75 protein-coding genes (1 of these 75 cut by a window edge) are annotated in these 95,248 nt (G+C 45.7%); 38 read left to right on the forward strand and 37 right to left on the reverse strand.

Annotated elements, in window-relative coordinates; genetic code table 11:
* The 6 genes from Q1A08_RS18345 to Q1A08_RS18370 form a co-directional block, all read right to left on the reverse strand.
* Nucleotides 1-120, reverse strand: partial view of an acyl-CoA synthetase gene (locus tag Q1A08_RS18345; RefSeq protein WP_299775615.1) — the start only. Its footprint begins 1,776 nt before the window's first position; the window shows 120 of its 1,896 coding nt (coding positions 1-120); the start codon lies at nt 118-120; the stop codon falls past the left edge of the window.
* 109 nt (nt 121-229) lie between these two features.
* Complete coding sequence (locus tag Q1A08_RS18350; protein ID WP_299775617.1) at nt 230-1,000, reverse strand: glucose 1-dehydrogenase; 771 nt, start codon at nt 998-1,000, stop codon at nt 230-232.
* Nucleotides 1,001-1,191: 191 nt separating this feature from the next.
* On the reverse strand, nt 1,192-2,379 hold the full coding sequence (locus tag Q1A08_RS18355; protein WP_299775619.1) for an acetyl-CoA C-acyltransferase: 1,188 nt from the start codon (nt 2,377-2,379) through the stop codon (nt 1,192-1,194).
* Between the two features lie 99 nt (nt 2,380-2,478).
* Nucleotides 2,479-4,605 carry a 3-hydroxyacyl-CoA dehydrogenase NAD-binding domain-containing protein gene (locus Q1A08_RS18360; protein ID WP_299775621.1) on the reverse strand — a complete coding sequence of 709 codons (2,127 nt, stop codon included), beginning with the start codon at nt 4,603-4,605 and terminating at the stop codon, nt 2,479-2,481.
* Between the two features lie 86 nt (nt 4,606-4,691).
* On the reverse strand, nt 4,692-6,500 hold the full coding sequence (locus tag Q1A08_RS18365) for an acyl-CoA dehydrogenase (protein ID WP_299775623.1): 1,809 nt from the start codon (nt 6,498-6,500) through the stop codon (nt 4,692-4,694).
* Between the two features lie 369 nt (nt 6,501-6,869).
* Nucleotides 6,870-7,652 (reverse strand): SDR family oxidoreductase, encoded by a 783-nt coding sequence (locus Q1A08_RS18370; protein WP_299775625.1) that lies wholly within the window; start codon nt 7,650-7,652, stop codon nt 6,870-6,872.
* A gap of 211 nt (nt 7,653-7,863) precedes the next feature.
* Between Q1A08_RS18370 and Q1A08_RS18375 the strand changes: the two genes are divergently transcribed.
* The 5 genes from Q1A08_RS18375 to Q1A08_RS18395 all read left to right on the forward strand — a co-directional run bounded on the left by Q1A08_RS18375 (nt 7,864) and on the right by Q1A08_RS18395 (nt 12,957).
* Nucleotides 7,864-9,408: a PAS domain S-box protein gene (locus tag Q1A08_RS18375; protein WP_299775627.1), complete on the forward strand. Its 1,545-nt coding sequence runs from the start codon at nt 7,864-7,866 to the stop codon at nt 9,406-9,408.
* Complete coding sequence (locus Q1A08_RS18380; protein ID WP_299775629.1) at nt 9,408-9,998, forward strand: response regulator; 591 nt, start codon at nt 9,408-9,410, stop codon at nt 9,996-9,998. The genes Q1A08_RS18375 and Q1A08_RS18380 overlap by 1 nt, the downstream gene beginning before the upstream one ends.
* Nucleotides 9,999-10,160: 162 nt before the next feature.
* A complete protein-coding gene (locus Q1A08_RS18385; RefSeq protein ID WP_299775630.1) occupies nt 10,161-10,691 on the forward strand; it encodes an EF-hand domain-containing protein in 531 nt (176 codons plus the stop codon).
* A gap of 76 nt (nt 10,692-10,767) precedes the next feature.
* Nucleotides 10,768-12,225 (forward strand): ATP-binding protein, encoded by a 1,458-nt coding sequence (locus Q1A08_RS18390; protein WP_299775632.1) that lies wholly within the window; start codon nt 10,768-10,770, stop codon nt 12,223-12,225.
* Between the two features lie 60 nt (nt 12,226-12,285).
* Complete coding sequence (locus tag Q1A08_RS18395) at nt 12,286-12,957, forward strand: response regulator (protein WP_299775634.1); 672 nt, start codon at nt 12,286-12,288, stop codon at nt 12,955-12,957.
* Nucleotides 12,958-13,050: 93 nt separating this feature from the next.
* Here the strand turns inward: Q1A08_RS18395 and Q1A08_RS18400 are convergent, their stop codons facing one another.
* Nucleotides 13,051-15,555 carry a zinc-dependent metalloprotease gene (locus tag Q1A08_RS18400; RefSeq protein ID WP_299775636.1) on the reverse strand — a complete coding sequence of 835 codons (2,505 nt, stop codon included), beginning with the start codon at nt 15,553-15,555 and terminating at the stop codon, nt 13,051-13,053.
* A 288-nt stretch (nt 15,556-15,843) separates the two neighbouring features.
* Here Q1A08_RS18400 and Q1A08_RS18405 point away from each other — a divergent pair, with 288 nt between their 5' ends.
* On the forward strand, nt 15,844-17,136 hold the full coding sequence (locus Q1A08_RS18405; RefSeq protein WP_299775638.1) for a valine--pyruvate transaminase: 1,293 nt from the start codon (nt 15,844-15,846) through the stop codon (nt 17,134-17,136).
* Between the two features lie 217 nt (nt 17,137-17,353).
* Nucleotides 17,354-18,283: an exopolyphosphatase gene (locus Q1A08_RS18410; protein ID WP_299775640.1), complete on the forward strand. Its 930-nt coding sequence runs from the start codon at nt 17,354-17,356 to the stop codon at nt 18,281-18,283.
* Nucleotides 18,284-18,343: 60 nt separating this feature from the next.
* On the opposite strand, the gene Q1A08_RS18415 is transcribed toward Q1A08_RS18410, so the two are convergent.
* Together Q1A08_RS18415 and Q1A08_RS18420 are read right to left on the reverse strand one after the other, a co-directional pair.
* Nucleotides 18,344-18,955 (reverse strand): lytic transglycosylase domain-containing protein, encoded by a 612-nt coding sequence (locus tag Q1A08_RS18415; RefSeq protein ID WP_299775642.1) that lies wholly within the window; start codon nt 18,953-18,955, stop codon nt 18,344-18,346.
* 24 nt (nt 18,956-18,979) lie between these two features.
* Nucleotides 18,980-20,725, reverse strand: coding sequence for a proline--tRNA ligase (locus Q1A08_RS18420; RefSeq protein WP_299775643.1), 1,746 nt, complete (start codon nt 20,723-20,725; stop codon nt 18,980-18,982).
* 249 nt (nt 20,726-20,974) lie between these two features.
* Between Q1A08_RS18420 and Q1A08_RS18425 the strand changes: the two genes are divergently transcribed.
* The gene (locus Q1A08_RS18425) at nt 20,975-21,424 is read left to right on the forward strand and encodes an HIT domain-containing protein (RefSeq protein ID WP_299775645.1); all 450 of its coding nucleotides are present in this window, start codon (nt 20,975-20,977) and stop codon (nt 21,422-21,424) included.
* Nucleotides 21,425-21,663: 239 nt separating this feature from the next.
* Here the strand turns inward: Q1A08_RS18425 and Q1A08_RS18430 are convergent, their stop codons facing one another.
* Nucleotides 21,664-24,273 (reverse strand): TonB-dependent receptor, encoded by a 2,610-nt coding sequence (locus tag Q1A08_RS18430; protein WP_299775647.1) that lies wholly within the window; start codon nt 24,271-24,273, stop codon nt 21,664-21,666.
* A 742-nt stretch (nt 24,274-25,015) separates the two neighbouring features.
* Between Q1A08_RS18430 and Q1A08_RS18435 the strand changes: the two genes are divergently transcribed.
* Nucleotides 25,016-26,029, forward strand: a complete 1,014-nt coding sequence (locus Q1A08_RS18435; protein WP_299775649.1) for an AraC family transcriptional regulator — start codon at nt 25,016-25,018, stop codon at nt 26,027-26,029.
* 17 nt (nt 26,030-26,046) lie between these two features.
* Here the strand turns inward: Q1A08_RS18435 and Q1A08_RS18440 are convergent, their stop codons facing one another.
* From Q1A08_RS18440 to Q1A08_RS18455, 4 genes are all read right to left on the reverse strand, one after another.
* A complete protein-coding gene (locus Q1A08_RS18440) occupies nt 26,047-26,502 on the reverse strand; it encodes a TerB family tellurite resistance protein (RefSeq protein WP_299775651.1) in 456 nt (151 codons plus the stop codon).
* A 19-nt stretch (nt 26,503-26,521) separates the two neighbouring features.
* Nucleotides 26,522-27,451: a transaldolase gene (gene tal / locus Q1A08_RS18445; protein ID WP_299775653.1), complete on the reverse strand. Its 930-nt coding sequence runs from the start codon at nt 27,449-27,451 to the stop codon at nt 26,522-26,524.
* Between the two features lie 414 nt (nt 27,452-27,865).
* Nucleotides 27,866-29,773, reverse strand: coding sequence for a DUF3604 domain-containing protein (locus tag Q1A08_RS18450; protein WP_299775655.1), 1,908 nt, complete (start codon nt 29,771-29,773; stop codon nt 27,866-27,868).
* Nucleotides 29,774-29,916: 143 nt separating this feature from the next.
* Nucleotides 29,917-30,750 carry a metal-dependent hydrolase gene (locus Q1A08_RS18455; RefSeq protein WP_299775657.1) on the reverse strand — a complete coding sequence of 278 codons (834 nt, stop codon included), beginning with the start codon at nt 30,748-30,750 and terminating at the stop codon, nt 29,917-29,919.
* Nucleotides 30,751-30,888: 138 nt separating this feature from the next.
* On the opposite strand from Q1A08_RS18455, the gene Q1A08_RS18460 reads away from it, so the two are divergent.
* Nucleotides 30,889-31,860: an AraC family transcriptional regulator gene (locus tag Q1A08_RS18460; RefSeq protein ID WP_299775659.1), complete on the forward strand. Its 972-nt coding sequence runs from the start codon at nt 30,889-30,891 to the stop codon at nt 31,858-31,860.
* Here Q1A08_RS18460 and Q1A08_RS18465 read toward each other — a convergent pair.
* Both Q1A08_RS18465 and Q1A08_RS18470 read right to left on the reverse strand, forming a co-directional pair.
* On the reverse strand, nt 31,857-32,954 hold the full coding sequence (locus tag Q1A08_RS18465) for a DUF2817 domain-containing protein (protein WP_299775661.1): 1,098 nt from the start codon (nt 32,952-32,954) through the stop codon (nt 31,857-31,859). The genes Q1A08_RS18460 and Q1A08_RS18465 overlap by 4 nt on opposite strands.
* 47 nt (nt 32,955-33,001) lie before the next feature.
* Entirely contained in the window at nt 33,002-33,469 is a 468-nt protein-coding gene (locus Q1A08_RS18470) for a MarR family transcriptional regulator (RefSeq protein WP_299775663.1), read from the reverse strand.
* A gap of 176 nt (nt 33,470-33,645) precedes the next feature.
* On the opposite strand from Q1A08_RS18470, the gene Q1A08_RS18475 reads away from it, so the two are divergent.
* The gene (locus Q1A08_RS18475) at nt 33,646-35,859 is read left to right on the forward strand and encodes a TonB-dependent receptor (RefSeq protein ID WP_299775665.1); all 2,214 of its coding nucleotides are present in this window, start codon (nt 33,646-33,648) and stop codon (nt 35,857-35,859) included.
* 129 nt (nt 35,860-35,988) lie between these two features.
* Nucleotides 35,989-36,816, forward strand: coding sequence for an alpha/beta hydrolase (locus Q1A08_RS18480; protein WP_299775667.1), 828 nt, complete (start codon nt 35,989-35,991; stop codon nt 36,814-36,816).
* A 42-nt stretch (nt 36,817-36,858) separates the two neighbouring features.
* On the opposite strand, the gene dusA is transcribed toward Q1A08_RS18480, so the two are convergent.
* Entirely contained in the window at nt 36,859-37,842 is a 984-nt protein-coding gene (gene dusA / locus Q1A08_RS18485) for a tRNA dihydrouridine(20/20a) synthase DusA (protein ID WP_299775770.1), read from the reverse strand.
* 131 nt (nt 37,843-37,973) lie between these two features.
* On the opposite strand from dusA, the gene Q1A08_RS18490 reads away from it, so the two are divergent.
* On the forward strand, nt 37,974-39,044 hold the full coding sequence (locus Q1A08_RS18490) for a site-specific integrase (protein ID WP_299775669.1): 1,071 nt from the start codon (nt 37,974-37,976) through the stop codon (nt 39,042-39,044).
* Here the strand turns inward: Q1A08_RS18490 and Q1A08_RS18495 are convergent.
* Together Q1A08_RS18495 and Q1A08_RS18500 are read right to left on the reverse strand one after the other, a co-directional pair.
* The gene (locus Q1A08_RS18495; protein ID WP_299775671.1) at nt 39,041-39,301 is read right to left on the reverse strand and encodes a pyocin activator PrtN family protein; all 261 of its coding nucleotides are present in this window, start codon (nt 39,299-39,301) and stop codon (nt 39,041-39,043) included. The two genes, Q1A08_RS18490 and Q1A08_RS18495, sit on opposite strands and share 4 nt — an antisense overlap.
* Before the next feature lie 599 nt (nt 39,302-39,900).
* Entirely contained in the window at nt 39,901-40,359 is a 459-nt protein-coding gene (locus tag Q1A08_RS18500; RefSeq protein ID WP_299775672.1) for a hypothetical protein, read from the reverse strand.
* Between the two features lie 167 nt (nt 40,360-40,526).
* Here Q1A08_RS18500 and Q1A08_RS18505 point away from each other — a divergent pair, with 167 nt between their 5' ends.
* Both Q1A08_RS18505 and Q1A08_RS18510 read left to right on the forward strand, forming a co-directional pair.
* Nucleotides 40,527-40,769, forward strand: coding sequence for a helix-turn-helix transcriptional regulator (locus Q1A08_RS18505; RefSeq protein WP_299775675.1), 243 nt, complete (start codon nt 40,527-40,529; stop codon nt 40,767-40,769).
* 671 nt (nt 40,770-41,440) lie between these two features.
* Nucleotides 41,441-42,307 carry a phage integrase N-terminal domain-containing protein gene (locus Q1A08_RS18510; protein WP_299775677.1) on the forward strand — a complete coding sequence of 289 codons (867 nt, stop codon included), beginning with the start codon at nt 41,441-41,443 and terminating at the stop codon, nt 42,305-42,307.
* A gap of 488 nt (nt 42,308-42,795) precedes the next feature.
* Here Q1A08_RS18510 and Q1A08_RS18515 read toward each other — a convergent pair whose 3' ends face one another.
* Nucleotides 42,796-43,599, reverse strand: coding sequence for a hypothetical protein (locus Q1A08_RS18515; RefSeq protein ID WP_299775679.1), 804 nt, complete (start codon nt 43,597-43,599; stop codon nt 42,796-42,798).
* A gap of 541 nt (nt 43,600-44,140) precedes the next feature.
* Here Q1A08_RS18515 and Q1A08_RS18520 point away from each other — a divergent pair.
* Nucleotides 44,141-45,202 (forward strand): AraC family transcriptional regulator, encoded by a 1,062-nt coding sequence (locus tag Q1A08_RS18520; protein WP_299775681.1) that lies wholly within the window; start codon nt 44,141-44,143, stop codon nt 45,200-45,202.
* Nucleotides 45,203-45,441: 239 nt separating this feature from the next.
* Here Q1A08_RS18520 and Q1A08_RS18525 read toward each other — a convergent pair whose 3' ends face one another.
* Together Q1A08_RS18525 and Q1A08_RS18530 are read right to left on the reverse strand one after the other, a co-directional pair.
* The gene (locus tag Q1A08_RS18525) at nt 45,442-46,236 is read right to left on the reverse strand and encodes a helix-turn-helix transcriptional regulator (RefSeq protein ID WP_299775683.1); all 795 of its coding nucleotides are present in this window, start codon (nt 46,234-46,236) and stop codon (nt 45,442-45,444) included.
* A gap of 1 nt (nt 46,237) precedes the next feature.
* Nucleotides 46,238-47,209 carry a helix-turn-helix transcriptional regulator gene (locus tag Q1A08_RS18530; protein ID WP_299775685.1) on the reverse strand — a complete coding sequence of 324 codons (972 nt, stop codon included), beginning with the start codon at nt 47,207-47,209 and terminating at the stop codon, nt 46,238-46,240.
* Between the two features lie 289 nt (nt 47,210-47,498).
* On the opposite strand from Q1A08_RS18530, the gene Q1A08_RS18535 reads away from it, so the two are divergent.
* Nucleotides 47,499-48,803 (forward strand): hypothetical protein, encoded by a 1,305-nt coding sequence (locus Q1A08_RS18535; protein ID WP_299775687.1) that lies wholly within the window; start codon nt 47,499-47,501, stop codon nt 48,801-48,803.
* A 25-nt stretch (nt 48,804-48,828) separates the two neighbouring features.
* Nucleotides 48,829-49,515 (forward strand): hypothetical protein, encoded by a 687-nt coding sequence (locus Q1A08_RS18540; RefSeq protein WP_299775688.1) that lies wholly within the window; start codon nt 48,829-48,831, stop codon nt 49,513-49,515.
* A gap of 620 nt (nt 49,516-50,135) precedes the next feature.
* Here the strand turns inward: Q1A08_RS18540 and Q1A08_RS18545 are convergent.
* The gene (locus tag Q1A08_RS18545) at nt 50,136-51,005 is read right to left on the reverse strand and encodes a LysR family transcriptional regulator (RefSeq protein WP_299775690.1); all 870 of its coding nucleotides are present in this window, start codon (nt 51,003-51,005) and stop codon (nt 50,136-50,138) included.
* A 122-nt stretch (nt 51,006-51,127) separates the two neighbouring features.
* On the opposite strand from Q1A08_RS18545, the gene maoP reads away from it, so the two are divergent.
* The 4 genes from maoP to Q1A08_RS18565 all read left to right on the forward strand — a co-directional run bounded on the left by maoP (nt 51,128) and on the right by Q1A08_RS18565 (nt 55,499).
* Complete coding sequence (gene maoP, locus Q1A08_RS18550; RefSeq protein WP_299775693.1) at nt 51,128-51,478, forward strand: DUF413 domain-containing protein; 351 nt, start codon at nt 51,128-51,130, stop codon at nt 51,476-51,478.
* A 21-nt stretch (nt 51,479-51,499) separates the two neighbouring features.
* Nucleotides 51,500-52,534, forward strand: a complete 1,035-nt coding sequence (gshB, locus tag Q1A08_RS18555; protein ID WP_299775695.1) for a glutathione synthase — start codon at nt 51,500-51,502, stop codon at nt 52,532-52,534.
* Nucleotides 52,518-54,560 (forward strand): flavohemoglobin expression-modulating QEGLA motif protein, encoded by a 2,043-nt coding sequence (locus Q1A08_RS18560; protein ID WP_299775697.1) that lies wholly within the window; start codon nt 52,518-52,520, stop codon nt 54,558-54,560. Before gshB ends, Q1A08_RS18560 begins: the two co-directional genes overlap by 17 nt.
* 63 nt (nt 54,561-54,623) lie before the next feature.
* Nucleotides 54,624-55,499, forward strand: a complete 876-nt coding sequence (locus tag Q1A08_RS18565) for a mechanosensitive ion channel domain-containing protein (RefSeq protein WP_299775699.1) — start codon at nt 54,624-54,626, stop codon at nt 55,497-55,499.
* Nucleotides 55,500-55,541: 42 nt separating this feature from the next.
* On the opposite strand, the gene Q1A08_RS18570 is transcribed toward Q1A08_RS18565, so the two are convergent.
* The 5 genes from Q1A08_RS18570 to Q1A08_RS18590 all read right to left on the reverse strand — a co-directional run bounded on the left by Q1A08_RS18570 (nt 55,542) and on the right by Q1A08_RS18590 (nt 59,824).
* Nucleotides 55,542-56,024 carry a mechanosensitive ion channel domain-containing protein gene (locus Q1A08_RS18570; RefSeq protein ID WP_299775702.1) on the reverse strand — a complete coding sequence of 161 codons (483 nt, stop codon included), beginning with the start codon at nt 56,022-56,024 and terminating at the stop codon, nt 55,542-55,544.
* A complete protein-coding gene (locus Q1A08_RS18575) occupies nt 56,012-56,509 on the reverse strand; it encodes a DUF1003 domain-containing protein (protein WP_299775704.1) in 498 nt (165 codons plus the stop codon). Before Q1A08_RS18575 ends, Q1A08_RS18570 begins: the two co-directional genes overlap by 13 nt.
* A 2-nt stretch (nt 56,510-56,511) precedes the next feature.
* Entirely contained in the window at nt 56,512-56,913 is a 402-nt protein-coding gene (locus Q1A08_RS18580) for a DUF2391 family protein (RefSeq protein ID WP_299775706.1), read from the reverse strand.
* A 1,185-nt stretch (nt 56,914-58,098) separates the two neighbouring features.
* Nucleotides 58,099-58,938, reverse strand: coding sequence for a methylated-DNA--[protein]-cysteine S-methyltransferase (locus Q1A08_RS18585; RefSeq protein WP_299775708.1), 840 nt, complete (start codon nt 58,936-58,938; stop codon nt 58,099-58,101).
* Complete coding sequence (locus tag Q1A08_RS18590) at nt 58,925-59,824, reverse strand: DMT family transporter (RefSeq protein ID WP_299775710.1); 900 nt, start codon at nt 59,822-59,824, stop codon at nt 58,925-58,927. Before Q1A08_RS18590 ends, Q1A08_RS18585 begins: the two co-directional genes overlap by 14 nt.
* A gap of 573 nt (nt 59,825-60,397) precedes the next feature.
* On the opposite strand from Q1A08_RS18590, the gene Q1A08_RS18595 reads away from it, so the two are divergent.
* Nucleotides 60,398-61,501: a GGDEF domain-containing protein gene (locus Q1A08_RS18595; RefSeq protein ID WP_299775712.1), complete on the forward strand. Its 1,104-nt coding sequence runs from the start codon at nt 60,398-60,400 to the stop codon at nt 61,499-61,501.
* Between the two features lie 334 nt (nt 61,502-61,835).
* Nucleotides 61,836-63,851 (forward strand): methyl-accepting chemotaxis protein, encoded by a 2,016-nt coding sequence (locus tag Q1A08_RS18600; protein ID WP_299775714.1) that lies wholly within the window; start codon nt 61,836-61,838, stop codon nt 63,849-63,851.
* Nucleotides 63,852-64,306: 455 nt separating this feature from the next.
* Here Q1A08_RS18600 and Q1A08_RS18605 read toward each other — a convergent pair whose 3' ends face one another.
* Both Q1A08_RS18605 and Q1A08_RS18610 read right to left on the reverse strand, forming a co-directional pair.
* On the reverse strand, nt 64,307-65,764 hold the full coding sequence (locus Q1A08_RS18605) for a hypothetical protein (protein WP_299775716.1): 1,458 nt from the start codon (nt 65,762-65,764) through the stop codon (nt 64,307-64,309).
* A 47-nt stretch (nt 65,765-65,811) separates the two neighbouring features.
* Nucleotides 65,812-67,245: a hypothetical protein gene (locus tag Q1A08_RS18610; RefSeq protein ID WP_299775718.1), complete on the reverse strand. Its 1,434-nt coding sequence runs from the start codon at nt 67,243-67,245 to the stop codon at nt 65,812-65,814.
* A 350-nt stretch (nt 67,246-67,595) separates the two neighbouring features.
* On the opposite strand from Q1A08_RS18610, the gene Q1A08_RS18615 reads away from it, so the two are divergent.
* From Q1A08_RS18615 to Q1A08_RS18625, 3 genes are all read left to right on the forward strand, one after another.
* Nucleotides 67,596-68,891, forward strand: a complete 1,296-nt coding sequence (locus Q1A08_RS18615) for a M20/M25/M40 family metallo-hydrolase (RefSeq protein WP_299775720.1) — start codon at nt 67,596-67,598, stop codon at nt 68,889-68,891.
* A gap of 59 nt (nt 68,892-68,950) precedes the next feature.
* A complete protein-coding gene (locus Q1A08_RS18620; RefSeq protein WP_299775722.1) occupies nt 68,951-70,003 on the forward strand; it encodes an AraC family transcriptional regulator in 1,053 nt (350 codons plus the stop codon).
* Between the two features lie 81 nt (nt 70,004-70,084).
* On the forward strand, nt 70,085-70,939 hold the full coding sequence (locus tag Q1A08_RS18625; RefSeq protein WP_299775724.1) for a phytanoyl-CoA dioxygenase family protein: 855 nt from the start codon (nt 70,085-70,087) through the stop codon (nt 70,937-70,939).
* Between the two features lie 69 nt (nt 70,940-71,008).
* Here Q1A08_RS18625 and Q1A08_RS18630 read toward each other — a convergent pair whose 3' ends face one another.
* On the reverse strand, nt 71,009-73,576 hold the full coding sequence (locus tag Q1A08_RS18630) for a penicillin acylase family protein (RefSeq protein ID WP_299775726.1): 2,568 nt from the start codon (nt 73,574-73,576) through the stop codon (nt 71,009-71,011).
* A 252-nt stretch (nt 73,577-73,828) separates the two neighbouring features.
* On the opposite strand from Q1A08_RS18630, the gene Q1A08_RS18635 reads away from it, so the two are divergent.
* Together Q1A08_RS18635 and Q1A08_RS18640 are read left to right on the forward strand one after the other, a co-directional pair.
* Nucleotides 73,829-75,001, forward strand: a complete 1,173-nt coding sequence (locus Q1A08_RS18635; protein WP_299775728.1) for an HD-GYP domain-containing protein — start codon at nt 73,829-73,831, stop codon at nt 74,999-75,001.
* Nucleotides 74,998-76,182, forward strand: a complete 1,185-nt coding sequence (locus Q1A08_RS18640) for an EAL domain-containing protein (protein ID WP_299775730.1) — start codon at nt 74,998-75,000, stop codon at nt 76,180-76,182. Before Q1A08_RS18635 ends, Q1A08_RS18640 begins: the two co-directional genes overlap by 4 nt.
* Before the next feature lie 21 nt (nt 76,183-76,203).
* Here the strand turns inward: Q1A08_RS18640 and Q1A08_RS18645 are convergent, their stop codons facing one another.
* A complete protein-coding gene (locus Q1A08_RS18645; protein WP_299775732.1) occupies nt 76,204-76,608 on the reverse strand; it encodes an MAPEG family protein in 405 nt (134 codons plus the stop codon).
* Between the two features lie 383 nt (nt 76,609-76,991).
* Here Q1A08_RS18645 and Q1A08_RS18650 point away from each other — a divergent pair, with 383 nt between their 5' ends.
* Nucleotides 76,992-77,366 (forward strand): BlaI/MecI/CopY family transcriptional regulator, encoded by a 375-nt coding sequence (locus Q1A08_RS18650; RefSeq protein WP_299775734.1) that lies wholly within the window; start codon nt 76,992-76,994, stop codon nt 77,364-77,366.
* Nucleotides 77,359-78,807, forward strand: a complete 1,449-nt coding sequence (locus Q1A08_RS18655) for a M23/M56 family metallopeptidase (RefSeq protein ID WP_299775736.1) — start codon at nt 77,359-77,361, stop codon at nt 78,805-78,807. Before Q1A08_RS18650 ends, Q1A08_RS18655 begins: the two co-directional genes overlap by 8 nt.
* A 56-nt stretch (nt 78,808-78,863) precedes the next feature.
* On the opposite strand, the gene Q1A08_RS18660 is transcribed toward Q1A08_RS18655, so the two are convergent.
* Entirely contained in the window at nt 78,864-79,457 is a 594-nt protein-coding gene (locus tag Q1A08_RS18660) for a 2-hydroxychromene-2-carboxylate isomerase (RefSeq protein WP_299775738.1), read from the reverse strand.
* A gap of 234 nt (nt 79,458-79,691) precedes the next feature.
* Between Q1A08_RS18660 and Q1A08_RS18665 the strand changes: the two genes are divergently transcribed.
* The gene (locus Q1A08_RS18665) at nt 79,692-80,585 is read left to right on the forward strand and encodes a DMT family transporter (RefSeq protein WP_299775740.1); all 894 of its coding nucleotides are present in this window, start codon (nt 79,692-79,694) and stop codon (nt 80,583-80,585) included.
* A gap of 93 nt (nt 80,586-80,678) precedes the next feature.
* Here the strand turns inward: Q1A08_RS18665 and Q1A08_RS18670 are convergent, their stop codons facing one another.
* Nucleotides 80,679-80,942 (reverse strand): hypothetical protein, encoded by a 264-nt coding sequence (locus Q1A08_RS18670; protein WP_299775742.1) that lies wholly within the window; start codon nt 80,940-80,942, stop codon nt 80,679-80,681.
* Between the two features lie 312 nt (nt 80,943-81,254).
* On the opposite strand from Q1A08_RS18670, the gene Q1A08_RS18675 reads away from it, so the two are divergent.
* From Q1A08_RS18675 to Q1A08_RS18695, 5 genes are all read left to right on the forward strand, one after another.
* Nucleotides 81,255-81,599, forward strand: a complete 345-nt coding sequence (locus Q1A08_RS18675) for a BolA/IbaG family iron-sulfur metabolism protein (RefSeq protein ID WP_299775744.1) — start codon at nt 81,255-81,257, stop codon at nt 81,597-81,599.
* 3 nt (nt 81,600-81,602) lie between these two features.
* Nucleotides 81,603-82,613, forward strand: coding sequence for a rhodanese-related sulfurtransferase (locus Q1A08_RS18680; protein WP_299775746.1), 1,011 nt, complete (start codon nt 81,603-81,605; stop codon nt 82,611-82,613).
* Nucleotides 82,614-82,631: 18 nt separating this feature from the next.
* Nucleotides 82,632-84,011 (forward strand): hypothetical protein, encoded by a 1,380-nt coding sequence (locus tag Q1A08_RS18685; RefSeq protein ID WP_299775748.1) that lies wholly within the window; start codon nt 82,632-82,634, stop codon nt 84,009-84,011.
* A 64-nt stretch (nt 84,012-84,075) separates the two neighbouring features.
* Nucleotides 84,076-84,876, forward strand: a complete 801-nt coding sequence (locus Q1A08_RS18690; RefSeq protein ID WP_299775750.1) for a 3-hydroxybutyrate dehydrogenase — start codon at nt 84,076-84,078, stop codon at nt 84,874-84,876.
* A gap of 80 nt (nt 84,877-84,956) precedes the next feature.
* Nucleotides 84,957-85,622 carry a response regulator transcription factor gene (locus Q1A08_RS18695; RefSeq protein ID WP_299775752.1) on the forward strand — a complete coding sequence of 222 codons (666 nt, stop codon included), beginning with the start codon at nt 84,957-84,959 and terminating at the stop codon, nt 85,620-85,622.
* Nucleotides 85,623-85,656: 34 nt separating this feature from the next.
* Here Q1A08_RS18695 and Q1A08_RS18700 read toward each other — a convergent pair whose 3' ends face one another.
* From Q1A08_RS18700 to Q1A08_RS18710, 3 genes are all read right to left on the reverse strand, one after another.
* Nucleotides 85,657-89,064, reverse strand: a complete 3,408-nt coding sequence (locus tag Q1A08_RS18700) for a PAS-domain containing protein (protein WP_299775754.1) — start codon at nt 89,062-89,064, stop codon at nt 85,657-85,659.
* Between the two features lie 175 nt (nt 89,065-89,239).
* Entirely contained in the window at nt 89,240-91,195 is a 1,956-nt protein-coding gene (locus tag Q1A08_RS18705) for a 3-hydroxybutyrate oligomer hydrolase family protein (RefSeq protein ID WP_299775756.1), read from the reverse strand.
* A 10-nt stretch (nt 91,196-91,205) separates the two neighbouring features.
* Nucleotides 91,206-92,510 (reverse strand): GntP family permease, encoded by a 1,305-nt coding sequence (locus Q1A08_RS18710; RefSeq protein ID WP_299775758.1) that lies wholly within the window; start codon nt 92,508-92,510, stop codon nt 91,206-91,208.
* Between the two features lie 357 nt (nt 92,511-92,867).
* On the opposite strand from Q1A08_RS18710, the gene Q1A08_RS18715 reads away from it, so the two are divergent.
* Nucleotides 92,868-95,102, forward strand: coding sequence for a TonB-dependent receptor (locus Q1A08_RS18715; RefSeq protein ID WP_299775760.1), 2,235 nt, complete (start codon nt 92,868-92,870; stop codon nt 95,100-95,102).
* Nucleotides 95,103-95,248: the final 146 nt, after the last annotated feature.

A 95,248-nucleotide genomic window follows, 5' to 3' on the forward strand; every position in this document is an offset into this window, starting at 1 on the left:
CTCGGCATATTGCTCTGCTTTATCACGCAGCAAATCATATGTGCTGCTGTGTTCTATGCGCTCTTCAAAAGGGGTGGTCTCTAGGGCTTGTAGGTCTTCGAGTGAGGAAATATTCATCATGCTTTTCGCTATTATTGGTTAGATGTAAATCGTTAGGCGTTAGATGTGAGACATTGGATGATGACTAGAGCTCTCGCTCCTTTCGCTTCACATCTCACATCTCGCGTCATTAAATTCCCGTGCAGTGTATTGCACCGTCTACTGGCAGAACTGTACCAGTAATAAATGAGCCTGCATCACTGGCTAAGAGTATCACTGGTCCTACTAATTCTTCTAGCTTACCAAGGCGTTTTGCTGGCATGCGCGTTACGTATTCTTGTCCGGCTGGACTATCAAAATAAGCAGTATTAATTTCAGTTTTAAACCAGCCAGGTGCGATTGCATTCACGCGGATATTATTAGCCATTAAATCTAGAGCCATAGAACGGCTAAGTTGGACTACGGCGCCTTTAGAAGCACAGTAAGCGCTTTGTCCGTACTTGGCAGTAATGCCGAGCACTGAGGCGATATTGATAATGCTGCCCGGCTTTTCGGCTGCTACTAAGCGCTTGGCGCCTTCTTGGGCCACGTGCCATACACCTTTGAAGTTGGTGTCCATCACAAAGTCTAAGGATTCATCGTCAATTTTGAGAAAGTTCTTTGCATCAGCAACGCCGGCATTATTTACAATAACATCGACCGTGCCGAAGGTACTTTCAGCTTGATCATAAGCACTTTGAATACTGTCTTTATTGGTAACATCCATCGATACAGCAAGGGCTTTGCCGCCTTGTGCTTCGATCTCTTGCACAAGCTCTGCTAAACGCTCTTGGCGTCGTGCGGCAACAATAATATTGGCACCGGCTTTGGCAAGCCCAAGGGCTAAGCAGCGTCCGATACCAGAAGACGCACCGGTGACCAATGCATTGCGACCTTCAAGAGAAAATTGTGGGAGGCTCATGATTATCTCCTTTCTAATGATCACCTAATTGAGAGCAGGAATTATCAACTAACTGTGGCTTTATCGCATTAACATAAGTTAGTTACTAAACGCATTAAGTTAGCAGGATGAATAACTGAGGGTAGGTGAATCTATGTGGGGTGGCGTAAGAAGTGAAAACTGGCAGCCCGAAAGGCTGCCAGCTAAGTGTGTTATACGATTTCGAATAGACCAGCAGCACCCATGCCGCCGCCAACACACATTGATACAACGGCCCACTTGGCGCCGCGACGCTTACCTTCCAATAGAATGTGGCCGGTAGTACGCGCACCTGTCATGCCGTATGGGTGACCAATAGAGATTGAACCGCCGTTAACATTGTATTTGGCTGGATCAATACCCAAGTGATCACGACAGTACAAGCACTGCACGGCAAAGGCTTCGTTAAGCTCCCATAGGTCAATATCATCTACGCTCAAACCATGCTGTTTTAGCAGCTTAGGAATCGCATAAATAGGGCCAATACCCATTTCTTCTGGCTCATTACCTACAGTCATCATGCCGCGATAAATACCGAGTGGCTCGATATTGCGCTGCTCAGCCAATTTGCCGTCCATCACAACACAAGCAGAAGCGCCATCAGATAACTGGCTAGCATTACCGGCCGTCACGCAACCACCTTCGATAACTGGGTTTAGACTTTGTAGATTTTCTAGGGTAGTAGAAGGGCGGTTACCTTCATCTTTTGTTAGCGTTACTTCTTCATAAGAAACTTCTTTGGTTTCTTTGTTAACAATGGCTTTAGTTGCCGTGATAGGCACAATTTCATTGTCAAACAAGCCAGCTTCTTGAGCAGCAGCGGTGCGCTGTTGAGACTCTAAAGAATACTGATCTTGTACTTCACGGCTAATGCCGTACTTCTTAGCGACATATTCAGCAGTTTGTAGCATTGGCATATAGGCATGCTCGTTCATTTTGAGCACGTTCTCATCGAACTGATCTGCTGCCATTTTGCCGTAAGGAATTTGCACGGCAGAAATGTTGTCCTGGCCACCAGCAACAATACAGCTGTAGCCGTCAACCATAATTTGTTTGGCTGCAGTAGCGATAGCCATTAGACCAGAAGAACACTGACGGTCGATAGTTTGAGCGCCTGCTGTTACCGGAACGCCAGCAGCGATAGAAGCGGTACGAGCAATGTTGTTTGCGGCGGTGCCAGCGTTTAGTACGGAACCGATAATGACATCTTCGATTTCAGCGCCTTCGATACCAGCGCGCTCTACCGCGTGCTTAATGGCATGGCCAGTCATGGTAGGTGATTTGATATTGTTTAATGCGCCACGAAAGGCCTTGCCGATCGGGGTGCGAGCTGTTGATACGATAACCGCTTCTTTAGTCATGGTGTTGATCCTCGTTAGAATTTATAGGCATTATTTAGACATCAGTCTAGCGCCTGGCCCTCGAGCACACAGTGCTATGAAGGCCGAATTTACGGTGAATTAAGACGCTTGCTCGGCGTCGTACTGCTTAAAGCTTTTTCCTTCGCTCGCTAAACGCTTGAGCAATGGAGAAACCTGGAACCACGTTTGGCCATAATTGCCCAGCTGTGTTTGATACTTCTCTAGCGCGGCAACCACGGTATCTAAGCCGATTTCATCAGCATACTGCATTGGGCCGCCACGATAAACGGGGAAACCATAGCCGTTGCAGTAGATTACATCGATATCACTGGCGCGATAGGCGATGCCTTCATCAAGGATTTGGGCGCCTTCATTGATGAGTGGGAATAAGCAGCGCTCTAAAATTTCTTGATCACTAATCTCGCGTTGCTCAACGCCATGTTGCTCGGCCAGAGCTTTGGCTATGCTAGTAACTTCTGGATTGCTCTGCTTATCTCGGCCCTCATAAATGTAAAAGCCTTTGCCGGTCTTTTGACCGTAATTACCTTGATCATAGAGTGCATCACAAACAGCGGTGTAACTATCGTCGCGGCCGTAGAACATATCGCGATTGCCTTGACGGGTTAGATAGCCAACATCGATGCCAGCAAGATCAATCATGGATGGTAAGCCCATCGCCAAGCCCCAGTTATACAGAACTTTATCGATCTGCTCTGGGCTGGCGCCTTCCATTACTAAGCGTGACGCTTCACGTCCATAAGGCTCTAGTCCACGGTTACCAATAAAGCCCCAGCAAACACCAGCGACAACAGGCATCTTGCGAATTACCTGAGCCATTTTAATGGTTGTCATTAGTACATCGTTGGCGGTTTTGGCGCCGCGAACGATCTCTAATAAACGCATAACATTAGCGGGACTGAAAAAGTGCAGGCCAATAACATCTGCAGGTCGCGAAGTGCTGGCGGCAATTTCATCGACATCCAAAGTCGATGTGTTAGTTGCTAAAATAGCGCCTGGTTTACAGGTTTTATCCAGCGTTGCGAAGACTTGCTTTTTGATGTCCATGTTTTCAAAGACTGCTTCGATAACAATATCCACTTCGGCCAGATCAGCATAATCCAAGCTGCCCTGAATTAGATCCACTCGCTCGTCAACTTGAGCTTCAGTTAAGCGACCTTTTTTAGCGCTGATTTCGTAGTTCTTACGAATCACCCCTAGTCCGCGCTCAAGCGCATCTTCTTTAACTTCTAGTAAGGTGACAGGAATACCGACATTGGCAAAGTTCATGGCGATGCCGCCACCCATGGTTCCGGCACCGATAATGCCTACGGTTTTAATTGGGCGCAGCGGGGTTTTAGGATCGACGCCAGGAATCTTAGTGGCGGCGCGTTCGGCAAAAAAGATATGCTGCTGGGCGCGGGCATGAGGGGTTTGCATGCAGCTTTCAAACAGCTCTGTCTCTTTAGCTAGGCCTTCGGCAAGTGGTAATTCACAAGCCACTTCGATGCATTGGATATTCATTTCCGGCGCATAAAAACCGCGAGTTTTGCGTGCAATTGATTTTCTAAATTCTGCGAAAAACTCCGCGCCTGGGTTTTCAACTGTTAAATCAGCACAGCTTTTACAAGGCGCTTTTTGCGCGGTTAGCTCTTTGGCGTAATCGATGGCGGCCGCAACAAAATCTTTCGCTTCACCATCAAAGATTCTATCGATAGCGCCGGCTTCCATCAGTTTGCTTGCGGAAACTGGAGCCCCGCTAGTTACCATCTTGGTAGCCATTTCGGCGCCGATTAAGCGAGGTAGGCGTTGAGTGCCGCCTGCACCTGGAAGAATACCAATGTTCACTTCGGGCAAACCACATTTAGCGCTTGGCAAGGCGATACGGTAATCACAAGCTAGGGCCAATTCAAAGCCGCCACCCAAGGCCATACCATTAACCGCAGCCACTATAGGTTTAGGGCTATTTTCTAACTCAACTAATAGGCCAGGGAGCATGGGTTCGGTATTAAATCCACCCGCTGCAAATTCAGCGATATCAGCGCCGCCACAAAATAGCTTTCCTGACGAAGCGATAACAATCGCATCAATGTCCGAATTGCTTATTGCTGTCGCATAGGCTGCTTTAATTGCGGAGCGTAGATCTTTACCGAGACCATTAACCGGTGGGGAGTTTAATGTGATTAGCGCAATATTATCTTGCTGGCTATAGAGTGCCGCTGAGCTCATGGTGTTTCCTTGTAATCTATATGAAAACAAAAAGGGTAAAGCAAAAGGGCAGCCTTGCGGCTGCCCAACTTCTTATACCTTATTTATTAAAACCAAGCGTCTTGCATGGCTAAACAAGTATCGTCTTGGCTTTGCAGTAGCTTGGCTTGGTAATCAATTTCTGGCAGTTCCCACTGAATGTAGTACTGGGCGGCTTGCAGCTTGCCACGATAAAAATTCTCTTCGTCCTGGTGAAGATCTGTTGCCAGCGCCTTAACCGCAATAATGGCTTGCTTCAGCCAAATCCAACTTACCAAAACACGACCAAACATATCGAGGTAAACCGTGGCATTCGCCATGCCCAAATCAACTTCGCCTTTGCCTAAGGTACCGAGCAAACTCATGGTGGTTTGATCCAAGCTCGCTAGCGCGGCTTCGATAGACTTGGCCCAAGCTGAAGTTTCTTCGATTGTCTTAGCTTCTTCGGTACTGGCAAGAATTTCATCTTTTAAGGCTTGATAACCTGCTAGGCCATTCATTGGTACCTTGCGGCCTAGTAGATCCAAACCGTGAATACCTTCGGCACCTTCATGAATTGGATTCAAGCGGTTGTCGCGGTAGTACTGTTCAACAGGGTATTCGCGAATATAACCAGAACCGCCCAATATCTGAATGGCATGCTCGTTAGCACGTAGGCCATATTTTGATGGGAAGGATTTCACCATTGGGGTGATTAAATCCAGTAAGGTGAAGGCTTGCTTACGCTCCTCTTCAGTCGTTGCAGTATTTGAATCTTCAAAAAGCTGACTCGCGTAAAAGCACAATGCCATCGAGCCCTCGACATAAGCTTTTTGTGCCAGCAACATACGACGTACATCGGCATGCTCAACAATATTGACCTGCTTTGACGTCGGATCTTTTTGCGAGGGCAGTCGACCCTGTGGGCGATTACGCGCATAATCCAACGAGTAGTTATAACCTTGGTAGCCCAACACGGCAGCGCCCAAGCCAACACCAATGCGTGCTTCGTTCATCATTTGGAACATATAGGCCAAGCCTTTGTGTGCTTCTCCTACTAGATAGCCAACAGCGCCATCTTTTTCGCCAAAACTTAGAACGGTAGAGGTGGTATTACGGTAACCCATTTTGTGCAACAAACCCGCCAGTGCTACGTCATTGCGCTCGCCTACGCTGCCGTCTTCGTTAAGCAAGAACTTAGGGCAGATAAATAGTGAGATGCCTTTGGTGCCTGCTGGTGCGCCTTCGATTTTAGCCAAGACCATATGGACAATGTTTTCAGTTAGGTTGTGATCACCTGCTGAAATAAACATCTTTTGACCAAAGATGCGGTAAGTGCCGTCGTCTTGTGGCTTCGCTGTGGTTTTAATATCGGCTAGGGCTGAACCTTGGCCTGGCTCGGTTAATGCCATGGTGCCGGAAAAACGCCCGTCCATCATCGGTGGCAGATATTTGGCTTTTTGAGCCTCATCACCAAAGCTATGAATCAGGTTGGCTGAGCCTAAAGTAAGGAAGGGGTAGCCGGTAGATGAAATATTAGCGGAAGAGATATAGGACATGGCTGCGCGCAGAATGATTTCTGGCATCTGCATGCCGCCTTCTTCAAAATCGTAATGGGCGGCGAGGAAGCCTGCCTCTGCGAAGGCATCCCAAGCTTCCTGAGTCTCTGGAATTAGGTGTACGTTTTCGCCGTCAAAGGTCGGCTCGTTGGCATCACCTTTGGCATTGTGGTTGGCGAAGTACTTTTCGGCGATGGTTTTGGCGGTTGCCAAGGTGGCATCAAACACCTCGCGCGAATGTTCTTGGTAGCGTGGACGCTCTAGCAGGGCTTCACTGTTTAAGAACTCATAAAGTAGGAATTCAATATCGCGGTCGTTTAGTAGCGGTGTCTGTGACATGGTAGCTTCTCGTGATTATCGCTATTGGAGCTTTTTGGGGTCTACTTTCCTACCTGCACTAAAGTAGGGGTATACCCCTATTTTCACTAAAAGGTCAGAGCAAATCAAGTGTTGTAAGGGTGGGGGAGTCTATTGAGGCCGAGTTGCTTATGAGATCTCACTAGTCGGACCGACTTTTATGGGTACGAGGAGCTTTGCTGGGGACGCAAAAAGCGGCATCCGTGCCAGCTCGGCTCCTCTTGGATTCGCACCATCCAGGTGCTCAGCTTTCAGCCAAGCCCAAAATCTCTCCAAGAGATTTGGTCAAGTCGGAGACGCCCCTGCAAAGCTCCTCGTACCCATAAAACTCTGCATTTGGGGTTTTAAGGGTTATGCAATCAGAGTCGTGCCGCCATCAACTGGGATAATCTGCCCAGTAATAAACCCTCCGGCTTTACTGGCTAACATGATGGCTACGCCCGCGATATCGCTGGCTTCACCCCAGCGGTGCATTGGTATTACGGCGCATTCGGCTTCGAAGGCCTCTTTATCGGTACTCAAAAACTCAGTCAGCTTAGAATAGAAGCGACCGGGTGCGATAGCGTTAACACGAATGTGGCTCTCGGCCAGCTCTTTACCCAAAACGCGAGTAAGCTGATGCACAGCAGATTTACTGACCGCATAGGTGAAATTATCTAGGCCATTGCCAACGATACCGGCAATGGAACCGATATTGATAACGCTGCTATAGCTGTCCTGACTAGCCTTGGCCTTAAGCAGGGGTAGCAAAGCTTGGGTTAGGAAGAATGGGCTTTTGGCATTGATATCCATAACCTTGTCCCAGCCTTTTTCTGGGAACTGGCCAAACTCGCCAGCCCAGCCAGTGCCGGCATTGTTTACCAGTACATCAATATGGCTTTCGCGCTCATTTAGGGCTTGGGTTAAAGCGATGATGCCTTCATTAGTAGCAGCATCTCCAGGCAGTGCAACGCAATCGCCGAATTGGCTAAGTTCCGCTGCTGCCGCTTCGCAGGCCTCAGCTTTACGGGCGGTGATGTAAACACGTGCAGCGCCAGCCTCAAGATAACCCTGAGCAATGTAATAGCCAAGGCCGCGTGAGCCACCTGTAATTACACATACCTTGCCTTGCATTCCAAATAGATCATTTAGCATCTTGTTCTCCGATAATCGCTATCTGTTACTGACCAGTCCCTGCGCTGGGAATGGGCAGAGACTAACAAAGCCAGGCTGCAAGGGCTTATTTATTCTTGTGATACGCAAACATTCACGATTCACTTTGCTTGTGGGAATTGCTGCTTTTTCCACTAAGGGGAATCACCTATAATTGACCTTCAAAGACGCGAAATTATTAGGTGTAAAAACCATGGACAGTCTGGAGCCAGCTTCCAATCTGCAAGAATATAATGAAGCTCGCTATCGTATATTGGCTGAGCAGTCGGGGGTGATGATTACCTTGCACCGTCCGGGTGACTGGGCCTATACGGCTGTTAATCCAGCCGTGGAGCAGCTCACAGGTTATCGCGCTGATGAATTGCTGGGCTTGCCGGCTTATGAAATGTTCCACCCGGAAGATGCCTGGGCCATGCAGCATAAGCTGATACCGGCTATTAAAAAGCACGGCACGCGCACCTTTCGCTATCGCTCGCGCAATAAGCAAGGTGAATATCGTTGGGTTGAAAGTACCCATCGTTCCATTCGCGATAAAAACAGTGGTGAGCTAAAAGAGATTATTGCCGTTACCCGTGAGGTTCAGCAGGAAGTGGAAGCTGAGCAGGCGGTGCAGCGTTTAGCGGATGTGGTAGAGGCCAGTGCCGATTTGGTTTTGCTTTGTGATGAGCAGTTGCAGGTTTTAGATTTAAACAGTGCGGCAAAGCAGGCCCTAGGGCGTGGCCAGGACGAAGAGCGATTCTCTTTGCGGGACTATTTGGCCACTGAGAGTGTGCAAAAGATTCGTACCATTGCGCTACAAGTGGCGCGTCAGAAAGGGCGCTGGAAGGGCGCTATACGTTTAAAGCTGCCGGGGCGAAAAGAGGGCTTGTGGCAGTTAGAGCAGTTGATCGCGACCAGTACCGAGCCGGTCTACGGTTTGTACTCCCTAATTATTCGAGATCGTAGTGAAGAGTTGGCGGTGCAACAGGCTTTGCAAGATAAACAGCAGCAGTTAACTCACAGTGAACGCTTGATGAGCCTCGGCGAAATGGCCAGTGGCTTGGCTCATGAAATTAACCAGCCATTGGCGAGCTTATTGAACTACGCGCGCGGCGGCTTGCGTAAGCTAAAGCGTGATGAAGATTTAAGCCCGGAGCAACTTAATAAATTATTGAGTGCGATGGAAAAACAAGCGGAAAGAGCGGCAGCAATTGTGCAGCAATTACGCTCGATGGTGAAGAAAACCCCGCATCGCCCAGAGCTCATTGAGTTGCGCCAATCTCTGCGTGAAGCTGCCGAGTTCGTCACTCAAGAGCTAGAGCAGCAAGTGGTGAATATTGTTTTTCAAGAACCCAAGGTAAATGCTTGGGTGATGGCCGATAAGGTTCAGCTTCAGCAGGTGTGGGTGAATTTGTTGATCAACGCTTTGGAGGCAATGGCTGAAAGCGCTAACCTTGATCCTACTAAGCTCAATGAAGACCCTCGCACCATTAAAATCCGTATCGAAGAACAGTTGGAAGTCGCATCGAAAGGCCGCTACTGGCAGGTGGCAGTGAGTGACCAGGGGCCAGGAATTCAAGCGCAGGCGATCAAACAGGTATTTGAGCCTTATTACAGCTCTAAGAACTCAGGTCTTGGACTTGGTCTTTCAATATCTCGTTCTATCATTGAGAGCCTTGGTGGTCGAATAGAAGTAGAGAGTGATGGTAACAGTTACAGTTGTTTTAAAGTCCGTTTAGCGGCCGCAGGTGAAGACTAATGAATCCAATACTAATTGTTGATGATGATGCGGACTTTCGTGAGTCTTTGTCTTGGTTGCTGGACAGTGCCGGTTATTCCAGCCAGGGCTACGCGAGCGCTGAAGAGTTTCTCGAGTCCTATCGAGGTGAGCCGGCCTGCCTATTGCTCGATGTGCGCATGACCGGAATGAGTGGCTTGGAGTTGCAGCGCCAATTGCTCGATAAATCCTATCAAATACCAGTGATACTGATCACCGGGCATGGTGATGTACCGATGGCTGTGGCCGCCATGAAAAATCATGCCTTTGATTTTATCAGCAAGCCTTTTAATGACGAGAGCCTGCTCGATATTATCGCCAAGGCGGTGGCTGACATTCCTAGGCGCTTTGCTTTGCAAGGCCAGCAGCTTGAAGCAAGGGCGAACTGGGAAGAGCTTAGTAAGCGCGAGCAGCAGGTGGCGTGCTTGGTTGCCGAGGGCGGTAGTAATAAGAGTGTTGCTGAAGATCTAGGAATCAGCGTCAAAACTGTTGAAATTCATCGTTCTCGAGTTATGAAAAAGATGAAAGCTGATAGTTTAGCGGCTTTAATACAGCAGATAGCAATGCTTTGATAATATTGGATTGAATAACCTTATTTGATCGCTTTGGCGCCTCTTAACGCAAACTGCTTGAGACTCCTTAATTCCTCCATATTTAGTGCAAGCTCGCTGCCTAGTATAAGCAGCAAGTCACAGAGATGTGGCCATACCCATTAAGAGAATCGAGGATGTAAAATGAAAAAGCTACTTACTATGGTAATTGCACTGGCGGCGACTTCACAGGCTTATGCTTTCCCTGGTGGTCAGGAGATGAAGGAAAAGTTGGACTTAGACGGTGACGGTCACATTAGCCGTTCTGAAATTAAAGCCGCTAAGTCTGCCCACTTTGCTGATATTGATGCCAACAAAGATGGTCAGCTAAGCCGAGACGAATTGAGCAGCTATGGTGAAGCGAAGAAAGCCGAGATGCAAGATAAGATGTTTGCGCGCCTAGATGCTAATAGTAATGGCACGGTAAGCGTTGAAGAATTTTTAGAGCGTCGACCAGAACAGCAAGAGCAGGTTGCGAAGAATTTGTTTGCACTAGCGGACAAAAATACTGATGGCCAACTTACTCAAACTGAGCTAGTTGCCATGAAGTCGGATCGTGCGGGCGTGAAGTTCGCTCGTATGGATCTAGATGGTAACGGTCAAATTAGTGAAGATGAGTTTGAGCAAGGTAGCCGTCGCGGTAAAAAAGGCATGCGAAAGGCATTTCGCCGTTAATAGAGGTCTTTTAGCTAAGAGTGAGGAATGCTGAATGCTGTATCTATATCCTTGTAAATTGTTATGAATACTTGTTATGAAAATTAAACTACAAGGTAAGTTGTTTCTCGCTTTTGCTTGCGCTACCGCCAGTGTATTACTCGCGGTAGCTTGGTTTGCAAACTGGAATTTCGACAGAGGGTTTCGGGAATATTTAAATCAAGCGGCCATTGAGCGCACGCAATCCATCCGAAACGCTATAGTAGAGCACTACAAAAGTACCGGCTCCTGGCAAGATCTGCAGGATAATCCCCAATTACTAAGACAGCTTATTTTACAAACCATCGATTGGGATAGACACCAGCGCTTTATTGAAAAGTCGAGGCGAACCGATGGTAGAAATGTAGATCGAAAGCAAGAAAAGCATCGTCGAAAGATTTTTGAAAGGCATTTTCGTGAAGCACGTTATCTGCGTTTGTATGATGAACAAGATAAGCTCATCATCGCCTCATCGTCTTGGCAAGGTGGTATTGAAGATGAGCTGCGTGTTCCTCTGCTATTTGATGGCAAACAAATCGGCACCTTCGCACTGCGCAAGGTAAAGCTCAAGCGTAATCGCCTCGATTATGAGTTTCGTGAGCAGCAATTCAAAAAGCTGTGGAAAGTTGTCGTTTTTGCATTGCTGATTTCCGGGCTGTTATCCTGGTTGCTGTCACGTAATTTGATTGCTCCTATTCGTGAGCTGGCAAAAGGCACCGCGGCATTGGGTGATGGAGATTATGCACGTCGAGTCGAGGTTCGTGGCTCCGATGAATTGGCCAATCTCGGTCGTGATTTTAATCAACTGGCCTCTACCCTAGAGAAGAACGAACAGTCAAGACAGCAATGGATCGCCGATATTTCCCATGAGCTACGCACGCCTTTGGCAGTACTGCGAGGTGAGATTGAGGCGGTTCTGGACGGTGTCCGAGAGTTTAATGCGGACAATGTAAAATCCCTCCATGCCGAAGTTCTGGCATTGGGACGATTGGTGGATGACTTATATCAGTTGGCTTTATCTGATGCAGGAGCCTTGGATTATCGCTTTAGTCAGGAAGACCCGCGCGAGTTGCTGGAGCTCTCCCTAGATGCTTTCGATCTACGCTATCAGCAAGCGAGTTTGTCTTTATCTGCTCCCAATTTATCCCAGTTGAATGCGGCCATTAGAGCAGACCGGAAACGTTTTACCCAACTGATGCATAACCTTTTGGAAAATAGCCTGCGTTACACTGATGCTGGTGGCCAGGTTGTTTTGAACGCTGAGGTTTTAGATAAAGACCTAAAAATTATGTTGGTGGACTCATCGCCTTCAGTGGCACTGGAGGATCTACCGAAAATATTTGATCGCCTGTATCGCGTAGATCAGTCCCGTAGTCGGGAGCATGGAGGTTCTGGTTTGGGCCTGTCATTGTGTAAAAATATCGTTGAGGCTCATGGTGGGCGTATCAGTGCCGAAGCTTCGGATATCGGTGGTTTAAAGGTGAGTGTTTACCTTCCGCTTTGGTCTGATGAATAGGCTAGGCGATTAGCGGCTAGGGAATGGTTTTGGGCGATCGGTTTTAGAAGAGGTTTTATAATGGCAGAGAAAGTACTGATTGTAGAAGATGAGCCCAAGCTGGCCCAACTTCTGCACGATTATTTAAAACAAGAGCTCTTTGAATGCCATATTTCCCTCGATGGGGCTGATGTGGTTGATTGGGTTAAGACAAATCAGCCAGATTTGATTTTATTGGACCTAATGCTGCCAGTAAAAGATGGTATGACTATCTGCCGAGAGCTTCGTCAGTTTTCCAGTGTGCCAATTATTATGACTACCGCCAAGGTTGAGGAGATTGATCGCCTGCTTGGTTTGGAGCTAGGTGCTGATGATTACATTTGTAAGCCCTATAGCCCGCGAGAGGTGGTGGCGCGTGTTAAAGCAGTAATGCGACGTTATCACAGTGCGCCCACTCAAGAGCAAAACAGCAATGAGATTGTCATTGATGAGCAGCGCTATCATGTAGAAGTATTTGGTCAGGCCTTGGACTTAACCCCAGTAGAATTTCGCTTATTTCACTATCTTTATCGTCATTCGGGGCAAGTTTTTTCACGTGATCAATTGATGGATAAGCTCTATAACGATGGCCGAGTGGTCACAGATAGAACCGTTGATAGTCATATTAAAAACCTGCGTAGAAAGCTAGCCGCCGTGACGGAGCAAGAATTGATTCACTCGGTATACGGTGTGGGTTATCGCTTTGAGTTGTAAGGGCTTTTATTTCGAAGACAAATGATAGCCAGACAAAGAAAAAGGGCTGCAATAATGCAGTCCTTTTTGCTTTTAAGATAAAACGGTTCGCCCTTAAATTGGATCACCTGGCGGCAAAACAATACCCTGCAAACTTCCTTCTTGTTTCTTTAACCACTTATCGATATCACGGGCAATTTGTTGCTCATGGGCACTGGCTTTGCGTTTATCTTTTAAGCGCTTGCCAAGCATGGCAAGTTTTTGATTAAGCTCTGCTCGTACACTGTGGCTGGTGTTTTTATGGGCAGCGCTGGCAGCCATTTTCTGTACCACTACTTGTTGTACCACTTCTTGAATCTGACGATCTTGTGGGTCTTTTGCGGTCTTAATGTCCCAGCTAGCTTTTAATAGCTTATCCAGTACCTCTGTTAGACTCGGGTAATCACCACGGGAGGCAAAGTTCTCTAAGCGTTGTAAGCGCTCAGGGCGCAGGATTTGCTCTACGCTTAATGCCGCCGATGCCTCAATCGCCGCTTCCGTATCAAAGATAAGATTAGCGCGTCCATTCAGTGTTTCACCTTGGTTGAAACGGCCTTCAGCAGGTGTAACTAACTCTACTGCGGCCTTAGGCAGGCGTAAGAACTCTGGACTTAAACTTTCTAGAATCAGATCTAATGCACGAAGCTGCTCAGCTTTAGGCACAATCTCAACAGTCATCTGGCCATCACCGCGGCTAGCATAGCGGTAATCTGCACCACCTAAACTTTGAGCTGCGGCGTTAAGCTGGAAGCGATGATGCATATAGCTCGGCAGCAAGATATAACGCAGATTACTGTAGGGCTCGTCAGGGCGTAAAAGCTGCTCACCAAAGTTATCTAAAGCAATGCGGCGCACTTTATATTCGTGGGCCAGCTGGTCGACTAGGTTACTACCATTATCCCAAACCGAGGTTTTAGGGTGTGCGGCACGAGTGAATTTATTATTAATGTGGTTTATATAAATTAAACCGCGATCAATACTCTCTTTAATAACAGCAGCTAGCTCGGCCTGTTCTTTTTCTTTATCGAACTCACCGTATAACCAACGAATGCTTAATTTATCGTATTCACCAATGCGCTGCAGGTAGGCGTTGCTTACATCTAGCTTGCCATCTTTAATGTCGATCATTGGCGCTGGGTAATCCATGACACTTTCGCGACCATAACTAGAGGCCATAAAGTTATGAGGCAAGCCGATAGTGTGGCCGACTTCGTGCGCAGACAACTGACGTACACGGGCTAGGGCCATTTCAACCGCCGCCTTATCGCTGCTGCTGGCCATGTGTGCTAGGTATTCAAAGCTTGGGGCATCGGCTAGGATGCACATATTGTGATTGTCGCTATTACTATGGTTCGTTCCATGGCTGTCACTGTGCATTGGGTAACCTTCCAATGCTTTGCGAGCATGTAGATAATCTTGGCGCAAACGCAGGCTGCCTAGGTTTACATTGCCCTTGATAATTTCCCCAGTACGCGGGTCCATAATAAAGCTGCCGTAGGAGTAACCGCGAGTCCGGCGATGCGTCCAGTGAATCATGTTATAACGCGAATCTTGGGGGTCGGCATCTTCAGGTAATACCTTTACCTGGAAGGCGTTAATAAACCCTGCTGCTTCAAAGGCTTCGTTCCACCACATGGCGCCTTCGATTAAGGCACTGCGGATAGGCTCTGGAGTACCGCCATCCACGTAGTAAACAATCGGCTCTTTGGCTTCAGAGCGGGCGCGATCTGGGTATTTCTTTTCTAAGCGATGACGGCCAGCCAAGCGTACAAATAAATCTTGCTCTATCGCAGTGCCATAATCTTGATAAGTGTGGCCCAGGCTACCAATTCTTGGGTCGGCGTAGCGTGGGGTATAACCCGTAGGTGCAGCAATAAAGGTGTGATGCTGACGTAAGGTTACGGAGTTTGCATTTGCAGCCGCGCGCCAAACCAAGTCACCGGGTTTGCTGCTCGCAAAGGTTAGACTAACTTCCACCTCGGTGTTATTGGGAAAAGCTTTGGTTCTCGGCATGTGAAAGCTGCTGCGGTTTTTATCCAGCTTAAACTTACCTTGCTTTGCGCGATCTAAACGAGCAATAACTTGATGGGTGTCGCGAAGGAAATAATCATTAGCCTTTAGCAGATATTTGCCTTTGCTTTGGGCAACAATGGGAAATGCCCATTGGATCGATTGTGCAAAGGCTTCTTGTACCGCTTTACGTTCTGCTGGGTTGTCACTATCAGCGCGAAACTTATAGTTTTTTTCCCAAAAATAAATTTTCGGGCCGACTTTACGAGCTTCCAATACAAAGGTGTGCCCAAGCTGGCCGCGATCCAAACCGACAGGGTTGCTGCCTAAGCCCGAGGCCAATGAAACCTGATAGATAAATTCTTTATCAAGGTCGGCGACGGCCATATACAGATCGCCTTTATCTTCATCCCAGTATAAATCGACAAACCCTGGCATAGCCTGCATGCCCTTGGTCTTACTGGCAATGCTAGGCAGTGATGCCTGGCTTAGCATGGCACAGCACAGTAAGTAACTGGCCAATAGCAGTTGAGTAGGACGTAGGCGTCCGAGGTGAAGCTTTGAAAGCATATTTATTATCCTGTTATGTCAATTGGGCGGATGACTATGGGGCGCAAGAAGGCAGCGGCGCGCTGCCTTTACTACAGCTCTTATCAAGACGAACAAAAGCCCTAATTACGCAGCTTGTGAAGCTAATTAAAGGGCAAACTGGCAGCCGATTCTACAGTTGTCGATTTTGACCAGCAAAAAGGGTAGGCTGGAGCCATTTGATGGCTGAGTTTGCTTGCATAGATAGTTTAAAAAGACAGTTTATTGAGGCAAGCTCACAGGGCAATAAGTAGTAGATGGTGCAGAGGAATGGTTGAGGATTCGGGTAAATCGCAAGGTAAAAACAATGGGCTGTCGCGTCTTGGACAAAAGATGGCGGGTGATTCTGGCATTGTTAGCTTAATGGACGATTTAGGGCAAGCCTTGGCACTAAACCCTGAAATGATATTTATGGGTGGTGGAAATCCAAGTCGAATTACCGAGCTAGAAGATATCTTCGCTGAGAAGCTTCAAGCGGTTTTGGCGGATGAACGCGAGCGCCATAAATTATTTGGAATTTATCAATCTCCACAGGGCGAACTGGAGTTTTTGCAAGCGGTCGCCCGGCTATTAAATGAGGAGCTAGGATGGCCTGTCAGCGCTGCTAATATTGCAGTGAGTAATGGCTCTCAGTCGGCCTTTTTTAATCTATTCAATATGTTTGGTGGCCGACAAGAAGACGGTAGCTACAAAAAAATCCAACTGCCTTTGGCGCCAGAGTATTTAGGATATGCCGATGTGGGCGTTGAAGAAGAGCTCTTTGTCGCGGCTAAACCTAGGATTGAAGAGTTGGATGATAATCTCTTTAAGTACCGTGTGGATTTTGATGAGCTGAATGTCGGCGACGATATTGGCGCTATTTGTGTATCTCGCCCAACCAACCCAACCGGTAATGTACTTACCGATGGTGAAATCCAAAAGCTTGATCAATTGGCAAGAGCGAAAGGTATCCCCTTGATAATCGACGGCGCTTACGGCACGCCGTTTCCCAATATGATCTTTAGCGAAGCGAAGGCGCACTGGAACGAAAATACCATTGTAGTGTTTAGCTTTTCTAAGCTAGGTTTGCCTGGTGCTCGAACGGGGATTGTGGTTGCCAATGAAGATGTGATTAAAGCATTTACCAATACCAATACCATCGTTAGTTTGGCTTCCGGAACATTGGGGCCTAGCATTGGTAAACAGCTATTTGCAGACGACAGTATTTTACGAATCAGTAACGATATTATTCGCCCTTACTACGAAAATGCCTCAATGCTCGCTCAGGATGCGGTAAGGCAATCTTTTCAAGGCTTGCCTTATCGTTTACATAAGCCTGAAGGCGCGATGTTCTTTTGGCTATGGTTTAAAGATCTTCCCATCAGTAGTGAAGAGTTGTATCAGCGCCTAAAAAGCCGCGGAGTATTGGTGGTTGCTGGGCATCATTTCTTTGTTGGGCTAGAAGAGGACTGGCCCCATAAGGATGAATGCTTGCGCGTCACCTATAGCCAAAGCCCAGAAGTGGTAGCAAAAGGGATCAGTATTATCGCCGAAGAGGTTGGCAAGGCTTATCAGGGTACATAAATCTCTCTTTTTGCAGTGCCTGCAGTTTTTCTGATGTTCTGGAATTAATTCTCTATAAATCAGATGGTTAGGACGTTTTTTGTATCAATTTGACGCTCTTTTCATCATCTTCTCTTTTTGACTTCAGCAAAACCAAAGCAGGCCGCTATAGCTTGGACTATGGTTAAGAAAAGGCCTTGTTTTAAGGCTGACTGCTGTTCTTGTAAAAGGTGAGAGAATGACGACTAAGCAATATCGTTTGGTAACCCGCAGTGATTTCGATGGGTTGGTGTGTGCGGTTCTGTTGAAGCATCTAGATATGGTGTCTGATATCAAGTTTGTTCACCCTAAGGATATGCAGGATGGCAAGATTGAGATAGACGATAACGATATCACTACTAATTTGCCTTTCGTGCCGGGTGTTTACTTGGCGTTTGACCATCACCACTCCGAAACCGTGAGAAACGGGATTCGTGAGAACCACATCATTGATCCTGAAGCCCCGTCTGCGGCCCGGGTAGTGTTTGATCATTATGGCGGGTTTGGTGTATTTCCTGAAAGCTGGGATGAGATGATGGCTGCAGTCGATAAGGCGGATTCGGCCCAGTACGTACGAGAGGATATTGTTAACCCCAAAAACTGGGAATTGCTTAACTTTATTATGGATGCCCGCACGGGTTTAGGTCGCTTTCGGGAATTCAGAATCTCCAATTATGAGCTGATGATGCAGCTGATTGATTACTGTGCCAGTCACAGTATTGAAGAAATATTGCAACTTGAAGACGTGAAAGAACGCGTCGATATGTATAAAGAGCACCACTTATTGTTTATGGACCAGATCAAGCAAAATACTGAGGTCCATAAAAATGTTGTTGTGTTGAATCTGCAGGAGCAAGATCCAATTTGGGCGGGCAACCGTTTTATGATCTATGCGCTATTTCCTGAAATCAATATTTCTATTCACCGCATGTGGGGCCTCAAGAAGCAAAACACTGTGTTTGCTGTCGGTAAATCGATTTTAGATCGCAGTTCGAAAACCAATGTCGGTGAATTGATGTTGAAGTACGGTGGTGGTGGCCACTTGGCGGCCGGTACCTGTCAGGTAGAGAATGATAAGGCTGAAGAAGTTTTGGCTGAATTAATCGAAACCATGAATGCTGATGGCTAGTGCTTGCGAGATAAATTATGGCGTGACATACAGTTGTTTATATATTGCCACTGTAGATCCCTAACGCCATTGATCCCAAGCGTTTAAAACCTTTCTGCTATAACGGTAGCTGCCATAGCTGCCGTTATAGCGCGCCAAGGCTTCCGGCCAGCGGCCTTTTTCCCTATCTAAATAGTGCCGCAAAATGGTACAGCCATAACGTAGGTTGGTATCCATTTTGGTGAGGTTGTCTTGCGGGCGGCCAATTTCTTTTTTCCAAAATGGCATGACTTGCATCATACCTTGTGCGCCCACTTTGGAAATAGCAAAGCGATCAAAATGGCTTTCGATTTGAATCACGGACAATACTAGTTCGGGCGGCAGATTTTGACGGCTGGCTTCGCGATGTACGGCTTTGAGAACCCGTAAGCGATATTCTGGGTCTTTAATGTATTTTTTGAGTACTTGTGATTTAGACACCAGCCAGACTTCAGCATCAAAGCGATCTTCAAAACTGTCAGCGGCGGCAATACTAGATTTAAGGCGTTTACGTAATTCGGGATCAATCTCTAGAGATTGGGCAGTGCTGAAGGCGCTTATGGAAAATGCGAGCCAGCTTAAAAACAATAATGCAACGCTGCTTTTAAAGTGCCGCACTATTGTTGAGGTTGAGATAAGCTGGCCATTAATCATAGGCTATTGATTGTCGCTCTTGGTTTAAGCGATGTTAACGCCCAGCTTCTCGCTTAAGAAACTGTTTAATTCACTGCGAGCAATATCTTGGCTTTCCTCATCGCGACGGCCTTTGTACTCGATGCTATCTTTGGCTAAACCTTTATCGCCGATCACTAGGCGATGCGGAATACCCATCAAATCGGTATTGGCCAACATAACACCCAAACGCGCTTTGGCCTCATCCATCAAGATAACATCAACCCCGGCAGCGCTTAGTTTTTCATAAAGTGCTTCACATTCGGCGGCCACGTCAGCAGATTTATGCATATTGATCGGTACAATGGCCATTTGGAACGGCGCGATCGCGCTTGGCCAAATAATACCTTTGTCGTCATGGTTTTGTTCAATAGCCGAAGCTACTACGCGAGTAACCCCAATACCGTAACAACCCATGCTCATCACAACGTCTTTACCGTTCTCATCCAGTACTGAGGCATTCATAGCTTGAGAATATTTGGTGCCAAGCTGGAAGATATGGCCCACTTCGATACCGCGTTTGATTTCCAGCTGACCTTGGCCACATGGGCTTGGGTCACCGGCAACAACATTGCGAATATCTTCAACTCGGTTTAACTGCGCATCACGCTCCCAGTTGGCACCGGTGTAGTGGTAGTCATCTTCATTGGCGCCACAAATAAAGTCGGCCAAGTGCGCGGCACTGCGGTCAATAATGGTTGGAATGTTCAGGCCTACTGGGCCAATTGAGCCGACGCCGACGCCCAGTTCGGCTTTAATGCGCTCTTCAGGGGCAAAGCAGAGTGGGTTGGCAACACCGTCGAGTTTCTCGGCTTTAATATCATTTAGCTCATGATCGCCTCGCAAAACCAATGCAATAAGAGCTGCGCTTTCCTCTTCTTCGCCTTCTGGGGTTTCACCCAACACAATTAAGGTTTTTACGCTTTGGGCTGGGTCGGCATTTAGGAATTCGCTAACGGCAGCAATGGTTTTCTGCTCAGGGGTGTGAACCTTACTCAGTTCGGCTGTAGCAGCAGGGCGCTCGCCAGCGGGGGCTACTGCTTCAGCTTTTTCAACATTAGCGGCGTAGTCACTGTTATTACTGAATACGATATCGTCTTCACCGCTTTGGGCGAGAACGTGAAACTCATGTGAGTGAGCGCCACCAATCGAGCCTGTGTCGGCCAGTACTGGACGATAATCCAAACCGATACGGCTAAAGATGCTGCAGTAGGTGCTGTGCATAACATCGTAGGTTTCTTGCAACGATTCGGCATTGCTATGGAAAGAGTAGGCATCTTTCATGACAAATTCGCGCGAACGCATCACGCCAAAGCGAGGGCGGATTTCATCGCGGAATTTGGTTTGAATTTGATAAAAATTCGCAGGCAGCTGTTTGTAAGAGCTGATTTCATTGCGAATCATATCGGTAATCACTTCTTCGTGGGTTGGACCCAAGCAGAAATCACGCTGATGACGGTCTTGTAAGCGAGCCAGCTCTGGCCCATATTCCTGCCAGCGGCCGGATTCTTGCCATAGCTCAGAAGGCTGAACTACTGGCATCATCACCTCTTGGGCACCTGATTTATCCATTTCCTCTCGGACAATGGTTTCCACCTTGCGCAGTACTCGTAAACCCATCGGCAACCAGGTGTATAGGCCGGAAGCTAGCTTACGGATCATGCCGGCACGTAGCATAAGCTGGTGGCTGATAACTTCAGCGTCGGCAGGGGTTTCTTTTAGTGTAGCGATCAAAAATCGACTGGCGCGCATAGTGGTTCGTATCTCGTATCAAGCGGTTTGCGGTTGTGCCTGGTCTTGCTATGCTGGGTTTAATCGGCAAAAGCGAACTAGGCAGGCGGCCTTTGGTCTAAATGGACACAATCAGGCATCAAATGAACCCGCTATTTTAAGGCGACAGTCTCTGGGGGTCTACGCTGATTTGTTCGTCTTAGCCCGGTAATACCATATATAAGCCTATTTTGAGGCTTAAGTGGTTAAAATTTGATCGAGGATTCTTCTATGGATGAAACCATGGATACCCAGCCATTTAAGCTGGACCCACAACTTGCCGATTCTACAGTGGTAGTCGGCCACTTCCCGCTATCTTTGGTGCTACTTAGCAAAGATGCCAACTTCCCTTGGTGCTTGCTGGTACCTAAAAGAGCTAATATGACGGAATTGCACCATCTAAGCGATATTGATCGTCAGCAGTATGCGAAAGAATCAGGTTACTTATCTGAGGCCATGGTGGCTTTATTTGCACCTGACAAGATGAATATGGCGGCCTTAGGGAACCATGTTTCCCAGCTACATATTCACCATGTGGCACGTTTTAAAGATGATGTGGCCTGGCCTAATCCGATATGGGGTGCCGCGCCGGCGAAGGAGTACGATGAAGAGGAACTACGTTCCAGATTGTCTCGACTGCGAAGTGCATTAGCCTGCGATTTCTTTCAGGCGGAAAGCTAAATAAAAAAGCCCGGCATAGCCCGGGCTTTTTTATTGCAGCTGGGGTCAGAACTCAAGGGTTCTGACCCCGCTTTCGGGGCCGTGGTTTATTTGGTTCAATAGATTTTATTGAAACCACGATAGTATCTTGTGATTTTGGGGCTTTTTGAGAATGTCCAAAGCCAGTAAGTTATCGGCTTCGATTTGGGGTCAGAACCCTTGGGTTCTGACCCCGGTAGTTGGGAAGGAGTGAGTGGTACTTAAAAATGCCAGCGGCCACGAACGGTGAATGAGCGTGGTTGCTCTAAAGCTGCCTGATGCGTACCATTAAACAGCGGCGTATCATTCACATAGCTTAAGGTATCTTCATCCGTTAAGTTATTGGCAATCAAGCTAACATCCCAGTTGCCATCAAGCGGTGCGAGGGTAAAGTTGGCATCTACCTTGGTGAAGCTTTCTTGCAACGAAACAGGGTCAAGATCAGCTTGACGATACACATCATCTGTCCAGCTCAGATTCAAGTTGCTCACCAGTTCAAAATCAGCGCCTAGGCTTTGTGTGTGATTAAAGCCCACACTGAATTGAAATTCAGGAGTATTCTCTGAGGTGCCGCCGGCCAAATTATTAACGCCAGCTGCTGAACAGCTACCATTGGTATAGGTGAGTGCGGCAGCGGCTGCCCCAACATTACTGCCTGCATTTAAAGCGGCCTCATAAGCGGCTTGGCGAGCGCCAGCAAACTGGGCTGCAGTACAAGCTTGGTTCGGGAACTGCTCAAATTCAAAATCAATATAAGCAAAGGCCGCTTGCACATTAAGATTGTCAGTGATTGCCCAGCGACCATCGATCTCCAAACCTTGAGTAACTGCTTTTGCGGCGTTTTGCACTACAAAAGTGGTGCCGCCGGTAAAGATAGAAGCCTGCAAGTCATCAAACTCGGTGCGGAATAAAGCCAAGTTCATTTCTGCGGAGCCATCTAACAGTGTCATCTTGCTACCGACTTCAAAAGTGATGACCTCTTCTTCTTCAAAAGAAGCATCCTGTGAATTATTCGGCTGACCCTGTGCCATATAGAATGAGTTGAAACCGCCGGCTTTAAAGCCAGTAGATGCGCTGGCATAAACCATGGTGTCATCGCTTACATCCCACTGGAAGTTTGCCGACCAAGTTAAGCTTTCTTCATCGCGACTCATCCCCGGATCACTAGAATCAAAGCTGTGAGTCGAAAACTCGCCAACGGCTTCTAAAGCACCAGCTAGAATAGCGTTATCGGTTTTTTCGGTACCGTTTTCGATAAACTCTGTGGCATGAACGCTTTGCGAAGCGGATTTTTCTTCTTCGGTATAACGCAGGCCTAAGGTCAAGCGAGTAGTATCGGAGATTTCATAAGTGCCCTGAAAAAAGACCGCCCAGCTTTCATTTTCTTGATCGAGCAAGGCGTAGCGATTACCACCATTAATACCCGCATTGACTAAAGGCTCAAATGCCGCAGCTTGGCCACAAGCACTTGCTAAAGATGCGCCCGCAGCGCCAGCAGCACCCACCGCGCCGGCAACATTAGTGGCAGTAGCAAGCGCATCACCGGAAACAAATAAAGCGGGGTAGGCAGCGCCTAATGCACCCGCACAAGCTCCATTAAGGAGAGGTTGCAGAGTTCCAAAGTTAAAATAGGTTAGGCCATCAACCGTTAAATCTTGCTCTTGATAAAATAAACCGGTGATGTAATTAAAATTGCCATCGACATCCGAAGCAAAGCGTAGTTCGAAACTTTTTTGATCAAAGTCTTCGCTATCGTCAAAACGTACTGAGGAGGTGGGACCAAAATCCGCATCCAAGTAACGTTGGAATTCATAGGCCGAATGTCCAAGAATGGCGGTAACTGTACCTTGCTCAATATCATGCTCTAGAGTAATTGCTGTTTCGGTGCTATCGCCATCGAGTCGACCTGCGGCGCCAAAATCCAATACGCCATTGGGGTCATTAACAAACTCGCCGTTGGCACCAAAGTGAGTAAATGGTGCTTGGGGAATATTACCCATGCTGATGCGATAATCGGCTGCGCTACTAATGCCAAAAGCCGAAAGGCCGCCGGCGACCAAAATATCCCATGGCTGGCCCACAGTCGTGAAGTCGGCCGCTTCGGTTTTTATGCGGAGCAAGGTGTTGTCGCCAAGATCGATATCTAAGCTAAGTCGACCGGCTTTTTCATCACTGACGGGAACATCGGCATTATAGAAACTGTTATGCACCCAGCCTTTATCCATCTGGCGGTTCATGACAAAAACCCGACCACGAACACTGTCACTTAATGGACCTGAGACAAATCCTTGCAGCTCAGTGGTTTCAAATTCCGTGTTATAACTGGCGCTCAATTGGCCAGCGAATTCATCGGTCGGTTTGGCAGAGCGAATATTCAGCGCGCCCGCGATGGTGTTTTTGCCAAATAGTGTTCCCTGTGGACCGCGAAGAATTTCTACTGCTTCAACATCTAAGAAAGAGTAACGTGACTGGGTGCCACGCCCGCGATAAATACCATCTACAAAGGTACCCACAGACTGCTCGAAGCCCGCTTGGTTGCCAGATTGAATACCACGAATATTAATTTTGTCGCCAATAGGGTCCTTGGTAACCGAGAAACTTGGCACGTAATTATTCATATCGGTAAAACTTTGAATACCCGCATCGGCCATTTTTTCTCCGCTCATGGCCGAGACAGAAATGGGAACATCTTGCAGGGATTCGGCTCGCTTTTGAGCGGTTACGATCACTTCTTCTAAAGCCTGGGCTTGGCTTAAGTCGGCAATACAAAGGCTACTGATTGCTAGGGTTAGTAATTTGCACTGGGGCTTAAAGACAGAGTGTCTTGGCATGGCTCTCACCTATCGTTTTTATTGTATGTTTTTAATTTATCGATACAGCATAGGGCTTAATTCGATTTTAAGGCTATGCGCAAAGCGACAAGCACTTGTCAGTAGAAACCTTAGGCCGATAACTTGTAGGCACTAGAATTTCTATAACCCCCCTAAACCGCAGTTCGTTATCACGTCTTCAATAGAATCAACTAAACCGAATAAATCCCGGCCTCGAAAGCGGGGTCAGAACCCAAGGGTTCTGACCCCAGATCGAAGTCGATAACTTGTTAGTATTGGAAATTCTTTAGAAACCCCTAACCCGAAGCTCGTTATTACGGCTTCAATAGAATCAACTAAAGCGAATAAATCCCGGCCTCGAAAGCGGGGTCAGAACCCATGGGTTCTGACCCCAGATCGAAGCCGATAACTTGTTAGTATTGGAAATTCTTTAGAAACCCCTAACCCGCAGCTCGTTATCACGGCTTCAATAGAATCAACTAAAGCGAATAAATCCAGGCCTCGAAAGCGGGGTCAGAACCCAAGGGTTCTGACCCCGGTTCTTTGCTAATGACCTTGCGGGGTGATGCTTTAGTAGTTATGCGTGGTGTTTATATTTGTCTTTAGTTTGGGTTATTTGTGAGCGCGTCACTGTTAGTGAAAAAATGGCCGCTATACACAAGAGATTTGGTATTTTTGAACATATCATTCCTATAGCGTAGATCTATAATCGAGGATAAATAACAATAACGTTGTAAAGCCCATGGAAAGTTATACATCTCTTAGTAGCTGGATTTCGGCCTTAGACATGATATTACTGCAACGTAATGTATCGTATTGTCAGGTGCTGAAGATGGCGAGTATTGACCAGCAACAGCTGGGCAACCCCTATGAGCGCATCGAAGTCAGTACCATAGCGAAAGCTTGGCGTATCGCCACTGATTTGTGCAACGATGAAAACTTAGGAATTTCCTCGGCACATTTATGCCAGCCAGTACATTGGCACGCTTTGGGTTTGGCGATGTTATGCAGCTCTTCGGTTGCGCAGGCACTTCAACGAGTGGTGCAGTTTGAAGAGCTACTCACCAATGTTATTAAACAAAGCTATTGTCGCGACGAGCAATTTTTTTATCTTCGCATGAAAACAAAGATTCCCATTGAAGAAGTGGGTTTGGAAGTAGTTGATTTTGGTTTTGCTGGATTACTTGCAGTTTGTCGTTCTATTTTTCCAGGTGAAATTACCCCGGTTCGCGTATGTCTACAACGACCCGCTCCGTCAGACCCAAAATGCTTTGAAGCGTTTTATGGTTGCCCGGTTAGCTTTTCTTGTGAGCAGCATGAGCTGGTGTTGCCTTTGGAGTTAGCCGACCGAGTACTGGATCACTCAGACCCTCAGCTGGCCGAGAGACAGGACGACCTCGCTCAGGATTACATCCAGCGTATTGTGCATAGCAGTTTTGTGTTACGCACTCAGGACGCAATTAAAGAGCAATTACCGAAAGGTGAGCCCAGTCAGCAGGGCATTGCTGAGCGACTGTGCTTAAGCCCAAGACAATTACAGCGGCAATTGCAAAAAGAAGGTAGCAGCTTTACATCACTGCTGAAGGCGGTAAGAAAGGAGCTAGCCCAGCAATATCTGTTGCAGCATTATCGCCCAATAACAGAGGTTGCTCTGCTATTGGGCTTTGCCGATCACAGCAACTTTACACGTGCATTTAAAACTTGGTTTGATTGTACGCCCTCGGAATATCGCGAGCGTACTCAAACGGAAATTTAGTGCAAGTAAAGCTGCTATTACAGCTCTTGCTTAGCGCGAGTTTTCGATAAGATAAAATCGCTATGGCTTAGGTGCACTAGGTCGGCAATTTTACGAATCATATACTCTTCGTATTTATCAAGATTGCCATCAGCATAGGCAATCTGCCACATATACTGCACTAAGTCGCGCTTTTGAATCGGGTTGTAGTTCTGATTGATCAAGGAAGTAAACTGATGGATCGAAGTGGCATCACCTTGCTCGGCTTTTGCCTGTTCAATAATGCAGTCGAGCTTGGGCTGAGCAATACCCATCTTTTCATTTAGGATACGCTCAAGTGCTTTTAGCTCGTCTCCACAAAAGTGCTCATCAGAAACGGCAATCTCAATCAGCAGAGCTGCTGCGGCTTGGTGCAGTATGTCTTCTGGGCTGTCACTGCACATGCCATCTGAACTGGCGGCACCTTCAAACAGATTCTTAAAAAATTCAATCATAGTGGCTGCTTTCAATAAGTTATTGTTGCGCCAGCATAGCCTCTAACTTTTCCTGATCGATAATAAAGTTACGGATACCTTCGGCTAGCTTCTCAGTCGCCATGGCATCTTGATTACTCTCGAATCGGAATTGGACTTCGCTTAGGGCGGCCTCTTTTTCCTGTGTACTTGCATCGTTGATTAGACGACGTTCTAAAGCAGAATGATCATTTCTCAGCGATTCTAACAACGCTGGGCTAATGGTAAGGCGATCACAACCGGCCAATTCTTCAATTTCTTGGGTATTGCGAAAGCTGGCACCCATTACGATGGTATCGTAGCTGTGCTGCTTATAGTAATTGTAAATGCGGCTAACCGATTGAACGCCGGGGTCATTGGCGCCACTGAGATCCTGATCGGGCTGTTGCTGCTTATACCAATCTAAGATGCGGCCAACAAAGGGAGAAATCAAGGTCACCCCGGCATCGGCGCAGGCGCGGGCTTGGGCAAAGCTGAACAATAGGGTCAAATTACATTGAATACCTTCGGATTCTAGCTGTTTAGCCGCTTGTATACCCTCCCAAGTAGAGGCGATTTTAATTAGCACGCGATTGGGTTCAACATCGAATTTAGCGTATTGTTCGATCAGTTGACGAGCTTTATTGATGGTCGCTTCACGATCAAATGATAAACGCGCATCCACCTCGGTGGAAATGCGGCCAGGCACTAGTTTTACAATCTCATTACCCAGTGCAACGGCCAGGTAATCGGCGGCTTGTTTCGGGTCTTGATGCTTGGCAACCGCTTCTTTTACTAGGCCTTGGTATTGTTCTAGCTGTGCGGCTTTATATACCAGCGAAGGGTTTGTGGTGGCATCTTGGGGTTGGTATTTGGCGATGGCTTCGATATCGCCGGTATCGGCGACTACATCGGTCATGCTTTTTAATTGTTCAAGTTTGCTTTGGCTCATTGCTGCTGGTTTCCTCTCGCAAATCCTTTGCTATCAATGTGTAATTTTATACATACTCGTTAAATGGCTAAGTGGCCTAGAGATAGCTCGATACTAACATAGCTTGAAGAAGGGGAAAGCCTTGCTGCTTGATAGGATTGAAGTAATCAAGTTAGAAGGCTGTTAATGAGTGCTGACGAGAGTTTAAGGGAGCATTCCTGCGCTGATGCACCGCGGCTTCGATCTGGGGTCAGAACCCATGGGTTCTGACCCCGCCTTCGGAGTTGGGGTTTATCGGGTTCAGCTGATTTTATTGGAGCCGTGATAACGAGTTGTGGTTTAGGAGGTTCTGGAGGATTTCCAACACCAGCGAGTTGTAGGCTTCGATTTGGGGTCAGAACCCGTGGGTTCTGACTCCGCCTGGTGGGTATCGGCTTAGGATTTAGGGTTATACCAAACCGGTGAGCTGTAGGCTCTTTCTTGAATAAGCTTGGGGTAATTGCTTTCTTTCAACTGCAAGGCCTCTGCATCCAATGTGGAGTGGCGCTTGCTTGGCATTTGAAGTAAGCGCACATAATAAAAGGCCCGTTGGCTAGGGTCGAAATCTGGGTCTTGCCATAAAGCGAGTAGCTCTTTAGCGCCTTTAAGAGGCGAGATAATTTTACCGTCTTTTAGTTCGGCCTCGGCAGCCGCTATTTGGCCAGACGCGGGTAGTTCACGTTGATCCGATGCGGCTACGGTATAGATCTGTTCATGGTTATTACCGTCACTATCTAACCAGCCCTTGATGACTTCAATGCGCTCTAGGGGTCGAGTTATTGGGTCCATGCTGGCGCGGATAATAAGCTGTGGTGCTTTAGCATCGCCGTTTTGATAAAGATCTCCGCCCATGGGCACGCCTGAGGCATAGCCCCTATCGGCAAAATCTTCAGCGTGTAGATCTTCTTCATTAAAATCCCAGCCAGCAAAGAAGCGCAGGCTCATGCGCGGCCCGGTGCTGGCATAAGTTTCCTTACGGCGCATCGCTTGAAAGATACTTTGACGATCGTTGTTATCGGCCCACACAGCGGCCAAACCTTGTGCCGCCATATCCCAACCTTTAGGGCCGCTGCCCTCATCGGAAAAGGTACCACCGGCTTTGTTTTCAGGGATGGAGTCATAAGCCATTTTGCCCCAAAAGTTTTCCTCTTCAGCCGAGGCAATACCAGTATGGGCATCGGTAGAACCGATCATGCCAAATTTATAAGGGTTAACTCCGGTTTGCTCTTCCAATTTTAAACCTCGCCCCAGCGCCGTACGGACATAGTCACCAGGCCTAGCCTTATAGGCTTCTTCGCCAGTTTGTAAGTAGTGATTAAAAGGCTCGAAACCGGCGAATTGGTCCTCAGGAGATAGGCTGGGGTGGGCCTCTGAATCGCCTTTAATTTGAGTGACTTCTACAATGGGCTCCCACTGCATCCGGGTGTTGGCGTATTCTGCGGTTATGGGTTTGCGGTCGAGAGTTTTATCATCAAACATATAGCCTTTGGATATGTTCGAGTTATGAGGAATGGCAATAAACTCGGCGCCCGTTTCCTTTTGAGTTTTTTCCAGCCAGTTCCAAAGGTCCTCTGGATAAGGGCCGTCGATAAAACTGAATGGCTTGTATTGCTTGGCCTGCTCGCCTCCATTAGGGCTGATGACGATACGATGCAAATTGGCACCAGCGGGAATAGAGCTCCATTCCCAGCCGGTAAAGGTGGTGAACTCGCCAGGTTTATTGTGACGCTCGGCGGAATCGACAATGGCGTGCCATGTTTGAATCTCGATATTACTGGTATCACCTAAGGTGTCATTGGGTGCTGGATTTCCTGGATCTATCACTGGATCCTCGCCAGGATTATTCAGTTTAACTGGCAGGGCATCGAGAAATAGCTCAACGCCGGTGCCATCTGCAATCGCTGAGCGGATAACTTTTATGGAAAACCAACGTTTAAAGTTTTTCCAAATACCCTCGTCGGGAAAGCCGCCGTCGTTTTCGTTGATATATTTCAGCACACCCATCAACTCCGCATGATCGGAGACTACTAGAAAATCTAATGGTGTGTTGATGCGAATACGCGCCTTGGTATATGGGTGCATAATCCACTGGCCTTGGGCCCAGCGATAGGCGGTATCGGGGTCGGCCGTCTTGTTCTGATTTAAATAGGCATCAAAAGAGTAAGAGCTGTGTAAGTGGGTATCGCCCCAAAGTAATTCACGTTCGCTGTTGGCAAGTAGGCTACTGCTTTGAGTAGCAAGCGCTAAGCTCAGGCATAACATTGAAGCCGTTTTGGCATGACGGAATAGGGGAGTTTTCTCCATGATAGACACCTAGTTTATTGTTATTTATGTCTATCAATATGCCCTGAGATTTAGAGCTTGTTAATGGGCAAAATGACATTTGGTGCCACTCTTTTTCTTCCTTAAAGTGGCACCGAGTTTTTAGGAGTAGGGTATTCTGAAGATTAAGAAGCGCCTTGCGCGGTTTCCCAGCGTTCGAGCTGATCTTGAGTATCCCTATCCCAAGGGTGAAAGCCATCGCGATAGTATTCTTTCCACATGGGGTAAATTAGGCGCAATATGCCTTTTTTGCCAAACAAGAAGCCCATACCTTGCCACCAAACCTTAGGTTTCCACAACTGACCATCGCGTTTGAGCATGTGAACTAAGTGCACGAAGATATCCATTAACAAGAAGAAAGTGGCTCGTTTCAGGCTTTTCTTACGAGTCTTCTCGTCACCACCTACAGCGCGGAAAACATCGAAGGCAACGGCTTTATGTTCCATTTCTTCCACCGCATGCCAATCCCAAAGCGCGCGCATCGTTGGGTCGGCTTCTTGGGCCATAGTGCTTTCAGGGTCTAATGCCCACTCGGCCATAATGGCAGTGATATGTTCCAAGGCAGCGGTAATGGATAGATGCTCTAAAGGGGTATACAGCTTTTGACTAAGAGCCAGCTTTTTCTTAAGGCGGTTTTCCATATATTCAAGATCATAACCGCGCTGATTACACAGGCTTTGGTTGTAGCGCTCATGCTCACGGCGATGCACGTTTTCTTGTCCGCAAAATCCTTTGATCTCTTGCTGCAATTTAGGATCAGTAATTTCACCGGAAAAATGGCGCACGCTATCGATAAAGAACTTTTCACCCAAGGGGAAGGTAATCGACATGGCATTGAACCATGCGGTTTTGAATGGGTGATCGCCATACCAATCACGGCTTAAGCATTCGGCAATTTCATGCTCTCGATTACGAGGGTGAATATCGACATATTCCGGGGTGTGGGATTGCTGGCTCATAAGGGGATCTCGGCTATATCTATCGTATTTATGATGTTTGAATGAATTATAGGCAGCTAAATTGAATTGGATGGGGTTGTATTCGGTCAAATAGGGGGTTAAATTCGGTTAATCTATTCCTGCTAGGAGAACTAGCCCTTGTTTAACGATGTGGAGCACAATTTTATCCAAGTCATGATGGAGCTGGGCTTGAACCTTCAGCTCATCGGTCAAAACCGCAGTCTTGCAGCAGGCGGCTTGGGTGAAGATGAGATTCGTGAGCAAATTATCCAACAGGCTTTAGAAGCTTCAGACATTGCCAGCATCGGCTTGGAGGTTGGGCACCGGATCTCTTTAGATCGCTTGGGGGTGTTTGGCTATGCCTTGATGAACAGTGTGAATGTTGATGCGGCTTTAAAATTATTGCTGCAATATCAACGCGCCTTAATGCCTCATGTTTCCCTTTCTTTACTTCCTGCTGGAGAAGACTTTGCCTTGGTATGTCACGCAAAGCATCTGAGTGCAAAACATGAGCGCTTCACGGTTGAATCCTTATTTGTGATCGTGCGCAACTGTGTTGAAAGCTTATTCCCGAATGCCTCGGAGCAGCAGCTTTATCGTTTTGATTACCCTGAGCCTTCATATGGCAATCGTTATCGAGAGTTATTAGGCGAGGATGTGAGTTTTGCAGAATCTCAAAACGCCATCATTATCCCCGCTGATATGTTACAGCGTGAAATCGCCCAGGCTGATCCGATTAGTGAAGCGCTTTATCGTCAGCAGTGTGATGAGTTGTCTAAAAAACTAGGGCGCGCCTCACAGCTATCAAGCCGAGTTCAACAAATCTTATTGCGTAATCGTGGGCAGTTTTTATCGGCGCCAGAGGTTGCTGCAAGATTAAATATGAGTGAAAGCAGCCTGCGCCGCAAGTTGCGTTCCGAAGGACACAGCTTTCAGAAGTTACTTGATGATTTACGCTTGCACCTTGCACAGCAGTATTTGAGTAGTACTAAACTCAGTGTTGCAGAGGTGGCGCGTCTCATTGGCTTTGATGATGTAGCAAATTTTCGTAAGGCATTTTTTCGCTGGAGCGGCGCCACTCCCTTTGAGTGGCGAACGCAACAATATTAGTGACTAAAGAAATTCAAAGCATCATTAAAATAGCTTTCTGTTTTTTCCCAGACTTCCTCCAGCCATTGTTGTTCATCAATAAAAAACGCCGCCAGTGTTTTTTCCTGTATTTCAGCCTTTAAGCTGGCTGCGCAATCAGGGTTATTGTATAGCCAGTTAGCTTCAATAACTGTGCTGAGCATGGTATCGATGGGCACGGTACCAAATTCCAGGGCTACGCATAGCGCAGCAGGGTAACAATCCAGCAAGCCGCAGCAGAGTGGGCCGCTAATATCCGGTGTTGAGCTATCTGCGCTGCCGGGTGCGATGACCTCTCCGTTTGAGAAAACCTTCTTGGTAAGTTCAAGATTTTCTGGTTTGCCGGTATAAATCAATTCACAGGCGCCCTTAGGCCCAAGGCCTGTATGTAAATCCATATGAATAAGCTTGTCGCATTGTTTGGCATGCTTGGTACAAACTTCTCGCCAGGCCTGATTTGACCAACTAGCTGTGTGGCCACCAAAGTAGGGCGCTTGGGGCCAGTGATACTGCCCCTGTGTCATTTTTCCTTGGAAGTCTGTCCAGCTGTGTAGCTCAATGTACTGATTTATATTTTTTAGAATGTCCGTTAGATCGGCAGATTGCCAGTGCCTTGGGTAGGCTTCATCGATAAATTGTGTTTCCTCTTCAGTTGCAATGCGACTTGTAGAGAAATCAATAAAGTTTCGATTTAGGTCGATATTGTTTTCATTGTTACGTGTGTAGTGAGAAAAGCCATAAGGATTAATAGCATGCACAAATATTAGCTGAATATCCTTGTGGATATTGTGCGGCATCATTTGCTGCATAAGTAAAATTTGCATGGCCGATCCGCAGTAGGCCTCTACGCCATGAACGCCTGAAGAAATAATAATCTTCTTTGATGCATGTTTATCGCCATAGAGGGCGACATCACAAAATAAGTCTTCGCCGTTTATACCTGTGACATTTGGGTTTTTATAGCTCTCTATTTCACAAGCTAAATCTGTCGCCGTATTTAGAAACAGACTTCGCGCTTCGAGGTATGTATTGCTAACAGCATGCGCAAGCGGGCCGCGGATTTGACTAAAACTCATAAAATTACCTTTTAGTAAACCCTCCAGCCCCATGATCTATTTAGGCTTTAAGGTTCAAATTGCTCATTGGCGATTAAGAGCTTATCGAGCATCTCGAAAAGCTGGGCTTTTTCGCCTTTGCTTAAAACACTATCAAGGTGCTGGCCATATCGTTTTAATACCCCAAACTCAACTTCGGCATATTCGCGGCCTAAATCTGTTAGTACCGCTATTTTGCTGCGCTGATTGTTCTCTTGGCGCTCATTGGTCAAAAGCCCCTTCTTGGCGAGATTCGCCAAGGCTCTCGTCACCATGGCGCGATCGAAGCCATATACATCAGCTACCGCTGAAGGTTGCATTGGGCCTTTTGATGCCAGCAAAACTAATATTCGAAACTCTGTCTGCGGTAAATCCGCGATGGCCTTAGCCCCGGCAGCTTTTTCTGGCTTTAGGGAGGCATGCATCTTGGTTTGTGTCACCACTAACCTAAAGGGGATGTAGTCATGAATATCAAATTCACTAATTGGCTTACTCATAGATGGCTCGTTCTTTAAAAATCAAACAATTGTTTATACAGCCTTTGTACAACGCTATGAATAAATTCTCCACAATAGATTGACAAAGTCAATTATTTGAATAATGATTGACTTTGTCAACTGTAAAGTGGCCCATTAAAATTAATTTAACGAAAATGCAGAGAGGCGTTGGCAAAATGCTAATAAATAAAATTGCTATTAAACGACATGCTTTGTTTATGGCCCTAGCCGGGGCAAGCCTGAATCCCATAGCAAGCAATGTGATGGCGCAAAGTGAATCCACTGATACAGATCGCAGCGTAGATCTGGAAGAGGTAGTGGTAACCGCTCGTAAACGTGAGGAATCCTTGCAAGATGTGCCCTTGTCTATTCAGGCTTATAGCGGCGAGGATCTAGCACTGGGTGGTGTTGATAATGTCGAAAACCTCGTTGGTAAAACGCCAAACCTTTCTCTAAGTTCGAATCTCCTATCACCGGGTAATGACTTTTTAAATATTGTAATACGCGGTGTGGGTTCCCAAAGTGCTGGCGCACCGGCCGTGGGAACCTTTGTTGATGGTGCGTTTGTGCCCTCCCTGGCTTTCGATATTGGCTTTTTGGATGTGGAGCGAGTAGAAGTATTACGTGGGCCACAGGGCACTCTTTTTGGTCGTAACACACAAGGCGGTGCCTTAAATATTGTGGTGCGTCGCCCGGATGAAGAGTTTCGCGGTAAGGTGGCATTGAGTTACGATGAGTTCGATACAGTGCGAACTCAGGCGGCTTTTTCTGGTCAGTTAGCTGAAAATTTTTATGCCGGTATTGCCGCTGATATTTCTCGCACTGATGGCTTTTTAGAAAATCCAGTATTGGGCGCTGCTGCCGGTGGTGGTGAGCGCTCCAGCTCTGTGCCGGCAGATGCCGAAGATAAGTACTCTTGGCGTAGTGCCTTTCGCTACAGCCCCAGTGATGAATTGGATATTAATCTAAGCATCGATAAATCCTATCGCAAAGGATTAGATGGTTTACCCGGCGTGCCGCGCGGGCAAGAGGCTTATATTGTTCGCAGTGATTTTCAAATAGATGCACTCTATGATAATTATGGTGCTGCTTTAAATATTGATTATAAAACGGATGATATTGATATCACGGCCATTACCGCCTTTCGAAAAGTCGATACCTCGCTACCTTTTGATTTCGATGGCTCACCTGAACGCGGTCCAAACTTCCAAGATATTCGCAGCAGCCAAGAGCTCTTCTCCCAAGAGCTTCGCTTTTCTGGAACAGTTGGTGAGGATATTGATTGGCTAGCTGGCGCCTATGTGTTCCGTGAAGAACAGCGTTCAGATCGATATATTCAATTCCATGATATCGATCTTGCCTTGCCAGGTACCTCCTTGCTGGTGGATAAGCAAATTCAAAATTTAGAACGTAGCGGCTACGCGGTTTTCGCCGATGTGATTTGGAATCCAAATGATTGGTTAGAGCTGGGCTTTGGTGCGCGCTTTGCCAAAGAGACTGTGAAGTCCCAAGCGGAATTAGATTTTGCCTTGTTGCTCGGCGACTTGCCCTTAGCTGTAGTGAACGATTCGCCAACAGGAAAGTTGGACGACGATAATATTTCACCTACTGCATCGGCACGTATTAAGTTAAGTGACGATATCAGTTTATATGGTCGCTACGCCCGTGGCTTTAGAGCGGGTGGTTTCCCATTGGCACCGGCCAGCCCAATCTCAAATACCGGTTTTAACTCTGAAATCTCAGATAACTATGAGTTAGGAATCAAGGGTAATCTTTTTGATGGTCAAGTAGACTTTGATTTGGCCTTGTTTCGAATTGATATCAGTGACCAGCAGTTAACCACCATTGTGTTCTTCAATGGCGATCCTAATCTGCCGGTAGCAGCCGTAGGTAATGCGGGTGAAAGTCGCTCCGAAGGTGCTGAGTTAAATCTAAATTGGAATGTCAGCGACAGCTTTAGTATTAATGCCAGCGCGGGTTACACCGATGCCGCTTATACTCAGTATATTGATACTCTAGGGGATGACCGCTCGGGCGAGAGCTTCCCTTATGTGCCTAAGGTGAATGCCTTATTGGGTGCAACTTGGAGCTTCGATATTGCTAATGGCGCGGAACTAGAGCTAAATGCCCAGTACCGCTATGTTGATGAAATCCTCTCCGGTAGTGGTGTAGATATCGACTTGCAGTTCCCGGTGGATTCTTACGATGTGCTCGATCTGCGTGCCTCAGTTTACAAAGACGATTGGCGAGTAGATGTATTTGTAGAAAATGCGAGAGATGAATTTATTGAAACACGAGTATTTAATAGCTTTTTCTTTAGTGAACAGCGTCCATTCTCAATTGTGTTGCCACCGCGCAAAGCTGGTGTTCGCTTTACTTACAACTTTTAAGTTGTAAGTAAGTTAAAATCAGGCAGAGATTAAATGCTCTGCCTGATTTTTGCATTTGTCTGGTAGGGCATCTTTCTTGCTAATTGACAATTAAGTTTCACATTTGAAAATTCAGGATTTGGTAGCGCGATGTCATTAACTTTAATTGATCACTTTAGCCTTGATTCGGCTTGCCTTAACTTTCCTGAAGGCAAACTCTATTACTATAAAACTATCGCCGCACCAGCAGATTTGCCAACGCTAATTTTAATTCCAGGTTGGGCCGGTGCAGCGGAAATGTGGCAGCGGCAGTTAAATGCTCTTAGTGGGCGCTTCAATTGCTTGATTTTTGATTACCCTGGCTTTGGTCGCTCGCACTTCCTATCGGCGAATGAGGCATCTTGTAATCTGAACTTTCACGCCGAATTAATCAAGCTAGTTCTTGATCAAGAAGGTACTGGGGAATGCATCGCGATAGGCCACTCCATTGGTGGCGCCTTGGCATTAACCCTTGCAGAGATAGATACTCGAGTTACGGCGGTTATCGGTGCAGATTCTTTTACCTATATGAATCTCTATCCGCAAGCTGATATGCAAACCGCGATGGCTGTAAAGCAAGGGTTAATGGATGATTTTACTGGCAGTTTAAATGGCCTGATGGACGAGTACTTTCCGCCCGGTTCCGATGCCGAATTGCGTAATTGGGTGACGAAAACCATGGCAACGGCTAATGTCCCTGTGGGTGCCGCTATTTTAGAGCAGTTTATGTTGTGGAGCTTGCGAGAAAAGTTAGATGCTTACCATGGCCCGGTCTTTGCGATAGCCGCAGAAGATACCTATGTAGAAGAAGACTTTCAGCCCGCTTTTGGCGATCGTATCGAGGTCACTTGCATCAGTAAGGCTGGGCACTTTTTAATGTTGGATCAAGCCGAAGCTTTTAATCATCGCTTGCTAAGCTTACTGAATAAACTGGCTTAAGCCTAAGAAGCTTTGAGCCAGTTAACTCTTAGTAAATCGCGCTTAACGAATAAAAGCTGCCGCATCTTCCATAACTTCAATACCTGCACCCGTCTTGTGAATATTTTCACTGATATGGCGACGAAATTGCCGAGCGCCAGGCTGACCTTGAAACAAACCCAGCACATGGCGGCTCATAAAGTTAAGCTTATGGCCGCCTAACAGCTGCTCACCGCAATAGTCCAGATACTGTTTGTAGATAGTCATTCTATCGGGAATAGGGCGCTCGTCTTGATATATACGCTTATCGACTTCAGCCAACAAATAAGGGTTGCTATATGCTTCGCGTCCCACCATAACCCCGTCGACTTCCCGCAGTTGCTCTTCACAATCATCGAGGTTTTTAAGCCCCCCGTTAATAATGATCTCTAGCTCAGGATATTCTTGCTTTAATTTGTGAACCAATGGGTAACGTAGTGGCGGCACTTCACGATTCTCTTTCGGGCTTAAGCCCTGTAGCCAAGCTTTGCGGGCATGCACAATAAAGGTTTTGCAGCCTGTAGCGGCAATAGCTTCCACAAAGCGGCACATATCAGCGTAGTCTTCCATATCATCAATGCCGATACGATGCTTAATGGTGACATCAATGCTACAAGCATCCTGCATCGCCTTAATGCAATCAGCCACAAGCTCCGGCTCGGCCATCAATATCGCGCCGATCTTACCTTCTTGCACGCGATCGCTCGGGCAGCCGCAGTTCAGGTTCACCTCATCATAGCCCCAATCTTCAGCAAGCTTGGCACAGTGTCCCAGATCCTCAGGCGCAGAGCCGCCAAGCTGCAAAGCAATAGGGTGTTCAACCTCACTAAAACCCAAGTGCCGCTCATGCTTACCCCCCTGGATCAAAGCCGCTGTGGTCACCATCTCGCTATATACCACTGAGTGTTTGCTAATCAGTCGCCAAAGGTAACGGCAATGGCGGTCGGACCAATCCATCATAGGTGCTAAAGTAAACCTTCGATTCACTGGAGCCCTTGCTACATCTATGTTTCCGGTTGATTTGTAAGGATTTTTCGACAACTTATTTTGACCCGTTTTAAACTAATTTTTCACTATTTTTCAATACCCGGTGCAACCAAAGTGCAACTAAAAATTTGGTTGCACCGCTGGAGAAATATATGGCAACAATCACGTCACGTAAACGCAGAGGTGGAATGAAATACTCCGCTGTCATTCGTATAAAGCGTAATGGTAAGGTAGTTCACTCAGAAACAGAAACATTTGATAAGAAATCTCTGGCAAAGGACTGGGCTGCGCGGCGCGAATCCGAGTTGAAGAGGCCTGGTGCCCTAGAGCAGATGCAGCATAAAGATTTAACGGTCGGCCAGGTGCTTGAATGGTACCGTGATGACTTTGATGGTAAATCCAAGTTTGGTAGATCAAAACTTAGCCATATAGAATTCCTGATTAAGCATCACTCTCTGTCAAAGCTAGATGCCATCCAGATGAAATCCAGCCAGCTTGTTGCTCATATAAGCGAGCGTCGTCGGTTAGGAGCGGGTGCGTCGACAGTGAACAACGATATTATATGGCTTCGGAATGCATTCCGAGCTATGCGAATAGCTCGAAACATTCCACTGGATCTTCAAGTTATTGATGATGCTAGCTTCCTCTGCCGAAAGGAAAAGTTAATAGCAAAGTCCACTCAACGTACTCGACGTCCATCATTAGAGGAGTTAAATAACCTTATGGGATGTTTTGACGATCGTGATGTCCGTGCCAGCATACCTATGGCGGAAGTGGTTCTTTTTGCTCTATTTTCAAGTCGACGTCAAGACGAGATTTGTCGAATTCGGTGGACTGATCTAGATGAAGAAAATCAAAGGGTATTGGTACGAGATATGAAACATCCTAGAGAGAAAGTTGATACCTGGGTATTTTTAACGGATGCTGCTTGGAACGTCATACAGCGACAACCTAAACTCCACGAAAAAATCTTCCCATACAATGGAAAATCCATTAGTGCAGCTTTCACTAAGACTTGCCACCTTTTAGAAATCGATGACCTTCGCTTCCATGATCTCAGGCACGAATGTACAAGCTGGTTGTTTGAGCTTGGGTGGGATATTCCGAGAGTGTCAGGTGTTACTGGCCATAAGTCGTGGTCAAGCCTACAAAGGTATACACATTTACGAGCATTGGGCATTAAGGATAAATACAAAAATTGGGTGTGGTTTCCCAAGGGCTAATTCTGAAGACGTTGCCAGTCTTTCCTGGCTTTTTTCTTTAGACTGTCAATGTGGTTGGCTAAATCTGTAGCGCTGACTAACCACGTACTTTTTTGAGACCCTCCACGATAAACTGGCACCGGCAGTTGCTGATTCCTGGCGTACGCACTAGCTTTTCTAAGATTCATTCCAAAATATTTTTCACAGCAAGCTTCCAGTGGAATATCTCCGGTGCCAAATTCAGCCATCAGCGTAAAAAAGGTGCTTCCTTTATACATGTCATTAAGCAATAGGTGAGTGTGCCACACTAATATACAAGAGCGTCAGCATCCTTAAACCCTTAATCTTACGGTGACAACTGAAAATATTCTCTCCAATTAATCGGGGAGCGAATCAACTTTCGTAGCTGAGCTTTAAGTCAGAGTGATTGTTTAAAAAGCAGCGTTTACTTTATAAATACTGGAGAACGATTCGGATCGTTTTGTAAACGTTTTATATTTGAAATTACCAGAAACAGTCGAGAATTGAATATAAAGTTTGAGCGGCTGCCGCTGAACTTAGAATAATATCTTGTCACTGTCTAGTTACAAAGAGATTGGAATCGTAGCAAACGTTTATGAACGTTTTGTTCGTATTTGGATTGTTTTTGATCACGCTTTATAACGTTTAGTAGATAAGCTTTGAAACGGTTGTCAAATGTACACACTGAGCGCAAACGCTCCTGACTCGCTGGCGAAGCGCGGGGGTAGCAAATGGCCAGTGGCTCACCGGAAGCCGCAGCTAAGTGACGAAGCGATAGCAGAGGAGTCTGAACGGGTGAGGAAGCGCGAAGCCTTGCACTTGCCATGCGCGAGGGGCAGGGCCCCATAGGGAGATCTTACTTTGATGTGGTAATCCCTTGGTCACTGGATTTGTCCTTTAACGTATCAAGCAGCTCTGAGACCTCCATTCCCATATGATGTGCAACAGGCCTTAAAAACTGATCCTGATGAGGTTTATCCATAGATTCTAGAGCCTGAAAAAGTCCGGTAAGTAATGACCGTGACTGTAGCTGCTGATTGGATTCCAACTGAAGTTCATTGAGACGAACGTTTACAAACGTTAAAGCGCTCTGTACCAATGAGTTCACCCAGTAATAGCCAAACAAGGCTCGTTCGTTCAAACCACCGTTCTGTTCGCCGAGTTCTAAGCTGTTAATCATCTCAATCACAGCATTGGCTCTGTCTATCGCGTCTAAGCAGTCCGTGAGCGTTGCTGGATTACTGGATTGACTGAAGAACGGATGGGGTGGAACGGGGCTACTCGTTGCACCTTTGTTCGATGAGTTGATGTCCATCTTTCCGTTTAACTCCCTGAACCCTGCTGATTTCAGGGCTTTTAAGCTGGATACGTATATGAAATGCGACTTATAGGCATCATTATACTTAAATTTGGTTAAAAAGCGACTTATAGTCCGTTGGATTATAAGTCACATAATATGAGTATGTGCCCATTGGGGGACATATGCCAAAAGAGAAAAAACCATACCCGTGCCCAGAGTTCGGAGCACACCTAAGAGAACTTAGAAAAGAAGCCGGCTTCACGCAAGAAAGCTTTGCGTTAGCCGCTGAGTTCGATCGAACCTATGTGAGTGGCGTTGAGCGAGGCGAGCGTAATGTAAGCCTGATAAGCATCTCTCGATTTGCCGACGCTCTAGGCCTTCATCCTTCAAGATTGTTTGAGTTCTACAAGACAGAAGATCAGTAGCATCTATTTTTGATCTATAAAGCCAAGTGCCTGTAAAGCATGGGATTGGATATGAAGCCTACCTTCACCGCGTCACTACAATAATGTAGTGACGCGGTAGGCAACCCCAATCCCCATAAGGCCTAGACCCTACTTTCCAGAAGTGCCGTAAGGATTATCCGCAATAAACTCACTTTGTTCTCCTAAGATACTCCCAAGCAATAATTTCATGTGTGGCTATTGCACTTTCAATAGCAAATGCCTCTAAGGCAATAGGGCTTATATCTCTCCTAACAAGGAGCCATAACCCGCAAGCGCCTTTCCTTGGTAAATAACTGGGGGAGGGCATTATCAGAAACTCAAAAAGGAGAAATATCACGATAACGATAGCAGCAACATGCCGTCTAAGTACCAACTAGGTAAAGCCCATTGATACTTCATCGGTACGAAAGGGAGTGGTGTCCCTAGGCTTTAAGGCCAAGTAATTCGCTTTGCCCTTTGCAGCTCATTACTGCAAAGCAGCCATTAACACTAACCAATCAGTCAAACACCTTTATCTCTGCTGCTAAAATTCATCACATCATAGAAACGAAAATCAGAAATTTTATTTATCCAACTCTAGGGAAAGAATCCTAAAGTAATATTGGCAATAAACGCTTCACACTGTAATTTTCTACTCTGAGGGTATTGCAGTGCGTAAACTAAACTTTCAGCTAAAGCAACTGTGTAAAACTAGTCGAGATGGTAGCTATACAACACAAAGCAACCGGCACAATATATTGCAGAAAATGGCTGAGGATCTATACAAGCTTGGGTTCCGAGGCATGCAGGCAAAATCTATTAAGCAAAAGCATGTAGAAGCTCTCATAAACCAATACAAACAAGAAGGCTTGTCCATAGGGACGTTAAAAAACAGAATCTCAGTGCTACGCTGGTGGGCTAACAAAGTGGAAAAGCCGCAGGTTGTCGCAAAAAACAATGAGTATTATGAGATCGGCAGTCGCACAATGGTTGCGAAAACCTCAAAGGCACAAGAGCTAGATCAACAAAAGCTTAACTCAATCACTGATCCTCATATTCGAATGAGTCTAGAGCTACAAGCAGCCTTTGGCCTCAGGAGGGAGGAGTCAATAAAGTTCATTCCGTCATATGCTGATCATCAAGATCACATTCGACTCAAATCCACTTGGTGTAAAGGTGGTCGAGAGCGAACAATCCCAATCAGAACGGAATACCAGAGAGCTATTCTCAATAAAGCACATCAGTTGGCGGGAAGGGGCTCCTTAATCCCCAGCCAACTATCTTATGTTCAGCAAATGAGACGATACGAGAATCAAACCTCTAAAGCAGGATTGTGCAAAATGCATGGCCTGCGCCACGCCTACGCTCAAATACGATACCAAGAACTCACCGGCTGGCCTGCTCCTATCAATCAGGGGCCCTCTAGCATGCAGCTCATCTCAGGACAAAAGCAAATAGATCTCAACGCTAGGCTCATTATCTCTAAAGAAATGGGGCATGCTCGAGAACAAGTCACCGCTGTCTACTTAGGGCGCTAATGTATTCTCAAACCTGCAGCTCCATGGTTTTCGTTGAAGTCACTAGTTCTTATGACCTTTGATGAGAGAAAGGTAAGTCAACAAGTTGGCATATTCACAAAGGTGTCAAAGGACCTCTAGTAAAGGGGGGAGCAAGCGGGTGCTGCCCAGTGTTTAGTAGCTTAAACTTAAAATCTAGTTTTTCTCCATTATCCCTAGACAACACAGATTGACACCGACAATCAAGCCTGTATCGAGATTGATGTACCTTTTAGCTACCTTGCAGCGGACATGGATATTGATCTCTTTTCTGGGTCCATTCCGTCTATCTTGCTCTCTATATTAGCCGCAATAATAACTAATAAAATGATCTGGAGAATTGTAGCGATGCTCACTGTGTGAGTAACAAAACATAGAGCTAGTCATTCCCTAAGTATGAATAAGGAATAAACTACATGTGCGGCTCCACAAGGGAGCCGTTTTTCTGTATTTTACTAATAGAGATATAGCTAATATCTAGCAGTGACGCTCGATTGCTTCCTAATTCGGCCAGCCGCTATAGGAAAAAAAGTCAATGCCAGAATAATTAGCAACGGTATTGGAAGCGCCGGTACAGATTGGGCACTTTGAGCACCCGGCGAATTTGGTACACCGTTTACGCCTAAGTTATACCAAGCTGGAGCTCGATTATTTAATGCAATACCCGAAGCCCTTGATATTATCGCAACCTCACCAGGATTACTTGTTGGCAAACCGTCACCAAAGCCTGCACTAGTAACAGCTGGGTCAGTAACCTGTCCATAGAAAAAACCAATCTGCCCTTCTCCTGCCGCAACGCTATACGCGCTTGATCTTATGACTAACTGAAATGTACTTCTGACCGAGTAGTTCTCGTCATAATGCCCAAGTTCGACGTAGGTCACGACTAATTGGTGTGGTGTAGATATGTTTAGGTAAATGAGTGAAGGGGCGTCAGTGGTACTGTCTAGATCCGTAAAGGAGCCCGCTATCATAGGCGCAATTGATTGGATGTTTAATGGATCAGCGCTATAGGAGGTTCCACCTATACCAAAGGTTACATATCCATTGCTACTAATATACAAACCGTTGTAATTATTCCCAAAGAAATTAATGCTAGACCCTCCTGGGAATGACACGGGGCCCTCGAAGCAGTCATCACAATCACTTACCGTAATTAGCGGCGCACCAAAATCATTAGTGTAGAGCTGCGCATTGGTATTATGTACAAACATAAGCATCGTCGACATAGAGATGGCTAATAACTTGAGTTTGGCCAAGGTGGGTTTGAGCATTAATGGATCTCCAATTACTTATTTTGTTAATAATATGGTTGTTGTAAATCAGGGCATTTAGAACCGGTATGTTTAGGCAGTAGCGAGGATTCGTCCTTCATTTTGTATCGAACTTAGTCTGTTCTTGTTGTATCGAACTTAGTCTGTTCTTGATTTCAAAGAATCTAATTCACTCGCAGTAACTACGTTTTTACTACCACTTAATTCGGGCGCAATCATACACAAACGCATAGGAATTCCGATGACCTTATTGATCGACAGTAGGGAACATTTTCGATCATGGGGATTTGCTTATTTGCGATTAGGGGAATTACATATGCGGGTTTATGGATATTAACTATTAGCACTTTCTAAAATATTTGATACAAAAAGATACAAATAAAAGTACATTACAGAGCCAATTTACATATAATTGTCAGCATAGATTATGTAGCAGCCTTGCAACTGGTCCCCTTCGTTAAACAATCACTGAATAGTGGTTTAATGTAGTAAATGGCCTACATGGGTTCATGGCGAATAGAAATAGGAATTTAGGTAAAACGTGGGGCCATACTTTGTCAGTGCAAGTGAGCTAGACACTTTATTAAGCGATTTAAACAGTACGGTTATAAACACAAACCAATCGGAAATTTTAAGTTATTCACAAAATAATCCTATTGGAGATTTAACCGAGCCCGAAAATGAAAAGAGCAATGTAAGTGATCTTGTGGCGCTTCCCCAAGCTCTAAAGATGCTTGCAAATCACCAGGCTCTTACGTTTGATGAAAGCTACTCAATCTCTAAAAGAAAACTGAGAAAAGGAAGTACAAAGTTAATATTTTCCGCATTACAGAATTGTAAAACCTTAGAGGAAGCACTGGTTTCCTTGGCTGAAAGCTACAATATTCTTCACGGAGGTGAGTTTAACCTAGTTATCAAGGAAGGAGATACTATTAGCTATGTTGTAGACGACAAAAATTTTCACTATCAAATTGAAGCCGTACCATTGGCAATTGAATTAGCGCTACTTGGTATTCATTGCACCCTTTCATACTTGTGTGGCCGCCCACTGAAAACCACTCGAGTGGGGAGCAAAAGAAAGAATCAGCCAGAATACAAGCATCATCTAGATATATTCAGTTGTGAGCTGGAGTTTTCAAGACAACAATATGAGCTTAGCTATGAGATCAGCCAAGCCAGCCTAGATATACGTCTTCAATCTGTAGAAGATATTATCGATGTTCAAAAAAATTATTATGAATATTTCATAAAATTAGTGCATGACGAAGACAAGGCTAACTTCTTACGTCATTGTAAAGGTAAGTTACTTACTGCTAGCGCTAAATACGTCCTAGTTGAACAAGAATACATTGCTAAATGCCTTGATATCAGTGTAGCAACACTCAGGCGTAGATTAAGAGAATACGGTAGTAGCTTTCGAGAAATAAGAGACGAATGTAACAACGCAATAGCTTGTAAGTTCTTATTGAGGGGCTGGGAAATAAATAAGATCTCTGAACAACTAGGCTATAGCGATGTGCGGAGTTTTACAAGAGCATTTAAACGCTGGCAGGGTGTATCGCCATCTGTATATGCAAAAGTTAGCGCCGTCAAGAAAGATTGATTAAATCGATTCCCTGTTACTCTAAAGTCAAAATAAATCAACCTTTGAGATCTAGTTTTGATGAGCTTTATTATCCTACTTCAGTGTATTAAATATTTTATGATTCAAAATTAACAGATGAGATTTGGATACATTTTAAGAATAGAGCTGTATTTTTAGAAGCTTTAGAAAATAGTTGTTAGATAGCCAATGATTAATACCTAGGCATTTGATGCTTGGCCAGCAAATGCCGAAAATTTCTATTTATATGATTTTAAATTGTGAATTAACATCGCACGTGAGCGAATGCTTAGTTTTCGATATATAGTTGTCAGTTGGTTTTCAATCGTCTTCTCAGAGCACTCTAGAGCCAAAGCTATTTCTTTATTAGTTTTGGCTTTTGCGACAAAGAAGGTGATTTTCTTTTCTTTATTACTGAGGCTATTGAAAATCTCTGGTATCTGAAGTATTTCCAAATAGCGATAGCCTAATAGTTCTCCACCAAATAATATTGCATTTTCACCGTATGAAAACCCTTCTTTATAAGAAGTCTCGCTACAAAGGTTATCAGAGCTACCCCTAACTTTATCCACAAAATCAAATAAACAAAAATCAAAATCTAAGGATCGACAATACCGTAAGGCTGCATAAAGTAGCTGTAATCGATGAGCTTGTACTAACTGTGGTCCAAGAATTTCCAACGGACATAAACTATCATCTACATCGCTAGATTCTTTATTTACGTCTATATATATAGCATGCCGGCAATTACTTTTTTCACAATAATTCAGATAACTGGATTGAGCTTGCTCCAGAGATGAATCCATGAACGTGATCGGCGATGAAATTTCACCCTCCCGACTATTTAATCCGCTTCCCTCTCCAAAAGAAGTGAACCAATGGAGTCCACTGATACTCAACTCTTTTTGAATGTGGTTTATGCACTCAGCCCTAAAACTCTGTTGATCTAAAATATGGATAAAGCTATATATTTTAGCTACAACCTTGCCAAGTTGAAGGCTAGCCTGTGGCTTGCTGATCTGTAGTACAGACATATCAAATTTTTTTAATCGACCTAGAAATGATTTGCTCTCTCGATTCGCAGTTTTTGGTCTTTAGAATAGATTTGACATGGTTTTTAACTGTCGCCTCACTGATACCCAATTTATCCGCAATTTCTTTATTAGAAAGCCCTTTTGTCACCCAGCTCAGTATTTCTCGCTGTCTTTTGGTTAGACTAATTCCTTCATTCGCTGTCGCATAGAGGTACAGCAAACCTCTAGCGCTAACAGCCCTAAATCTTGTATCGCCAATAGTAAACTCATCCACTATCGGTCTCGGAATAGCTAACTTACCTTGATTTATCAATGAGTTTTCATCTGCGAAACGCCAAAACTCATCATCCGCTTCTATCAAATTTCCATAATGATCCACTACCACCTTCAAAAGTCCTGGTTTCGAAGGTGACGCTTGAAATCCATCTAGGATATTTAGTTTTAAAGCTGCACAAAGATTGGGAGCTAAAAACTCTTTAATCTGCTTCTCCGTGACAGAAAAGGGCTTTTGCTCATTGTGACGAGCCAAAGTAATAATATGCATTAGTTGATTTTCTGGGGCCACTGTAACAGTTATTAGCGAATGGTACAGCTGATACTTTTCGCAATAGAGCTTATACATATCTGATGCAAGCCAATCTTCTTCTGGCAAGATATCAAGTATATCTTTAGTGTGCCCTAAATTTCCTAGCATCACTCCAAATATTTGTTGAACTTGTTGAGAGACGCTAGATAAATCATGGTAGTCCTCTATAAACCCTTTCGGAAGATTCAAGGTTAGGGCATCTTGTTCATAAAATGGTATTTGTTGCTCGGCTCTTGTTATCCATACACCGCTGTCTGCATCTAGATGTTCCGCGAATAGTTTAAAAGCCGCTTCCTTAAAGGAAGCGTAAGGTTCCTTCAACGCTAACTCAAAAAATTCGCCTACTATTTGATCAAGATGCCTGAAATTGTTGATACTGCCTTCCATCAATTTATAAAGCTCTTAATGGTGAAGTCGACTCGTATAGCCCTTTCCCCCTAATGGGTAGTAAACAGCTATTTCTGTTTGTCGTGATCGTCGGTAGCTCAATGGTGAAACCTATTGAGCATCAGTGCTTTGAAAGCGTATTTAGTTTACATCAGTCATATTTTAACTGCTACCAACCTCTGATTGCTGGGCTTTTCCTACTCGAATAAACTCCGCGCCCTTATAAACCCAGCAAGCCTCTACCAACAGGCGGTATGGGTTTAGAGCCTTAACGGATTTAGAGGAAGAAATGAGAATAATTTTTTTCATATTGCTTTTAGCAATAAATGCGGCTGTTTGTAACTTTGCATTGGCAAATGATATCTCCTTGCAGGATGAGAACTCTGAGTTTGCCACCCGTAGCTGCAAATTGAAGCAATATATAAAACACAAAACAGCACTGCCTGCTGATTGCCGCTGCGGCTCAAATCGCTCAAATTCAAGTGGTCTAAACGTTTGTCAAAGGCCAACTGAAGTCGCTAGAAATATGGGTGTTAATATTGGTAAGGGGCCTTCATTCGCAAACTATTATAATTCACGGTTAACCGGTGGTTTCATTGATTATAAAAACAATGAGCTTATTGCTTCTGTTCAATGGGGCTCAGGAAAAGAGTCTAGAGGCTTAATTGTAGCTTACGATATGTCTGATTGGTCTCGCCGTTTTGTGAGTGGAGATGCTCAAGATGAATATGGGCACCATGTAATTGCTAAAGGACCCAGTTTTTTTAAGTTAAAAGATGTTCAAGCTGGTAAAGATGGATACTGGTACGGGTTCTCCCATGAGCAGGTTAAAGGAGGTGGCTTAAGAATCTTGCAAATTGACCCCAAAACTGGTGAACGCAAGTTAATTTGGGCTGGCAGAGATAATAGCTATGGCCAGTGCCCTTCAGGCAGAAAGATAGTTAGAAACGATTCTCAGAAGTATGTCCAGTACACACAAGAGGCTTTCGCTGTAGATCCATCAAATGGCTCGTTCCTACTCACGTTTAGCAACAACAAAATGGGTGGCACAGGTATAGCACGTATTTCATCAGATGGATCAACTTGTAACTTTGTCACCTTGAGTGGTAGTCGCGACGATAATCTTAAAGTAGGCAGAGGTTTTGATCTACGAGGCCCAATGCTAGGTTTGTATATCCACGCCGGGAAAATTTTCACGCACTCCAGTGGGGAGAAGACCTTTTACGAGATAGACCCAAACAATGGCAACCGAAAAGCTTTAGCACGTAAAGGCCCTAAACCACCCGCATGGAGACGGGTAGCATGGGACGAAGAACGGAAGGTATTTTGGGTTTCTGGAAAGATGAACTCTGTTTCTATTGCCGCCTTTGATCCCGCAAAGAAAAAGTACCTCATTGCCCACAAGAGTTGCGGAAAAAAGTTCCCTTGGGCGTGGTACCCCCTGTGTATGGGTGGCCCGATAAGAATCAACTCTCTTAACTACGGCCCAATGTGGCTAAACAAAAAGACTGGCAATCTTCTTTTTGGACAGGATTTGATTGGCATTGTCGAATTCGAACCATCAACTGGAAATTCAATCAATCGTAGCTTCTAACTTATTTAACTAATGAGACTTATATATGTATAAAATTAAAGCTATAGCTTTTATGCTAGTGTCACTATTTAGCACCTCTGTAATTGCAGATCCATTTGTGTATGGCATTACCACGTTTACCGCAGCCAATGGTAATACCGGCATATTTTCAGGTAGCAACAGTGTTCCCGTAACTTTTTATGTGACGCTCGATAATGGTGGTAATTCTAGGTTGAATCAAACCTGGGCAGTTAGTGATATTCAGGAAGTAAGTTTTGTTCTGAATGGTGTTAGGGTTAGCACAATTAATACCCAAGCTCCAAGCTATATCCTAAATGCTACCGGTACAACCACCACCTTTCAAAGCGATACATCAGGAAACATGACCCTTGTACCCAATGGTATCACGGGAAGTAACTCATCAGCAGGGGCAGTCACCGTCGGGAGTGACCCAAGCTTATTGGTTGACTGGGATTTATTGGGCCCTGTTTTCTACTCTTCTAACCTTGGTGCAAATCAATTTTTGTTGTTAAACCCTCCTTTATTAGCAAGTGCTCCTAGTAACTGGATTTTCTATTCGTCTGGTGCACCATCTGGCGGGGGGAGTAGCGGCGGCTTACCTTCGGCTGGAGTTTCTTCTCATTCAGTGCCCAGCTTACCTATCTATGGAGCTGTTTTCTTAGCCTTATTGATGTTTACTTTTGGTTCACGCCGAGCAAAGCTTAATAGTTAAGCTGCTTATGCAACTGCAGTCCCTTTGCCTGCAGTTGCTTTTTTCTCTGGGTGGGGCTATTAAATTATTTCATCAGAAATTGGGCAGGGGTGGATATCAAAGCCTGGTACGTTACCTAGATGATTATACGGTTAGCGTATTATTGTCTAAATAGAGTGTTGCGAATTGTGGAGTACGCTATCCATAGAGTGCGCTTTGCACTTCGATTGTATCGCCCCCTAGGCCTTATCTTCATTCAACTGTGTCATCCGATTTGTCGGTTTAGCGGTAGGCAATGGCGCTGGAATAAGCGGCGGCTAAGGTAGGCTAAATTCAATCTTCCCCTCTTGAATAAGCTCAATTTCAAAACTATTTAGTGTAGAGAAAATTGTCTGTATGTTAATTATGTTATCTGAGCGGTGGAGTATTAAGAGCGCGTTATATAAAAACCTAGCAGTTACTAAGCTACCAGTCTTTTCGAATTGGTGATGAGTAAGAAAAAGCTAGCAGCTAATAGATAGTCTTTTTTGTGGAAATTCGCGGGAACAAGCTACATTTTATAGCAGTTAAAGGTTGCATGCTTAAGGTCTGTTGGTTAAGGGTAAACCCTAGAGATACTAGTTTTTGAATCAATGTGTTACCTAGGATATGGGCAACTCTGGTTTGATATCTAGCTCCTCGATAAACCGTATGGCGGGCCCTAATGGCATGGTCTTATCGGCATCCTTTGCATATACCATGTGAACGTCCTGCCGCATCTCGAACGCCCCTTCAACTTGATACAGGTGCCCTTGTTCTAGGTGCGGTTGTACAAGTGCTCTTGGTAGGTAGGCCGCACCCTGATGGCTTAATACGAACTCCAGGGCAATGTGACTCTGAGCGGTATGGAGCACGGGGGCGACGGGTTCCGTAAATAAGCGTGCCTGCTGTAGATTAAATGCCGTACCCCAGTCAACAAATACATGACCAATACGTGGAACGTCCGAAAGCTGAATGCTGGCAACATTACATACCATTATCAATTCTAGGTGGCCTATCTTTTTGGACTCAAGGTCTATATTAGTGGGGGCGTCAAATACCACAGCAATATCTAATCTGCCACCAAGTAATGAGCGGATAAGGTGCTGTGATTGATTGATCTCTGTACGCATATAGAGATTTGGAAACTCGAAGGCAAGTTTGGGCAAAACCGACTGTAAAAAAGTGTCCCAAAGGTTAGATGTACCGCCAATAGAAAGCTGGAGGTTTTGCTGCTTAGGGGCCCCCACCTCTTGCACGGCCAATTGCCAGATAGCCAACAGGTTTTCAGCATGAGAAATAAGCCTCTCGCCAGCCGGTGTTAGCAGAATATTGTTACGCTGGCGAGTAAACACCTTAACTCCCATGGTGTCTTCTAGCTGCTTGATACGAGAACTTACTGCTGATTGAGTAAGGTATAGATTCTCAGCGGCATGCCCGAAATGGCGGGTTTTGGCCACCTCAAGAAATGTCCGCAATAAGTCTGTATTCATCAGTACACCAGTTCGATCAAAATAATCTATCGATAACAAGAAAAATCTATCATTTTACAGTCTATAGACACAAGTAAATAATCTCGCCTAGTCCAATTCCTCTATTAAAGATGTCTATTGATATGAAAACTTCATCTTTTGCGTGTAATAGCAAATTTTATGCACAAGAGCACTTTCCTTACGGCTTAAGTCGCAGTGGAGAGTTCACTCGAGAACAAGTTTCTCTATTAGAAAACCATGGCCGCGCGTATCAAGCTTTGTGCGATGGCAGTCGAGAAGCCAACACAGAAGAAGAAAGGGGCTTTATTTTGGTTTGTCGGGGTGAAAAGGCAGCTAATAGCTCTCATGAGAAGGCTTGGTTGCGGTTTTGCGAAAAAACCCAAGGTCAGGCAGCGGTCTCCTCGCCAAGCAAAGCAGACCCTTCAGTTTCTGAGGCAAGCGGCTCAGATTTAGTATTTGATGAGGACCTATAAAGGGCTTTTGGGAGAACTACTGTGAAAATTTGCTTTTTGATGTATCCGTGGGATCGAATAGAACCCGAAACCGACAGTACATTAAGGTTAATACATGAGGTTGCCTCGAGGCACATCACTGTTGCAATAACAACGCCCAATAGCCTGACTATTCGCGATAGCGTGGCCTATGCATATTGTAATGTATTGAAGAAATCGACCAAAGTAAGTACTAGCATTCCTTCTTTTTATAAGAATGCCGATTTCAAGCGCTGTAAGCTGCCCTTAGCTGGCTTTGACGCCATTATTATGCGGGCCAATCCACCGCTAGATACTACAGCACTAAACTTCCTCGATTCCGTGCGTAACGACGTTTTTATCATGAATGATATCGATGGTCTTCGCATCGCGAATAACAAGCTATATCCCGCATCATTCAGTGGCGAGGCTGCACGCTTTATCCCTGTGACTCACGTGTCGAAGAGTCAGGAGTACCTAGAGCAAGTACTTGAAGAATCGGCAACTGATCAAATGATTATGAAGCCATTGGCTGGCTACGGTGGTCAGGGCGTCATCGTTGTAGAAAAAAGCGCCTCCCGTAGCTTTCGATCCCTTTTAGATTTCTATATTGGACGAGATCAGGGGAATTATGTGATTTTGCAGGAGTATGTGGAAGGCGCCTCCGAAGGAGATGTACGTATATTAGTGCTCAACGGCGAACCCATTGGTGCCATGAAGCGCGTTCCATCAGATAAAGATATTCGCTCAAATATCCATGCCGGAGGCAAAGAAGTTAAGCACGTACTCACAAAAGAAGAAAAAGCGCTCTGCAAGGCTTTGGGACCACAACTCGTCCGTGATGGTTTATATCTTGTTGGCCTAGACGTTATCAATGGCAAGCTGATCGAGGTGAATGTGCTAAGCCCAGGAGGTATCACCAGAATCAATAAATTGAATCGTGTGAAACTGCAAAAGACGATTATCGACTTTGTTGAAAATGTAGTGTCTACGCGTGAAATGGTGATTGAAAGAAAAAACAATTTTCGTAAGGTTATTGAAGATGCTGAAGTTATCTGAAGCGGAGATCATTAAGCGAATTACGGCCGGTGAGCTGTTTGAGTGCGAGATAGAAGACGGCAGTTTTCTACTCAAGGTAGAATCCCATACTCCTGCCATTTGCACAGCGATACATGCAGGGCATCAGTTTAGGTCAAGGCTAGAAGACTTATGCTTACTTAATGAAGGTGAGCGCTTATATGAAGAGGACCCGTACACTGACCAGCTTATCCAAGCTATGCCGATTACTTTGGTCGCTCAAGACTCTCGTTATGAGTATGATTTAAATCGCCCTATCTCTAGCTGTCTATACAAGACGGCTTGGGGCAAAGAGGTTTGGACGAAAAAGCTCCCTTTGAAAGAGCGAAATATCAGTATTAAAAAGCACCAGTCTTTCTATCGAGTGCTGGATGCCTTGGTGAGTTTTATCGAACAACGATTTGGAGCTTCGTTAATCTTTGATGTTCACTCATACAATTTTTTACGTCAAGCTGAAGACAGTCCTACTTTTAATCTTGGTACAGAACAAATTGACAAAGAACGATGGCAGTACGTCGTTGACTTATGCGTGTCAAAGTTATCTAAGATTGAATTACCCAATCTGCCTGTAAACTTTAGGGAAAACGGGGTATTTCATGGGCGAGGGTATTTGATTGCACATATCAACAGCCGCTTCCAAAATAGCCTTGTTTTGCCTCTGGAGGTAAAAAAGATCTTCATGGATGAAATGACTGGCGAGCTCTACCCATTGGTGATGCAGGCTATGAGCCAGCAGTTCAAGAACTGCCTAGTGGATATTTCGGCCATTTTCTCGCGCCGATTCACGTCTAAGCGACGTGTGACAAAATCTGACATGTTGACGGAGAAGATGGACCCGTCGATTCTCAAAGTTGACCGAGCTTTGTACCGCTTAGCCAAGGGCCTAGAAACTCTGTACTACATTAACCCGATAAATATCCCATCTGAAAGTAAATGTTTCTTTAAGGGTAAGGGAAAGTACCAGCCTAGCTTTCAATATCGCCCTCTAGACATTGATCCATATCAGTTTCGTGAGAAACTTTACCGCTTACCCGTAGATACTATTCGAGATCCTAGCATTCAATCACTTTACCGTGATGTGATAGATGGTTTGAGTGAAAAAATTGATTTACTGGTAAAAGCAGGCCAGGCTGACTTTCTATATGAATCCCTCAAATACTATGGAGAACCAACTATTAGTGATGAGCAAAATGCTCGCTTTTTACTTCATGCAAATGGAATAGGACACGAAGATGAAGAGCGCGTCACAACCGAACAGCTAATTAGTCGCTTTAAAGAGGCCGCGAGCCAATGGGGGATGGGGTGTAAGGTAGAAAGCAGTGCGAAATTGGTCGCCTCAGCGATGGTATCAAATAGCCGTAAGGCTGTGCTTATTGCTAAGAATCTGAAGTTAAGCAATACCGAAGCTCAAAGCCTATTGCACCATGAGCTGGGTGTGCATATGGCCACGACACTGAATGCGGCTTCACAACGATTGAAGGTTTTCTCTTTGGGGTTACCTGGCAATACATTGACGCAGGAAGGACTGGCAATTCTTAACGAGTATCAATCTGGAAACATGAGCCTTAAACGCCTTCGCGGTCTAGCCCTGAGGGTTCTTGCTGTGAAAGAAATGCTGAAATATGGTGATTTCAGACACACTTATGCTTTTTTACATGAAGAACATAGACTTTCAGAGAGCGAAGCGTTCAAGTTAGCCGTTAGAGTGCATCGTGGTGGTGGTTTTACTAAAGATTATTTATATCTCAATGGTGTTGGTTTGGCTTTAGAAACAATAAAGACGCAAGACATTAAAAACCTTTACGTGGGCAAGACAGGTTTTGCCTATTTGCCCATCATTAATGAGATGGTTGATCGACAATTAGTGAAGGCACCAAAATTTTTTCCAGAGTTTCTGGAAAAACCAGTTGCGAACACTCCTGTACTCGATTATCTAATGAGCTGTATTCGTTCAAGTGATAGATCGTTTCCGAAGAAATACGCCCATTCAAATGGTGTTGCGGCTTAGAGTAAGTGATTCAAAGTTAGAAGATCGAAAACTAAATATCAATAATATTGTGAAGGGAGAGCCATGGAGTTTCCGGAGTTTTTCTTGCTATTGGATTTGATAAATAAGCACAAGCTGGTCGCCTCAGTGGTATTGATATTGGCTTTGCTTATTATCAGGTTTCTAATAGTGTTCTTCTTGAAGTCAAGGCCCGCTGGTGAAAACGAACTGCCTAAACGCCTGATAAATACGATTAGCAATGTAACCAGCTTGCTAATGTTTGTAGGTTTAATAGTGGTTTGGCTGTCTGAAATACGGTTTGTAGCTCTGTCTATAGCTACGTTTTCCGTAGCTCTTGTCTTGGCTGCCCGTGAGTTTATACAGTGTGTGATAGGCGCTTTTTACCTTGCTAGCACAAGGTTATTCAGTGTAGGGGATTGGATTAAAGTAGGGGAATCAAACGGGGAAGTTATACGAAGTGATTGGTTGAGTACAAGCCTGCTGGAGGTCGATATGGAGTCTCATGGCTATTCTTACACGGGTAGGACGTTGGTTATTCCTAATAATCAATTTGTATCCCATAGTGTTGCAAATTTAAATTTTATGCGCCGATATGTGGCTCACTCATTCTCTATCGTATGTCTTCCAAATGGAGAAAACCCGTTTAAATATGTTGACTATTTGATTGAAAAGTCTGAGGTATATTGCCAATCGTTCAGTGAAGTGGCGGAACGTTATAGCGGTCTTATTGAAAATAGATTGGGTATAACTCTACATGGACCTGGGCCCAGTGTGCGTATTACCACTACTGAGCTCGGAAGGCTGGATTTCTCGATAACAATTTTCTGCCCAACACATGATGCCGTTGAGCTAGAGCAAAAGATTACTAGAGACTTTCTTGAGGTGCTTTATTTGGAAAGTCCCGGAATCCAAGGGGAAGACAAATTGGATAAGGAGTAATACTCACCAAGTAAAATTGGAGGCTTGCTACCGGCTCAAGGATCAGCTGTTCGTCGGGTTTTTGATAACTGCTTTTTGTAAAATTAAGTTGTTAGGGTATGTTGCTAGGCCTTGGCTGGTGTTAATTAAGACATGAAACAACGCTATTTCTTCAATTTCACCAACGATTTCAGAGTCTTTATCTAGTATTCTAATCTTGTCTCCGACACGATAGGGAAAACCAAAGAAGATAATAAGGCTGGCGGTGATGTTGCTCAGTATCGACCATTGTGCAAAAAGAGCTACACCTAAAACAGCAAATATAGACGATAAAAATATAGTTATCTGTGTGTATTCTAGGCCTAAGAAAGTTATCGTTAGAGTGGTGTAGAAGGCAATAAGTACGAGATTAATCGTTTTAGATATATACTTCACCCTATATTGACTAACGGATTTTGAGGTCCCAAACCTAGCTATAGCTGAGTTTGTGAACTTTATACTTAGAAGTAATCCTGCAATGGCAAGAATTGGGATTATGAATTCCATTTTTTCTCTAATGTCTCTTCAATTCGGTCGAATTTTTCGTGTAATAGTTTTAGTTCTAGCTCTAACTTCAAGTTTACTTCAAATGCAGCTTGTTGTTGTAATCTATCTTTAGAAGATTGTCGGTTCTGTGACATCATTATTATAGGTGCTTGAAAGGCGGCTAGGCTAGATAGTCCTAAATTGAGCAGTATATAAGGGTAGGGGTCGAAACTGTGTAATCCTAAAAGCTGGCCAGTATTTAAGACAATCCATATCATAATAAACGCAAAAAATATGCCTATAAAAGTCCACGATCCACCAAATGCAGCGATCTTATCTGCGGCTATCTGCCCGAATGTTAATCCCTCCTCGAAAGTTTCATTTATATCTTCCGAGACAGAAGTCTTTTCAGCAATGCTCTCAATAACTTTTTGCTCTCCAGAACTGAGCTCTTTATACGGCTGCCCAAGTAAAGCTTTAGCTAGATTTTCAAAGTACTTTTTCATAATTACTCTTTATCAAAACTGTCTACAATTATTGCTCCCATCGATGCGGGCATTGTAATAACGATGAGTCGTTTTATCGCTATATAAGGATCTTCCAAAATGGGAAATTTATTGAGCGATAATAAAACCAAAGCTACAACTGTGGCTGCGATAATATACGCTATAAAAATTCTAATGCTATAAACAAGGATTCTAAATTTAATGTTCCCCTGAAAGACATTCTGATAAGCAAATATCGCTAAAAATAAAATAGATAATAGAAATAAGAGGCCCAAATTTAGGTTGGGGAGGGATTCTCCAAGTCTCCAGGCCTCTTCTGAAAATGAAATAGGGACTGCTAAAGCGAATGCGCCGATAATTATTTGGTTAATATCCTCAAGGTTAAGGCTAAGATTTAATTTCATGCCAGATAATATATCCTTGTTTATTCTTTGTCAGAGTTATTCGTGCTTCTAATTTCGGATCCGTTTATGAAGTAATATATCATATGTCGTTACACTTTGGATGCCGGTTTTTTGCATTCTTTAACTTCTGAAATCAAGATACACTTTTTGGACAATGGAAGATGTTTTATACATGAGGTGTTCCATTTCGGGGTGGGCGATCCTCTATATTTTCATAGTCCTGAATTGTCATTACGTCTCATCGGAAGGATGGTGGATTCAGCAACATGAATACCATTTGACGCCTGCGTGTTTTTGGGGTGTTATTTTTATTAACCTATAACTGGACAATAATACTACTTTAGAGCTTATTTAAATTTGTAGGAATAATGCAGGTCTCACCATTTAAAAAGGATAATGAGGGTTGATTGGGTTAAGCCTCAGAATGGATATAACACGCCTCGTTAAATGATAACTAAGCTATTTATAGTTACTTCTGACTTAGAGACTCGAGTAATTGCGCTTGGGGCTGAAAGAGGTAGATCTATACGCTTGTGGGATTCTCGGCTAGTCGATGAACTCGAGTTAAGGGTGGGAAGGTTGCCGATTGTAGATTGGATTTTATCAGAGAGATCTTAGTAGTATTTCATGCATTCCTCTCGGGGTATCTTGGTCGTTATCGGTTCCGTTGCGCAAAAAGTTGAACGCATGTAAGCGCGTATCAGGCTACACCCGCTATTTGAACTGATCTCACTCAAGAGTATTGGTTTCAAGAATCAGTGCAACCAAAATGCAACCAATGGAGGCTTTAGCTTTGTATGTGTATGAAAATACACAAAATAACTAATGCTTGCCCCGATCCATCATGGGGGCCAGAGAAAATCGTCTGGAATGGTCGGTAGTTTTTGGTGGTTTTGATTTGGGTGCTACCATTTTTTAGTGGGGTCGCCTGAAAAGATATTTAATAAAGAGGGGACTATTCTAACACTAATTGGCAGTGCTACATATTTACTACAAATATTTTTGTAATACTGGGAAGTGAGCTGCGGGTAAAAGAATCTATTTATTAAGGTAATTTCATTTAATTTGGTTGTCCCGTTCGAGCCCTCTTTGGTGAGGGCTCTCTCAAATTCAGGTCGCGCCTATCAAAATTCGAGGAAGTCTATACAGGGGTTTTGCGTAGGTTGCACACATACGTGACTTTGCTTATTTCACTAAAGCTCCTTCCCACGCAAGAATAGCGGCTTTACGATCGCTTCCCCAACGATAGTTACCTAGTTCACCGTTGTTTTTTATCACTCGGTGGCAAGGTATTAAGTACCCAATTGTGTTGTTTGCTAAAGCCGTACCAACAGCTCTTGATGCTCTCGGTGAGCCGATTAATGTTGACACTTGAGAATATGAAAGTTGTTGTGAAGGGTGGGTGTTTATTAGTGCTTCCCAAACTTTTACTTGGAAGTTCGTCCCCTTAAGGACTAAATGAATATTGCCTCGCTCAAGTGGTGATGAGAATACTTTTCGACTTAGCTTCTCTGCTTCTTCATTGTTTAGTGTGAAGGCCGCCTTAGGCCATTGTTCATACAAATTATCGATAGTAATTTGTTGCTGGTCCACAACAAACTGTAGATAGCAAATCCCTCTGGCTGTCCATCCCAGAACAGCCTCTCCGAACGGGCTTGAAATCACGCCATACTCAATTGATACGCCGCTACCCGCGTTTTTTATTTCACCTGGGGTCATACCTTCACATGTCACGATAAGATCATGCAGTCTCCCTGTGCCAGATAAGCCAACGTTTTGACTTGCTTCAATTAAATTACTACTACTCTTCAAGGCATCAATTGCTGCTTGTTTAGTAATCGATTGTAAAAATCGTTTAGGTGAAATCCCAGCCCACTCTGAAAATACTCTCTGCAAGTGATGCTCGCTCATATGCACAGCTTTAGCGATATCTGAAAGTGATGGTTGTTTATCAAAATGACCATGAATATAACGAATTGCCTGCTCTACAACACTATAGTGACGATGCGATTCAATTTTGTTCATGATATGGAGCCCTTTGCCAAAACGTGAGCCTTTGGATGAATCCAGTCACAAACATAGTTCCAGCAATTACTAAGATTGAACCAATAATAGTATTTAATCCAATTTCTTCATCTAAGAAGATATGTCCCCAAAAGATACCAAATACCGGTATTAAAAAAGTTACTGAAAGGGCTGATGATGGCCCTAAGTCAGAGATTAAACGGAAGTAAAGCAAATAAGCAAGCCCAGTACAGACTACTCCGAGCAGAACGACTGACGTTAAAATGTCTTGAGTTGGAGCCTCTCTTAATGGAAAGAATGGCAGTAGAGGTAAAACGATAATAACTGAAGCCCACATGCTACCATGCGCATTATCAAAAGCTTCAACTGTAGGAGCATGTTTTGCGTAGTTTGTGGCAATGCCGTAACTGACCGAAGCCAGTATAGCGGCCACTATGGGTAATGTCGCATTCTCCCCAATATTAACGGCGTCCCAGCCGACCAGTACACAGACGCCTACAATACCTAGAAAGAGCCCTAATGAGACGCTTTTGCTTAAAGTGGTTTTTGTCCAAACAGCAGCTATTATTGCTGCCCAAATCGGCGCTGTTGAATTTAAAATGGACAAAGATGACGCATTTAAAACCTGTGCCGAATAGGCAAAAAGTAGAAAGGGTAATGCCGAGTTAAAAAAACCTAATATAAAAAAGTGCCTAGCATTTGAACCAAGTTTAAGGCTTCTTTTAACAAAAAAAGAGATAACAAGTAAGGTTATAGCAGCAAAGCCAACTCTGGCTTCAATAAGTGCTGCTGGCCCAAGCGGATTGGCCGCAATGCGCATAAATAAAAATGACCCGCCCCAAATAGCAGCTAAGGTTAGAAGTCTGATGAAGCTCGTAACTGGCATTTATGTAGTCCTAAACATTACTAATCCCAGAATTCTGAAATGAAGCAGCTCATTACTCAACCCGATTCTTGCTGAAATTCAGGGTTTGTCTTGTTTTGGCTAATGAGTGAGAAAGGAATAGGAAAGTGTACGCCTTTATCTGTGACTTAGAGTCGACCTTTACATCACCCATGGTTTCAAGGTATTGAGTTACTTTCAGTGATCGTTTATAGATTAGAGTTTCAGCTACTGGTGCTGAAAAAGTGCTACTAAGCTAACTATCTTTTACGTAAGTTATTGTATTTATTGAAGTAAATGAAGCGTTGATCCAGTCCATTATGGGGGCTAGGGTAAAACGTCGGTTCATGTTGTTCTGTAAATCTATGAATTGGACTCTATTCTATCAGTTTTAAATCTATCGTGGGGATTCTGACTATCTTTTGAAATCTGAGTTTAATATCGGGTCGTCTCGATTTGACCAGATCAACAGAAGTTTGCAATATCCCATTTTTGATGCTTACTTATAGCTTGTCCAAATCAGAACGGCAGTATTAACGATATGCTTAAAGTAACTCGCTTTATTTGAATATAGATATGATGTTCGATTCAAGTTTCTATTCCGTTCGCAACTCTGAGCTGCATTCGAGAACGCAAAAGGGCGTTATTGTGTCGATTTTACTGTATATGTCGACGGCATTGCTGGAGGTCTATGCACTGGATGGAATTGTCACGGATAGATATTCACCATTGCTAATAAGCTCTGTTACCTGCCTTTGTTTGGCGGGGCTGGGTTTAATGACCAAGCTTAAGGCGATGAAACAGCACATCGATATTATAGTGATCCTAGGGGCAGCGGTATTTTCTATGCAACATGCCTTGTATTTTGATAATGGCTTAGAGGACGCCAATTACCATTTCGTCTTTTCTCAGATATTGGCAACATTTGCGGTGATTTTACTGTGCAGTACGATTTCGGCGTCGCTGTCTGTTATTGCTGTGATGTTGCTATTACCGCTATTGATCGCCTATTTACTGCCGGGGCCCGCCGAACATATTCTTGACCCGGTATCCCTATATTTTTTAGTTATGGGTGAGGCAGTAGCCGTATTCTATGCAGTGGTTATCGCCGCCGATGGTCGTAGTCGAGATCAAGCACAGTTTGCATTGGAGCAGCGGTCTCGGGAGAACTTTGATCTTGCCAACCGAGACCCCTTGGCCAATTGTTACAATCGTCGCTATTTCGACGTTTATTACGATCAGGAGTTTTTTGAGTCCTTAAGTGCAAATCGTAATCTAAGCTTGATTATTATCGATATTGATGACTTTAAAAGCATCAATGATCGTTACGGTCACCCTGTTGGAGATTATGTGATCAAGGGTGTGGTTGATTGTTGCGCTAGAACTATTCGCCCTTCTGATACAGTCGCCAGAATCGGAGGGGAAGAGTTTATCATTGTGTTGCCAAAAACTTCCGAACAAGAGGCGTTAAAGCTAGCCCAGGGTATTCGTGAAAGTGTAGAGCATTCAGGCGTAAAGCTAGCTAATGGCGATAGCCTGAACTTCAGCATAAGTCTAGGGGTTGCCTCTTTGAGCTCATCGGATAGCAGCATGGAAACCCTACTTCACCGAGCTGATAAAGCTCTGTATCAGTCTAAAGAAAATGGGAAAAACTGTGTCACAGTGGGCTCTGTTGCTTAGCCAGTTTAAGCTAATAGTGTTTGGGTAACCCTTCTCTAAATGAAAATGTCGATGCCCGGCTTATAGGTGTCGCCGATTATGCTGGGGTGGAATACCTCTTATTAGTCCGGTTAAAGTCTAGACCATTCTGGTCGAAAAGCTAATTAGTAGATCTCTTTCACGCCTGGTGCTTTTTGGCGTCCTGCCGTAACGCTTACTTGTAGATTGCAGGAAAGATTCCAAAGGCTGTGCTTACGATAATGAATTATTACAGGGCGAAAATGAAAGTGATTAACTGTTTCTCAGTAGTGGCTTGCCGCACGGATCTATGCTTAAAACTTGAGGTTTCTACATTATGAAAATACGCTCCAAATCGATACTAATCAGTATCTTACCGGCCTGCGTTATTTTGGTAACGACTCTAGCTTTGCTTCTGAGTTCTTATCGCCAAGATGTTGAGAAGGGAGCGTTGCGAGAGCTGACTGTGGAGTTGGAAGCTCTAGGAGCTTCGATTGATGGTAAGAATTTCAATGCAGTATCGACAGCAGAGACCATGGCGGCGACCCAAGTTTCAGGTCTATTTGGAGCGTATCAACAGTCTCTTAAGTTTGCGCAGCAAATTCTCTTGACTCACCCAGAATACCAGGGGGCTTATTTTGGTTATGAGCCCAACTCGCAGCTAGACATACCCTCTGTAGAACTAAATTTAGCACAAGCCACGACGGAAAGCTGTTGTGTGGACGGACGATTCCTACCGTATTTTTCACGCGCTGAAACCGGTATCGAATTATCGCCTCTCGCTGATATGGAGAGCAGCCTCTACTATCAGGGTGTGAAGGAAATTTGGGAAGCGAATAAAAGCAAAGATGTTCAGGGCTTGATTACAGAGCCCTATGTGTATGAGGGAGTGCCACTCGTTGAGCAGGTTTTCCCAATCATCATTGACGGCGAGTTCAAAGGCATCGCGGGTGTAGATCGCCGCCTCGACAGTTTGCTGGATCTAATTGATGGGTTTAAGCCATACAATTCGAGTAAAAGTTATTTAATCAGTCGTCTTGGGAAAATAATTACCTCGACAGGTCGCGCTAACGAATTATCGATGAAGCCACTGAGTGACTATCCCGCGTTAGAATCGCTTTTTGTTAAACCGACAAGTGGGAGCAAAAGCCGTGTGACAACGGGGACTGACCCTATTAATGGTCAGGAAATATTTGTGATTTACACAGCGATCAACACTGGTGACTGGGGATTGGTAACAACGGTTGAATCTCAAGAGGTTCTTGCGCCGGTGCTTAGCAGTACTCAGGAGTCTATTCTCACGGCCTTAGCTCTTCTTCTTGTCATGTGTGGGGTAGTATATGGATTGATTAATGCTATGGTCAGTCGGCCCCTGAGTCACATTGTTGATAAATTTAATGAAGTCGCGAGTGGAGGGGGAGATCTGACCACACGCCTAAACTCCGATCGGGCCGATGAGGTAGGAGACTTATCCCGAGCTTTTAACCAGTTTGTTAAAACTCAGGCTGACATGATTGTGAAGTTGGATCAATCGGTCATGACTTTGAACGAACAAGGTGAGGTAATCCAGGGAGATATTGAAGCCACATTGAAAGCAATCTCATTCCAGCAAAATGAAAGTGTTCAGGTTTCAGCTTCTGTCGAAGAGATGTCTCACAGTTCAAAGGACGTTGCTGAAAATGTGTCCCAAGTCGCTAAGAATATATCAATCGCCCGGGGTGATGCGGAAGACGGGTTAAGCTCGGTAAGCAAAGTGGTGAACGAGGCAAATAGTCTAAAGCTCAACTTGGACGAGATGAAAAAGACTGTTGATGATGTTAGTCAATCGGCTTTGCAAATCAACAAGGTACTGGAAGTCATCAACGGCATTGCTGAACAAACTAACTTATTGGCTTTGAACGCGGCTATCGAGGCTGCTCGTGCGGGAGAAAAAGGTAGAGGGTTCGCCGTAGTTGCGGACGAGGTAAGAATGCTGGCACAGCAAACTCAGGAATCTACTTCTGAGGTGGCCTCGGTGATCGAGAGTTTGCAGAAAAATTCAGACCTTTCTGTTTCCAAAATGGGGGCGAACCAAAGTCAGCTCAACGAACTTATGGGAATAGCCGATATTGCTGGACAGTCCTTGGAAAAGATTCACGCATCGGTCAAACAAGTGGATGCTCTATCTGGACAGATTTCAGTGGCAACAGAACAGCAGTTTGGTGCGTCTCAAGAAATTAGCAAGAATTTAAACACTATTTCAGATGCTGCGACGGATTGTGAGAAACTTGCTCAAAATACGTCAGCATCTATTAAGAAAATGGATGCCACCTCAAATGAGGTGAAAGACCTGGTGAAACAGTTTCAGGTTTAAGTTTTAGCCGTCCTTTCGCTTTGCTAAGTTGTGTGAATTTCTACTGAATAATAAAATTTTATTGATTGAAAAGGTCAGAAAGCTTTTCTGAAAAATTATCACGATAATTATAGAGGGTAAGAAAATTTTGAGAGTTCGATTTGAGTGTCTACATTGCTCTTAATATAAACGGTGGTTAAATGTCAATCATAGGTAGCAAGTTTGCAGGGTAAGAGGTATTGATAGGCTAGGTTTCCTTTAAGCTATGTCGAAAACCTTTTGATAAAGCAGTTATCTAGGAGGAATATTTTGGTTACAAAGAGCTCTAAGATAAAAATATAGCCATTAGATTCGCTTAAATTGGACTATAGAAAGAGTATTTTTTGTCTTTTTATTGTTAATAGTCAGCAGGGCCGCATGCCCTTTGATGGTAGTATAGGCAGTGAGCTGCAAAACTTGGCCCTTGTCCTTGGGGTTTAGTCATTACACGGATATACGCCTTTAAAAGGGTCAAAACATGTCCCCGGCTCGGGATCTTTTTCTTTAAACGCGGGTTTACCAATAAGCTTCATGGCGCCAGCATAATTGGCTAAGAGCCCATTCAGTGAACCATTGAAATATCTATGGGTAGAAATACCGATAACAGGTAGACCAACAAGTGGTTTGGCGTCGGGGGCTGTGCTTTTTAAAATGTGTTTTTTTTCATTTTCCTTATTACGCTTATAGTCAATGACCAGATGGCCATTGTTATGTGCCACCTTTATATTGCTAGAGACTGGGCCCATTTTTTTGTTTTTAAACCACAGTTCACTGCTATTTGTACAGCTCGCGCCAATAACATCATGTAATATTTTGGGGCGTGCTATGAAGTCTAGGGCTGGTTCCCGAACACCTTGGGATTCTCTATTGAAGTGACTATATTCCGGCGATTCGCAGGCCTTAAGCTCGGCGTCGATTTTTTGTGTAAAAGGGGCGGAGGCCTGCGTTGTTGATACATGGTGCCGACGGGTGGGGTAGCTGAGATACCATCGAGTTCTAGCATTAACACTATTTTCTATAGTGTAGTCGCCACTTAGCTGGGGCTTCATAAAAATAGCGCTGGCCGCCTCTAGGCCGCTAGCAAAATCCAAGCTTAGGTAGCCTTCATTGCTGTGTAGGGTTGCAGTGGCAGGATTAGTATCGACAAAAGAGGGCGATTCATGGCCGGGTTTTGTGTGTATTACCCGCTCGGTAAAGGCCCCAACGGCGGTGGCGTTGTAACTGATATTGGTCCCATCGGCTACATGGATAAATGAGGCCGTGCCGTGCAAGCCGCCACTGGGCTTGCTAAGGCTTGCTTCATCAAAAAAAGCGCCACCTTCTTGCCAAGCGGCCGCTACCGTTTCGCAGCCTGCATTGCTTAATTTTCCTTTACGGCTGATGCCGGCCAATAACTCGGTTTGGCTGCTGTCAATCACACCCATTTCAAAAACTTCGATATGCCCTTGTCTTACCCTCTCTGGCACTTGATCATCGCTAGCCGGGGCGAAGTGTTCAAAACGCAAAGGGGTAAATTGGGCTGACCCCAGTTTCTGCATGCCAATATTACCGGGGTAGGTGCAGGAAAAATCGGCGGTGCCCAAATGGGCGCCATCTTCTGTGCTGGCAATTAGGGCGCTCCAGTGATCATAGGGTGCAAGGTAAAGGTTAAATTCCAGCACGATCTTAGAGTTTACACCTTCCATAATACGCACTCTTAGCGCTTTGCTTTCGTCTTTGCTGTTTACAATAGTGAGCAAGGTGGATTGTCCTTCGGCAGCGGTATAAGCCGGGAAGAGCAAAACCTGACCACTATCATTGGGGTTAATATGAATGGCTTGGCTAAGTTGGCTGGCGAATAGCATGGCCCATAACACAACACCAGATAGGCTTTTTACGATTACTCTATTTCCCATTTAAATCTTCCTTGTTGATGTACAGGGCTTCGCAAGCCATTAGTGGTCTAGTCGCAAAGCTGGCGACCTGAAGCTTGGTTTAAACATGCGTCTTTAATGGCGGGCTTGCCTATAAGCCTCATGGCACCTGCATAATTCGCTAAGACACCACCAACCGATCCATTGACATAAATCTGAGTGGAGAAGCCTATTGCAGGTAGTCCTATAAGTATTTTAGCTTGGGTGTCTATGCTTTTTAAAATGTGGGCAGGATCTTTTCCCGCGCGTGTGTTGTATAGAAAATCAACAACTATATATCCATTTTCGAACACGGGTCTAAGTACTGGGTGGTCTTTGTATTCACTTGTGTCTTTGTTAAGTTCAAATACCATACTATTCGTGCAAGTTGTACCAATGCTGGCTTCCGGTGGTGGAGTAAGCAATGGATCTGCATACCTTGAGTTGATGTAAACTCCTTGTTCTTCCCTATTGTAGTAGAGATAGTCTGGTGACTCGCACGACCTCAGCTCTGTATCAATTTTTTGTGTAAAGGGTGCAGTGGCCTGTGTTGTTGACACATGATGTCGACGGGTGGGGTAGCTGAGATACCATCGTGTGCTAGCATCAATCGTTCCAGCTCTAACAAAATCGCCTACTAGTTTCTCTTTCATAAAAATAGCACTGGCCGCTTCTAGGCCGCTGGCAAAGTCTAGATTCAGATAACCTTCGTTACTGTGTAAGGTTGCGGTGGCGGGATTGGTATCGACAAAAGAGGGCGATTCATGGCCGGGCTTTGTGTGTATAACCCGGTCGGAAAAGGCTCCAACGGCGGTGGCGTTGTAGCTGATATTGGTGCCATCGGCTACATGGATAAATGAGGCCGTGCCGTGCAAGCCGCCACTGGGCTTGCTAAGGCTTGCTTCATCAAAAAAAGCGCCACCTTCTTGCCAAGCGGCCGCTACCGTTTCGCAGCCTGCATTGCTTAATTTTCCTTTACGGCTGATGCCGGCCAATAACTCGGTTTGGCTGCTGTCAATCACACCCATTTCAAAAACTTCGATATGCCCTTGTCTTACCCTCTCTGGCCCTTGATCATCGCTAGCCGGGGCGAAGTGTTCAAAACGCAAAGGGGTAAATTGGGCTGACCCCAGTTTCTGCATGCCAATATTACCGGGGTAGGTGCAGGAAAAATCGGCGGTACCTAAATGGGCGCCATCTTCTGTGCTGGCAATTAGGGCGCTCCAGTGATCATAGGGTGCAAGGTAAAGGTTAAATTCCAGCACAATCTTAGAGTTCACGCCTTCCATAATACGTACTCTAAGCGCTTTGCTTTCGTTTTTGCTGTTTACAATAGTGAGCAAGGTGGATTGTCCTTCGGCAGCGGTATAAGCCGGGAAGAGCAAAACCTGACCACTATCATTGGGATTAATATGAATGGCCTGGCTAAGTTGGCTGGTGAACAACAACAGCAGGGCGTAAACAGCGACAATAATATGCTTCACTTGCAGCTCCTTAATCCTTGGAAGTACCCGTATTGTTAGCCACTGAATGATAAGCTAACTCCTAAGCTTTGTAGTATAAAACCTGCTCTATATTAGACCAAGCCCTTAAATTCACTTATTAGCGGTTTTGTCGGCGTTTGTACGTCTGTTGCCGTGTTTGCCACGCTGAGAATTACAAAAGCTGTGAAATATCCGCTAGTTGCTTTCGGATACTTGCTTTTGCTTCCCTTCTTTGGGCTTTTGCTAAGTAACCGAGCTAGTCGTACGCTGTTCAAAACTGCTAAATATGATAAGTTTCATTTTTTAATGCCTGTATTTCGGTGTAATCCATGATTTTGAATGTGAACAAAATGACGTCTTGTAAGCTACTGTGTTTGGCGGTATTCGCAATGTCTTCCTTTGCCAGGGCTGAACTGAGTGCTATAGAAGAAGAATTGGCGCTCCGTGTTGAGGCTCAGCTAGCTATGGCAAGCGCTGAGTTGAAGCAAGCAGTAAACATCAACAGCGGTACCATGAACTTTGCCGGTGTTGAAAAAGTTGGCCGTCTCTATCAACAGCAATTTGATGAACTGGGTTTTCGTACCGAATGGCTACCGGGTGAAGCCTTCAATAGAGCTGGGCATTTGCAGGCCAGTTATGGCAGCAAGGGGCCGAAGATTTTGATGATTGGCCATTTGGATACCGTTTTTACCAAAGAAAGCGCTTTTCAAGAATACCGTGATCTAGGTGATGGCAAAGTCGCAGGCCCCGGTATTACCGATATGAAGGGCGGTAATACGATTGTGGTGGCGGCTTTGCGAGCCTTGAAGGCCGAGGGCTTATTGGATCAGCTGCAAGTTCGTGTGGTGTTTACTGGCGATGAGGAAAGTAGTGGTCGTCCATTATCGCTATCTAAGCAGGCTTTAATTGAAGGTGCTAAGTGGGCCGATATTGCCTTGGGTTTTGAAGATGGCGATAGCAGTATTAAAACGGCCGTGATTGCACGCCGAGGCTCTTCCGGTTGGAATTTAAAAATTAAGGGCCGGCCGGCGCATTCTTCGCAAGTGTTTAGCGACGATGTGGGCTATGGTGCGGCTTATGAGATGGCGCGTATTTTAAATCAGTTTCGTGAGCAGCTAGATGGCCTTGGCTCGGTAACCGTTAATCCGGGGTTGCTGTCGGCGGGTAATGCCCAAGAAGAGTTTGCGATGAATAATTCGGTCGCGGCATCAGGTAAGAGTAATATCGTGTCGCAATGGGGCTATGTAAAAGGTGATATTCGTACCTTGAGCCCAGAAGAGCTTGCTAAGGCGCAGCAAATTATGCGTGATATTGTTAGTCAAAATCTTAAGCATACTTCGGCCGAGTTAGTCTTTGCTGAGGGTTATCCACCAATGCCGCCGACGGATGCCAACCGAGCTTTGTTAAAGCAATATAGCCAGGTGAGCGAAGATTTAAACTACGGACCGGTAGCGCCGGTTAATCCTCGCAAGGCTGGTGCGGCTGATATTTCTTTTGCGGCGGATCATGTGGAAATGGCATTAGATGGTTTGGGTTTGATGGGCTCAGGTGGTCATACAGTTGATGAAGTAGCCGATATGGATAGCTTTAAGAAGAATATTCAAAAAGCCGCCATATTGATGCATCGCCTGGCTCGTGAAAAATAATGCCATAAGAAAGCAGCACAGCGAAACCAGAATAAAAACTACAGCATAGAGCACGCGCTTTGATAGAAGAGTTAGAGCCAAGTTATCTGCATATTCCCACTATTCCAGCGGGCTTTCTGCAGCATTTGGCCGAGCCCTTACTAGCGGAAGATCGCTTTCCTGCTGCTTTACTCGACGATTATCAATGCTTGTTAGCTCTTGATAAATTGACGGTTGCTCAGTACAGCGATTTCAGCGAACAGCTTTGTCTGCACACCCAGGATGAATGGCTTGGGCTACTGGATAAGGCTGTGCCGCTGGGCAGTCATGTTGCCTTATTACATCTGTTGCATCCAAGCCCTGATCTTTTTACCGCCCTATCCAATGTAAATCGTTTCTTTAGTTTGTTTCTTGATGGTGAGGAGCAGTTATTAGATTTATCGCAGTGGCAAACGGAACAAAAGGTTTACATGGGGATATGTACAAAGGTTGAGCATTTAGAAATTGTTAGCTTGATGCGCGTGTTGAAGTTGAGTTCATGGCTATGTCAGGAGCAGCTTCCGCTAAAGAGCTTGAGTTTTAGTTTTGCCCCCACTCAGTTTGATAAAGAGTTTGCCTATTTATTTGGTGCCTGGCCGGATTATCAACAGCCGCGTGCTTGCATTCAGTTTCACCCTAGTGTTTTGAATAAAGCCGTAGCCCCTGCTATTGATGCCGAGCAGTACGCTAAAGATAATCGAGTGCACTCATTATTGTGGCGCAATGAGAGTGATCTGCAAAAAATGGTCTATGGCGATATTGCCGCACATCTTCATGAGGCTGCCTTTTCTGCTGATCATGTCGCTGAGCGATTGCATTTATCGAAAGCGACATTGGGGCGTCGTTTAAAAGAAAAGGGCAGCAGCTATTCCGATATTCTATCGCAGGTTAGAAAAGATAAGGCTTTGCAGTACCTGCATAGCGCTGATGCTGGGGCCTCGGCGAATGCGATGAGTATAGAGCAGCTTGCTGAAGCGCTAGGTTATATCGAAATGGCTTCTTTTAGTCGAGCCTTTAAATCGTGGTTTGATTGCTCCCCCAAACAGTATTGGCAGCGCTATCATGCAAGGCGCTCAGCTACTGTCAAAAAATAACAAATTTCTGCAAGTATTCGACTTTCCAGGTTTTCCACGTCGCCCTATATTATCGCTATAACGATTAGCCGGGAGGACACCATGAGTGATGTCTTAAAATCAGATGTCTACCATAGTATGGAGACAGCCAGTAAATATAAGAAAACCCAGTCCAATGCGAAAGATCGTGTAGATCAAGAGCTGTTACAGCAGTATTTAGATAAACTGATGCAAGATGGCTATGTAGTGGTACCAGATCTCTTAAACCAAGAGCAGCTTGATATTATCCGTGAAGAAGTCACGCCTATGTTAAACCATAAGGGGCGTAATTTTTTTGAGGGTGAGCTTACTCAGCGGATTTATTCGGTTATGGCAAAAACCTTCGCATTGAATCCGATGGTTGAGCATCCGATGATCTTGGCTTTACTTGATGCGGTTTTGATGCCGAGCTATTTATTGTCTCAGTTGCAGGTTATCAATATTTTACCCGGTGAAAAGCAACAGCCGCTTCATGCCGATGATGGCTATGTGCAAATGCCGCGTCCAAGAAAGTGTGTCAGTGCCGCTACGGTGTGGGCTATTGATGACTTTACGGCGGAAAACGGCGGCACGATGGTTATTCCAGGCTCCCATAATTGGGGTGATAAGCATCCAGATGAAAGTGATTTAAAGAATCAAGTTCATTGTGAAATGAAAGCGGGCTCGGCGGTATTTTTCTTGGGAACCTTGTGGCACGGTGGTGGTGCTAATGTTTCTGATCAGCCTCGCTTAGCGGCTACGGCGCAATACTGTGAGGGTTTTATTCGGCCGCAAGAGAATTTTAGTTTGTCTGTGCCTTTAGAGCGAGCGGCGCAATGCTCGGAGGATATAAAACGAATGTTGGGCTATTCCATCTTTGGGCCGTTTATGGGCATGGTTGATGGGAAGCATCCTAAGCGTTTGTTGGAGCCGTTTTAAAATAAGTAAGTTGCAAGCATAAAGAAGGGGTCAGAACCCAAGGTTTCTGACCCCGTTGTTGAGCGAGGATTAGGGCTTATTCGCGCGCAGTTTAAATTCTACGCTAGGTAGATTTTCACCGAATAGCTCAATTGGACGCCACTGTTGCTGGCTGAACAATTTACTCTGGTCAATAAAATGCGGCGATTCAGGATCATGGGCTTGGCCATAGCTTAGGAACATTTCACCCTTTGGACCTTGCTCATCAAACTGCAATGCCATCACAAAACTGGATCCGTAGTTTACTGGATAGCCAGAAACTGATTGCTCAGCTTGCTGACGAGTTCGCAGCGGGCTAAAGGGTTGTTTGCTGGCCGCTTTGCCGATATCCACCAAAGCCAACTCTGAATGACCACGATTACGTGCACGAGTATGGGAGTAGTTAAAAATACCTTCCCAAGAATAACCACCACTAATAGCAATGGGCTCTAGGCCTGCGGCTTTAGGAATATTTTGAATATCACCCAGTTTTGCATCCAGCGCTACTGCATTGTCTTCCAATCGTTTCGCCGCTTTGGCAAGAGCCAGCAACACTTCATCTTGCTCTGCGTTAGTCGCAGGGGCTAGGCCACCGGGTGTCATTGCGGGTTTAGCAGGGTCAAAGGCATTGGCGAACAGTTTATCATTAAGGTCACGATGACCACGTACACGGAACTCTGCCAAAAACTCACGCATTAAATGTGCGCCTTGGCTATCAAGCAGATAGCGGCCATCCCAATTTTTTAGGCTGTCACATGCGGCTGATAAATCATATTCGCCGCTGCCCAAAGTTTGCAGCGGGGAGGCTTCACAGCGCTCGGCTAGGCTGGCTCGAAGCTGTTGGCCAAACAAAGAATGATTGTCAGTGAAAACAGATTTTAGCTCTTCGTAACTAAATAAATTGTCCTCGCCGGCCGGCTTGTCTGCGCTACGATTACTGATCAATAGGGCATTAAAGCGTGTACGAGGACTGCGATGGCTGCGCTCCGGGCCGTAAACAATACTAAAGCCTTCCAAGGGTTCTTCAATATGACTCAGCCAATGGCTGGAGTTAGCATTAAATACATAGTCATTACGCAAAGCCTGTGGCGCCTCCTGAATTGGAATTAAGCCGCTTTGGCGAGCGCCTTCGGTGGGCTGCCATTCAAAGGCCGCTTTATTTCCTGGCAGTAACATGGCACCGCCGCCGTCACGCCATAACCCGGCAAGTTCTGGGCTATGCATGGCTTTGCGCCAATAGCCTTCAGCTGCTTCGCTGAGCTTAGGTGTTTGAGTGCCATCGATATACAGAACTCGTCCGTCTTTGGCGGCCATCATCGTATTCACCCAAGGGATGGAACGATGATCGCTAAAGGCTTGTAAGAACTCTTCTGGGCTCTGCGCTTTGGCCATGGCAACCCAATGACTGAGCATGCCGGTATTATCTAAATTGGCGTCGCGAATGCTGATGGCCGATTTATCTGTCCAAGCAAGGCTGGGGGCCAGCGAACCTAGATTAACAATAGGGCCGAAATGGCTGTTGTAGACAGTATGCTCTTGGGTTTGCGGCTCGTTGTCACCCTCTGGGCTGCCAGCCGGAGCTTTTACTTTTATGCTAACCGTTTTGGCGGTGATATCTTTAAAGCCATCCTCATAGCGGTAGCGCATCGGGTTGCTAGGATCTAGCTCAAGTTGATATAGGGTAAAGCGCTTGGATTGAGATACTGTGTGGGTCCAGCCTAGGTTTTCATTGAAACCAATGCTTACCCCGGGCAAACCAATCATGCCGACACCGGCAATATTGAGCTCGCCTGGGATGGTGAGGTGCTGTTGGTAGAAACGCAACTCGCCATCATAGGGGAAGTGAGGGTTGGCCATTAGCAAGCTGTTTGCATCACTGGCTTTCTCTTTACCGATTGCCCAGCCATTACTGCCAATGCCTCGGGAGGTCAATAAATGTTCAGCATCCAAGCTAGGTGCTGTAAGGCTAACTTTTTCTCCAGGTGGTTTTGCTGATGCAATAGCCCCTAGAAAAGCTCGGCTGCTCGATAGCAATGCCAAATCCATATGGTAGGCCAATAAATCTTCCACGGTGATGGTGCTTACCCAATCCGCATTGCGGCAAGGGGAGGGATATTGGCTTGGATCTTCGCGTTCACTGAGATTTTTATTAAAGCCGTCAACATAGCCTTGCAATAAGTTCTGCATATCTGGCTGCAGGGCAGGGTAAAGAGTCTTAGCACGATCAAGCAAGCCAAGGGATTTATAGGCTACATCGGCCAAGATGTATTTATGCTTTGGGCCGGCTCCTAAATAAAGCGCTGCCTCGCCCCTAACATTTCGGATTTGCTCAGACAGTGTGCAAAGGTTTTCTCTAGCTTGCATATAGCCGCTGGCATAGCCCAAGCTGCCGTAGTCCTTGGCCACGATATGAGGCACAGCATATTTATCCAAATGCACATCGGCCGAGTAGTGGTAGTTTTTTTCTGAGGCTTTAGTTTCTACCTGCTTGGTCGGCTCATCCTGTTGGCTGCAGGCGCTTAATAGGCCAAGGCCAATCGCGCATAGTGGCAGGGTGTAGCGTTTATGGTTTATTTGCGCAGGGTATTTGGCAATTTGAGCCATTAATCGTTTGGGCATTTGCGAGTCCTTCATTGTTATTATCTCGTGAGATAGCGGTCAGTATATCGCGCTACTTGTGTAATAAAACCGACTTTGTTCAGAATTTCATTTCTCTGGTACGTGAGGGTGAAAATGTGCAGGAGCGGGCTACACTTAAGGTATCTTTGAATTTGCATCCGAGCGGTGGGTAGAGCTGGCTTAATATTTGAAGGAATATGCCGATAGCATGCTTATGGCTCCGTTTTTGTATTACATAGGCAATTTTGTTTCATGCGTTTGTTAAAGGTTCAAGCCGAAAACCTACGCCCCGGCATGTTCGTTGCCGAGCTAGATCGACCCTGGCTGGAAACTCCATTTACCTTGCAAGGCTTTGTCGTCCGTGACGATGAAGATGTTCTATATATCGGTCGCTATGTGGATTATGTCTATATTGATGCCGACTATTCGGGCTCCAATCTATTCCTGCCCGAGCAGCCAAAGCAAAAAACGGTTATTAAAGAACGTCTGAGTATCAAAGCTGACTTTGAACAGGCCAAAAGCTCTTTTAATTCGGCCAGTGAGTCTCTCGATAGGGTATTTAGCGCCCTCAACAATGGCGCGCAAACCGATATTCAAGTCGTTCGTGAATCTGTACAGCCCTTAATCGATGGTGTCTTTAAGAATAAAGAGGCTATGGCAGCTCTGGTCCGGATGAAGGAATCTTCAGATTATCGCTATCAACATGGTATTTCCATGGCAGTCTGGGCCGCGATTTTAGGGCGCCATATTGGATTGCCTATCGATGAGCTAGAAAAACTGGTGGTGGGTTGCGCCATGTGCGATGTGGGCATGACCCGTTTGCCTGATGAAATCTTTCAGCAGTCCTCAGGTTTAACCGAGTACCAGCGGCAAATGGTGGAGTTGCATACGCGCCTGGGTGTGCAGATGGTTGATGAAAACGGCAATGCCGATATTGAATTGCTGTCGATCATCAAAAGCCATCATGAACGTTTCGACGGTAGCGGTTACCCAGAAGGTTTGACTGGGGCTGATATTCCACTCTTGGCTAGGGTGGCGGGATTAGTCGATGCTTACGATGCCATGATTACTCCACGACCTTATGCGCCCGGTGTCTCGTCTTATGATGCGGTTCAGGAACTGATAAAGAGCAAAGGCGTTTTATTCCAAGACGCTTTGGTAGAACAATTTGTTCAGGCGATCGGCTTATTCCCTACCGGCTCCTTGGTGGAGCTCAATACCGGTGAGGTGGGTATTGTCGTTAAGCAAAATGAAATGCGCCGACTTAAGCCTGAAGTCGTTCTAGTGTTGGATGAGAAAAAAGAAAAATTAGCAGCGCTTAAACTGTTAGATCTAGCTGATGAAAACGTGTCTATTAGCCAATGGATTACCAATGGCCTGCAGGCCGGCAGCTATGGCGTAAACAGCGAAGAGTACTTTATATGAGTGGGAATAAAGGCAAACCATCATATATTGGACTAATCGAAATTGCCGATTACGAAGGTTTAGTTGGCCGGCATGGCCCGGCATCCGCCCAGTTGCTACTCGAAGAGTTCTATCAGCGTTTGCAGCGCTGGGCTCGCCCCCAAGATCAAGCTAAGGTTCTTAAAAATAGGCGGTTTATGGTCATGCTAGATGGTGTGCATGACGACGCTCAGCTGCAATTGGCAACCGCGAAGCTTATTCGTCTATTTGAAGCGCCCTGTGAATTAATGGGAATTACTGCACCGATAAAATTCAAGGGGGGATTTTGTCTACACGAAGGGCAGGATGCTGAGCAAACCCTTTTGCGCTGTCGAATAGCCTTGCGCCAAGCTCGCAAGGGCGAGCTGGCTATTCAGATATATCATCACGAATTCCAAGCCAGCCTTGATGACGAACCGCGTTTAGTTGAAGCGCTTGAGCGAGCCTTGGATCGAGGTGAGTTTCAACTCTATTATCAGCCAAAATTGCACACCGGTTATCGTACGGTAATTGGTGCCGAGGCGCTGTTGCGTTGGCACAGCAGCGATAAGAAAGTGATTAACCCGGTGCAATTTATCGATGTGGCTGAGCGGCATGATGTTATTCGCCCGATTACTTGGTGGGTGATGAAGTCAGCCGTAGCACGCTTACGCAACTGGCCGGATAATCTTGGCATTTCGGTGAATGTGCCACCTTGTTTATTGCTCGATGATGAAATCGTGACGGTGCTATCCGATGCCTTGGCGATATATAGCGTTGCGCCGCATCGTTTAACCATTGAAATCACCGAGAACTTGATGATCAGTGATTATGAACACTTGGTTCTGAATTTACATTCTCTGCATGATATCGGTGTCAGAATTTCCATTGACGACTTTGGTACGGGTTATTCTTCGCTAGCGCAGTTTCGCAACTTGCCTGCCAATGAGCTTAAAATTGATAAGAGCTTTGTGCTGGCCATGCGTGAATCTGAAAAGGATATGGCTATTGTAAAAGCGGTTATTGATTTGGCCAGAAACTTCAGCATGCGGGTTGTTGCTGAAGGGGTAGAGGATCAGGAAACCGCCAGCCTATTAACCGACTTAGGCGCCGATCAGCTGCAAGGCTTTTTGTTTGATAAACCTTTGCCGCTGTCGGATTTCGAAAAACGATACGTCAAATAGACCTCAGCTATGAGGCCGAGGCTAAAGCCAAGGCAGGAAGCCAGCGATTAACATGCCTGCTAATCCAAATAAACTCAAGCCAAAGGCCACACTTCTAGCCAGCGAATAATTAGAGTAGTAAAACAGCATGTGCAGCAGGCGGCCTAGTAAGTACAGCGCTGCGCTGTTGTTTAGCCAATTCGGCGATGCGGCAGAAAATATTCCAAACATGGCCAGTAAAATAAAAATAGCGACGCTTTCGTTAGTGTTAGCATGGCTTCTAAACGCTCTAAACAAAAAGCTGCTTTGATCAACTTCAATGGGGTGTCCTGGTTTATGTCGACCCTTTAAGCCTGCGACATCCAATATCAGCAGCTGGGCAAAACTAAGTGCGGCCATTAATCCCATCACTAAAACGGTCATGCTATAGGCATCATTTACTTGCATGCTGTATTCCTTTCACTTCCAAATCTTTAGGTTTTAGGCTAGGGCACCTCTGAATAAAGGCCTGAGCTCCAACGCCTTTATTCAGAGGTGCCCTAGAAACTCAGCAAAACATATCCCATAGCAAACGCCCTGTATAGTGCTGAAATTGCAAGAGCGCATTGCAGTTTTATATCGCGCCATTTTATATCGCGCCATTTCCTCTTTGACTCTTTTCGAGCTTCTATGGGTGGTCATATTGTTAGCTTGCTACATTGTAGTAGTTATGTTAGTTTTCGCCTGCTACATTGTAGTAGTTTGTAGGTTGAAAGCGGTAGATTGTGAGATTGAAGGCCGCAATAGCTGAAGAGCCAGCGTGCTAAAAAGAAGATAAATGGTAAGAAAAAGTGAAGAGACTTCCAGACCTCAGTAAAGCTGAGTATGAAATATTACGTGAACTTTGGCGATCCGGAGATAGCACGGTTAGGGCCGTTCATGATCAATTGGCTGAATCGACCGATTGGGCATACACGACCACCAAGACCCATATGGATAGAATGGTAAAGCGTGGCTTGTTAAAACGTTATAAAGATTCTGAAGGTAATCAATACAGTGCTCTGCTCAGTAAGCCTGAAGGTCTAGTTAAGATGGTACGTTATTTTGCCGAGCGTGTCCTAGAGCTTGATGGCAAATCCGTGGTTTCGATGTTTGCGAAAAGTGAGGCGCTAAGCCCACAAGAGATTAAGCAGCTGCGTGAACTATTGGAGAAAGATGATGACTGATTTGATAGCGCTATGGCTAGATTTTTTGTATCAGCAGTCCCTTTGGGCAGCAGTCCTCTTTCCGGGGATATTACTTGCTGTGTATGGTTTACGTAAGTCTTATCCGGGCATGCTGGTGGTTATCTGGTTGTTAATTCCATTGCGTTTGCTCGCACCTACTGATTTGTCATTTGAATACAGCTTAGCGAGCTGGATTGGAAACTTGCCTGTAGAGTTTAGCGAGCCGGCATCGGCAGTTGATGAGCCTTGGCATCAGTCACAGATTGAAGCTGTTGCCAGCACTTCGCTGGTCGAGCAGAATCTTTCGGCTTGGCAGTATTTACTCTTTGTTCTGTGGCTAAGTGGTTTTACCTTCTCTTTAATAAGCTTTTTAAGGGCTAGAGATAATCTCAGCAAACAAATCAAAGGTGCAATAGCCCTAGAATCTGGTGAGGATCTACAAACCCTGAAAAATGCGCAGCATGATTTATCATGCCGAAGAAATGTGAAACTTTTTAAAAGCAAAGACGCCCATTCAGCCTTTACGCTAGGAACTGTAAACCCTGTTATATGCTTGCCAGGAAAGCTGTGGGACGAATTGGATGTGCAAGATCGCCGCGCCATTATTTATCACGAGCTCGCTCATGTGAAGGCCTATGATGATCTATTGTTATGCTGCCTGAACCTAATACGTTGCCTGTTCTTTTTTCACCCTGCGATGTGCTATGCGCAGGCTCAGATCACCCAGCAACGTGAGAGGCTCACCGATATAGTAGTGGTGCAAAATTCTTCTCTAGAGCCCAAGCAATATGCCAAGGCCTTATTGAACTACATCGAAAAATCAACATTGAATCGCTTTGCGAGTGTTGCCCCCAGTGTTGGTGGCCAGTATTTACTAGTGAAATTAAGGATAGAAGCAATGGTTGAAAATAGATTGAACTACGGTTTTGCACACAAGTTATCGAGTCTACTATTGATGATTTGCTTGCTGAGTTTTGTTTTGCCAATGGAGGCTTGGTCTGAAAGTCATGGCAAGGTAAGCGGAGAAAACAGCCAGTCAAAAAACTTGCTGTTTAAAAGGCCCTTGCTCAGTAAAAAAATCTCGTCGGCTTTTGGTATGCGAAAGCACCCAATAAGTGGCAAATTAAAACAGCATAATGGTATCGACTTACCAGCTAGCCTCGGTAGCCATGTGTTTGCAGTTGCCGATGGTAAGGTTGTAAAGGTGGTCGAAGATAGAGGCTCCAAACCCAGATATGTCTATATTGATCATGGCCAAGGGGTGGTCAGTCGATATTTCCAGCTTGGGAATATTCAAGTCAAAGAAAATGATTGGGTTCGCTCTGGCCAGCAGATCGCAGAAATAGGATCGCCTTATCGTGGAACCGGCCCGCACCTACATTTTGAAGTTATGAAAAGCAAAGAGCATGTCGACCCGATGAGCTTCTTCGAGACGTTTTAAGATCTTTAGGATACGGTGGGCATGCTGCCCACCGCGCTTGTTGGCAGATTGCCGAGTTAAGCCTTTGCTAAGAGCTCTTCAACAAAGTCCAGTCGATCTTGACCAAAGAACATCTCTCCTTCTAAGAACATGGTAGGTGCGCCAAAGATTTTTCTTTCCGCAGCCTGTTCAGTGGCTGCAATTAATTCAGCTTTAACCTCATCGCTCTGGCTAAGCTCTATAAGTGCTTTTGCATCCAAGCCCGCTTCGAGCAATGTGCTGTTAACAACGTCCATATCCCCCATATTCTTTTCTTGCTGCCAAATGGCTTGGTAAACGCAATCGACATACTGTGCAAAGCATTTCAGCTTTTGGGCTGCTATGGCGGCACGCATTAAATAAAGAGTGTTGATAGGGAAGTGTGGGTTGAATTTGAGTTCCACCTGGTAGCGCTTAGCAAAACGAGGCAGATCATGGACAAGCATATATTCACCTTTTGCCGGGATGGCGATCGGTGAAGTATTGCTCGTTGCCTTAAAAATACCACCGAGTAGCATTGGGCGATATTCTACCTGGCAGTCATACTGCTTCGATAATTGTTGTAAGCGCATATGGGCTAGAAACGCTGTGGGGCTGCCGAAGTCAAAATAGAACTCTATGGTTTTGCTCATTATTATCTCCCTAGCTATACCCTGTGTTGGGATTAAGCCTTGTTAGCGGTAATTTGAATTGCTGATTTAATTTGTAATAAAGAGGTTCCAATATGGAACCTATAATAGATTTCTTACGAACTCTGGTCAAAGAGTTTCTCCAAGGCCTGTTCCGAAAAGCGCTAGTGTCGTCTTGGGTCATCTGTTTTAATGTGCCCCTGCCTGTTCTAGGCATCTTTGCTTAAGGGGAAGTTTGTGTCGTTCAAAGACAGTGTCATGCTGGTTCTGCTGGCCGCCATATGGGGTGGCTCTTTCTTGTTTATGCGTTATGCCGTCCCTGAATTTGGCGTTGCCCCGCTAATTTTTTTACGCGTTGGCTTAGCTGCTTTGTTTTTGCTGCCATTGCTGCTGTGGCAGGGCAAGTTGGCAGGCTTGAAGAAAGTTTGGCATTTGAGCTTTATTAATGGGTGGGCAAATTCGGCGATTCCCTTTTGCCTTATTGCTTATTCATTACTGACCCTGAGCTCTGGCTTTGCCTCTATCTTAAACGCTGTAACCCCTATAGCTACGGCCATCGTGGGTCTGATTTGGCTAGGTGAAAGAATGCCGCTGCTTAAGAGTATAGGGATGTTGATTGGCATCGCGGGGGTAACCTTGCTGGCTTGGAATAAGCTCTATGTTAGCCAAGACGATACCGTGCAAGTGGCCTTGGCGATTGCTGCAGGCGTCGTTGCCACCTTGTTTTATGCCATATCGGCGATTTTTACTAAGCGCTACCTAAATGGTGTCGACAGTATGGTTTTATCTACAGGCTCTATGTTGGGGGCAAGCCTGCTATTGCTGCCCTTAGCGTTAATCTATTGGCCTGATCAATCACCAAGTATGCTCAGTTGGCTGGCGGCCATCGCCTTGGCTATTGTGTGCTCGGCCTTAGCCTATTTGATGTTTTTCCGCTTGATTCATACAGTTGGGCCGGCGCGGGCGACAACGGTAACCTTTATTGTCCCGGTATTTGGCATGCTATGGGGCGCGACTTTGCTTAACGAAGAAGTCTCAATGTTTATGCTGCTCGCTTCTGCGGTGACCTTATTGGGTACTGGCTTGGCCACCGGGGTGATTTCAGGGCGTGGAACTGAAAAGGAAAAATAATACGGCACAGGTGGAATTAGCTTGGGTAAAGGGAATATAACGGGATATCGAAGTAGAGCTAGGTAAGCCCTCGCAAGGGCTCACCGACGAGGCTTAGTTGATAGAAGGCTTGTCTTCTTGGTCAACCAGATTGCTGATCTTGCTGGTAAAGTCCCCAGTCGCTTGGCAGGGTTCTTCGGGGCTCTGTCCTGCCTCCATAAAGGCGAAATAGTCTTCGGTCAGTGTGCGCCCTAAGGCCCTTCTATCAGCCGATTTGCGGCGTTTTCTATGGAAGAGATCCAGCGGGAGATCTTTGCAGCGGTCCTGCTCTAGGCGGCGGTCAGCGCCTTTTCGTCTATCGACAAAAATCTTACTCATATGCATCAAACCTATTGTTACAGCCAAAGTATAGTAGAAAATGATTTAGCTGCATTATCCTTATTTTTAGTATGGTCTAATCTGCTGTCGTATATGGCCCGATGTAATCGGCCATCAAATTGAGCTGCCTGTCACTTTTAAAAGTTCGCTATAATGCGCCTTGTTGTGTTCGAGGTCTAGCCCTCGGCCGGAAATGACCCAGAATTGTGCAGAGCTGCCGAAATCCCTTGTGATCTGTATCTCACTGAGCCCCTTAGCTCCCTGTGAAACTGTTCAGCTGCAGCCTGGTATTAGTAATGAATTAGGACAGATATGTCACAGCAAAGAACAGAAGGCCCAGTTCAGTCGGCCATTATCGAAAAGCTGCAGGCACTTGCGCCCAGCCATCTAGAAGTCGCCAATGAGAGCCATGGCCATAATGTGCCGCCAGGCTCGGAATCGCATTTTAAGGTAGTGCTAGTGAGTGAAGCCTTTAGCGGCTTGCGCCAGGTACCTAGGCATCAAAAAATATACGGCCTTTTAGCCGAGGAAATGGCCGGTCCAGTGCACGCCTTAGCTTTGCATACATTTAGCCCTGAAGAGTGGTCTGAGCAGGCTGTTCCAGAATCCCCGAATTGTTTGGGCGGAAGTCTGCATGACAAGAAGAGCGAGGGTTAGTTGATGAGCTTGCTAGAAGAACGCTATGTCGTCATGGCGCTGTATAAATTTACCCCCTTTGCCGATTTCGCCAATTGGCGCGAAGGCATTCAGTCCGCCATGATGGATCATCACGTAAAAGGCTCCTTGCTGATTGCCGCAGAAGGTATTAATGGCACCGTGGCAGCAGAGCGAGATGGCATTGAGGCGATAAAGAAATATTTAAATAGCATTCCTGCATTGGCTGATTTCAGCTACAAGGAATCCTTCTGTAAAGAGCAGCCTTTTAATCGCAGCAAGGTAAAACTCAAGAAAGAAATTGTGACCATGGGGGTGCCGGCAATTGATCCTCTGAAGGTTGTCGGCAGTTATGTGAAACCCGAAGACTGGAATGCGCTGATTTCTGATCCAGAAGTCGTATTGGTTGATACCCGCAATGATTATGAAGTGGAGCTGGGTACTTTTAAGGGGGCGCTAGACCCCAACACAACAAGCTTTCGCGAATTCCCAGACTATGTGGCGAAAACTTTAGACCCCAACAAACACAAGAAAGTCGCTATGTTCTGCACCGGTGGTATTCGCTGTGAGAAATCTACGGCCTATATGAAAGAGCAGGGTTTTGAGGAGGTTTATCACCTAGAGGGCGGCATCTTAAAGTATCTAGAAGAGGTGGACGAAAAAGAAAGTCTTTGGGAAGGCGAGTGTTTTGTATTCGATGGCCGTGTGACTGTTGATCATCAATTGCAGCCTGGCCACTATGAGCTTTGCCATGGCTGCCGACACCCGATAGATGAGGACGCACGTAATTCGGAAAAATTTGAAGAGGGCGTTAGTTGCCCGAAATGTTTTGACAGCTTGAGCGACGAGCAGCGCCAACGCTTCCGAATGCGCCAACAGCAAATCCAACGTGCAAAAGCACAGGGTCAGGATCATATTGGTGGTGATGTGCATAGCTTGCAAGAGCAAAACCGTGCGCGCAAACAAGCCTTAAAGGCCGCCCAGCGTGAAGCCAGTTTAGCGGCGCAACGCAAATAGTAAAGGCTTATAAAGCCAATGAAAAAGAGTAACAGCATTGTTTCTCAGTATCTAAAAACACTGCTGTTGCTTTCTTTGTTCTTACAGGCATCCTGTTCCCAGCTGCCTTTAAATAGTCCGTCATCTTCCAAACTTAAGTCTTTATTAGTTGCTTGTGAGAGAGCTGATGTCACGACTTCCCCGCAGTTTATTCATCATCCTCATTGGCCAGTATTGGCGGCTAACCGTTTTTTATTAAGCTATCAAAAACAGCCGCTTAGTTTTAAGCAGTGGCAAGCATGGCTTGATGAGCTTTCTGCTTTGCAGCAGGGGAATGGTAAATCAGCAGTGCAGTCAAAGTCCTGTATGAAAGTGCTGCGCAGTGATGCGGTTTACCAATTACGTGAAGAACTCTTCAGCGAGTGGCATTCAAGCCTCTATGCCGCTTGGCCTGTGATCGCCGATATTATGAAGCCCTTTGTAAATCGTGCCGTTGAACAAGAAATAGAACACAATAAAGGCATTGAAAAGCAATTTCGCGCGGTAGCACATCCATTAGATATGGGAATGCTAAAGGATTATCAGTGGTATGGCCGAAGTATTAACTCAAACCACAGTTTTCAAATGTCTGATATACCACTTAGTCCATTGGGTTTGCCTGAGTTGAGTGCACTGCAAAGAGAAGCATTGCTTGATAAATGGCAGCCGCTTTGGGCAATAAATAGCATGGCTGAAAATGATCGTCCGCTAAGCTTAGCTAGAGTATCGGGAGAGTTGCAGATTGATAAATCGCCAAGTATTTACCGATATATTAGTTATGGTAGATTGCAAGGCGAGATTATTTTGCAACTCAATTATGTGATTTGGTTTGCGGAGCGAAAACCAGAAGGTTGGATTGATCTTTTAGCTGGGCAGTTCGATGGGATTCAGCTTCGCAGTCATTTGGACTTACAAGGCAATGTCCTAGCCTATGACGCAATGCATAGCTGTGGTTGTTGGTATCAGCTGTTTAGTTCGCCCAAATTACGTCAGACTAAAAAGGCAGAAGGCGAGCCTGTGTATCTATCGTCCTTTTGGCCGGGTAACAAAGCCCCGATAGTTGTCCTTTCTGCCAACCAGCATCAGTTGCGGGCATTGCTGCCATGGCGAGATCGAGCTTGGGAGGTAGCAGACAAAGAGCTTATCTCGCTTAATAGCAAGCCTTATAGTGAGTTGGAAAGTTTGTTTGATAAACAAGGCTTGCTAGCAGAGTCCATTCGCTTGGAGCGGTTCTTGTTTGCGCCTTTGGGGGTAAAGGCTGCGGGCAGCATGCGCAGCCGTGGGCGCCACCAAATTGCTTTTACCAGTGAACGCTATTTTGACCAGCCTGATTTGCTTGAAAGTCTGGGTTTCGAAAGGGTTGAGCCAAGATCCGACTAAGGTCTTAGGGGCAAGCCTGCATGGCCTTGCTACAGTAGCGCCTCAATGAATAGATGAGGTTAATATGAGTACAGCAGCTTCCGCCAAATTGAATAAAGTCGCCCTAGTAACCGGCAGCAGCAGTGGTATCGGTCTCGGTATTGCCCGTCAGTTGGCCGCTGCAGGCTATGATCTCATGTTGCATGGCTTAATGGATGTAACCGAGGGGCAGGCAATGGCCGCAAGCTTTGCCGAGCAGCATCAAGTTCGCAGCAGTTTCAGCGATGCGGATTTAAGGGATCCGACTGCTGTAAAGGCCTTAGTGGAGCAGTGTATCGAAGAGTTAGGCAGTGTCGATATCTTGGTCAACAATGCGGGGATTCAGCACACCGAGCGCCTTGAAGACTTCCCTGAACAAAAATGGCATGACATTATCGCCATTAATCTCAACAGTGCATTTTTTGCTATGCAGGCGGCGATTCCAGCGATGCGTGAGCGTGGTTGGGGGCGAATCATTAATATTGCCTCGGTTCACGGTTTGGTCGCTTCTGCTCAGAAATCGGCCTACTGTGCAGCCAAGCATGGTGTGGTAGGGCTTACAAAAGTTGCCGCCTTAGAAAATGCTGATGCTGGGATTACCGTCAACGCTATCTGCCCGGGTTGGGTTGAGACAGATCTAGTAAAACCACAAATTCAAGCCATAGCTGATCAGCAATCGGTTTCCTATGAGCAGGCGCGCGCCGAGTTGGTTGGACAAAAGCAAGCCATGACCAGTATGACTCAGCCTGCTATGCTTGGAGCCTTAGCGGTCTTTTTGTGTTCCGACGATGCCGCTACAATGACAGGGACTGCTTTACCTGTTGACGGTGCTTGGACATCCCAATAATAGCGGAGCTGTTAATTGGGCGAAGTTAGATTGTCCAATTTTTCTATTTTGTGTCTGCTTAGTTAGAGTTAAAGAAAACCATGATTAAATTGATAGTCGCCGATGATCATCCCCTATACCGTGCGGCATTAAGTCAAACCTTAGCCCAGGCCTTTGATGGCCAAGAAACCTTGTTGTTCGAGGCGCAATCTGTGGCTGAGGTGCATCATCTTCTGGAATCAGAGGAAGATATCGATTTAATCATTTTGGATTTGCATATGCCGGGAGCCCAAGGCTTTTCGGGCTTGATTAACCTGCGTGGTTGTTATCCCGAAATTCCGGTGGTTATGGTTTCTGGTAATGATAGCGTTGATGTGCAAAGCAAAGCGGCCAGTTTCGGTGCGGCGGGTTTTATTTCAAAGTCCTGCGAAACGCCTCAGTTGTTAGAGGCCATGCAAGCCTTATTGGCGGGTGAGCACTGGTTTGGTGAATTGCCCGAAGATAGGGAAAGTGATGAAAAAGAGGAGTTAGCCCAGAAAGTAGCTAGCTTAACTCCGCATCAATTTCGCGTCTTCGTTATGATTGCCCAGGGCTTGCTGAATAAGCAAATCGCTTATCATCTTGGAATCTCCGAGCCGACAGTTAAATCCCATGTAACGGCTATTTTCAAGAAGTTGGGGGTGCGCAAACGTACCGAAGTTATTATTGTCGCCAATAGCTTGAGTGAATCCGTAGAGGATTTAAATCAGCAGATTTTAGAAAGCTAAAATCTGCGCAGTTATTTTTGCTCGCTTCTGATTTCTATTTGCTGATTTTATCGAGCAAAGCTCTAAGCGCTGCCGGCTTGACCGGTTTTTTTAAAAAGTAATGCCCCGCAGCGGTGGCCTGTTGCTTGGCTGTTCCGGTTCTATCCGCTGAAATTATAATCGCCTTCAAGTTATTCTGCTGTTGCCTTTGAATTTGGACTATCCAGTCTAAACCGGTTTCCCCTTGATCAAGATGGTAGTCAGCAATCAGCAGTTCTACGCTTGCTTCGCTCTTTACTTGCTCGATCGAGCTTAGGTGATTTACCCCAAAGCCCCATTGCTCTAATAAAAGGCGCATCGCATCAACGGTATCGCTTTCGTTTTCGATGAGGTAGATAGAGCGCTGCGATCTGTTGTGTAGGGTGGGGATCTTTTCTTGTGGAGCTGGTTCAGTGCTTGCGTTGCAGTGCTTGCTAGCTTTTGCCAGTGGTACGGCTACACGGAAAATACTCCCTTGCCCTACGCTAGATTGAAAGCTCAGAGGTAGTTTGAGCAAGTTGCAGAGTCTTTGTACTGTCGCCAAACCCAAACCTGAGCCTTCTTCATTGACCGCATTTAGGCGGGTAAACTCTTGGAATATGCTCTCATGGCTTTCTTGTGGGATGCCAATGCCGGTGTCCCAAACCTCAAAAACCAGCTCGTCGCTTTTTCTTCTTGCTCCTAGTAACACCTTGCCGGAAGCGGTGTACATAACGCCGTTACTGACGAGGTTTTGGATGATGCGCAACAGCAACTTAGGGTCGCTCTCAATATACGCAGAGCTTTGCTGGCAGCGTAGTTGAATGCCCTTGCGTTCTGCGCTGAGCTGAAAACTATCGCAGGCCGCCTGCATAACTTCGTTGGCTGGGAAAACGCTGTGCTTCGCCTGGATGGCACCACTATCAAGCTTGGCGATATTGAGGAGCTGCGAAATGAGGTATTCGCTGGATTGAATTGCTGAGCCAATGCGATCCAATATGGGCTCTTGATTGCCCAGCTTTTGTTGCAAAGCTTCTGTAAATAAACGGGCAGCGTTTAGGGGCTGCGCTAGATCGTGGCCTGCTTCGGCCAAGAAGCGGGTTTTGTTTTGATCCGCTTCGGCGAGCAGTGAGTTCATACGCTGCAACTCAGCGGTGCGCTCGGCAACTTTTTGCTCGAGAAGATTTTTGTGCTCGGTTAGTTCAGTTAAGGCTCCACGATAATCCGTTATATCCGTATAGGTTGTTACATAGCCACCATCCGGTAAAGGGTTGCCGCGAATTTCTAAAACGGTATTGTCGGCCCTTTGTCTTTCAAAAACATAGGGTTGACGAGCAGCTAGGTAGTCCATGCGTTTTTGAATATGCTCTTCTACATCTCCGGGGCCGCATTGCCCGCGTTCAGCATTAAAGCGAACCAGATCGGCAACCGGGCGACCAACATGAATTAATTTGTCTGGGTAATCGAACAATTCCAAATAACGCTGATTCCAAGCCACTAGCTGTTGGTTGCTGTCGACTACACTAATGCCTTGACTGATGCTATCGATGCTAGATTGCAAGGTGCTTCGGCTGAACTGGAATATTTGAGAAGTTTCTTGTAGCAGTTCCAAGTCTGAATGCAGCTTGGGACGATTTAATTGGCCCGCGTAGCGAATAATATGATTGGCGCTAACGCTGCCGATAACACCTGAGAGCAAGTTCTCAACGAATTCGATAGCTTGATCATCAGCCCACTGCTGCTGTCTTTCACTTTCGGGGTGCTGGCTGTAAAACTGATCCATAGCTAGCTTAGCTTGCTCTGCACCTAAAAAACTGCTGGCTAATCGTTGTAACTGCTGTGGATGAATCAAGCGTTGGGGCAAGTTGGTTTCTTTACGTCGATCCCAAAGGCTAAGGCCAATAAAAGCTAGGCAATTGAAAAACAAGCTCCACAACACACCATTACTGATTGGCGATAAACCATCGATGGCGAAAAGTTGTTGCGGGCGCAATAGCTCGATACTAAACGGACCATTTTCGATAAAGCCTGAGTCAATCCAGCCCGCTAAGGCCAGAGCTGGAGCCAGTAAGGTATAGGCCCAAATAATAAATCCTAGTAGTAATCCACCCAGTACACCTCGGGCGCTGCGGGCTTGCCAAAATAAGGCGGCAATCAATGCAGGAGCGAATTGAGCAACCAATGCCATTGAAAGCAGGCCAATTGAGCCCAAGGCTTCACTGGAGCCTAACCAGCGATAATAAATATAAGAGAGCGCCAACAAGCAAATGATCGCTAGGCGTCTAAACAGGCGTAGGGCTTTACTTAAATCGGGCTGCTCGGCTAACCAGCGACTGCGGTATAGTGCGGGCATGATCAGTTCGTTACTGATCATTGTTGAAACGGCCACGCAAGCCACGATAACCATTGAGCTGCCCGCAGATAGACCGCCGAGATACACTAAAGTGGCCAGTACGCTATCACCGTTTTGCAGGGGCAATAGCAGGGCAAACTTCTCTGGGCTTAAACCTTGCCCTTGCAGCAACAGCAAACCGCCATAGGCAATGGGCAAGATGGCGACGCCAAAGATCAGTAGATAAACGAATAGAATACGGCCCGCAGGTTTTAAATCTTCTTCGTTACGGCTTTCCACAACGAGGGCATGGAACTGTCTTGGGAGGCATAAAATTGCAGCAGCACCTAGCACCAATGCAGCGATAAAGCCTTGGTCCTGCTCGCGACTATTGACGATCTGCTGAACATAGCCGTCACTGTTTATTTCTTGCCACAATTGCCAAGGGCTGTCGAAGTAGTTAAAACAAATGACGAGCGCTAGTAATAAGAAAACCAGAAGCTTCAGCACGGATTCAAAGGCGATGGCCAGCATCAAGCCGTCATGATGCTCATTGCGATCTATGCGGCGAGTGCCAAAAAGAATGGTAAACAGTGCCAACGCAATCGCGGTATAAAGCGCGGTATCTTGCAGTAAAGAGGGCTGGGTAGGTGATTGTGCGCCGCTTACAGTATGGCTAAGGGTATGAAAGCTGCCTGCGATGGCTTTGAGCTGCAGGGAGATGTAGGGCAGCAGAGCAATAACTGAAATGATGGTAATACTAAACGAAAGAGCTCGGCTGCGCCCATAACGGCTACCTAAAAAATCGGCAATTGAAGTGCTGTTTTCCTGTTTGCTGATTCGGATGATTTTCCGCACCAAAGGTGCCGCCAGTATTAAGGTTAACACTGCCCCAATAAAGGTTGGGGGGAACCACCAGCCGTTATACACCGCTTGGCTGGTGGTGCCATAGAAGCTCCAAGCTGTGCAGTAAATAGTGAGGGATAATCCGATCACCCAGGGTTTTACTTTCTCTAACCATGCCTTTGAGGCGCGATCGCCGATATAGGCCACTGCAAATAAGCAGAGCAAATAGGCTATGGAAAGTATAGAAATATCAACTGGGTTGAGCATGCTGTTATTAGACAGTTAAAAAGCTAACACTAACAGGCAAACTAAAAGGGGCCAAGCTTGAAGCTCCAGAAACTCTAAAAAAGTAACCTCAATAAAGCAGCCCCAATAAAGTGGCCTGAAGCTATTTTTGCTTTGGCAACTTGCCCCCGTGGGCTTATGACGCAATAAAATCTATTTACAGCTTGATCCGGTCAGCAGAGATGTCAATATTGCTTGTCTGGCTAAAGTTCGGTACTCCCTTAGCTTCAAGCTTCAATTGCCCCTTACTGTGAACACGCTGATGAGCTGGCAGTGCATTGCCATGCTGTAAATGTTGCCACATAGCATCTAATGCTCGTTCGAAGTAAACATGCATTGGCACTAGATCTTGGCGGAATTCAGGGAAACTGAGTAAGGCATCAAAATGCTGGCCATTATCGATCTCGATATAGCGCACATTGTCGCGATCTGGAAAGCGCTTCGCTCGCAGCACCATATAGGCACGGGCATTATGGTTGGGGCCCACTAAGCTATCGTGGCTACCATGAATGATGATGGCGGGCTTCTTATCAATATCACCGCTTAGCGCCAAGCTTTTCAAATTATTTTGCAATTGCTTGTCTTGGTAGAATTTTGCCAAGCATTGAAAGCCTTCAAAACTGCTGTCGTTTGGATCAAAGATGTTGAGTGGCAGCCCCTTATAGGCAAGGCTAACACCGCCGGTGTTTGGAATGCCGCTACTGAGCCCATAAAGAGCTTGCCTTGCCGCTTTAGGCATTGCCATGGCTTTACCGGCTTGCTGGTATACAAAGCTAAAACCGCAAAGATCATCTTTAACGTCGCGAGCGCCATAAGCATTGGCATAATTAATCGCGATCGATGGCCACAACTGATTAACTACTGCAAAAGCTTGCAAAGAATAGCTTGGGCTTAGCATACCGGTTTTTTCTAGCTGCTCACGTGCGGCGTTGGCTAGATTTTCATTGTCTTTGATAAGACCTGCGCTTTTTAAGTTCTCGCAGCGTTTGTTCAAAGCGGCGTGGGCCAGTTGGCTTGCGCTGTGGAACAGTGAGCTTTCATTGCTTTTTGTGGCGAGTAGTGCACAGGGTTGATACAGCGCATGTTGGATGCCCACATACAGGATATCTTTGGCTGTTCCGCGATAGCTATCCTGCTCATGTTGAACTTCGAACTTGAAGTCCGACGGCACATTTAAGGTTGGTTCTGAAGCCACTACCGCATCAATCCAGTCACTTTTATCAAGCTCGGCCGCTTGGATGACACTATTGCCTCCGTTGGAGATGCTGGCCGCAATAACATTGGTGTTGGGCTTAGTGAAGTAGCGTTTGCTGTCATCGCGGTGATGTTGATTCAAAAGGTAGAAGGCCATCTGTACCGCTTGCAGGGTAAAGCGTCCCCAATCTTTTTCAACGTGCTTGCCACTATGAGCGTGCTTGCTCGCAATGCGTAAATCCTTTGGGTCAAAAACTGTTGCTTGGCCGCCGCTTAAAAGGCCATTGCTTTTATAATTGTCACCATTGTCTAAAAACTGAAAACCGGTACCGGTACCTTTATCGGTGTAGGCTACTGCACAGGAATGTCTTAAGCCCCAATCCCCGGCTGTACCTATAGCTCCCCAGACGCCTCTTGAGCCTGAGCTCGGTGCGGCAATTATGCAGGGCTTTTGGGGATTAAAACTGTCGGGGATCTGGACCACAATATTGGCCGCCAACTCGCCATCCGAATAGTGAATGCTGCTGCTATATTCATGCCCGGCAATAGGTTTTTGTTGCGCGCTTGGCCCATAGAGGCGACCAAATCCCGCATCAGAATTAGTGCTGACAATAGCGCGATAATTGTTATAGATGGCTGCGCGACGTAAGTCTTCTTCGCTAATATTATCTGGGTTTTCTAAGCCGGGTTGTTTTGGATTCTGCAATCCTTGGAAGCCTAAACCGGCGCTCAGCAAGTCGTTACTCTTGCCATCAAAATAGCTGTGTTGGATATCACTGTGCTTGAAATTTAGCAGCTTTGCTTCTTGTGGTATTTTCTCAGAGCTAGCACAAGCGCTAAGACTCAAAAGGCCCATTGCCGCTGCTAGGAGCGTTTTGCTGCTTGGAATAGCCGATGAATGATGACAAATAAAGCTCATAACTTGCTCACTAAATCAGTAATAGGATAGCTAGGGCAGTACCGATTAAAGGTACCACAACCGTTAGGGCGCCCATCGGCCAGTAGGCATCTTTATGGGTTTCGCCGCAAATCGCTCTGATGGTGGTTACCACATAGCCATTGTGAGGTAAGGAATCAAGTGCGCCAGAGGAAATCGCAATTACCCGGTGTAGAGCTTCAGGGTCGACACCTGCATCGACATAGTGAGGCCCTAAAATAGGCAGTGCGATCGACTGGCCGCCAGAGGCTGATCCCGTCAAGGCGGCGATAGTGGTTACGGCGATAGCCGCTCCAATTAAAGCATCACCCGGAATACCGGTGATGGCATCTACCGCCATGGCAAATGCTGGAGAAGCCTTTGCAACTGAACCAAAACCTACTACAGCTGCAGTATTTCCGATGGCCAACAAGGCGCCGGTGGTGGCAACGCCAATGGCTATAGACATATTACCTAAACGCTGTGTGTTAATTAATGCCGCAGCGATACAGCCGGCCAGCAAGGCGACAATAAGTGCGTATTTGCCGTATATCTCATGAGTAAAAAACGTTACTCCAAGAACGGCGGCTATTGGAATCATCGCTAAAACAGGAGAGGGAAGCTTATGCTCGCTAACTTCTTTATCTCCATCGCGCGCAACAAATTGTTCTCCATTGGCGACTGCTTTTTTCAACATGAACTGCAGCCAGATAAAACCCATCGCGGCCATTGCAACGGCGACCACAGCACTGACTTCCCAGGCGGCATATGGCGAGGTGCCTAGATGTTCGATTGGAATCCAGTTTTGAATTTCTGGTGAGCCGGCTGAAGTCATAGTGAAGGTGACGGAGCCAAAGGCCATTACGGCAGGAATAAAGCGCCTTGGTAAGTTCGCGCGTTTAAACAAGCTCACGGCCATTGGATATGCGGCAAAAGCGACCACAAAAACTGAAACGCCGCCATAAGTTAAAATCGCGCAAGCAAGAACTACCGCCAGTGCTGCATTGTGTTGGCCAATATGGCTAGTAATCCACAGTGCGATGCTATCGGCGCTGCCACTGTCTTCCATCAGCTTGCCAAATAGAGAGCCCAGCAAAAACATAAAAAACCATGCCGCAACAAAACCACTGAAGCCGCCCATATAGCTGGTAACAAAGCTGACCGCGGATTTATCATCGAGTGGCGGAAACATATGCAGACCACTAGTAAAGGCCACAATCAAGGCACACAGTGGCGCAGCAATCAAAAGATTCATTCCGCGGATTGTTAAGACGATTAACAAGGTTAATGCGCCTGCTAGACCAATAATACTTAACATTGTGTGTCCTTAGGGCCTGGCAATGTCTTTGCAATGCCATTATTAGTAAAGGTACACATTGTTGATGTTGTCAGGTTCCGACTCCACTATACCTTGGTAGGAAGGTCGAATTTATTCACGTTCAAAAATTACCTCAGGGCTGAGCTTGATGCCTTTAAATGAAGGGTTTGGGAGCCAGCAGCAACTTTAGCTTGCCTGGGTGATCATACCTTGGTCTAGAGGCCAGTAGAAAAAAGATCCAGTACAGTGATGAGCAATAAGAAAAACTGGTGAGTAAAAGCGTCTAAACAGACATTACAGTCACCACATAAACTGCACTACAAAATTATAAAGCTAAAAGAGAATAGGACTGAGACGATGAAACAGCCTTCATTTACCCTTAAGTGCTTGCCCCAAGCGATTGTCGCTATCGGACTGAGTGCTGGCATTACTGCCCCCCAGGTTTTCGCCCAAGAGACCATTGCCCTTGAAGAAGTCACAGTAACCGCGCAGCGCCGTGAGCAATCGTTGCAGGATGTGCCAATTGCCGTAACGGCATTTAGCGCCGATGCTTTGGAACAAGCTGGCACTGCGACTATCGTAGATCTTCAGCGTTCTGCGCCAAACACCACCTTGCAAGTAAGCCGTGGTACCAATAGTACATTGACCGCTTATGTTCGTGGTATTGGTCAGGCAGACCCGCTTTGGGGTTTTGAGCCTGGTGTTGGTTTGTATGTCGATGATGTGTACTTGGCTCGCCCTCAGGCTGGTGTGCTCGATGTTTATGATGTAGAGCGTGTGGAAGTTCTTCGTGGTCCACAGGGTACGTTGTACGGTAAAAATACCATTGGTGGTGCGGTTAAATACGTGACCAAACGTTTAACTGGTGAGCCGGAATTTACCGCCAAAGCCGCTGTGGGCTCTTATGGTCAGCGCGAGATCGAATTATCCGGTCAAATGCCTTTGATTGAGAATGAACTCTCTATCGGCGGGGCGATCTCCCGCAAAAAGCGCGACGGTTTTGGTACCTTTTTGCAAAGCGGTGAAGAGAACTATAACAAGGATATTTTTTCCGCTCGTTTAAGTATGGAATATACCCCTAGCGAGAACTTGTTCATCAGACTGGCGACCGATATGTCAGATGATGATTCCAATGCTAAGGGTGGCCATCGTTTAACGCCAAGTTTGCGTATCCCTACCGAGGTGACTCCGGGTAACGTATTCGATTCTAATGCGGATATGGACACTAACAATGAAGTGAAGAGCTCAGGTGGTTCTTTAACGGTTGAGTACGATGTTAGTAATCAACTAACCTTTAAATCGATAACCGCTTACCGAGAAGGTGAAACCTACACCAATATCGATTTTGATAATACTTCCTTGCCTTCTTTGCATGTTCCTGCGGTTTATGATGATCATCAGGCTTCGCAAGAATTTCAATTAAAGTTTGAAGGTGAAGGCGTCAACGGTATTGCGGGTGTTTACTATTACACCGGAAATGCATCGGGTGCGTTTGATGTACTTTTGGGAGCATTCGATGGCTTTTTTGGCCCTGCCTTGCCGGGTAATTTTAACGCTTTGACTGCAGGTAATGTAGATACCGATAGCTATTCAATCTTTGCCGATGCGACTTTCGATATTTCCGATAAGCTGAGCTTAAATTTGGGCGGACGCTACACCCGGGATGAAAAAGAAGCAACGGTATTTAAACAAACCCAAGGGGTAAATGGCCGTTCGGATCGATTGGGTGGTGTGGTCTTAGGATTCTTCCCTGCTGCAACAGATTACACAAACTCTGATACTTGGAGTGAGTTCACTTTCCGCGCCGGCGCAAATTACCAGTTAAATGACGATTCAATGGTGTATGCCTCTTTTGCTCAAGGTTTTAAGGCCGGCGGCTTTGATATGCGCGGCGATGCGACCAAGCTACCATCGACTGTTGACGGTTATGATCCTGAAACAGTGGACACTTGGGAAGTCGGCGTTAAATCCGAGCTATTGAACAAGCGTCTGCGCCTAAATGCCGCCCTATTCTATAGTGATTATGAAGACGTACAGGTTACTGTGCAGCAATCAGCTGATGGCGGTTCTAACTTCGTATCCGCAGTATTGAACGCCGGTGCCGCAACCATTCAAGGTGGTGAATTGGAAGCCGTTGCTCAGCTGAGCAAAGATTTAACGGCTGAGTTTACCCTTGGCTATATTGATGCTGAATTCGATGAGATTATCTCCGGTGGTGTGAACGTAGCGAATACTTGGGAATTTGCCAATACACCTGATGTGACTAGCTCTTTACGCTTCGTTTACAACCATGATCTTGGTGATAACGGCAGCTTGGTAGCTTCTACTAGCCTAGCTTATCGTGGCGAAACTCAGATATTCCCACAGGTCGCTTCTCTAGTCGATGAAGACGCCTACACGCTTTGGGATGCCTCGGTAATTTGGTATGCCCCTGACGAGCATTGGACAGTTGGTCTTCATGGTAAAAACCTAAGCGATAAAGAGTACCGCGTAGGTGGTTACAACTTCGCCAACTTAGGTTTGGAATCTTCGGTGATCGGTTACTACGGTGACCCACGTACCGTGACTTTAAGTGTGCAGTACAAAATGTAGTTCTCCACCTTCTGTGCTACCCGGGCAATGCCCGGGTTTTTTTTGAGTGCTCTTTACCTACTGTTGTTATCAAAATTCCTATTTTGATAACAACGTCGTCGCGTCCCAGCTGGCGCATTTGTGTGAAAATGCTGGCGGGTACGTGA

Source organism: uncultured Pseudoteredinibacter sp., assembly GCF_947500695.1.
Taxonomy (GTDB): domain Bacteria; phylum Pseudomonadota; class Gammaproteobacteria; order Pseudomonadales; family Cellvibrionaceae; genus Pseudoteredinibacter.

Excerpts from the sequence above, each read along its gene's own strand:
- Q1A08_RS18675 (WP_299775744.1), top strand. The coding sequence starts at position 81,255 with ATGTCACAGCAAAGAACAGAAGGCCCAGTTCAGTCGGCCATTATCGAA.
- Q1A08_RS18530 (WP_299775685.1), bottom strand. The coding sequence starts at position 47,209 with ATGGAAGGCAGTATCAACAATTTCAGGCATCTTGATCAAATAGTAGGC.
- tal (WP_299775653.1), bottom strand. The coding sequence starts at position 27,451 with ATGAGCCAAAGCAAACTTGAACAATTAAAAAGCATGACCGATGTAGTC.
- Q1A08_RS18390 (WP_299775632.1), top strand. The coding sequence starts at position 10,768 with ATGAAAATTAAACTACAAGGTAAGTTGTTTCTCGCTTTTGCTTGCGCT.
- Q1A08_RS18695 (WP_299775752.1), top strand. The coding sequence starts at position 84,957 with ATGATTAAATTGATAGTCGCCGATGATCATCCCCTATACCGTGCGGCA.
- Q1A08_RS18450 (WP_299775655.1), bottom strand. The coding sequence starts at position 29,773 with ATGGAGAAAACTCCCCTATTCCGTCATGCCAAAACGGCTTCAATGTTA.
- Q1A08_RS18580 (WP_299775706.1), bottom strand. The coding sequence starts at position 56,913 with ATGAAATTAAATCTTAGCCTTAACCTTGAGGATATTAACCAAATAATT.
- Q1A08_RS18715 (WP_299775760.1), top strand. The coding sequence starts at position 92,868 with ATGAAACAGCCTTCATTTACCCTTAAGTGCTTGCCCCAAGCGATTGTC.
- Q1A08_RS18425 (WP_299775645.1), top strand. The coding sequence starts at position 20,975 with ATGGATGAAACCATGGATACCCAGCCATTTAAGCTGGACCCACAACTT.
- Q1A08_RS18680 (WP_299775746.1), top strand. The coding sequence starts at position 81,603 with ATGAGCTTGCTAGAAGAACGCTATGTCGTCATGGCGCTGTATAAATTT.
- Q1A08_RS18655 (WP_299775736.1), top strand. The coding sequence starts at position 77,359 with ATGACTGATTTGATAGCGCTATGGCTAGATTTTTTGTATCAGCAGTCC.
- Q1A08_RS18405 (WP_299775638.1), top strand. The coding sequence starts at position 15,844 with ATGGTTGAGGATTCGGGTAAATCGCAAGGTAAAAACAATGGGCTGTCG.
- Q1A08_RS18585 (WP_299775708.1), bottom strand. The coding sequence starts at position 58,938 with ATGAACAAAATTGAATCGCATCGTCACTATAGTGTTGTAGAGCAGGCA.
- Q1A08_RS18535 (WP_299775687.1), top strand. The coding sequence starts at position 47,499 with ATGAGAATAATTTTTTTCATATTGCTTTTAGCAATAAATGCGGCTGTT.
- Q1A08_RS18480 (WP_299775667.1), top strand. The coding sequence starts at position 35,989 with ATGTCATTAACTTTAATTGATCACTTTAGCCTTGATTCGGCTTGCCTT.
- Q1A08_RS18375 (WP_299775627.1), top strand. The coding sequence starts at position 7,864 with ATGGACAGTCTGGAGCCAGCTTCCAATCTGCAAGAATATAATGAAGCT.
- Q1A08_RS18705 (WP_299775756.1), bottom strand. The coding sequence starts at position 91,195 with ATGAGCTTTATTTGTCATCATTCATCGGCTATTCCAAGCAGCAAAACG.
- Q1A08_RS18540 (WP_299775688.1), top strand. The coding sequence starts at position 48,829 with ATGTATAAAATTAAAGCTATAGCTTTTATGCTAGTGTCACTATTTAGC.
- Q1A08_RS18475 (WP_299775665.1), top strand. The coding sequence starts at position 33,646 with ATGCTAATAAATAAAATTGCTATTAAACGACATGCTTTGTTTATGGCC.
- Q1A08_RS18470 (WP_299775663.1), bottom strand. The coding sequence starts at position 33,469 with ATGAGTAAGCCAATTAGTGAATTTGATATTCATGACTACATCCCCTTT.
- Q1A08_RS18685 (WP_299775748.1), top strand. The coding sequence starts at position 82,632 with ATGAAAAAGAGTAACAGCATTGTTTCTCAGTATCTAAAAACACTGCTG.
- Q1A08_RS18515 (WP_299775679.1), bottom strand. The coding sequence starts at position 43,599 with ATGCTCAAACCCACCTTGGCCAAACTCAAGTTATTAGCCATCTCTATG.
- Q1A08_RS18615 (WP_299775720.1), top strand. The coding sequence starts at position 67,596 with ATGACGTCTTGTAAGCTACTGTGTTTGGCGGTATTCGCAATGTCTTCC.
- Q1A08_RS18635 (WP_299775728.1), top strand. The coding sequence starts at position 73,829 with ATGCGTTTGTTAAAGGTTCAAGCCGAAAACCTACGCCCCGGCATGTTC.
- Q1A08_RS18465 (WP_299775661.1), bottom strand. The coding sequence starts at position 32,954 with ATGAGTTTTAGTCAAATCCGCGGCCCGCTTGCGCATGCTGTTAGCAAT.
- Q1A08_RS18625 (WP_299775724.1), top strand. The coding sequence starts at position 70,085 with ATGAGTGATGTCTTAAAATCAGATGTCTACCATAGTATGGAGACAGCC.
- Q1A08_RS18560 (WP_299775697.1), top strand. The coding sequence starts at position 52,518 with ATGCTGAAGTTATCTGAAGCGGAGATCATTAAGCGAATTACGGCCGGT.
- Q1A08_RS18455 (WP_299775657.1), bottom strand. The coding sequence starts at position 30,750 with ATGAGCCAGCAATCCCACACCCCGGAATATGTCGATATTCACCCTCGT.
- Q1A08_RS18645 (WP_299775732.1), bottom strand. The coding sequence starts at position 76,608 with ATGCAAGTAAATGATGCCTATAGCATGACCGTTTTAGTGATGGGATTA.
- Q1A08_RS18630 (WP_299775726.1), bottom strand. The coding sequence starts at position 73,576 with ATGCCCAAACGATTAATGGCTCAAATTGCCAAATACCCTGCGCAAATA.
- Q1A08_RS18700 (WP_299775754.1), bottom strand. The coding sequence starts at position 89,064 with ATGCTCAACCCAGTTGATATTTCTATACTTTCCATAGCCTATTTGCTC.
- Q1A08_RS18350 (WP_299775617.1), bottom strand. The coding sequence starts at position 1,000 with ATGAGCCTCCCACAATTTTCTCTTGAAGGTCGCAATGCATTGGTCACC.
- Q1A08_RS18670 (WP_299775742.1), bottom strand. The coding sequence starts at position 80,942 with ATGAGTAAGATTTTTGTCGATAGACGAAAAGGCGCTGACCGCCGCCTA.
- Q1A08_RS18525 (WP_299775683.1), bottom strand. The coding sequence starts at position 46,236 with ATGTCTGTACTACAGATCAGCAAGCCACAGGCTAGCCTTCAACTTGGC.
- maoP (WP_299775693.1), top strand. The coding sequence starts at position 51,128 with ATGAAAACTTCATCTTTTGCGTGTAATAGCAAATTTTATGCACAAGAG.
- Q1A08_RS18605 (WP_299775716.1), bottom strand. The coding sequence starts at position 65,764 with ATGGGAAATAGAGTAATCGTAAAAAGCCTATCTGGTGTTGTGTTATGG.
- Q1A08_RS18440 (WP_299775651.1), bottom strand. The coding sequence starts at position 26,502 with ATGATTGAATTTTTTAAGAATCTGTTTGAAGGTGCCGCCAGTTCAGAT.
- Q1A08_RS18595 (WP_299775712.1), top strand. The coding sequence starts at position 60,398 with ATGATGTTCGATTCAAGTTTCTATTCCGTTCGCAACTCTGAGCTGCAT.
- Q1A08_RS18575 (WP_299775704.1), bottom strand. The coding sequence starts at position 56,509 with ATGAAAAAGTACTTTGAAAATCTAGCTAAAGCTTTACTTGGGCAGCCG.
- Q1A08_RS18690 (WP_299775750.1), top strand. The coding sequence starts at position 84,076 with ATGAGTACAGCAGCTTCCGCCAAATTGAATAAAGTCGCCCTAGTAACC.
- Q1A08_RS18415 (WP_299775642.1), bottom strand. The coding sequence starts at position 18,955 with ATGATTAATGGCCAGCTTATCTCAACCTCAACAATAGTGCGGCACTTT.
- Q1A08_RS18435 (WP_299775649.1), top strand. The coding sequence starts at position 25,016 with ATGGAAAGTTATACATCTCTTAGTAGCTGGATTTCGGCCTTAGACATG.
- Q1A08_RS18545 (WP_299775690.1), bottom strand. The coding sequence starts at position 51,005 with ATGAATACAGACTTATTGCGGACATTTCTTGAGGTGGCCAAAACCCGC.
- Q1A08_RS18500 (WP_299775672.1), bottom strand. The coding sequence starts at position 40,359 with ATGGACATCAACTCATCGAACAAAGGTGCAACGAGTAGCCCCGTTCCA.
- Q1A08_RS18360 (WP_299775621.1), bottom strand. The coding sequence starts at position 4,605 with ATGAGCTCAGCGGCACTCTATAGCCAGCAAGATAATATTGCGCTAATC.
- Q1A08_RS18565 (WP_299775699.1), top strand. The coding sequence starts at position 54,624 with ATGGAGTTTCCGGAGTTTTTCTTGCTATTGGATTTGATAAATAAGCAC.
- Q1A08_RS18395 (WP_299775634.1), top strand. The coding sequence starts at position 12,286 with ATGGCAGAGAAAGTACTGATTGTAGAAGATGAGCCCAAGCTGGCCCAA.
- Q1A08_RS18570 (WP_299775702.1), bottom strand. The coding sequence starts at position 56,024 with ATGGAATTCATAATCCCAATTCTTGCCATTGCAGGATTACTTCTAAGT.
- Q1A08_RS18495 (WP_299775671.1), bottom strand. The coding sequence starts at position 39,301 with ATGTATAAAGGAAGCACCTTTTTTACGCTGATGGCTGAATTTGGCACC.
- Q1A08_RS18600 (WP_299775714.1), top strand. The coding sequence starts at position 61,836 with ATGAAAATACGCTCCAAATCGATACTAATCAGTATCTTACCGGCCTGC.
- Q1A08_RS18490 (WP_299775669.1), top strand. The coding sequence starts at position 37,974 with ATGGCAACAATCACGTCACGTAAACGCAGAGGTGGAATGAAATACTCC.
- Q1A08_RS18400 (WP_299775636.1), bottom strand. The coding sequence starts at position 15,555 with ATGCTTTCAAAGCTTCACCTCGGACGCCTACGTCCTACTCAACTGCTA.
- Q1A08_RS18370 (WP_299775625.1), bottom strand. The coding sequence starts at position 7,652 with ATGCTAAATGATCTATTTGGAATGCAAGGCAAGGTATGTGTAATTACA.
- Q1A08_RS18660 (WP_299775738.1), bottom strand. The coding sequence starts at position 79,457 with ATGAGCAAAACCATAGAGTTCTATTTTGACTTCGGCAGCCCCACAGCG.
- Q1A08_RS18380 (WP_299775629.1), top strand. The coding sequence starts at position 9,408 with ATGAATCCAATACTAATTGTTGATGATGATGCGGACTTTCGTGAGTCT.
- Q1A08_RS18355 (WP_299775619.1), bottom strand. The coding sequence starts at position 2,379 with ATGACTAAAGAAGCGGTTATCGTATCAACAGCTCGCACCCCGATCGGC.
- Q1A08_RS18365 (WP_299775623.1), bottom strand. The coding sequence starts at position 6,500 with ATGTCACAGACACCGCTACTAAACGACCGCGATATTGAATTCCTACTT.
- Q1A08_RS18710 (WP_299775758.1), bottom strand. The coding sequence starts at position 92,510 with ATGTTAAGTATTATTGGTCTAGCAGGCGCATTAACCTTGTTAATCGTC.
- Q1A08_RS18420 (WP_299775643.1), bottom strand. The coding sequence starts at position 20,725 with ATGCGCGCCAGTCGATTTTTGATCGCTACACTAAAAGAAACCCCTGCC.
- Q1A08_RS18430 (WP_299775647.1), bottom strand. The coding sequence starts at position 24,273 with ATGCCAAGACACTCTGTCTTTAAGCCCCAGTGCAAATTACTAACCCTA.
- Q1A08_RS18590 (WP_299775710.1), bottom strand. The coding sequence starts at position 59,824 with ATGCCAGTTACGAGCTTCATCAGACTTCTAACCTTAGCTGCTATTTGG.
- Q1A08_RS18640 (WP_299775730.1), top strand. The coding sequence starts at position 74,998 with ATGAGTGGGAATAAAGGCAAACCATCATATATTGGACTAATCGAAATT.
- Q1A08_RS18385 (WP_299775630.1), top strand. The coding sequence starts at position 10,161 with ATGAAAAAGCTACTTACTATGGTAATTGCACTGGCGGCGACTTCACAG.
- Q1A08_RS18505 (WP_299775675.1), top strand. The coding sequence starts at position 40,527 with ATGCCAAAAGAGAAAAAACCATACCCGTGCCCAGAGTTCGGAGCACAC.
- Q1A08_RS18410 (WP_299775640.1), top strand. The coding sequence starts at position 17,354 with ATGACGACTAAGCAATATCGTTTGGTAACCCGCAGTGATTTCGATGGG.